Raw genomic sequence first — 104,502 nt, forward strand, 5'->3', positions numbered from 1 at the left:
TGAATCGAAGACCTTGTGGGTCGCTTGATCCGTTGAATAGAAATCGGTGCGCGCCGCCCGTCCCCCACGACGGCGGCTGGCGCGGGCGTTCCGGCGGCGCCGGACGCCGAGCGTTATTTAGGCCGGGTCCGGTATTGATGCACGGCCGCGGCAATCGCGGCGATCACGCCGGCGTCCATGCCCTTCCCGCCGGCCGGTGGCGCGTCCGGGAAATAGCGCTGCACCAGCGCCGACATCAGGTTGATGGCCAGCACCAGCATGGCCAGAAACAGGAAGACGAGGCCCATGCCGACCATCATTAGCTCTATCCCGCTTGTCATCAGTTCTGTCATGATCATTCTAAAATTTTTTAAACTCGGCATTGTATCATAGGCCTAAATCGGTACTAATCGAGTTTTGATCACTATGATAACGGCATGATAATGGCGAAAATCGAAATTATTGAGACTGATATCACAAAGCTGGCGGTCGATGCCATCGTCAATGCCGCCAATCGTTCGTTATTGGGCGGAGGCGGCGTCGACGGCGCGATCCATCGGGCGGCAGGCCCTGAACTGCTGGCCGAGTGCAAAACCCTGGGCGGCTGTGAGACGGGGCAGGCGAAAATAACCCGAGGCTATCGTCTGCAGGCGCGCTATGTGATTCATACGGTCGGGCCGGTCTGGTCCGGCGGCGAACAGGGCGAGCCGGCCTTGCTGGCTTCCTGTTATCGGGAATGCATGGCGCTGGCCAGGGCTCATGACATCAGGTCGATAGCTTTCCCGGCCATTTCCTGCGGCGTGTACCGCTTTCCGGTGTCGCTGGCGGCTGAAATTGCCATCAGGACCATCAGCGAGTGTTTAAAAGACGCTCATGATCCGCAAGAAGTCTATTTAGTCTGCTTTGGCGATGCGGTTTTGAAAGCGTACAATGAGCGGTTTTACCAATTGATGCATGACGGATAACATTATGAATGACGAACAATGGCGCGAAAAACTGACGCCCGAACAATTCAATATCTGCCGCCATAAAGCCACCGAAGCCCCTTTTACCGGAAAATATACCGACTGCAAGAAAGACGGCATTTATCATTGCGTGTGCTGCGGCAATCCCTTATTCGATTCCGAAACCAAATACAATTCAGGCTCGGGCTGGCCGAGTTTCTGGGATGTCATGTCCGAAGACAGCGTGGCCCGCCATACCGATCTCAGTCACGGCATGCGCCGCGTTGAAATAACCTGCAAAGCCTGCGGTGCGCATCTGGGCCATGTCTTCGAAGACGGCCCGCAGCCGACAGGCTTGCGTTACTGCATCAATTCCGCATCCTTAGACCTGAAAGAACGATCATGAGCGCGCAGGCACAGGTTCAGGACTTGCTGGCGTTTATCGATGCCAGTCCCAGCCCCTGGCAAGCCGTCAGCACTATGACGGTCAGGCTCGGGGCCGCAGGGTTTGCAAAACTCGATGAAACCGAAAAATGGATGCTGAAGCCCGGCGGGCGCTATTATGTCGTGCGCGGCGATTCCTCCATTATCGCGTTCGTGCACGGGCAAAAGCCGCTGGTCGAGACGGGCTTCAAAATCATCGGCGCCCACACCGACTCGCCAGGCCTGCGGATCAAGCCCAATGCCGCCGGTTGGGTCGACGGTCTGGTCAGGGTGGGCGTCGAAGTGTACGGCGGGCCGATACTGGCGACCTTTACCGACCGCGACCTGAGTCTGGCAGGGCGCCTGAGCTATAAGGATGAGCAGGGCCGGATCGCGAGCCGGCTGATCCGGTTCGAGCAGCCCCTGCTGCGTCTGCCCAACCTGGCGATCCACATGAACCGCGGCGTCAACGAGGACGGCCTGAAGCTGCACAAGCAGCTGGAGCTGCCGCTGATCCTGTCCGCGATTGCGCAAGAGCAGTTGCCGCAGCCGTATTTCCTGTCGTTGCTAGCGCAAGCGTCAGGCATCGAGGCCGAGCGTATCCTGTCCTGGGACCTGAATGTCTACGATACGCAGAAAGGCGTGATCTGGGGCGCGCAGCAGGAGTTTTATGCCGACAGCCAGCTCGACAATCTGGCTTCATGCCATGCCGGTTTATCGGCGCTGCTCGATGAAGCTGTGCTGCAGGCCGACAGCACCTTGGTCTGCGCCTTTTTCGATCACGAGGAAGTCGGCAGCGAAAGCCATAAAGGTGCGGACGGCAGCTTCCTGCCGGACGTGCTGCAGCGCATCGCATCAAACATTGACCGGGACGATTACCAGCGGGCCCTGGCGCGCAGCTTCATGATCAGCGCCGACATGGCGCACGCCTATCAGCCCAACTTCCCGAATGCTTATGACCCCGACCATAAAGTCATCGTCAACAAAGGGCCGGTGATCAAGGTTAACGCCAACCACCGCTACAGCACCGAGAGCGTTTCGGAGGCCATGTTCGCGGACTGGTGCGAACAGGTCGGCGTTGCGTACCAGAAATATTCGCACCGGACCGATCTGCCCTGCGGCAGCACGATAGGCCCGATGACCTCGGCGCGGCTGGGCATCCGTACGGTCGACGTCGGCAATCCGATGTGGGCCATGCACAGCATCCGGGAGAGCGCCGGCGTGTCCGACCATGACGCCATGATCCGCGTTATGCGGCGTTTTTTCCTCGATAATTGAAGATGGATGCCGGAGCCGATGCGTTGCACGATAATGTCGTTGGCTTCGGCGACAATCTGCTGCCGTTCGACGGCGGGCTGTACCTGATCCGCCAGTTCTATGCGCCGCCCGAGTCCGATCGGTTGTTCGCTGCGCTGATGACTGGGATGGCCTGGCAGGCGGAGGATATTTTCATCTTCGGCAGATGGGTCAAGGTGCCGCGTCTGATGTGCTGGTACGGCGATGCCGATGCGCATTACCGCTATTCGGGCGTCGACCATGCGCCGCTGCCCTGGACGGCCGAATTGCAGGCCATCAGAGAAAAGGTGGAGCGGCAGTGCCGGCAGCGCTTCAACAGCGTCCTGGCCAACCTGTACCGCGACGGGCGCGATTCGATGGGCTGTCATGCCGATAATGAAAAGGAACTGGGGCCCGATCCGGTCATTGCCTCGTTAAGCTTCGGCGATGAGCGCCTGTTCAGGCTGCATCATAAAAAACGCAAGAAGGTCTCGCTGGATATCATGCTGGGCCATGGCGATCTGCTGTTAATGGCCGGAGCTATGCAGCATCACTGGCTGCATGCGCTGCCGAAAACGAAGCAATTGAAAACGCCCCGGATTAACCTGACGTTTCGCAGAGTTGTTGCCTAACAATATGTGGGGGCGACTTTAGTCGCCCCCACAGGCTTATTACACAAGCTTTGTAGATACGCATCGCGTACCATTTTCAAGCCCAAAAGGTACGAGACTGTGAAAGTATTCAATTTAAAGGGTTTAACCACGAAGGACACGAAGAGCACGAAGTTTTAAGTATTTGATTAACTTAATTTTTTCTTCGTGTCCTTCGTGATCTTCGTGGTGAATAAGGCTTTTTATGACGTTTTTCACTAATTCTTTCACAGCCTCGTACGCAGTGCGTACCCTACTTCGAAATAACGCTACTTTATCGCCTTGAATCCGATATCGGTGCGGTAGTAGACATTGTCCCAATGAATAGCTCGCGTTAACTCATAGGCCTTGCTCTGCGCTTCCTGAATGTCGCGTCCCAAGGCGCAGGCGCATAATACGCGGCCGCCGGCCGTGACGATCTTGTCATCAAGCTGCTGCGTGCCGGCATGAAACACCTTGCGGTCCTCGCTTTCCTGCGCCGGCAAACCCGAGATCACGTCGCCTTTGCGGTAGGCGTCGGGGTAGCCGCCGGCCGCCAGCACGACGCCCAACGCCGCGCGCTCGTCCCAGTCCGTGTCGATCTTGTCCAGTTCGCCGGCCAGGGCCGCCTCGCACAACACCACCAGATCGCTTTTCAGACGCATCATGATCGGCTGCGTTTCAGGATCGCCGAAGCGGCAATTGTATTCCAGCACTTTGACGGAACCATCCGGAGCGATCATGAGGCCGGCGTACAGGAAACCGGTATAGGCATGTCCGTCGGCGGCCATGCCTCTCAAGGTCGGCTCGATGACTTCGCGCATGACGCGCGCATGAATTTCGGGCGTCACGACCGGAGCCGGCGAGTAAGCGCCCATGCCGCCGGTATTGGGGCCATTGTCGCCGTTGTCGCGGGCCTTGTGGTCCTGGGAAGTCGCCATCGGCAGTGCGTGCTTGCCGTCGGCGATGACGATGAAGCTGGCTTCCTCGCCGGCCAGAAATTCTTCGATGACCACGCGGTGGCCGGCCTCGCCGAAGACATTGCCGGACAGCATATCTTCAACGGCCGCGTTCGCTTCCTCCACGGTCTGAGCGACGATGACGCCCTTGCCGGCGGCCAGGCCGTCAGCCTTGACCACGATGGGCGCATCTTTTTGCTGAATATAGGCCAGCGCCTGTGCTTTGTCGGTAAAGGTCTGGTATTCGGCCGTCGGGATGCGATGACGGGCCATGAAATCCTTGCAGAAGGATTTGGAGCCTTCCAGTTGCGCGGCTCTGGCGGTAGGGCCGAAGCATTTCAGGCCGGCGGCTTGGAAACGGTCGACGATGCCGGCCACGAGCGGCACTTCCGGACCGATGATAGTCAGCCCGACCGCTTCTTTTTGGGCGAAAGCAAGCAGGGCGACGATATCGTCGACGGCAATCGCCACGTTCTCGATGCCCGGTTCCAGTGCCGTGCCGGCATTGCCCGGCGCGACAAAAACTTGCTCGACTTTGCTCGACTGCTTGGCTTTCCAGGCCAGCGCGTGTTCTCGGCCGCCACTGCCGACGATCAGTATCTTCATGGTGATTCTCGTATGTTTTGTGGGGGCGACTTCAGTCGCCAGTGTTTTAAAGGGCGGCTGAAGCCGCCCCCACAGTCTGTTTCTTAATTAATGCCTGAAATGGCGCATGCCGGTAAAGACCATGGCGATGTCGTGTTCATCGGCCGCCTCGATGACTTCCCCGTCGCGCATTGAGCCGCCGGGATGGATGATGGCGGTGATGCCGGCTTCGGCGGCCGCATCGACAGTGTCGCGGAACGGGAAGAAGGCATCGGACGCCATGACCGAGCCGGACACGACCAGTCCTTCATCGGCGGCCTTGATGCCGGCGATTCGGGCCGAATAAACGCGGCTCATTTGCCCTGCGCCGACGCCGATGGTGCGGCCGTTCTTGCAGTAGACGATGGCGTTGGATTTGACGAATTTGGCGACTTTCCAGGCGAACAGCAGGTCAGCCAGTTCCTGTTCCGTCGGCGCGCGTTTGCTGACGACTTTCAGGTCGGCGGCAGCGATTTTGCCGAGATCCTTGTCCTGGACCAGGAGACCGCCGGCCACGCGTTTGAAATCCAGCACGGTTTCGTCCGTGCCGGCCCAGTTGCCGCATTCCAGGGCGCGCACGTTTGCTTTTGCGGAAATTACGGCCTGGGCATCGGCGCTGATGGACGGCGCGATGATGACTTCGACGAACTGGCGTTTGATGATTTCGGCCGCGGTTTCTTTATCAAGGTCGCGGTTGAACGCGATAATGCCGCCAAAGGCCGAGGTCGGGTCGGTGGCGTGGGCCAGATCGTAGGCGGCCAGCAGCGTGTCGGCTTCGGCAACGCCGCAGGGGTTGGCGTGCTTGACGATCACGCAGGCCGGCTTGTCGGTGAAGGACTTGACGCATTCCAGCGCCGCGTCGGTATCGGCAATGTTGTTGTAGGACAGTTCCTTGCCCTGCAGCTGTTTCGCAGCGGAGATCGTGCCCGAAGCCGGCGCTTTTTCGCGATAGAAAGCGGCCTGCTGATGCGGATTTTCGCCGTAACGCATGGCCTGGCTTTTGTAAAACTGCAGGTTCAGTGTTTCCGGAAAACGCTCGCCGGTCAGATTGCCCAGATAGGTCGAAATGGCTGTATCGTAGCGGGCCGTATGTTCGAAGCTTTTCAGGGCCAGGCTGAAGCGGGTCTTGGCGGACAGGCTGCTGTCGGTGTTTTTCAGTTCGGCTATGATGCCGGCATAATCGGCCGGATTGACGACGACGGCAACGTCGGCATGATTCTTGGCGGCCGCGCGGATCATAGTCGGGCCGCCGATATCGATGTTTTCGATCGCGGTGTCAAAATTGCAGTCCGGCCGGGCGATGGTCTGCTCGAACGGATACAGGTTGACGACCACCATGTCGATCGGCTTGATGCCGTTCTCGGCCATGACCGCATCGTCCACGCCGCGACGGCCCAGAATGCCGCCATGCACTTTCGGGTGCAGGGTTTTGACGCGGCCGTCCATCATTTCCGGAAAGCCCGTGTAGTCGGAGACTTCCGTGGCGGGAATCCGGTTATCGGCCAGGGTTTTGGCCGTGCCGCCGGTGGACAGGATTTCTACGCCCAACTGGCTCAGTTCCCGGCAGAAATCGACAATACCGGATTTATCCGAGACACTGATTAAGGCGCGGGTGATTTTTTTGTTCATGCGGACCTCTGATGCAAGGTAAGTTAGATAAATTTAAAATGGCTGGGCAGCGAGGCTCAGGATAGTCCGTATTGGTCCAGTTTTTTACGTAGGGTACTGCGGCTTAGGCCTAACGCTTTGGCGGTTTTGGTCTGATTATGGCCTGAATGCTCCAGAGCCGCTTCCAGCAGGGGTCTTTCGACTTCGCTGATGACCATGGCGTGCAGGCCGACCGCGTCATGACCGTTCAATTGCGATAAATAGATCTCTACTGCTTTCTTGACATAAGCGGACAGAGGGATAGAGGCATTTTTTGTGCTATCTAAATCAATGATTTCAGCGCTTTTTTGAGATGCTTTCATATTATGCAGCATGATCGATTGTTAAAAGATTAAAAGCCGAATTAATCAGCGCTAGTTGTTGCGACGGTACTTGAGCCCGGTTGATCTTGTCTTGTAGGGACGGGGGCATCGTTCCGAGCTGCTTGAAGTACCAGCCGATGTGTTTCCGCGCTATTCTAACACCGCTTACATTGCCATAGAAACCGTATAGCTGTTCCAAATGCGCCAGCAGTGTTTCGTGTACGTCGGCAAGCGACGGTCTTTCAAGGAATTTTCCGTTTTTTAGAAAACAATCGATCTGATTGAACAGCCACGGGTTGCCTTGAGCGGCCCGGCCGATCATCAGGGCATCGGCGCCGGTCGAGCGCAGAACCGATGCGGCTTTTTCAGGGCTGTCGATATCGCCGTTGGCGATCACCGGGATGCCGATCGATTGCTTAACTTTTTTGACGGTTTCATGTTCGGCCTGACCGTTGAATTTACAGGCCCGGGTCCGTCCGTGCACGGTCAGGGCTGAGATACCGGCGTTTTCCGCTATTTTTGCGATTTCGACCGCATTGCGGCTGTATAAATCCCAACCGGTGCGGATTTTCAGCGTCACCGGCACATCGACCGCGCCGACGACCGCATCAAGAATTTTTCCGACTAGGGCTTCATCGCGCAGCAATGCCGAGCCCGCCGCCACCGAGCAGACTTTTTTAGCCGGGCAGCCCATGTTGATGTCGATGATCTGGGCGCCGCGCGCCACGTTTATTTTCGCGGCCTCGGCCATTTGTCGGGGATCGGTGCCGAGTATCTGCACCGCACGGATGCCCGTATCGCCGCTGTGGTCGGTTTTCAGCAAGGTCCGTTTATGCTGGCTCAGCGCCGGATTGGAAGCGACCATCTCCGATACGGTCAGCGCGGCGCCGTGCCGGCGGCACAGTTCCCTGAACGGGCGGTCGCTGATGCCGGCCATGGGCGCGAGTATCAGTTTATTGGCAAGTTGATAGGGACCGATTTGCATGAGCTGCCACGTGTACAAAAAAGGGCGCCTATCATAACCTAAAAACCGCCCGGAGGGGCATGGCAATGAGTTTTTTTAATGAAAATTCAGCGACGGGACGCGGCGCCATGGGAAGAGCACGAAGAAAAATCCAGGCTTCGTGCTCCTGGGGCAAAAATTACTTAATACTGGAACTGGCCGCGAGCGTGTTATCGAGGTTTCCTTCCGATTGGGACTGGTCGTCGACAGGCAAGTCGCTGGCATCATTCCAGATCGGGTTGTCGCGGTCTTCCTTGTCCAGTTTGCTGAGATCTTCCGGGTATAAATGCCAGAATGATTTATCGATCATGGCATTTTTATAGCTTTCTTTTTTCTCGTGCGTGAACGGACACCACCAGTTCTCGACGATCTTGACCATATAGGCATGCCATTCGAACAGTGCCACGCTATAAGGACAATACCAGGTGCAGTTCAAGATCCAGAACAGCTTGGATTGCGCCATGCTGGCCTTGAAAGTGGGCTTCATCGTGATCTGGCTTTTCAGGTCATAACGGTGGCTGGCGCGGTCGGGAATGAAATCGGAATAGGTTTTGATGTTTTTGCCGCCGACCATGCGCAAATGATAGTAAGTCAGATAGGCGCTGATGAAGACGAATGGAAAAGTCAGGATAGGCAGATAGATTAAAATCATGCCGATGCCGCGCTGCAGAACAGGGATTTTTCGGTGGTTTTTGGCGATTTCAACGCGGCTGGCGCAGGATTCACAGGCTTTCATTTTTTTGTGTCCTCTTTATTATTAAGCTGAGTGGTGGAGGTTGTTGTTGTCAGTTTTTCTTTATTGACGAGCTGATAAATACTCAGGCAGCCCGTGCAGCAAAAGTGCAGTCTAGCCGTTGGCGTATTCAGGACATAGTCCTGAATTTCCACCGGTTGACCGCAAAGGGGGCAATATTCTTTAGTTTCTGGCCGGGTCATACAAAAAACCTCAATACTACAGGCTTGAGGATACCGAACAAAAGAATGTTTTTAAATACTCTGTTTCAGGCGCGGCCGGATCGATTGGATGATCAGGTCCCTGGCCGCCGCCGGCGATAAAGACCAGGTGGCGGTCGATGTGGCGGCCCGATGAGCGCAGAATTTCCTGCAGATTGTCGCGGCTCAGGTGATGCGAGCAGGAGGCCGAGACCAGGATGCCGTTCTTGCTCAAGACCTGCAGGGCCAGGTGATTCAGGCGCCGGTAGGCTTCGTAGCCTTGCTTGAAGTCCTTTTTGCGCTTGATCAGGGCCGGCGGGTCCAGCACGACGATGTCGTAAAGCTGGTTGTCCTGGCGGGCCTGCTTCAGGAATTCAAACACATCGCTGCGGATAAAGTGCATGCGCTCTTCGACCCGGTTGAGCCCGGCGTTTTCCCGAGCCAGCGCCAGCGCGCCCTCCGAGGCGTCAACGCAGGTGACTTCGCCGGCGCCGGCCATGGCGGCCGGAACGCCCCAGGCGCCGGTATAGGAAAACAGATCCAGTACGCGCCGGTTTTTCGCCATGCCGGCCAGCAGGGCGCGGCTGCAGCGATGATCGTAAAACCAGCCGGTCTTCTGGCCGTCCAGAATGTCGACTTTGAACTGGGCGCCGTTTTCCTCGATGATCAGGCGTTCAGGCAGCTTGCCGTAGGCGATTTCCGATTCCAGGCTCAGGCCTTCCAGTTGCCGCTGGCTGTTGTCGTTCTTCAGAACAATCGCTTCAGGATTCAGCAGTTCAATCAGCGCCGAAAATAAAAATTCCTTGCGCCGGTCGATGCCGGCCGTGGTGATCTGCACCGACAGGACGGGTCCGAAACGGTCGATCACCAAGCCCGGCAGGCCGTCGCTTTCGCCGAAGACCAGCCGGTAGTAGGGCCGGTCGAAAAGTTTTTCCCGCAGGGCCAACGCGGTAGTCAAGCGTTCCTTGAAGAAATTGGCGCCGCATTTGACGGACTTTCTCGACAGCAGGCGCGCGCAGATCAGCGCCCTCGGATTGATGTAAGCCGTGCCCAGCGCCTTGCCGTCGTCGTTTGTGACCTGGACCAGATCGCCCGGCGCGAACTGCTCGAGCGGCGTGCGCCGGATGTCGATTTCATTGCTGAAAACCCACAAATGCCCTTTGCGCAGGCGTTTGTCTTCGTTTTTCTTTAAATAAATTTCCGGATGGGACATAGCTTATATGAGTTTAAACGTATAACCGCCAATTTTGCTGGCGGGGCGCGCGATAGTCAGGCGTATTTCCGTTACGGCGTCAGGCGCCATGGCGGTTACGCCGGCGGCTTCAGGCAAATAATCCTGTGGTTTAAATACCCTTTGCGCGAAAGGTTTTTCATTATAATCCAATAACGTCAATTTAATAGTCGGATAGGCCTGGGAAAAACTGGCCTGGTTGACGATGATGGCCCGGAAGGCGTAATTGTGATCCGGCTGTAAGGTAAACGAGCCTTCCAATACGCTGAACTCGTCGAGGTTTTTATAGACGGGCAGCCGGCAGTTCAGGTAACGGCAGAATTTTTCCAGACCGGGCCGGACGTCCGGATTCTGGCTGAAGGCATAGCCTTCAAAATAGACGATCTGCGCGGTCAGCAGCAGCAGGCCGATGATCAGGCCGACATGCCAGTAGGCGCGGCCCGTTTTCTTTTCCGGCTCCCAGGGCAGACGCTCGGGGGGGGCTTTCTGCTCCGCCTGCTTGCCGGTAACGGCCGGCTTCGACTCGCTGATAAACTCCAGCACATCAAACAAGGACGAGCAATGAGTGCAACGCATCATGCCCCGGTCGGAGCGCAATTGCGCCAGCGTCAGCTTGTGAACGGTCTGGCAATCGGGGCAGAGGGTGTACATGGCTTTCAATGCTTGATGCCTTGCAGCCGGATCCAGTCCTCCTGTTGTGTGGGAGGATCGAAGTCGATATAGGGCTGGTAGGCCTGCATGACCGACTCGGCCTGTTCCTGAAGGATGCCCGACAGGATCAGCTGGCCGCCCGGCTTGACCAGAGCGGCTATCTGTCCGGCCATGTCGATGAGCGGCTTGGCCAGGATATTCGCCAGCACGATGTCGGCCTGAAAGGGCGCGAACTGTTCGGGGAGATAGCTGTGGATTTTGTGCTGGACCTTGTTTTTCAGGGCATTGTCCTGGGTGGCGGTGATCGCCTGCGGATCGATGTCGACGGCATGCGCTTCACTAGCGCCCAGCAGGATCGCGGCAACGGCCAGGATGCCCGAGCCGCAGCCGTAATCGATGATGGTTTTGCCGGTCAGATCATGGCTGGCCAGCCATTCCAGGCACAGTGCCGTGGTCGGATGCGTGCCGGTGCCGAAGGCCAGGCCCGGGTCCAGCGTCAGGCAGACCGTGCCGGGCTCGTGCTGTTCCTGACCGGTCGGGCAGACCCAGAGCCTGTCGGCGAACTTCATCGGATGATAATAGTCCATCCAGGCGCGCTCCCACGGCTGGTCGGCAATTTCCTCGGCATGCCAGCTGTGCAGTTGTTCGGGCGGAAACTGCTTGTAGACCTGGTCTTTGACCAACTCCGGGTCCGCGTCGAGCTCATAGAGCGCAATGACCTGAGTGTTGCTCCATATTTTCGTTTCGCCGATCGCGGGTTCGTAAACCGGCTCGTCTTCGGCATCCATGTAAGTGACGGAAACCGCGCCGAGATCGCTGAACAAATCGGCAAGTTCGGGGGCGGTGTTTTCGTTGGTGATGACGGAGATTTGATGCCAGGCCATAAAAAAATCGGACTTGTGTAACGAGAAAAAACACAGGGCGGCTTGGCCGCCCTGTCATTCAGCCGGGCTTAATAAATACCCAGTTTCTTTTCCAGATAATGGATGTTCTGGCCGCCGGCCGCGAAAGCGCTGTCAGTCATGATATCGTGCTGCAGCGGGATGTTGGTCTTGATGCCTTCAATGATGATCTCGCTTAACGCGGTGTTCATGCGCGCGATGGCGCTTTTGCGGTCTTCGCCGTGCGCGATCAGCTTGCCGATCATGGAGTCATAATACGGCGGCACCTTGTAACCGTTGTAAATATGCGTTTCGCAGCGGATGCCGGGACCGCCCGGCATGTGGAACTGCTCGATCGTGCCGGGGCTGGGCATGAAGGTTTTCGGATCTTCCGCATTCAAGCGGCACTCGATGGCATGGCCCTGGATTTTGACCTGGTCCTGCGTGATCGACAGCGGCTCGCCGGCGGCGATGCGCAGTTGTTCCTTGACGATATCGAAGCCCGTGACCATTTCCGTGACCGGATGCTCGACCTGTACGCGGGTGTTCATTTCGATGAAGTAAAACTCGCCTTTCTCATACAGGAACTCGAAGGTGCCGGCGCCCAGATAGCCGATATCGACGCAGGCTTTGGCGCAGCGCTCGCCGATGAACCGGCGCTGTTCCTCGGTGATGCCGGGGGCCGGCGCTTCCTCGACGACTTTCTGGTGGCGGCGCTGCATGGAGCAGTCGCGCTCGCCCAGATGGATGGCGTTGCCGTGCGCGTCGGCCATGACCTGGAACTCGATGTGGCGCGGGTCCTCGAGGAATTTCTCCATGTACACGGTCGCATTGCCGAAGGCGGTGCTGGCCTCGGCCTTGGTCATGGCGATCGCGTTCAGCAGGGCCGCTTCGGTATGTACCGTGCGCATGCCGCGGCCGCCACCGCCGCCGGCGGCCTTGATGATGACCGGATAGCCGATTTCCTGAGCCAGTTTCAGGTTCTTTTTGGCATCATCGGTCAGCGGCTCGCCATTGCCGGGCACGCAGGGAATGCCGGCTTTCAGCATGGCATTTTTGGCGGAAATTTTGTCGCCCATCAGGCGGATGGTATCGGCGTTGGGGCCGATGAACACGAAGCCGCTTTGCTTTACTTTTTCCGAAAAATCGGCGTTTTCGGCGAGAAAACCGTAGCCCGGATGAATGGCTTCGGCATCGGTCACTTCGGCGGCGCTGATGATGGCCGGAATGTTCAGGTAGCTGTCCACGGAAGCGGCCGGGCCAATGCAGACGGATTCATCGGCCAAGCGCACGTGTTTCAAATTGCGGTCCGCCTCGGAATGGACGGCCACCACCTTAACGCCTAATTCTCTGCATGCGCGCAGAATGCGCAGTGCGATTTCGCCGCGATTGGCGATCACTATTTTATCGAACATGAGTTTCCCGCTTTTTTGTATTATTCAATGATGAATAAGGGTTGACCGTATTCGACAGGTTGGGCGTTTTCAACCAGTATTTTAGTGATGACGCCACTTTTATCGGCTTCAATCTGATTCAGGATTTTCATTGCCTCGATGATGCACAGCGTGTCGCCGACTTGCACGGATTGGCCGACATCGGTAAAGGCTTTCGAGCCGGGCGAGGCCGAACGATAAAACGTGCCGACCATGGGCGATTTAACGACGTGGCCGGTAATTTTTTCTTCCGCGGGTGCCGCTGCCGATACAGCGGCCGGCGCCGGAGTCGGTGCCGCGGGGGCGGGGGCATACGCTACCTGCGCGGGCGGCGCGGAATAACGGCTGATGCGGATGCATTCTTCCCCTTCCTTGATTTCCAGTTCGGCAATTTCGGATTCTTCAATGATCTCGATGAGTTTTTTTATTTTTCTAATATCCATTACTTTATAGTCTCTCGTCTAGTATTTGATGTGCGGCCGTTAAGGCCAATTCATACCCTGTTGCTCCCAATCCGCAGATAACGCCCTTGGCAATGTCCGAGAAATAGGAATGTTTTCTAAAAGACTCCCGTGCGTGCACATTGGATAAATGTACTTCTATAAACGGGATTCTGGTCGCCAGCAAGGCATCGCGAATGGCGACGCTGGTATGCGTGAAGGCTGCTGGATTAATAATGATGAAATCGACGTGGTCGGCATAGGCTTGATGAATCAATTCCACGATTTCGTGTTCGGCATTGTTTTGATGAAAATCCAGCTGATGGCCCAGGTCGGCCGCAGTCTTTTCAAGCGAATTCTGTATGTCGGCGAGTGTCTTGTTTCCGTAATGGCCGGGTTCTCGGATGCCCAACAAGTTTAAATTGGGTCCATTTAATACGGTAATATTGGCCATTAAAGTATTTTTTTCAGTCGGGTTAAAAGGGCTTAATGAACCCCTAATTTTGCCTAATTTGTATGGGTTTGTCTAGGTATTCCGTTTTTCGGTACAGTTAGCGACAAAAAACGCGGATTTTGCCGTTATTACTTTCATTATCGGTCATTTTCCTGGCGAAAGCAGGCTCCGGAAACAGGCTGCGGTTGTCAGGTTTAATCTAGCAGCGGTGTAATTATTTCCAGTATCCGGTCCCTGGAAAATTCCCCGGGCTGGCGATGAATAATCCGGCCTTCACGATCGACGACGACCGTAAACGGAACGGCATTGATGACATTGCCCATTTGCTGGGACAGGGCGATGGCGTCATCGCCGCCAATCAATATTGGATAATTGATCGCAATCGATTGGAGATACTCGTCGACCGGTTCGCGCTCCTCGATGGCAATACCAACAAATTGTAGACCTTTATCGCCATATTGCTTCTGCAGCGTGATAAATTCAGGGATTTCCTCGCGGCAGGGCGGACACCAGGTGGCCCAGAAATTAAGGACCAGGATCTTGCCCCGCCACTCGCCGCCACGGCGCACCTTTCCTGAAGCATCGGGAAAGCTGAAATCAGGCAAAGGCGCGGATGCGGACGGGCTGTCTTGCGCGGCGGGCGAAGATAGGAAATGCCGGACGGCAATGCCGCCGCCCAGCGCCAAAACGGCGGCGATGATAATGATAAAGGCAGGTCTCATGATTGAATCCGGGTCAATGTCTTAAGGAACGTATCGGCATCCTGATAGCCGATGACGCGCAAGGCGGCCTGTTCCTGGCCGTCCGTGTCGAAGAACAGCACGCCGGGCGGCCCGATCAGGTTGAATCTCGCCAGCAGCGCCTTGTCGTCATTGGAGTTTTGGGTGACGTCGGCCTGCAGCACGACAAAATTGGCTAGCACCTGTTTGACTCTGGAATCGGTAAAGGTATAGGCCTCCATTTCCTTGCACGAGGTACACCAGTCGGCGTAAAAATCCAGCATGACCGGTTGATTGTTGGCCTGGGCCTGGCGGATTCTGGCGTCCAGTTCCGTCACCGAAGCCACACGCTCAAAGGCAATGCCCTGCGTCGTCGCGGCTTGCAGGGAGCCCATGCCCAGGCCGTTCAGCGGTTTTAACGGATTGGTATTACCGATGCTGAAGCCGATCAGTACCAGCACGCCATAAGAGAGCATGATCAGACCCACGCCTTTCCAGAGCTTGCGCCAGCCGGTCGCGTGTTCGGGCAACGGGTCGATCGCGCTCAGATAAATGGCCGGGATAATCAGCAGCATGGCCCAGAGCAGCATGGTGACCGGCGCCGGTAAAATGCGGTCCAGCATCCAGACCGCGACGGCCAGCATGATGACGCCGAATACGGCTTTCGTGGAATTCAGCCAGCCGCCGGCTTTCGGCAGCAGCTTGCCGGCCGAGGCGCCCAGCAGCAACAGCGGCACGCCCATGCCCAGGCCCATGGTGAACAAGGCGCTGCCGCCCAGCACGGCGTCGCCGGTCTGGCCGATATAGATCAACGCGCCGGCCAGCGGCGCGGCCACGCACGGGCCTACGATCAGCGATGACAGCGAGCCCATGATGGCCGCCCCCCATAATGAGCCGTCGCGATGTTTTTCGCTGGAGTTGTGCAGTTTGGCCTGCAGCGACTTCGGCATTTCCAGATGGTAAAAATCGAACATCGACAGTGACAGCAGTACGAATACGGCACTGAACAAAGCGATGATCCAGGGTTGCTGGAAGGTGGTTTGCAGATTGCTGCCGAACAGGGCCGCCAGGATGCCGAAGACCGTATAGGTCACGGCCGAGGCGACGACATAACTGAGCGACAGCAGGAAGGCCCGGGCGGTCGTGATGCGGTTGCCGTGACCCACGATGATGCCCGACAGGATCGGAATCATCGGGAACACGCAGGGCGTGAACGACAGCAGCAGGCCGAAGCCGAAAAAGCTCAGCAGTGTCATCCACAGGGTATCCTGCTGTAGCGATTGCACGATACGGTCCTGTTCGGACAGCTCAGGAGACGCTGCGGCGTTACCGGCCGACGGGATGCTTTTGACGAGCGCGGCATCTTGCGGCGATGCCGGCAGGTCAAGGCTGATTTCCTGGGTCATGGGCGGATAGCACACGCCGCGGTCCGCGCAGCCCTGGTATTTGGCCCGCAGGGTAATGGTTTGCGCTGCCGGGTTTGAGCGAAGCAGGGGCAGGTCAAAGCCCAGTTCGTTATGGAACGTTTCCACCTGGCCGAAGGCTTCGTCATATTTGGGCATGCCTCTGGGTATGTCGTAAGCGCCAAGCTGGGCGCCGGCCGCGTCGATCAGTTCAAGCTGGATTTTTTCCCGGTAAAGATAATAGCCGTCCGCGATCCGCCAATCGGCCCGCAGCGTCCGGGCGTCTTTTACCGACGCCAGAAACTGGAACGCCTGATCCGGCGGCAATAAGTCGTCTTCGGATAGATTCAAGGTGATGCCGCGATTGCTCTTGACCAGTTGCTGTATCGGGTTGGCTTGAACGGCCGGCGCTGCCGCGGGCAGCGTGATGTCCAGCACGGTTGTTTGCGGCGGATAGCAAATGCCTTGATCGGCGCAGCCTTGATACCGCACCCGCAGTTGAAGGGATGAGGCGCCGTCGCCGACCGTCAAAGGTACCGGGATGGTCAAGGCGTGCCGGTAAATGACCATTTCGCCGAAGAATTCGTCATGCTTGATTTCGCCGTCCGGTAAAGCGGGCGGCGCCGTCCGGATGGCCTCGGTCCTGGACTCGAAACGCATCTTGTCGCGATACAGGTAATAGCCTTCGGCGATATCCCATGAAACTTCAAGCCGGTCGGCGGCAGTGGCCCGGCCGGAAATCCTGAAGGCTTGCTCGGGCGGTAAAAGTTCGTCATTGCCCAGCGCAAAAACGGGCAGATGAGCCAGTGATAAAAAGCAGAAAAAAATTATTTTGAAGATAGGCATGAGTCAATCCAATGCAGGTATTCAGGTAAGCCGGCTTCAACAGGGACGGCTATGATTTCAGGAACGTCGTAGGGATGGTTGTCGCGTATTGCGGCTTCAAGCGCCTGATAGCGATCTTTACTCGATTTGATCAGCAGCAGATGCTCCTGCGCTGACTCAACTTGCCCCTGCCAGGTATAGACAGACAGGATGCCGGGCAAAATGTTCACACAAGCGGCTAATTGACCGGTCACCAGCAGGCGGGCGATTTTGTCGGCCGTGTCTCTGTCAGGGCACGTGCACAGGATTAGTTGATGATGAGTCGGCATGTTGGCGAATTGCTCCACTGAATCCAATTAATATCTAAAAATTAAAGCGTGTTCGTATTGTATACGATCGACCCTTCCTAAACCTATTCCGAACATTTTGTTGCCGCGCCGTCATAATTTTAAAACGTTTATCCCTGCTTTCAACGCTGTGAATGAGTTTGTTCAGGCCAGCCGAAAAGCGCTAACAAGCGGGCATATACCCCGAACTTCCGCGGCAAATAACACAGTTTTTTAATAGGTTTTTGGAAAAACATAAAAATTACTTGTTTGTTTTCAATGCCTAGCGTTCATGGTATGGCGATTGCTACCGTTCTGAAAACAATGTGCCTGAACACGGGCAGCCTGTGGGTCAAGTACTAATTTAAAGGTGTCGAGGCGGTTGGCGAGTCAATTGCCGGGCTTTGTGCGCCTGGATGCGATGGCGGCCTATAAATGGGCGCTAGGGGAATCTCGCGTTACGGCCCAGGTCAATATCCGCAATCTTCTGGACAAGCAATATTATGAATCCACCGATCCCGATGCCAATGTCTCGCCGCGCGTCGGTGTCTATCCGGGCGCGCCGCTGATGGCGTTCGGCTCGGTGCGTGTGGAATATTAGACACATCTTTTTTGGAGAGAACACATGAACAGATTGATCGCCAAGAAAGCCGCGGCAGTGTTGCTGCTGTTCCGGCTGGTTTTTCCATCGGCAATGGCGGCGGAGCTTTCCGTGCGGGAGCTGTCGCTGCCTACGGTTGCGCTTAACCAGCAGCATCATCTGGCGCAAATGCAGGACGGCCGGCTGATCGTCAGCTGGGTGGAAACCTTCGGTCTCAGGAACGATATCCGCTTCGCGACTTATGCCCATGGCCGCTGGTCGCCGGCGCAAACGGTCGTCAGCATTGACGACAAATTGGCCGCTGCGCCGGTTGTGCTGGGTTTGAGCGACGGCACGCTGGCTACGGCCTGGATGGCAGCCGTGCACGATAGCGAGAACCCTTTCGCCGCCGATATTTATCTGGCCAGATCCAGCGATGGCGGCCGGACCTGGAGCGCGCCACTCAAGCCGTACCTTGATCCGGCCCGCATCTATGATGCTCAGATGTCGCTGGCGCCCTTGCCTGACGCCGGCCTGGCGCTGGTGTGGACCGATGGCCGGCATGTCGGGCAGGCGCCCGAGAACCATTCGGACAGTCGCTTCCAGCTCATGGCCACCGTGCTCGACAAGCACTGGCGGCCAGGGCCTGAATTTCTGCTCGATAACGATGTCTGCTCCTGTTGCAGCAGTTACACCGATGCGCGCGGCAATGAACTGATCACCGTTTATCGCGATCACCTGGAGGGTGATGTCCGCGACATTGGCGCCGTGCGCTGGAACCGCGGCGGCAATTCGCGTTGGCAGCCCGTGCATGACGATCACTGGATCCTCAATGGCTGTCCCAGCAACGGCCCGGCCATCGATTTAGCGGACAAGGGTGGTGTGGCGGCCTGGTTTACGGCCGCCGATGGTAACGGCCGCGTGAAAGTGAGTTTTATGCAGGACCCGGCCGCCGGCTTTCAGGCGCCCATCGACATCGACGATCAGGCGATCGGTCATGCCAGTGTCCTGCTGCTCGACGACGGCTCGGCAATGATAAGCTGGCGGCACAATGCCGGTCCTGAGGAGGAGTTGTGGCTGGCACGCGTCATGCCTGACGGCCGGATAATGGACAGGACGCTGGTCTATCGGGGCGGTTTTCCCCGCTGGCCCAGCCGGCATGTGGATATGGCACGCATAGGCAATGACGTCTTCGTGGCTTGGATGGACCCCGTCCAGAAGAAAGTCCGGCTGGCGGCCGTGGCGCTGGAATAAGCCGGCGGAGCCAGTGCTTCCGCACCGCATTTTTCCAGGCTGTCAAACACGGCATTGCCGGATGGCGTGTCGAGATTATTCTAGAAATTAAGGATCATTGCCCTTATATTGTATGGTCAATGATTGTATTTCAAGAGTGTTTAGATGAAAGTATTCCGGATTTTATTGCTGTTTTTTCTGGTCGTGCCTTTTGTGGAAATTTATTTGCTGCTGCAGGTAGGCGGCATCATCGGCGCTGCCCCGACCATTTTTCTCGTGGTTCTGACGGCCGTAATAGGCGCCTGGTTATTGAGACAACAAGGTCTGGCCACGCTGCAGCGGTTTCAGGCCAGTCTGGCGCAAGGCGTGCTTCCGGCCTATGAAATGGTTGAAGGCCCGATACTGCTGGTCGGCGGCGCCTTGTTGCTGACCCCGGGCTTTGTTACCGACATCATGGGCTTCGCCTGCCTGATTCCGCAACTGCGCCGGAAAATCGCCCGATATGTGATTGAAAAACACCTGATCCAGACGGGCGGTCCTTTTCAGCCGGCCCAACCCGCTAATAAGGATGTGCTGGAGGGTGAATATCGTAAGGAGGATTAAGGAACGTGAATTTTATAACTCCCGCAACTGACTTGTCTTTCTGTCCCTCTTCGGCGTTGCGCAAACAGTTACATAGCTGGCTATGCGCCTGTTTGCGCGCCTCGGCAACTGCTCCATGCGTTGCTCTACCTCCTGCATCCATGCAGTCGTTGAACATGAACAGAAAGCCTGCCTCAATCGCGGGTCTTATTTCATTCCCGTTCCTAAGTGGTCGTGGTCTTGATCAATTTATGAATGCGCCGGATGCCTAACGCGACAGCGACCATGATGAACGGCAGGGACAGGCCGACAGCGAGTTCGGGATCGATCGGCCAGCCCGCGGCGTTAAGGGCTTTGGCGATAATGCCGACCAGGCCGGCACTGTAATAGGTAATGGCGACGACAGAAATGCCCTCGACCGTTTCCTGCATGCGTAATTGCATTTTTGCGCGCAAATCCATCGAAGTCAGTAATGCCTGATTCTGGCGCTCTATCATGATGTCCACGCGCGTGCGTAATAAATGACCGGCATTGCTGACCCGTTCCGATATCAGCGTAAAGCGGTGCGCGGTCGACTGGCAGGTTTTGATCGCCGGTTCCATGCGCCGCCTTATGAATTCGCCCAGGGTCTGTATGCCCTGAATCCTGACTTCGCGCAAGTCGTCGAGGCGCTGTTCCACGATTTGATAGTAGGCATTAGCCGCGTCGAACCGGAAATGACTGCTGGAAATGTGGTTTTCAATCTCGGCCGCCAAGCGCGTCAGCTCATCCAGTAGTTCCGCATCATTGCTGTCCGGTTGCGCCATGACGTTGGTGATCGTATACAGTTGCCGGTCGGCTTTCTTCAGGGCCGGCGTCAGCCTGCGCGCTATCGGAAACGCCAGCAAGGCCATCATGCGGTACACTTCGATTTCAAACAACCGCTGTAACAGGCGTCCGGCTTGTTCGGTTTTAAGATGGTTATCGATAATCAGGAAACGGCTGAAACCGTCCACATGAATACGAAAATCGGTGAACGCGAAAGCCGCGCCTCCCATGACTTCGGAGCCAATTATCGGGTTGCCGTCAAAGAACCCGGACAGCGCATGCAGGTCAGGATGCGGATCAGCCTTTTTGCCCTCTTGGTCCGGTTTGGCCATGATGGCCGCATGGGCCGCCACCATGACTTTTCCGGGCAGCATGGCCAGCCAGTCGACGGGCACTTTTTCCAATGCCGGTTGCGCGAACGGATCTTCGGAGTTGTCCTGAACATAGAACGTGTAGGTGCTGAATTCGCCGTGCTGTTCCCAGCGAATCTGGAACGGGTCAAACGCCGCGTTGAAATGGTCGACGTCCCGTTTCGGCGGCGTGATGCCGAAACGCTCGCACAGCGCCGCGAGGTGTTTGCGTTCCAGTATTTTCTCGTCAGCGGCTAACAGCAGGGCCAGATGGCTGGCTTTGACGGGCAAGTCCAGAATCAGCGAGGAACGGGCATGGACTTCGTTATGCAGTATGAAGCGTTGCGGATGGTTATCAGGAATGGGGAATAAAGTAGCCACGATTGATACTCTCCTGTCAAATGCCGGTCATACGATAACAACGCAGGGAGCGGGCATGGATTCTTTGATAATTTTTACAGGCATATTTGATCATCTGAGGGGCGAATACAGAATTACGGGTAAACCCTATGGACCGCGATGGATTTGGCGGTCATAATGGCGCCGGCTTTACGTTTGGTTTGAACTATGACTGATGACACATGATCGGGGCACCAGATTGGGAAACTACGTCCATGTAGTCAGACAGGATTGGCTCAGCTGGCTGTGGCGTCGCTGCCGGTATCGCGGGTGTTTTTGTTGAAGCTTGAATAGACAGGGCACCAGCCTATGTAGCCGGTGGCAATCAGAACCAGGCCCGCAAGCAATAAAATAATTTTGGCGGTGAAAATTGAAATTACGATCAGCACGGCGCCGCCTGCCATACGGTAATTTTTTTCCTTGTCGCCAATATTATATTCAAACTTAATTAAACGCTTATAGTCAAAACTCATCTTGAAAACCTTTTGTGTGTAGTCATTATTTTTAACAAGGCAATGATTTAGCCCGCCCGTACTAAATCCGAGACAATATACACAGCTCCAAAAAATGTGCAAGCGATAACACATGGATATTACTAAAATTATAGATCCTTTAAATGATGCCCAGCGCCAGGCGGTTTCGGCGCCATCCCGGTCCATGTTAGTGCTGGCTGGCGCCGGCAGTGGTAAAACCCGGGTTCTGGTGCATCGCATCGCCTGGCAGGTCCAGGTCGAGGGCTTGTCGCCGCATAGCGTTCTGGCCGTCACGTTCACTAATAAAGCCGCCCGGGAGATGCGCGGCCGCATCGAGGACTTGCTGAATATGTCCGCCCACAGCATGTGGATAGGAACTTTTCACGGTCTTGCGCACCGTCTGCTAAGACGGCACGCCCAGCAGGCCAAACTGCCGGAGACGTTTCAGGTCATGGATTCGGCCGATCAGTTAAGACTGATCAAGCGGCTGCTGGCGACGCTGAATCTCGACGAAAAGAAATGGCCTCCGAAGCAGATACAGTGGTATATCAATGCGCAGAAGGACGAAGGCATCAGGGCCCGACACATCCTCGAGACCGGCGATCTGTATCAGCGCCAGATGCTGATCATTTACCGCGCCTACGAAGAGCTCTGCGAGCGTTCCGGCCTTGTCGATTTCGCCGAGTTGCTATTGCGCGCGCATGAGTTGCTGCGCGACAACCAGGACGTGCTGGAGTTCTATCAGCAGCGTTTCAGGCAGGTGCATGTCGACGAATTTCAGGATACCAACACGATCCAGTATGCCTGGCTGCGGTTGCTGACGCAGGGCAAGGACAACCTGTTCGTGGTCGGCGACGACGATCAGTCCATTTACGGCTGGCGCGGCGCCAAAATCGAGAATATCTACAATTTCCAGAAACACCATCCGAATCACCAGGTCATCAAGCTGGAGCAGAATTACCGCTCGACCGGCCATATCCTGAAAGCGGCCAATCAGGTCATTGCCAACAATGACGGCCGCATGGGCAAGGAGTTGTGGACCGATACCGGCGACGGCGACCTGATTTCATTGTATGCGGCCTTCAATGAGCAGGACGAGGCTTATTTTGTCGTCGAGCGTATCAGGGCCTGGATCAATGAGGGCGGCGCGCGCAGCGATGTGGCCATTTTATACCGTTCTAACGCCCAATCCCGGCAGTTTGAAGAACGCCTGATGGCGACCGGCACGCCGTATCGTGTCTACGGCGGCTTGCGGTTTTTCGACCGGGCCGAAATCAAGAATGCGCTGGCTTATCTGCGCCTGACCTCGAATCGGCATGATGATGCGTCGTTCGAGCGTGTCATCAATACGCCGGCGCGCGGCATAGGGCCGAAAACCCTGAATGATCTGCGCATGATAGCGCGCAATCGGAGCATTTCCCTTTGGGCCGCGGCCGAGGAAGTGCTCGGGCAAGGGCGTTTGCCCACGCGCGCGGCGAATGCCTTATCCGGCTTCATGCAGTTGATCAGGCAGATGGCGGAGCAAGTCGAAGGCCTGGAGTTGTTCGAGAAAGTCAAACAGGTGGTCGAAAAAAGCGGCTTGATCGCGCTGTATCAAAACGAAAAAGCCGACAGAGGCGAAGAAAAGGTCGAAAACCTCGAGGAACTGGTCAATGCGGCGCGCCTGTTCGATTTCGATGCCGACAACGAGGAAAACCTGGGCGAACTGGATATGTTTCTGGCGCATGCGGCGCTGGAAGCCGGTGAACTGCAGGCCGACGATTTCGAGGACTGCGTGCAGCTGATGACCCTGCACTCGGCCAAGGGGCTGGAATTCAAGCTGGTGTTCCTGGTCGGCATGGAGGAGGGGTTGTTTCCGTCCCTGCAGTCGATTGAAGACGCCGGCCGTCTGGAAGAGGAGCGCCGGCTTTGCTACGTCGGCATGACGCGCGCCATGAAACAGCTATATCTGACTTATGCTGAATCGCGGCGTTTATACGGCCGCGACTCGTATCCGAGGCCGTCGCGCTTCCTGCGCGAGATTCCGCCTGAGTTCATTCAGGAAGTCAGAATGCGCGCTAATGTCAGCCGGCCCGTCACGGCCGTCAAGCCGAAAGCGCCTGGCGTAATGACGGAAGGACAATATAAACTGGGGCAGCGCGTCCGCCATGAAAAATTCGGAGAAGGCGTAGTGCTGCAAATGGAAGGCGAAGGCGCGCATGAACGCGTGCAGATTAATTTCAAAACGGCCGGCATGAAATGGCTGATGCTGGCTTATGCCAGGCTGGAAACGCTGTAGGCGGCCCGGCTTAAATGCGGATTGCTGCGGAAGAGCGCTTGCTCAGAGCGTTTTGATTAACCACAAAGGACACGGCAAGCAGGAAATCCTTGATCGAGAGTTCCAAGGTGTCCTTCGTGGTTATGCATGAAGCTGATGCAAAAGGTCAGCCGAAGTTTTAATTATTATAGAGAATCAACGGCGTTCAATTCCTTGAAAGCCTGTTCCAAACGCGCGACCATGCTGAGCTGAGCAGCCCGGATCCAGACCCGCGGATCGTAGTATTTCTTGTTCGGTTTGTCGTCGCCATCGGGATTGCCGATCTGGCCTTGCAGGTAACCCTCATTGCTCCGGTAGAATTCCCTGATACCGCTCCAGTAAGCCCATTGCGTGTCCGTGTCGATGTTCATCTTGATGACGCCGTAGCTGATCGATTCCTGGATTTCCGCCGCGGATGAGCCGGAGCCGCCGTGGAAAACGAAATTCAAGGTGTTGTGAGGCACACTGAATTTTTCCGATACATACTTTTGCGAGTTGGCCAGAATGGTCGGCGTCAATTTGACGTTGCCGGGCTTGTAAACGCCGTGCACGTTGCCGAACGAGGCCGCGATGGTGAAATTCGGGCTGATTTTGATCAGCTCTTCATAGGCATAGGCGACATCTTCGGGTTGTGTGTACAGCGCCGAATGATCCATATTCGTGTTGTCGACCCCGTCTTCCTCGCCGCCGGTGCAGCCCAGTTCGATTTCGAGGGTCATGCCCATCTTGGCCATGCGGGTCAGATAGCGCGCGCAGATTTCGATGTTTTCTTTTAGGGGTTCTTCGGACAGGTCCAGCATGTGGGAACTGAATAAAGGCCTGCCGGTTTCGGCGAATTGCTTTTCGCCGGCATCAAGCAAACCGTCGATCCAGGGCAGCAGTTTTTTCGCGGCATGGTCGGTGTGCAGAATCACCGGTACGCCGTAGTGCTCGGCAACCGTATGCACATGCCGGGCGCCGGAAATCGCCCCCAGAATATGGGATTGCTGGCCTTCCAGTTTAAGGCCCTTGCCGGCCACGAACTGGGCGCCGCCATTGGAAAACTGGATAATCACGGCTGACTTGGCCTTGGCTGCCGCTTCCAGTACCGCATTGATCGAGTCGGTGCTGATGACATTGACGGCAGGCAGTGCAAAGTTGTTTTCTTTGGCAATCGCGAAGATTTTCTGTACATCCGCGCCGGTTACCACGCCAGGTTTAACTACGTCTAAAATTTTCTGAGGCATATCTTGATCCTGTTTCGGTTTGATGTTTATTACCGCACTAGCGTGCGGCAATGATGGAGCAGTATTAGGTAAAGTTTAAACTCATTATTCCGAAGGAAAAGTATATAAACAAATTCTGGCTCGGCTTACAAATGATTCTGCGGATATTCGACGTGGGCTGTTTTTCCCCGATAAAAAATAAGGAAATTACGTCCATTGAAGGCTAAAGCTGGAGTATTATAATGAAAAGTTTAAGACTTCGGCTAAAAGCATAAGGATTAGGAGTAGCTTTGTGAATGTAACGCTTAGGCAACTGAAAGTGTTTGAAATGGTGGCGCGGCATTTGAGTTTTACGCGGGCCGCGGAAGAGCTTTTTCTGACTCAGCCGGCGGTATCGATGCAGATCAAACAGTTCGAGGATGCGGCAGGGCTGGCATTGTTTGAGCGATTGGGGCGCAAAATCTATTTGACCGAAGCCGGGGAGGAAATGTACCGGCTGAGCCGGGATATCATGTCGAAAATGTCCGAGGCCGATCTGATTCTGGATGAGATCAAAGGCTCGGAAGGCGGGCGTTTGTTGGTTTCTGTCGCCAGCACGGTACAGTATTTTGCCATCCGGTTGCTGGCCGGTTTCTGCAAGCAATATCCGAAGGTCAATGTTAATCTGAAAGTGACCAACCATAAGGGCCTGATTCAGCTGTTGGAAAATAATGAGACGGATATCGTGTTAATGGGGAAGCCCTCGGAAGGACTAGATCTGGTGTCTGAGCCTCTGCTGGAAAATCCGTTGGTTGTCATTGCGCCTCCCAATCACCATTTAAGGGATAAAAAAGGCATTTTGCTGAGCGAGCTAAAAAACGAGACTTTTTTGATGCGCGAGCAAGGCTCCGGGACACGGACCTCAACGGAGCGATTTTTCGCCGAGAACGGCATGAAAATTTCAGCCAATATGGAATTGAACAATAACGGCGCCATCAAGCTGGGGGTGGAGGAGGGCCTGGGTCTTGGGATCGTGTCTCAGCATACGATCGATAATGAAGTCAAGACGGGGCGGCTGGTTATTCTGGATGTGCAGTTTTTTCCGCTGGTCAGAACCTGGTATATGGTGCGCCGCGAAGGGAAACGGCTGCCCGCCGTCGGCATGGCATTTGAAAATTTTGTGCGTCAGGAAAAGCTCCGTTTTGTGCGCTTGCCATAGCCAGGCCGGCAGTCGACTCAGTGCCGGGCTTTAATCCCTGACGCTGAGTGTCAGGGCGTTAAACCTTGTCCAACCGTCACGACTTTCAAGGCATTGGTCCCGCCTTGCAGGCCGGTCAAGTCGCCTTTGGTGATGATGAATTTGTCGCCGTCCTTGACATGCAGGTATTTTCTTAACTGATCGATGATTTCGCGGTTTACTTCGGCATGGTCCTGCGCTTCATGCGTGAAAAAAACAGGAAAAACGCCACGGTATAGTGTTACCCGCCCCAGGGTTTTCTGGTGACTGCTGAAGGCGAAAATAGGAATGCCCGAGCTGATTCTGGACATCCACAAGGCCGTGGCGCCGGACTCCGTCAATGCGGCAATGCCGGTGATCTTGGTATGGTTGGCCATGTACATCGAGGACATGGCAATGGCTTCGTCGACACGCTCGAACTGGATGCTGACCCGATGGTCGGAGACACGGACGCTGGGCTGTTTCTCCGCTTCCAGGCAGATACGGTCCATCGCTTCGACAGCTTTGATCGGGTATTTTCCGGAGGCGGTTTCAGCCGACAGCATGATCGCGTCGGTGCCATCGTAAACAGCATTGGCCACATCGAAGACTTCCGCGCGCGTCGGAATCGGATTGTCTATCATCGACTCCATCATCTGCGTGGCTGTAATCGCGACGCGATTCAGTTCCCGTGTGCGTTTGATCATATGTTTTTGCACGGCGGGCAGATTGGCATCGCCTATTTCAACGCCAAGATCGCCCCGGGCCACCATGACCGCATCAGCGGCCAGAATAATCGCGTCTATAACCTCCAGGGCTTCGGCGCGTTCGACCTTGGCCACGATGCCGGCTTCACAACCGGCTTCGCGCAACAAGCGGCGGGCTTCGTACAAGTCATCAGCCGAGCGCGGAAACGAGATGGCGACATAGTCGGCGCCCATTTCGGCAATGGTTTTGATGTCTTCCTTGTCTTTGTCCGTCAGGGCTGCCGCGGAAAGTCCGCCGCCCAGCAGGTTGATGCCTTTATTGTTGGACAGCACGCCGCCTACGATCACGGTGCAATTAACGCGCATGTTTTCGACATTGATCACATCCAGCACAATGCGTCCGTCATCCAGCAGCAGACGGCTGCCGGGTTTGACTTCCAGGGCCAGCGGTTCGTAAGTAATGCCGACCTGCGAATGATCGCCCGCGTTCTCATCAAGATTGATGTCCAGCGCGAAATCCTGACCTTCGTTCAGGAATACGCTGCCGTTTTTAAAGCGGGCAATGCGAATCTTCGGCCCCTGAAGGTCCGCCAGAATGCCCACAAGTCTTCCTGTTTTCCGGCTCAGTTCCCGTACGGCATGGGCTCTGTCGATATGATCTTGAGCCGAGCCGTGCGAGAAATTCATGCGTACCACATCGACGCCTGCGTGAAACAGGCCTTCAAGTACGCCGGGCTTATCGGTCGCAGGTCCCAGTGTCGCCAGTATTTTGGTTCTTCTTAACATGTGGTTATTCGGCATTGATCAAGGCAATAGAAGTGTCCAGCATGCGGTTTGAGAAGCCCCATTCGTTGTCATACCAGGACAGGACTTTGACGAAATTACCGTTCATGACTTTAGTCGATGGCGCTTCATAAATCGAAGAGGCCGGATTGTGGTTGAAATCGATCGAGACCAGTGGTTTCGTGTTGATTTCCAGAATGCCTTTCAAGGGACCGTCCGCGGCGGTTTTCAGGATATCGTCGATTTCTTCCTTGCTGGTGTTTTTGGAGGCCTGGAAGGTTAAATCAACCACGGACACGTTAATGGTCGGCACACGCATGGCGAAACCGTCCAGTCTGCCGGCCAGTTCAGGCAGAACCAGTCCTACAGCCGCGGCAGCGCCGGTTTTGGTGGGAATCATCGATTGCGTGGCCGAGCGGGCGCGGCGCAGGTCGCTGTGATAAACGTCGGTCAGAACCTGGTCATTGGTATAGGAGTGGATCGTGGTCATCAAGCCGCTGACAATGCCCAGGGCATCATTGAGCGGCTTGACCAATGGCGCCAGGCAGTTGGTTGTGCATGAGGCATTGGAAATAACCGTGTCCGATGCTTTCAACACGTTATGGTTAACGCCATACACGATGGTGGCATCCACGTCATTGCCGCCCGGTGCTGAAATAATCACTTTTTTGGCGCCGGCATTAATATGGGCCGATGCTTTTGCCTTGCTGGTGAACAAGCCGGTGCATTCGTGTACGACATCAATGTCCAGGTCCGCCCATGGCAATTTGGAGGGGTCTCTTTCCGAGAAAACTTTGATTTTGTCGCCGTTGATAATCATGTCGTCGCCATCGACGCTGACTTCAAAGGGAAATTTTCCATGCACGGAGTCGTATTGAGTCAGATGGGCATTGGTTTCACTGCTACCCAAATCATTGATTGCAACAATTTGAAATTCATCGTTACGGCCTGATTCGTATAAGGCGCGCACAATATTGCGGCCAATACGGCCATAACCATTAATTGCAATTTTAATTGGCATAGAATTTCTCCAGATAGTTTGAAAGGCTCAATTGAAACGGATACACCGAATCTCCGTGGTTTTTTACGACTATACCAAAAGCCAGGGCGATTAGTCTATTCTATGAAAATTCGGTCATGGCAAAGTGGCGCGGGCATTTAATTTGGCCTCTATGCTTTGTTTGTAATTCAGGTAATGGATGGTTTGCAACTGATCCGGACTGACGAGATGAAATGCGGAAAGCGGCAGGTCTATATCGGTAATATAAACCGGATAATCCAGCTGGTCGCGCCGGAACTGCAGGATATGCTCATGGACGGCCTGAAAAAGCTGGTTGCCGTATGTTCGTGATGAGAATGCCTGTTTGTTGCAATAAATCGTGTAAGCCAAACCATTATCGGCAATTTCGCCGCTGATGCGCACGGTCAGCTGCTTGCCGGCCGAGGGCGCTTTCAGCTGCAATGGACTGCATGACAAAACCCCGGCGGAATTTTTCTGGATTTCGTAATACTCAATGGATAGCAGGGGCTTTAACGCATTGTGATTAAGCACCGCTTCCAGAAAAGCGGCATATTGATTCAACAATTGATTGGGGTCTGAGCGGTTGTGCGTTTGCCTGTACAAGGCCCCTTTTTCATCGACGATATAAACCATGATCTGCGTCAGGCTGTGTGCATAAAATAGTTGAATGGTCTGCGCCTTATTTAACGTATAGATCAGCGGAATGGGCGTGTCTTCAAGGATGCCCTGATCAAAAACGAGATGGCCGAATTGCGCCTGAGGGCGAGCCAGCTCTTTAAGAAGCAGGTCCTTTGTAGCCAAACTTCGATAACCTAAAAAATTATTGCTGCATTGGAAGACATAAAATGTCGCGCCGCCGGACAATAGGTAGCGTGTCGAATTGTCTTGTCCGGGAAACAGCGTTATCAACATATTGAAAACGCTCTTAATGCGCTGCATGATGCTGTGGGCGCGAATCGGCGTATGGCAGATCAGCGTTAAATCATCCGGCGACAAGGGTTTTCTGTGTTTGTTGATAATCCGCGTCAGACAATCAAGCAGGCCTTCCATGCCTTCATACCGGCAGGTCGTGATTTCATTCCAGTTCGAGATTGAGACACTGTCCAGCGTTTGCACGAAACATTGTCGGTCATGGCCGTAACTTAAAGGGTCGGAGCGATCGCTCATCAGATGCAGGCCTGCTTCCCGGCTGTCGGGCATTGACAGGCCCAAATTCAGAACAATCAGCGAGTTAAGCAGGGTTTTTAAATGCCGGTAGGTATCCAGCGAGTTCTCGCGGTTAAAGTGGGGTGTTAAAAATTGGTCCAAATGGCTCAGGATGGCATGCAATTCGCCTCGTGGGAACTGCAGCGATGTCGAGCTGAAATGGAGCTGTAGCTGTTTATGGTAAAGTCGATTGACGACCAGCCAGCAGCAGACTTCAAGCAAGCTGCGACAGGAGATCAGCGGATCAAAATCCGCTGCCTCGCTTATCTGAACTTTTTTCAGAAACAAAGACCATCCGAAACCTGGCGTTTCGACAATGGATAATTCCTGTTCCTTGGCATGAATGGCGGTGCGGGTTGTGATAATTTCAATCTTGCCGGTCTTTTTTCTGAGAAATGAGTAAAGCTTTCTGCCGATCAGCTTCAGATCATTACCGACCTCATAGTTTTGCTTAACATGCTCTCTGGCAAAACCCATGATCATGCGGAAACAATGGGTCAATTGCCGGAGAATAATGGCATGTTCCTGCGTCGCTTTCCGGATATCCCAGTATTTCTGCTGTTTAAGATCGGCGATCGTCGAAGTTGGCCAGTGCCAGGCAATGGCAATATCCTGTATATAGTGTTCCTTGAAAGCCCGGCTTTGAGCATCCAGGGTATTATCGGACAAGCCCATGATTTTCAGGTAAAAGCATTGACGCGCCAGAGCTAACCGGCCGGTGCTGCCGGCCTGTTGCAGATAAGCTTCAACCTTGCGGTAGATGAGCAAATAGGGGTCCAGGTCGGCGGTGACAAAATTTCCTTGATAGATGATTTTTTTTATCGTCTGGCAAAGCCACTCCGGCTGGGGATATTCGCTGGCATAGCACTCCATTAATAACAGCTTCAGCAGCGATTTGTGCGGGGCATGAATGGACTTGTAGATGTGCCAGAGGGTTGCGCTGATGAACTCTTCGGCGGGCACGGCTTCCAGGCCTCCCAAATCAATAAAGTCATGGTCATAAATGAAGCGGCCCTCTTTCAGGTGCTTGACATATTGGGTGTAATTGTTCTCTTCATGGGGCGGGACCAGCCACCAGGCCAGGCTTTTGCCGGCAATATAAATAGCGGTTCGATAAAACTCTTCCAGCAGCAGGTAATGCTGGGTTTTGCCGCTGCTTTCCGTGGACAGCGGCGTGTCATGGCCAAGCCGGAACTGTTGGCTGTCGATCAGGAAGAAATGTACTTCCAGCCCTAATGATGCCGCCCATGTTTCCACGGCGGCGGCCTTTTTTTGCAGTTCATCAAGTTCATAAGCCAATAACCCGGCCTGATGGCAAAGCCAGATATCCATGTCGCTGGTTTTGGAAAAGGCTATGCTGCCGGCGCTGCCCATTAGAAACAAGCCTTCGATAGGATAGCTGTGGAGCATGCGGCGCATGCTTTTGAAATTTTTTGAGAACTGCTTGGCCGCTTTTATGGTCTGGCTGGAAGGGCTGTAGTCAGGTATGCCGGCTGGCGTTTCCGAGGAAATAAACCCCGGCAGCAACGGGTAGTTATGATGAAAAATCAGCGGTAACAGATCCAAAAACAGGCGTTGCCGGGGCTGCAGAAAATTCTGGACGCACTGTCTCCGATACTGGTGCAGTTTTTTAAAGCGCTGTTTGATCGCCTGAAGATCCCTGACCGAAATGTCTTCGCCGGGCGAGCCCAGGCGGATAGGCGGCAATTGATAGTGTTCTGTCACAGTGATGATATTCAGTATTGATACCCGTCAAGTATAGAACAAAGCGTGAATGAACACTGATTATCAGTCCGGTATTAACACCGGTGAGTCAAGGCGCAAAGCGCGAGCGGGCCTTGCACCTTGAAACTGGGCGCTATCAGGCGGCCGAGATGCTTTGGCGCGCGGCCTGGATGGCCTGCCTTACGGTTTCAGGCGCCGTGCCGCCGATATGTTTGCGGGCCGCGACCGAGCCTTCCAGCGTCAACACCTCGAATACATCGGCCGTGATCATGGCTGAAAACTGCTGCAACTCCGCCAGCGAGAGCTCCGATAGATCACGGTTGCTGTCAAGGCCCAGGCGCACGGCCTGTCCTACCACTTCATGCGCATCGCGGAAAGCCATGCCCTTGCGCACCAGATAATCGGCCAGGTCGGTGGCCGTGGCGAAGCCGCGCTTGGCTGAATTGTACATATTCTGCCTTTTGGCAACGAGATGCGGCACCATGTCGGCAAAAGCGCGCAGGCAGTTGATCAGGGTGTCGGCCGTGTCGAACAGCGGTTCCTTGTCTTCCTGGTTATCCTTGTTGTAGGCCAGCGGCTGGCTTTTCATCAGCATCAGCAGCGACACCAAATGGCCGGCGACGCGCCCGGATTTGCCGCGCACCAGTTCGGGCACGTCGGGGTTTTTCTTCTGCGGCATAATCGACGAGCCGGTGCAGAAGGCATCGGGAATGTCGATGAAGTCGAATTGGGCGCTGGACCATAGGACCAATTCCTCGGAAAAACGCGACAGATGCATCATGATCAGGCTGCCGGCCGCGGTGAATTCGATCGCGAAATCGCGGTCGCTGACCGAATCGAGCGAATTGGCCGACGGGCGGTTGAAGCCGAGCAGGTCGGACGTCATCTGACGATCGATCGGGTAACTGGTGCCGGCCAGCGCCGCGGCGCCCAGGGGCATGATGTTGAGACGCTTGCCGCAGTCCCGCAGTCTTTCATGGTCGCGGCTGAGCATTTCGAACCAGGCCATCAGGTGGTGGCCGAAAGTGACCGGCTGGGCGACCTGCAGATGCGTGAAGCCGGGCATGATGGTATCGGCTTCTTGTTCGGCCAGATCGAGAATGGCGGTTTGCAGGCGCGTAAGCTGGACGCTGATGTTGCTGATCTCACTGCGCAGGTAAAGGCGGATATCGGTCGCAACCTGGTCGTTGCGGGAGCGGCCCGTATGCAATTTCTTGCCGGCGATGCCGATCAGGTCGGTCAGCCTCGCCTCGATGTTCATGTGCACGTCTTCCTGCTTGATCGACCAGGCAAACTTGCCCTCCCTGATTTCCTGCCCGATCCGGGTCAGGCCGCCGATGATGTCGTCGCGTTCCTGCTCGGTCAGAATGCCGATCTTGCAGAGCATGGTGGCGTGCGCGATGGAGCCTTGTATATCCTGCTCCGCCATGCGCCGGTCAAAGTCCACCGAAGCGGTAAACACCTCAACAAAGGCATCGGTCGCTTCGGCGAAACGAGCACTGGAAAGTTTGTCGGAATTAACTGTAGTCATGGCGTTTTTTTAATGCGGTTAACTGAAAATGCCAGATTATACAACTAAACTGTTGTTGATGAATTTAAAAGCAGAGATGAATTTTTTACCGGATTTTTGCTCGGTCAGGATGCTGTTGGTCGTATTCTTTCTGGCCGAATTGCTGGCGTTTTTACTGACGCTGGCGGCAGATACCTCGGCGTTGGGTTTTTTGTCCGAATTCGGGATCAGGTCTTTGCTCGCGCTGTGGATCGCCCTGATGAGCGCGGCCGCCTTGTGCTGGCTGGGGAAAAGACTGGCGCGCGGCAGCGACTTTTTTGCCGGGCTGGCGGCGTTTAGCATCATCCAATTGATCAGCGCTCTGGTTTGTTGGCTGGTGGTTGATGCGCTGCCGAAGGCGAATCTTTTATTGCCATTGGTAAGTCCGGCGCACAAAACCGAATTTTACTGGCGTACGGTAGGTATCAGCAGCCTGGTCTCATTGGCTGTGTTGCGCTATCTGTTCGTTCTGCATCAATGGCAACGTCAGGTTGAAGCGCAGGCCGCCGCCAGCCTGGATGCGCTGCAGGCAAGGATGAGGCCGCATTTTCTGTTTAACAGTTTAAATACCATTGCCAGTTTGACCCGGATTCAGCCCGGATTGGCGGAAGAGTTGATAGAAGACCTGGCGGAACTGATCCGTGCCAGCATGCGGGTCGATCAGGCCCGCTTGATCAGGGTGGACGAGGAAATCAAGCTGGTGAACCTGTATCTGGCGATCGAGTTTCATCGCCTGGATGAACGTTTAAAAGTCAGCTGGGATATTGACGACCTGCCTCGGGATGCGCTGCTGCCGCCGCTGAGCTTACAGCCGGTGGTTGAAAATGCGGTCTATCACGGTGTGGAACCCGATCCGAAGGGTGGCGAAATTGTCATCAGGGGCGCATGGGGCCTCGGCGGGATTGTGCTGTCGGTGAGAAATACGCTGCCGCCTGACGGCGCTTACCGGCAGCGTAAGGGCAATCAGGTGGCAATGGATAACCTGGCGGCCAGAATAGCGGGGTGTTTTGCGGGCAACGGCCATGTCAAACGCTATAGGAAAGAAGGAAGCTATTACGTGGATATAATGATTCCTTATCAAATCAAATCATGAAAATTTTAATCGCCGATGATGAGAAGCTGGCCAGGCTGCGTTTGAAAAGCCTGATCAACGAAATAACTACTGAGGATGTCCAGATCGTTGCGGAGGCTGAAAACGGTCGCGTGGCATTACAGAAATGGCAGGAGACCGGGGCCGATATTCTGCTGCTGGATGTCAGAATGCCGGATATGGACGGATTGAGCGTCGCGCGGGAGGTGGCGAAAATAAAATCTCCGCCGGCCATTATTTTTACCACCGCCTATGATGAACATGCGCTGCAGGCTTTTGACGCGAATGCGATCGACTATTTATTAAAACCGATTCGCAAGGAGCGCCTGCTTAACGCCCTGCAGAAAGCGCAGGTGTTCAATCGTGCAAAATGGGACGATCTAAAGCAATGGCTGCCCGAGAACTCGGCGCGTTCTCATCTTTGCGTACAGGTGCAGGCGGGCTTGCATCTGGTTCCGATTAAAGATGTTGTGTTTTTTCAGGCCGACCAAAAATATGTCATCGTCAAAACGCCTGAAAAAGCCTATTTGCTGGATGAGTCGTTAAAAGCGCTGGAAGACGAATTCACTGGGCTATTTATCCGGATACATCGCAATGCGCTGGTTTCCCTGCGCCATATTGAGGTCCTGCAGAGACAATTGGATGGGCGGTTGTCGATCCAATGCCTGGGCATTGAGGAGAAACTGATAGTCAGCCGCCGGTTGGCCGCGAAAGTGCGCAGTTGTTTTAAAGAATTTAAGGCCAATAAGACGCCATTGCGTTAATGGGAGTACAATGTGCAATTTATATTCAAAATGAAGGGTTTATTTTGGCTGAAAAAATTATTCGTATAGCCACGCGCAAGAGTCCTTTGGCGGTGTGGCAGGCAGAACATGTTGCAAAACGTTTGGAGCAGGCTTTTCCTGGCCTGAAAACCGAACTGGTAAAACTGACCACGCGCGGTGATAAATTCCTGGATGCGCCTCTGGCCAAAGTCGGCGGCAAGGGTTTGTTCGTCAAGGAACTGGAGCAGGGCATGCTGGAGGGAACAGCCGATATTGCCGTGCATTCGATGAAGGATGTGCCGGTAGAGTTTCCGGAAGGGTTGCATCTGGCGGCTATTTTAACGCGGGAAGACCCGACCGATGCCTTCGTGTCGAACCGCTATGCGTCATTGCTGGATTTGCCGGCTAATGCCAGAATCGGCACGTCCAGCCTGCGCAGGCAATGTCAGGTAAAAGAGCGCTACCCCGAGGCGGAAATAATATCGCTGAGAGGCAATGTCAATACTCGGCTGGCGAAACTCGATGCCGGTGAATTTGATGCCATTATCCTGGCATCGGCGGGGCTGAAACGGCTGGGCATGGCTGACCGTATCGCGGAATGCCTCGACCCCGACATCAGTCTGCCGGCCATAGGGCAAGGCGCTATCGGTATAGAATGCCGCGCCGATGATAGCGAAGTCAACGCGATGTTGAGAGCCCTGCATGATCACGATACCGAAATTTGCGTCAGTGCCGAAAGAGCGATGAATGCGCGTTTGAATGGCGGCTGCCAGGTACCGATCGCCGGTTTTGCGCAGTTGCAAGGCAATCTGCTGGTCATGCGCGGATTGGTCGGCAGCCCCGACGGCACGGTGATTTACCGCACCGCGCAATCAGGTACTCCGGATCAGGCCGAAGTTATCGGATGCTCGATCGCGGAAGATTTATTGGCCTGTGGCGCGGATAAAATTTTGCAAGAGTTGTTCCATTGATCAAGCAATTAAACGGTGCGCGGATTTTAGTCACGCGGCCGGCCCATCAGGCAGAAAATTTAAGCCGTTTAATTCAAGAGCATGGCGGCGAGGCCATTCGTTTTCCGGTGCTCGATATTGTCGCGCGCGACAATATCGGCGAAGTCAGGAATACGTTAAAAAACCTCGAAAAATTCCAGTGGGTTGTTTTTATTAGCGCAAATGCAGTAAATTTTGCACTGAAAGCGAATGATGGCAAAATAGATCGATTAAAGACCGTGCGTTTTGCCGTTGTGGGGCAGGCAACCGCCCGGGCATTGGAAACAGCCGGAATGGCTGTCGATGTGGTGCCTGAACAAGGCTATACCAGTGAAGCATTGTTGGCCATGCCGCAAATGCAACAGGTCAAGGGACAGGCCTGTTTGATCGTGCGGGGAGAAGGCGGGCGGGAGGAACTGGCCAATATCCTGCGTGGCAGAGGGGCAGAGGTTCAGTATCTGGAAGTTTACAAAAGAACGATTCCCAGTATTGATAAGTCACAGGTAGTCCAATTACTTGTCCAGCGCCGTCTGGATGTTATCACCGTCACCAGCGGTGAAGCATTGCGGAATTTATTAATCATGCTGGGCGAAGAAAATCATCAGCTGTTATTGCCGATCCCCTTGGTAGTGGTGAGCGATAGAATCAGGCAATTGGCTGCGGAGATGGGGTTTAAACGGATTACTGTGACGGAAAATCCTGCTGACACAGAAATTCTAGAGACAGTAACAATAGTATGTAATGGGGAATAGTGTGGCCGAATTGAGTAAAAAACAGGAACAGAACGTGAGCGAGAATACTAAAGTTCACCGGTCTCGTAGCGGATTCTGGTTTGGTATCATTATTTTGCTCATCATTTTCGGGGTGGCTGGCGCCGGATTCATCCTATTTACGCAATTGCGTGAGGAACAGACCAGTTTAGGCGGGGAAGTAAACAAGGGCGATATGCATCTGATTGAACTGTCGAAACAGATCAGCGGATATCAGTCGCAATTATCCGCAGTGCAGTCGCAACTGGCAACCCTGGAAGCCAGTATTGCCGGCAAGGATGCGCATTATACCAAAACGCTAGAGGATTTTTCCCGTCTGCATAACGAAAAACTCGACAGTACCCGCAAAGAGCTCAATAGTGCCATTCAGCAGGTGCAGCGGCAACTCGGCAAGACGCGCGGCGACTGGTTGATTGCCGACGCCGAATATTTACTGAGCACGGCCAGCGAGCGTTTGCATTTGGTGGGAGATGTAAATACCACGCGCGCGGCCCTGGAAGCAGCCGACCAGCGCTTGCGGGAAAGCGGTGATGCGGCGGTGTTCAAGGTACGTGAGCAGATCGCCAGGGATCTTGCAGCACTTAATAGAATCGAGGTTCCCGATATTGTTGGCATTTACTCATCAATTCAGTCACAGATTGACCAGATAGACAAGTTGACCTTGTATTTGCCGCATGCCGGCAAAACGCCGACACCTCCCCAAAAGCCCGAAAAACCGGCTGAAGAAAGCCTGGAAGAAAAAGATTTGCTCGATTCCGCGCTGAGCGAATTGGAAGAGATTGTCACGATCCGGCATACCGAACAGCCGATCAAAGCGATATTGACCCAGGAAGAAGCTCAGTTCATCAAAGAGCAGTTAAAGCTAAAGCTGGAAACGGTCAAGGTTGCGCTGGTTCAGCACAATGAACCGCTTTATCAGGCCAGTCTGGCGGATACAAAAAAATGGACGGAGCAACATTTTATGCAGAATCCGGAAGCAAAAAGTTTTATTGCCGAACTGGACAGACTGAAGGGAATTCAGATCCAAAGCCAATTTCCAGATATCAGTCAATCACTGAAAATGCTCAGGGATATTGTCAAACTCAGGCTGGAAACCGACAAGGCGATGCCGCCTTCTGAAGCAGTACCGCAGCCGGCTCCCGCGCGCGGACCTGAGCCGGCAGTAGCGCCAGCGCCATCGGCCCAGAAACCGGCAGCCACACCAGAACCCGTTCCCCCGCAGGAGCCAGAACCGGCAGTAGCGCCGGCTCCCGCACCTGCCGCGCAATGATAGAGAGTCTGTAATGAAGAAAAATATACTTTTCTTTTTGGGGGCTCTGTTAATTACGATTGCCGCCGCTTTATTGGTCAATCAATGGCTGGGGGGCTTTGAAAATCCCGGTTATGTGCTGATCGGCATTGGTCAGTGGTCCATGGAGACCACCTTGGTTGTTTTTTTAGTCAGCCTGATCGTTGGCTTTTTCATACTCTATTTGGTCTTTAGGTTTCTGGGCTGGCTGCTCAGACTGCCGGGGCAAGTCAAAGCGCGTACAAAAAACATTAAATTCAACCGTTCCCAAGAAGCCTTGATTGCAGGCCTGGTAGATTCGGCCGAAGGTAATTGGGAAAAGGCCGAAAAAGTATTAATCAAACATGCCTCGAATAGCGGTGCGCCGTTGCTGCATTACTTGACCGCGGCAAAAGCCGCGCAATCGCGTGGCGCCTATGATAAAAGAGACGAATATTTAAGAAAGGCCGCGGATCAGGCCCCCGGTTCCGATGTCGCGATCGGCTTGACCCAGGCGGAACTGCACTTGTCGGGGAATCAGTTTGAACAAGCACTGGAAACCCTGACCCGCCTACATTCTATAGATCCGACGCATGCCAGTGTGCTGAAATTATTGCATCAGACTTATCAGCACATAGGTGATTGGGAAGGTATTCGAAAACTGATTCCGTCGTTGAATAATAATAAAGTGCTGATGGAGGCCGAGATAAAATTGCTCGAGACCGAGGCTTACAGTGAATTATTAAAGCAGGTGGCCGAAACTGGCGATATCAAGGAAATTGAGTCGCTTTGGTCGGAAATTCCCGATCATATCAAAAGCATGCACGGCATACCGGCGATCTATTTTGCCGCCATGATTGAAGCCGGCGCCGGTGCTCAGGTTGAGGATGAACTGGTTAAAATCCTGTCGACAAGCTGGGATCAAACTCTGCTGGTCTTGTTTGGCGACATACAGTCTTCTGATGCATTCAAACAGCTTGAAACGGCGGAGCAATGGCTCACGACGCATGCGGGTGACGCGATTTTACAATTGACTCTAGGTAAATTGAGTCTCAGATGTGACGATACCGAAAAAGCCGAGAAGTATCTCAGTTACAGTATTACCATCGAACCGACTGTCCGGGCTTACCAACTGCTGGGCGATTTGCTGTTTGCCCGCGGGGAGACAGATAAAGCCAGCGAATGTTACAAATTCGGCCTGGAACTGGCTTCCAGCGAAATCGTCAGTCGGATTGACACTGTCTCCTAAATAAAAAGGATTGCAACCTGGTCAACTTGGGGTTTGCCCATTCACCTCGGAGTAGAAGAACAGTCCGCGGCTATCCGCCGATAGCTGCGATAAAGCCGAAGTCCATGATCAACAAGACTTTCAGGCGTCAAATGCGTGAAATCGGCTTTTTTCAGGCCTTGCATGGAAGATCGAATGACGCATGGTTCGGCCTTGGCCATGGCTTCTTGGGCGGCTTTCACTTGCGGCCGCAGTGCCATATGCGGATGCATCTCGTCAGCGCCTAGAATGACAGGCGTTCGGTTCGTCAATATTTCCTGACGCAAATCGCGGATAATGGATTGTAGCCGGTTGAAGTACCGATCAGCCGCTTCTTCCGTTAAGGCATCATTTTCCCCTTGAATCCAAACCAGACCTCGAATCTTGACCGAGTAGCCGGCGTGATTCAGGTCGCTTATTGCTTTACGCAGGGTTTTCAGGAAATCATCGTACAACCCTCCTTCTCCCGGTCCTTTCCAATCGTCGGCCAGGCTGGTCGATTCTTTGGAATATTTGAATATGGCGGGATGAAGTCCATCCTGCAAAAGTTTTCTGGCAAAACTGACTTCCGGTCCGAAATGGCCGCCGGGGAATCGACCCCACTGCGGCCCGAGATAAGTCCATTGCAGCCGCGGCACTGGTGCGGGCGGCCACTCTAACAATCGAGCCGAGCCGCGTCGAAAATCGCTCCATAGTTGTTTGGCTTTTGCAATTGATTTAGCTGCTGCGGATATGGGCCGGGTTTCGGAAACTGCGCTCGGTTTTGGCGCCAGATCATGCCCGTCCATGGCCGGTTCGACATAATAAAACGGGATGGAAAGATCGGTGATCGATGAACCCGGTGGAAACTTCGAGGCATCGCCCATGTAACCCTGCATGTTGCTTTGACCGGCAAGAATGAAAAGATCGACGACATCAGCGCCTTGCACATAAAACGGCCAGCAGGCGAGGACGGCGATCATTAACCACGTTCTAAGAATAGGAGCGGCACAGATACGGAATGTTTTCATCGTTCGGCCGCTCCGGAAACGACGGCATCCACCTCATCGTCCGGTATGGCTTTATAAGGCTCCGATATTGGAACGGCCGGCGAGCGAGCTCTTAATCGGGCACGAATGAATTTTTGCGACGGACGTTCAAAATAGGTAAATACCAGATGCGATACAGCCAGTAGCAGCAACACATAGGCCAGTATAGCTTCCCCTGAATTGAGGGGAACCGGCAGCGATTTGCGAAATCCGAAGATCAGTATCTGAATCGGAAAATGCAATAAGTAGACGGCGTAGGAAATATCGCCCAGCCAGGTCAGAGGCCTCGTTGAAAGCACTGTCGAGAAAAGCCGCCCTTTGGAACATGCGATAACAAGCAAAGGCATCAGCACACCGACCACAGGAATTTGCGCGTATAGGTTGTGGTTGATCTCGACTGATCCGAGAAACCCTATGAAAACGGTGAGGCAAATCAAGGTAATGCCGTCCCAGCTTAAACTCATTCGTCCGGGTGTACAGAACCGGGTAACGAGCTTCGCGGCGAGTACTCCGACAAAAAAGCCGAAGCCGACACGCAGCAATCCTGTATCCAGGAATCCGAACAAGATCGTCAGCCGAGCGATGTCGCCCGCGCCAGCCGATAACAGTATGACGCTGAGAAGGGCTAATACAATGGAAGCTGGCACGAGCAGCCTGGGCCGCAGCAGCAGGGCAAAGAAGACCAGATTAATCGCCCATTCCGCGGAAATGGACCATGAAGGGCCGTTGAACGAAAAGCCCTCTTGCAGGCCTACCTGCTGCAGGAGCAGAAGATTAAGCACGAAGTGGTAGCTGTCGTTGATCTCATAAATAAACGGCTTGCCATGGACCTGGGCATAGCAGTACTGCCCGATCATTACGAGCAGTAGGCTCAACCACTGCAAGGGAAATAATCTGGCAATGCGGCGTACCGCCAGTTCCCGGTAACTGCGAATATGCGCATAAACCTGAACCAGCAGGAATCCCGATAACACAAAAAACAGCTCGACAAAAAAATGAGCGCCATTATAAATGGGCTGGAGTATCAGGAAGTTGGGGCCGGCATCGAAGAAATAATGGAAGTGGAAGATTGCCACACCTACCGCGGCCATGCCTCGCAAGGCATCCAGACCAGGTATACGGGCTTCGCTGGCGTTTTTGTCTTTCACTCCACGAACGGGAGACTTCTCATTCATGTCGTTCTCCACAAATTATTCAGTTTTTCCTTCCCAAGCTCTACCCACAGAGCTGTCCATTTAAACTTTAAAAATGGTACGAATAAAAAACAGGGCTAGACTTGATGCAGTCCTTGAACTCAGGACTATTGGCTAAACGATAGCAGAGACAAACTCTCACAGAGACGCTATCTTATTATCATAAAATGCGCTGCCTGACAATTTTGTGAGTGTTTAAAAAGATTGGCCGGAGTCTGCACCGCTGCGGCAGCGGTGCAGATGAAAAATAAAAACCGGTTGAACCCGATGTTCAGTAATGGTTAGGCTATTTAAAATAGAGAGTCCCAGATCTCGTCCACTTTTTTAATGACATTCCGGGACATAGCAATGGGACGCCCCCATTCCCTAGTGGTTTCCCCCGGCCATTTATTGGTCGCGTCAAAACCGACTTTGGAACCCAGCCCGGATACCGGCGAGGCGAAGTCAAGATAATCGATAGGCGTATTTTCCAGTATCGTCAGGTCGCGCGCCGGATCCATGCGCGTGGTTATGGCCCAGATCACATCCTGCCAGTTGCGCACGTCGACATCGTCGTCGACGACGATGACGAATTTGGTGTACATGAACTGGCGCAGGAACGACCAGGTGCCGAGCATGACGCGCTTGGCGTGGCCGGCATATTGTTTTTTCATGCTGATGACGGCCATGCGGTACGAACAACCTTCCGGCGGCAGGTAAAAGTCAACAATTTCCGGGAACTGTTTTTGCAATATCGGCACGAAGACTTCATTCAGCGCCACGCCCAGGATGGCGGGTTCATCAGGCGGCCGGCCCGTATAGGTGCTGTGATAGATAGGCGCCTGACGCTGGGTGATGCGTTCAATCGTGAAGACTGGAAACTCATCGACCTCGTTGTAATAGCCGGTGTGATCGCCGAACGGACCTTCAGGCGCCGTCTCTCCGGGATAGATAAAGCCCTCCAGAACGATCTCGGCGCTGGCCGGAACTTGCAAGTCACTGGTTAGGCACTTGGCCACTTCCGTCTTGCTGCCCCGCAACAGGCCCGCGAATGCGTATTCGGACAGGGTGTCGGGAATCGGCGTGACGGCGGCCAGTATCGTAGCCGGGTCCGCGCCCAGGGCCACGGCAACCGGGAAAGGCTGGCCGGGATGGGCCTGTTGCCACTCCCTGAAATCCAGGGCGCCGCCGCGATGCGCCAGCCAGCGCATGATGACCTTGTTTTTGCCGATGACCTGCTGGCGGTAAATGCCCAGGTTCTGCCGGTCTTTATTCGGACCTTTGGTGATGACCAGCGGCCAGGTGATCAAGGGGCCGGCATCATCAGGCCAGCAGGTCTGAATCGGATAGTCGCCCAGATCGATTGCGTCGCCTTCGCGCACCAGTTCCTGGCAGGGCGGCTCCTTGATCAGCTTGGGCGCCATATTCAGCACCTGCTTGAAAACCGGAATCTTTTCCATGGCGTCTTTCATGCCCTTAGGCGGCTCCGGCTCCTTTAAATAAGCCAGCAGTTCGCCGATGCCGCGCAGTTCCGCGACCGATTCGGCCCCCATGCCCATGGCGACGCGGCGCGGCGTGCCGAACAGGTTGGCCAGAACCGGAATATTGGAGCCTGTCGGGTATTCGAACAACAGCGCCGGACCGCCCTGCTTCAGGGTGCGATCGCAGATCTCGGTCATTTCCAGATAGGGATCGACAGGCATCGTGATTCGCTTCAGCTCACCCTGTTTTTCCAGTTGCCTGATAAAGTCGCGCAGGTCTCTGTACTTCATGCCGCTATGCCGTTGTGCCGCAGTAACGCATCGATGGCCGGTTTGCGGCCGCGGAAGCGCACGAACAGGTCCATGGCATTTTCACTACCGCCTTTTTCCAGAACATTCGTCAGGAACGAGTGGCCGGTTTCCTGATCAAAAATGCCTTTTTCCTCGAATAGGGAGAAAGCGTCGCTGGACAGCACTTCCGCCCATTTATAGCTGTAGTAACCGGCTGCATAACCGCCGGCGAAAATATGCGAGAAGCTGTGCGCAAAACGGTTGAATCTGGGTGGCTTGATAACGGCGACCATATCTCTGACCTGTTCCAGTGTCTGGTAAATGCGGCCGCCTTTTTTAGGGTCGTAATCCCGGTGGATTCTGAAATCGAACAGGCTGAATTCGAGCTGTCTGACCATCATCATGCCGGACTGGAAGTTTCTGGCGGCCAGCATTTTATTGAACAGTTCTTCAGGCAGCGGCTCGCCGGTCTGATAATGGCCAGAAATCAGGTCCAGGGCTTCTTTTTCCCAGCACCAGTTTTCCATGAACTGGCTGGGCAGTTCGACCGCGTCCCATTCGACGCCGTTGATGCCCGATACGCCTAAATGATCGATCTGCGTGAGCATGTGGTGCAGGCCATGGCCGAATTCATGGAACAGGGTCGTGACTTCGTCGTGCGTCAATAACGCAGGATCATTGCCGGCGGGCGGGGTGAAGTTGCAGGTCAAATAGGCGACCGGCGTCTGAATGCGATCGCCGGTTTTCTTGCGGCTCACGCAGTCATCCATCCAGGCGCCGCCACGTTTTTTCGGACGCGCATAAAGATCGGTATAAAACTGGCCGCGCAATTGGCCGTGCTGGTCGTGGATCTCGAAGAAACGGACATCGGGATGCCAGCTGTCAAAGCCGGTAATTTCGCTGATACTCAGGCCGAACAGCTTTTCAACGACGGCAAACAGACCGGGCAAAACGCGAGTGATGGGGAAGTAGGCCTTCACTTCTTCCTGGGACAGCTGGTAATAATGCTGGCGCATTTTTTCCGAGTAATAGCTGATATCCCAGGGTTGCAGGTCGCCGATGCCGTAGTGTTGCCTGGCAAACTGGCGCAATTCCACTAAATCCTTGCGCGCCTGGCGCCAGGACCGGTCGGCCAGGTCTTCCAGGAAGCCGACCACGTCTTCGGATTTTTCGGCCATTTTCTTGGCCAAAGACAGTTCGGCATAATTGTTAAAACCCAGCAACAGGGCTTTTTCATGACGCAAGGCCAGCGTTTTTTCCATGATTTCGCTGTTGTCATAAAGACCGGCATGCGGGCCCTGGTCTGATGCGCGCGTGGCAAAAGCCTCATAATGTTCACGGCGCAATTCCCGGTTGTCGGCATAAGTCATGACTGCGATATAGGAAGGAAACTGCAGCGTGATCATCCAGCCTTCTTCATTATGGCTTTCAGCGGTTTGCCGGGCTCCCGCCAGCGCGGATTCGGGCAGACCGGCCAGGTCATCTTCGTCTCTGATCAGCTTGGTCCAGGCATTGGTCGCATCCATCAGGTTTTCTTCGTACTTGCTGGCAAGCTGTGACAGTTCCTGGCTGATTTCTTTATAGCGTTGCTTCTTTCCGGCATCGAGATCAATCCCGGATAATCTGAAATCCCTTAGCGCGTTCTGGATGATTTTTTGTTGTGCGCTATCCAGCGCAGTATACGCTTCGCTGTCGGCAATGGCCTGATAGGCGTTAAACAGTTTTTCGTTTTGGCCCATTTCAGTCGAATATTCGCTGAGTTTGGGCAGGCAGGCGTTATACGCTTCGCGCAGGGCATCGCTGTTGACGACCGAATTCATATGGCTGACCGGAGACCAGGCCTTGCTCAGGCGATCTTCAGCGTCTTCAATCGGTTCAACCAGGTTTTCCCAGGTGTACTCGGTGGCCGCCTGAAGGTGTTGCTCGACAATGGTGCGGGCGTCGGCCAGCAGCTGATCGATGGCCGGTTCCACATGTTCAGGTTTGATTTGTGAAAACAACGGTAATGCTGAGTTCTGCAGTAATGGATTGTTCATAATTTTAAGAAAGTGGGCTCATGGCTGCATTGATTACGCTTTATGCGGCGCATTCAAGGAAAAGTCAGGGTTAGTCCGCCATATCCCAAGCCGGCATAAACGGGCATGGCATTCGGATAGGTTAAAGCTTTTTTGTTTTCTGAATCAAGGTTGCTGACAAGATTGGCAGATGGCGGGAAAGTTGGGTTCCGGATTTTGATGAAAACTGATGCCGGACATGGGAACGGCTTGCCCGGGACGGCAGATGGATTATTTGATTTTTTTGTTGGGCAGGTGCTTTCTGGCTTGTAATAAAGGTATCGAATAGAACAATACATTGCCATCATGTCCGTTCTTGAGCGGTATTGGCCTTATTAACGCCGTGTCTCTTGCGAATCGAAAAACAAGGCGGTCTTCGATAAATAGTCGTGCCAGCCCCGGCTGTTTTTATCGATAAGAATCCACAAAAATCCCAGACCCAAAAAAGCCCAGGAAATTATGGCGCCTAAAAAACGCAATAATGCCTGTTTCCAACTGATGGGTTCGCCGTTGAAGGTCAGTACTTTTAACTTCCATGATCGTAGGCCCAGGGTTTGTCCGCCGTGAGTCCAGAACCAGCCATAAAAAAGAAAGCTGATAACGAGCAGATAAACAGGGTAAAAGAATTGACGGGAGGTGAATGCTTCTCCGGCATTCAACGGAAGAAGCAGTGCTGTCGCGAAAAACAAAAGTGCGAGAAGCAGAAAGAGATCGTAGATAATAACCGCCAAACGGCGCGAAAAACCAGGTACTGGCGATGAGCCATTATCTGGTTTTAGCTGTTTCTTCTGAGGCGAACGAGACAATTAATCTTTGAACAAGGCCAATTTTTGACCAAAATACATGCACATGGCAATTAACGCTCCCAGCATCGCCAACGAGAACAGAAAAGGCGGTTTATGGAACAGAAGAATTAAGAAATCTGTTACAAAAAGGCTGGTTAGCAAAGGTTGGTCAATGAAGCCATTTATAATCTTTTTGAACATAACAATTCCGTCAAGCACGTTAAGGGTTTGTGCACGTAGTTAAAAAAAGGGTTGTCTGATCTTTATAAACCGTCAAAAACAGTATATTGAGCCGATTGGGATTGCTATTAAAAAATCAGAGACGTGATTTTACTATAATAAAAAGGGGAATGTAAAAGAAAAGAAAGTTGTCAATTGGGATAGAATCATATGAAATGATATGATATTACAATTAAAAAACAGACAAGGTATAAAGACCATTTTAAACTTCTTTAAAAAAATTATTAATCCAGCCAGCAATGAAGCTGAACCTGACGCTACGCCAGCCGTGAAAATATATGCGCGTTCCGAGCACAGTATTTCGCGCTCCCAGATCAGCGAAAATGCATTGAAGGTTTTGTATCGATTACAAAAGTCTGGGTTCCAGGCGTATCTTGTCGGCGGCTGCGTGCGGGATTTATTGCTGGGCCGGGAGCCCAAGGATTTTGACGTGGTCACGGATGCTGATCCTGAACAGATCAGAAAGGTTTTTCGTAACTGCCGTGTCATCGGTCGCCGGTTTCGCCTTGCGCATGTGCATTTCGGACGTGAAATTATCGAAGTGGCGACTTTTCGAGGTGCAGGAGAGGCGCAGAGCGATAAGCAGGTACTCAACAAGGAAGGGCGTTTGTTGCGGGACAATGTTTACGGTACGATTGAAGAAGATGTCTGGCGGCGGGATTTTACAGTTAATGCGCTTTACTACAACATCAAGGATTTTTCGGTAGTTGATTATACCGGAGGCATGGACGATCATAAGACCGGAACTCTCAGGCTGATCGGTGACCCTGAAACGCGTTTCCGTGAAGACCCCGTGCGTATGCTGAGGGCGGTGCGCTTTGCCGTCAAGCTCGGTTTTAATCTGGATCCCGACTGTGAGAAAGCCATTCATGATCTGGCCGAATTGTTGTACGGCATACCGGCTGCCCGGCTTTATGATGAAGCCTTGAAACTGTTTCTATCGGGATACGCCTTGCAGACTTTTGAAATGCTCCGGCATTATGGGTTATTTCAGATATTGTTTCCTGACACCGAGAGCAGCCTGTCGGTTGAGGAAGATGGTTTTCCTAAGTTGTTCCTGATCAAAGCGCTGGAAAATTCCGATAACAGAATAGCCGAAGGCAAAACCGTTACGGCTTATTTCCTGTTGGCCGCATTTTTATGGGAGCCGGTGGCAATACGAGCCAAGGAAAAAGTAGCGAAAGGCATGGCTGAATCAATGGCCTATCAGGAAGCGGCCACCGAAGTGATTTCCAGGCAGAGCAGTAGCACTTCTTTGCCTCGTCATATTACTATGTCGATGCGGGAAGTCTGGACGCTACAGCCCAAATTCAATATGCGTGTCGGTTCCAGGCCCAACCGCTTGTTGGCGCATCCCCGTTTTAGAGCCGCCTATGATTTTCTGTTGTTGCGCGCGGAAACGGGCGGTGCCGATCCTGAGCTGGCGGCATGGTGGGGGCGCTACCAGGAGGCGGATGAAACCGAGCAAAGGAAAATGACCCGGCCTCCGCGCGGTGCTCAAAACGGCAGAGTAAGGCGGAAAAGGACTTATCGAAAAAAAGCCGCCACTCAGGATAAAGGTATTTGAACCGTTTACCTTGAAATGAGTTCAGCTATGAAAAACTCAGACAAAGATCAGGTTGTCGCTTACATAGGTTTAGGCAGCAACCTTGAAAACCCGGCCGAACAGATTAACTCGGCGCATGCGGCAATCGCCGGATTGAATGATGTGGAAGAGCTTGCCTTTTCGAGCTTGTACCATAGTCCGCCGATGGGGCCGCAGGATCAGCCGGATTACATTAATGCAGTTATGGCGATTGCTACAAACCTGCCGGCCATGGATTTACTGAGAAGTCTGCAGCACATTGAACATGAGCACGGCCGTGTGCGCAAAGGCGAACGCTGGGGTGCCAGAACGCTGGATCTGGACCTGTTGATCTATGGTGGGCAACAAATTGACCTGCCTGAGTTGACGGTGCCGCATGTCGGGGTTGCCGAAAGGGCTTTCGTGCTGTATCCCTTGTATGAAATTGCGCCGGAATTGTTGGTGCCGGGCAAGGGTCACATAGCGGATTTGATTAGAAGTTGCCCCTTGAACGGTCTGGAACGGTTGGCCTGAAGTGACTCAGTATCCTTCGCTATCTACGGTAAAACCGTTATCAATTAATGACTTGTCGGCGATGAAACGGCGCGGCGAGAAGATTAGTTGCCTGACCGCTTACGATGCCAGTTTCAGCTTGCTGATCGACAGTGCCGGCATCGATGTGATGCTTGTGGGTGATTCCCTGGGGATGGTGATTCAGGGACATGATACAACGCTGCCGGTTAAGATGGACGACATGGTTTATCACACCCGCTGCGTCAGCAATGCCAGGCGCCGGGCATTTGTTATTGCCGACCTGCCTTTCATGAGCTATGCCACGCCGCTTATGGCGGCCGAAAATGCCGCCCGTTTGATGCAGGCCGGAGGTGCGCAAATGGTCAAACTCGAAGGGGCGCGGACCGAATGCGTCGCTTTTCTGGTCGATCAGGGCATTCCGGTTTGTGGACATTTAGGACTGCTGCCGCAATCCATCAATCAATTGGGCAGTTATAAGGTACAAGGCAAGGAGCGCGTTGAAGCGGAAAAAATTCTTGCCGATGCGCATAATCTGGAGCAGGCGGGGGCGGGGTTGCTGGTTCTGGAGTGTGTGCCTGCGAAGCTTGCCGGCGACATCAGTGCCCAGCTCTCTATTCCTGTCATAGGCATCGGAGCCGGCATCGATTGCGACGGGCAGGTGCTGGTGCTTTATGACATGCTCAACATCGGCGTCGGCAAGCGGCCCCGGTTTTCAAGGGATTTCATGCAAGGCGCCGCCGGTATCGGGCAGGCTATTGCTGCTTATCATGAGGCCGTCAAGCAGTTACAGTTTCCAACACCTGAACACAGCTTTTAAATTATGCGGAAAGTTACTTCAGTATCTGAGCTGCGCGATACCATGGCGAAGTGGCGATTGGCCGGCAAGCGCATTGCATTCGTGCCGACCATGGGCAACCTGCATGCGGGCCATCTGCAATTGGTCGGCGAGGCCGGAAAAAAAGCCGATCGCGTGGTAGTCAGTATTTTCGTCAATCCTACCCAATTCGGAGTCGGGGAAGATTTCGAGACGTACCCTCGCACCGAACGCGAAGATCAGGAAAAACTTGCAACTGCCGGCGCGGATCTGTTGTTTCTGCCCCCTGTCTCGGAAATGTATGTGCCTGATGCCAAAACGGTCGTATCGGTAGTCGGGCTGTCCGAGTTGTATTGTGGGGCGTCCAGGCCGGGACATTTTAATGGTGTGGCGACGGTCGTCTGTAAACTATTCAACATGGTGCAGCCGGATATTGCCTTGTTTGGCCTAAAGGATTTTCAACAGTTGGTCGTGATACGGACCATGGTCAGGGATCTTGATTTTCCGGTGGAAATCGTCGGTGTGGATACGGTCAGGGAGGCCAGCGGTTTGGCGATGAGTTCCAGAAATGGTTATTTGTCCGTGGAAGAAATTAAGGTGGCTCCCAAATTGTATGAATCCTTATGCATGGCGCGCGATGCCATTCTGACTGGAGATCGGCCTTACGCGGACATCGAGAATCGGGCGCTGCTGTTTTTGCGGGAAGCCGGTTTTCAGCCGGATTATTTTGCCGTATGCCGCAGCACAGATCTGAGCAAAGCGCAAATAGAGGACAGGGATTTGGTTATATTGGCGGCGGCAAAGCTGGGCAGGACTCGATTGATCGATAATGTCTATTTTTCCAGGTAAGGACAAAGTCGTCGACGATTTATTAGGTTTGAAAAAGCCATAAATTCTGCTTGAATGGCTAAGGGTGCTGGGCTGAGTGCACCGGTTCAGGCGTAACTCGGCATGCCTGTTGGTGATGATGGATAGAGCTGAACGTTGCCAGTTTCATGATATCTAAAAAGTTGATGCGCTTATGTAATTAATGCATAATGCGCGGTTCTTAAAAGTATTTATATTGTTTTAATATGCAAATTACGATGCTTAAAGCGAAATTACACAGAGCGACGGTAACCCACTCGGAGTTGAGTTATGAAGGTTCCTGTGCAATCGATGGCAGTATTCTGGATCTTTCAGGCATTCGAGAATATGAGCAGATACAAATTTATAATATTAATAACGGCGCGCGCTTTACAACCTATGCTATTCGTGCGGAAGAGGGTTCCGGGTTGTTTTCCGTTAATGGAGCCGCGGCTCGAATGGCCTGTCCCGGCGATTTGATCATTGTTTGCGCCTATGCGATTCTGGATCAAAAAGAGCTGACAAATTATAAGCCTACATTGGTTTATTTCAATGAAAAGAACGAAGTTATACGTTCTTCTCATACCATTCCTGTTCAGGCTGCCTAAGTTGCCTGGCTTGACCGTTTACCGTTAAGCCTTGGTTCTTTTTTTCGGTACAGAATCCCGGTGCTGTTTATCCGAACCTGCCTGTCTTCGAACTTGAGGAAAGTTGCGGTCCTTCTTAAACCCGTCTAAATTGTTGCCCGACAGTTTTACAGAAAGCATTTGCAGTCTCTCCGCTATTTTTGATAATCGTCATAATAGTCTTTTTCAACATCGTAAATAAAACGGTCGACACCATCCCGTACGCCATATAAAAAGCCACAAATGGCTCTTTCCGTGTCTCGGGTCCCTCTATGGATACGGCTGAAGAAACTGACAGTCCTGTTCCTGCTTGGCATTATCGAGGCATTCTGTTCTTGCGAAGTAGTGTGCGCGTTGTTCCAGGCGCAGGACTCGAGACTGGATAGCAGTAAAAGCAAAGACAGAATGTTGAATCGCATGGTAGAGCTCTTGGCAATTGGTTAAAAAACTAATGACGCCGCGGTTAGTATGGGCGGTAGTGTAGTCACACGTCTCTGGTAACGCGGTCATTGGGAGCGGGTAGCGCTTCGTTGAATATCCATGGGCATCCAAGAGTTGCAGTGCTCGAAAAACCGATAGGAAGCTGTCTATGTGTCACACCGGTTAAAAAATTAAGCAAAAACGGAGCCAGAAAGACTAAACTATGCATTTGTGCCAAACAATTAAACTGATGGAATGAAGCTACCGGACGCGTCATTTTTTCCGCGCAATAGGTGCCTGGTATTCAGTCAGTGGCATTATTTACTTAATGGCGGGTTTTGTCTATGAGACTGAATTGCATCAAAATCGTGATCTCTGTATTCTGCAGCGCATGCAAATAAATCTGATTTCAGTAGGAAACCGTATGCCCGACTGGGTGCGGCAGGGTTACGACGAATATGCCAAGCGCTTGCCGCGTGAGTGCGAACTGGTGCTTAAAGAAATTGCGCCGGGCAAGCGGGGTAAAAATAGCGATGTTGCCAGAATCGTTAAAGAAGAAGGCGAGCGTATGCTGGCCGCTATCCCTCAGGGAGTGCATGTCGTGACCCTGGATATTCCCGGAAAGCCCTGGACCACTCCCGATCTGGCGCAGGCCATGAAGCGCTGGCTGGAAAGCGGGCAGAACATCGCCTTGCTGGTCGGCGGACCGGAAGGGTTGTCAGATGCAGCCAAGCAAATAGCCAGGGAATCCTGGAGTTTGTCAACGCTGACGTTTCCGCATCCTTTAGTAAGGATTATCGTGGCCGAACAGATTTATCGCGCCTGGAGTATTCTTCACAATCACCCCTATCATCGATAATGACGGTACAGCTTATTCTCGCTTCAGCCTCGCCCCGCAGAAAGGAACTGCTGGATCAGATCCAGGTCAATTATTTGATTCGTCCGGTTGAGCTTGATGAAACACCTCGTCTCAATGAGGCTCCTCTGGCTTATGTCAAACGCGTGGCAGCGGAGAAGTCGGCTGCCTGTATCGCGAAATTCGGCAGCCAAGTGCCGGTCCTTGCGGCCGATACGGCTGTGGTGCTGGATGACAGGATTATGGGAAAGCCGCGGGATCAGCAGGATGCGATCGCCATGTTGATGCGGTTGTCGGGAAGAACACATCAGGTTTATAGTGCGATTTCGCTCAGAGGGCGCGAGCACTGGCAGGCAGTCAGCGTTACCGATGTCACTTTCAGGACGTTGACGGAGCGGGAAATGCTGGCTTATTGGCACAGCGGTGAACCGGTCGATAAAGCCGGAAGCTATGCCATTCAGGGGATGGGCGGGATATTTGTATCGTCTATAAGCGGCAGCTTTTCCGGCGTGGTCGGCTTGCCTTTGTTTGAAACCGCCGAACTATTGGCTAAACAGGGAATAGAGCTGTTCAAATGAGCGAAGAAATTTTAATTAATGTTACCCCGCCCGAGACTCGTGTTGCCGTTATTGAAAATGGCGTTCTGCAGGAGCTGATCATTGAAAGAAGCCGACAAATAGGTCTGGTCGGCAATATTTATAAAGGTGAGGTGTGCCGGGTACTGCCGGGTATGCAGGCGGCATTTGTCGATATCGGACTGTCCCGGGCCGCATTTCTGCATATTTCCGATTTATGCAGCAGGGAACTGGAAAAAAAGCGCTCGGAGAATATCGAACACTATCTGCACGAGGGTCAGCACATCGTCGTGCAAGTCGTCAAAGATCCCATTGGTACAAAAGGCGCGCGCTTGACCACGGAGATATCAATTCCATCGCGGTATCAGGTATATATGCCTTATGCCAACAACTCAGGCGTATCTCAGCGCATTGAGTGCGAAACCGAGCGAGCCCGGCTGCGCGCATGCATTGATTCCTTCCGGCAGCAGCATGGCTGTGGCGGTTTTATCGCCAGAACAGCGGCGGAGTGCGTGGAAGAGGCGATATTGTTTTCGGACATGACGTTTTTGCTGAAGCTGTGGGAATCGATTCTGGCCAAAATCGCCACAGCCAAGCCCAAGCAGTTCATTCATAAGGATTTGCCGCTCAGCGTCAGGACTTTAAGGGATTTATATAAGGAATGCATTGAACGGATTCGCGTGGACTCCAAGGAAACCTATCATCGTCTGATCGAGTTCGCTGAAGTGTTTGTGCCGGAAATGGTGCCGATCATCGAGCACTACACCGGTGAATGCCCGGTCTTTGATATATACAGTGTCGAAGATGAAATTCAAAAGGCGCTGGAACGCAAAGTCAAATTGAAATCAGGCGGACATCTGGTGTTCGACCAGACTGAAGCGATGACGACGGTCGATGTCAATACCGGCGGTTATGTCGGCGGACGAAATCTGGAAGAAACGATTTTTAAGACCAATCTAGAGGCGGCGCAGACAATTTCTCGTCAGCTCAGACTGAGGAATCTGGGCGGGATCATCATTATCGATTTTATCGATATGCAAAGCGAGGAGCATAAGAGACAGGTCTTGCAGGCGCTGGAGCGCAATCTGGAAAAAGACCATGCCAAGACTAAGATTACCGAAGTATCGGTGCTGGGCTTGGTGGAAATGACGCGTAAAAGAACCCGCGAAAGTCTCGAGCATGTACTCTGCGAGCCTTGCAAGGCCTGCGGCGGACGCGGCGTGCTGAAAACCGCCGAATCCATGTGCCTGGAAATATTCCGGGAAATTATCCGCGAAGTCAGGCAATACAATGTTCAGCAGTTGCTGGTGCTGGCTTCCAATGAAGTCGTGGAAATGTTGCTGGATGAAGAAGCCGATATGCTGGCCGAATTGGAGGCCTTCCTGGGCGTCCAGATCAAATTCAGGGCGGAAGCGGAATATAATCAGGAACAGTACGATGTCGTGCTGCTTTAATTTAATGCAGTGCTGTAAGGGCGAATTCATTCGCCAAAGACGATCAAAGCCGCTTTCATAAAGCGCGAATTCAGTAGCGGGATTTTTTAATATGGGCCTTTAAATCTGTGCCTGTTTTTGTAATCTACCATCTTACGCGAGCAACGCGACATTTTGTCTTTTGGTCCTTGATCGCCATAGCCGTCGGCCTAAGCGGAGTGCGTTTACTATTATCCGGAATCGAAAGTTACAAAGCCGATCTGGCAAGCACTATCGAAGAGCTCGTCGGCGCGCCGGTGGAGATTGGCCGGTTACGCGCCAGGATGCGCGGGTTTAGCCCTGAATTGGTGCTTGAAGACATTGATATCTTATCGCGGGACACCAGTAATAAGCCTCCCATTCAGTTCAACGAAATACGCCTGGGCATCAATTTGCTCGATATGCTGGTCAACAGGCAGCTTTTGTCTTCTTCATGGGTCTCGCTGGTCGGCGCCAAACTGACCGTTAAACGCCAGCGCGACGGAAGCCTCGCCATAGTCGGCCTGAAAGCCAGCGAGGGGCAGCCGCTGTGGTTAATGCAGGGCGGCAAATATGAGATTTTGCACAGTGAAATCAGCTGGCAGGATGAACAAAGCGATAGCCCGCCTTTGACATCCAGTAACGTGGATCTGGCGATCATTAATACTGACGATGCCGGACACCATCGCATTAATATGCTCATGAAGCTGCCGCAACAGGTCGGTGACACGCTCAAGGTGTCCATGGATTTCAGCGGCAATGTTTTTGAAGCGGCGAGCATTCATGGCACGGCTTATATTGAAGCAGGCCATATAAGGCTGGCTGAGTGGGAGCAATTCGGCCTGCCGCTGGACTTGCGGATCGGTTCCGGCACCGGCGATTTTAAAGCCTGGATCGACTGGCAAAACTCGCAACTTGCCTCGGTTACCGGTGAAGCGCAAATTCAACAAGTGAAGCTGGCTCGCAAAGACAAGGGAATGTTTCCTGTCGAGCGGTTAAAAACCCGGTTTCAATGGCAGGCCAAAGACCTTCGGTGGCGGCTTGACGTCAGGGACTTTGAGCTGGAAACAGCCGATGCGGCTAAAAAAACAATTAAGCAATGGCCGGCAGCCGATTTCAGCGTATCCGGTGATTTTACTGAAGACCGCTGGCCTCGAAAAATGGCGGTATTCGTCAGGCAGCTGGATTTAGAGGAAGCCGCCGGCCTTGCCCGTTTTTGGGCGCCTTTGTCGGATCGGCAGTCAAAGATGCTGGCGCAAGCCCGGCTAAAAGGCTTGATTGAGAATGTTTCCGTGTTTGCCGATTGGGAAGATGAGCGCTTTGCCGTCAACGGCCGCTTTACCGGCATCGGCATGGCGGCGCTGCCATCGATTCCCGGTATAGAGAATTTAACCGGCCACCTGAAAGGCAACGACCAATACGGTACTGTGCGGCTGGCGACTGAACAGGCCCGATTAACGTCGCCAGGATTGTTTCGTAACGCGCTATCGATCGACAAACTTGACGGCGCTGTCAATTGGCGGCAAACAGCATCAGGCTGGACTTTGTTCAGTTCGATGATCAGTCTCGATAATGCCGATTTTCAGAGCCGGAGCCGATGGCGTATGGAGATACCTAAATCCGACGCATCGGTTTTCATGGATCTGCAAAGCGAATTTACCGGCCATGATGCCGGTAAAGCCAAAAATTATCTGCCGACGGGTATTATGGGCAAGCCGACTGTTGATTGGCTGGATCATGCGTTCATCGGTGGCCGTATCAAAAATGGCGGTTTGCTGATCCATGGCAATCTCGAAGATTTCCCGTTCAAAAATGGTAACGGAGTTTTTGAAACCCTGTTTGAAGTTGAACAGCTAAAGCTGGCCTATCATCCGCAATGGCCGCCCATCACCGACATGGCTGTGAAAGTGCTGTTTCTAAATGAGGGCTTAGTTGTTGACGTAAAGCAAGGTCGAACCGATAAAACCGCGATTAAACAGGCGGAAGTGACGATTCCATCGCTGGACGACAGCGATTATGTACAGATCAGGGGGCAATTAGCTGGCGAGATTGGCCGGGTTCTGGAGTTTTTACAACATACGCCATTGAATTCGCCGGTCAATGCCGTGCTCAACACGATTACGCCAGCTGGAAATACCGAGGTCGCGCTGGACTTGAAAATTCCTTTGGTTGACACGGTAGATGCCAAAGTCGATGGCTCGGCGCGGTTGAATAATGCCAAGTTGACCGTTAACTCGCTGGATCTGCCGGTAAAAGGCATTTCCGGTATCCTGCAATTCGATGAGCGGGGGGTGTACAGCGACACAATTCATGCAATGGCTTTAGGCCACGCCATAAAAATCAATATGAATAGCGATGAGCTGCGGACGACGGTCAATGTCTCCGGCCGTGCCGGCGTGGATGATCTACAAGCGCAATTCAAAATGCCCTGGTGGCGCATTGCCGAAGGTGAGACGGCATATCAGTTACAGTTGCGGTTACCTTATGACGATAAGGAGCCGGAACTTATGGTTCAGTCCACGCTGGCCGGTATGGCACTGGACTTACCCGGCGTTCTGGCCAAAAGCGCGATACAGCAAAGATCACTGGCGCTGAAATTTGGCCTGAAGGACGAAGCGTTATTGCCTATAACATTAAATTACGACAATAAACTGAAAGCAGCCATTAATTTGAACGCCAGGCAGCAACTTATTTATTCGGGCCATGTTCTGGTCGGGGCCGGGGAAGCGATCCTGCCGCAGGAAGCAGGAATCAAACTGGAAATCAATCGCAATCGGCTGGATTTGCCTGACTGGTTGAGCCTGTCGACGGCAGTCGCTCGGGATCAGGAGGGTAGCGGTGCTATGGCGGACAACATCAAGGAAATCAGAATTCATAGCGGCGAAGGCATGTGGAAGAAAACCGCGCTGGGGGTTTTTGACCTGACGCTCAAGCGGGATGACGGCTATTGGTCCGGCGATATCAGCAGTTCGTTCGCACGGGGGAAACTTCAATTACCTACAGACTTTAACGGTGCTGGCGGCATAAAACTGGATATGGATTTGCTGGATATTTCGGCTTTAAAGCAATTCAAGTTTGAAGGGGCTGTAGCAAATCCGGAACACATGCCTTTATTGAATATTACCAGTCGTGAAACACTATGGCAGTCGGTCAATCTTGGCCAGTTGCTATTGGAAACAGAGCGCATACCGGAAGGTATCCGTTTCAAGCGCGTGGAACTGCTTGAAGAAAAAGAAAAACTGATACTGTCGGGCACTTGGAAACGATATGAATCACAGATAAAAGGACAGCTGAAAACCCCGCGCTGGGGCCGGCTGCTCGCCCGTCTCGGGATTACGAAAGATATGACTGAAACTAAGGGCACGATGGGGTTTGACCTGCGCTGGCCGGGAGCGCCGCATCAATTCTCGCTACAGGATCTGAATGGACAGGTCGATGTCAATTTAAAAAACGGACGCATCCTCAGCATAGAGCCGGGATTCGGCCGGGTACTGGGTATGTTGGCGGTAGCTCAATGGATTAAACGTTTGCAACTGGATTTTAGTGATGTGTATGAGGAAGGTTTAACGTTTAACACCATCAAAGGACAGTTTAATTTATTAAACGGCATAGCAACGACGCATAATCTCGATGTCGATGCCGTGCCTGCAAAGATTACCATTGTAGGAGATACGGATCTGGTTAACGGCACCATTGATCACAATGTGCGTGTTGTGCCTAAAAGTTCTGAAGCAGTGCCTATTGCTGGTACAATTATGGGGAAAATAGCCGGCTTGGTCGCGCGCTCGCTGACCGGCGAAGACAAAGAAGGGTTGTTCTTTGGTTCGCAGTACCAGGTGAAAGGCGAGTGGGGGAATGCGGAAATTATTCCGTTGCATGAAAACGATGGTTTGTTGCAGAAAACCTGGAATGGTATTACAGAATTTCCCTGGTTGCAGCAACATAAGAATAATAAAGAGAGAGAAAATGAATAAATGTGCGGCGATACAAATGGCATCGAGTCCTAATATCAGCTCTAATCTGCTGGAAGCTGACAAGTTGATTGGTGAAGCGGCAAAAGCCGGCGCCAAGCTGGTGGCCCTGCCGGAAAATTTTGCCCTGATGGGAGAGCATGAATTGGATAAAGTTCGTGCGAAAGAGGTTGACGGCTCGGGTCCTATTCAGAATTTTTTATCCTCGGTCGCCAAAAAATACGGGGTTTGGGTTGTTGGCGGCACGATTCCATTGGCGGCCGATGACAGCAATAAAACGCGAGCGGCTTGCCTTGTTTATAACGATCAGGGCGAACGGGTGGCACGATACGATAAAGTGCATCTGTTTGATGTCAATGTGCCAGGTACGAATGAAGTCTACCGCGAGTCGGATTCCATTGAATGCGGTACGGAGCCTTTGGTTATTGACACGCCTTTCGGCAAGCTCGGTATAGCCGTCTGTTATGACCTGCGGTTTCCGGAGTTTTTCCGTAAAATGGTCCAGCAAGGCATGGAAATACTGGTGATTCCTTCCGCGTTTACCGCCGAAACAGGGGCGGCGCATTGGGAAATATTGCTGCGCGCACGCGCGGTAGAAAACCTGTGCTATGTAATCGCGCCAAATCAGGGCGGCTTTCATGTGAATGGCCGAAAAACCTTCGGACACAGTATGATTATTGACCCGTGGGGAGTCGTGCTGGACTGCTATAAAACCGGCGGCGGCTTCGTTTGCGCGGACATTGATCTGGAACGCCTGGAAAGAGTGCGCGCCGCATTTCCGGCATTAAGTCATCGTCGTTTCTTTTAAATAATCAATGATGTGGAAAAACATTAAAAATCAGCCTCATATTGTATTGTTGACTGCCACCTTGGTTTCCTGCGGGACGACTGAAGAGGTTCGTTACCGTGACACGGCAATGCTCGAGAGACCGCCGATACTGGTGACCTATAGTGCGGTCGAGAAAGAAAACAAAATAGCCGATAGCGATGAGCCGGAGGCGGAAGCCAAAACCGGTCTGGGAACTAATGTCTACATGTCCAGTTCAAATTCGTCATTGCTGATTATCAAGCAGTCTTTCGATGAAGCGTGGAATACGTTTGCGCAGGCGTTGAAGCAACAGGAGCTGGAAATAACGGACCGTAATCGGGAGGAAGGGGCTTATTATGTCACCTATGATCCTGACAGTTACCAAACCGGCGGCATTTTCTCCTTTTTCAATGATGAATATATTGAAGAAGGCTATTTGCTGAAATTGACACCTAACGGCGCTGAAACGGAAATAACCGCCGAAGTCGTTAATCAACCCGGTCCGGACAGTTTGGAAGACAATGAGCGCCCGGTGGATGGCGCAGAAAAGCTATTGATATCATTGTACAAAACCCTGCACGACGATCTGAAAAAAAAATAGAGTATTTATCCTGCCCGGAACTATCTGTTGGGCGAATAACCTAATTTAAATTTTGTATGGAATTATTAAACCTAGCAAGACAGTCCATTTTGGCGCCGGCCGGCATACAGGATGGCGATATTGAGAGAATCATTAACCAGCTGCTCAGCGCGCCGGTTGATGCGGCCGATATTTACTTTCAGTCCAGCCATTTCGAGTCCTGGGTCATGGAGGGCGGTATTATTAAGGAAGGCAGCCATAATATCGCCCAGGGCGCCGGCGTGCGCGCCGTATCGGGCGAGAAAACCGGCTTCGCCTATAGCGACCGGATTGAGCTGCCGGTATTGCTGGAGGCCGCCAATAATGTCAAAGCTATCGTTCGGCAAGGGCAGGAGGCTCAGGTCGGCATCGTAAAAGCGGCTAGTTGGCCGCTTTATTATGCGCCGCTGAACCCGCTGAAATCCTTGGCCGACCAGCAGAAAATCGATTTATTGTGCCGGGTCGACAGCGAAACGCGTAAGCTGGACAGCCGAATCGAAGAGGTTATCGTTAGTTTGGTCGGTGTTTACGACAGCATTCTGGTGGCCAATCAGGACGGTTCGCTGGCGGCCGATGTTCGACCATTGGTGCGCATGAATGTGTCGGTGATCGTGCAGGAAAACGGCCGCCGCGAACAGGGCAGCATGGGGGGCGGCGCGCGTAGCGATTACAGCGGGTTTATCGATAAGGACAAAGCGCTCGAGTACGGCAGGGAAGCGGTCAGGCAGGCGCTGGTCAACCTGGAAGCCACCGAGGCGCCGGCCGGCAATATGACTGTCGTGCTGGGTCCAGGCTGGCCGGGTATTTTGCTGCATGAAGCGATAGGGCACGGTCTGGAAGGTGATTTTAATCGCAAAGGCACGTCCGCCTTCAGCGGCCGGGTCGGCGAACGGGTTGCCTCTGATTTGTGCACTGTCGTTGATGACGGCACATTGCAGGGCCGGCGTGGTTCGTTAAGCATCGACGACGAGGGTACGCCGACCGAGAAAACCGTATTGATTGAAAATGGTATCCTGAAAGGCTATATGCAGGACAAACTCAATGCCCGCCTGATGGGCGTTAAACCGACCGGCAACGGCCGGCGCGAATCCTATGCGCATCTGCCGATGCCGCGTATGACCAATACCTATATGCTGCCCGGGCCGCATAATCCAGAAGAAATCATAAGATCGGTAAAAAAAGGCCTTTATGCGAAGAACTTCGGCGGTGGCCAAGTCGACATCACTTCCGGCAAATTCGTATTTTCCGCCAGCGAAGCTTATCTGATCGAAGATGGCAAAATTACTCGTGCCGTTAAAGGCGCGACCCTGATTGGCAACGGCCCCGATGTCTTGACCAAGGTATCCATGGTCGGCTCAGACCTGGAGCTGGACAGTGGCGTCGGCACCTGCGGCAAGGACGGACAGAGCGTGCCGGTCGGCGTCGGCCAGCCGACGTTGAAAATCGATGGCTTGACTGTCGGCGGAACCAGCGTTTAGATGAAGATGAACTATCAGAAGTTATAGTCGCCGCGAAGATTGCGAGGATAAGCATCTCGTGTTCTTCGTGGCGGAAACCGAAGACACTTTTAGGCGTTTAAGCTTAAATAACAATAGCTCAAGAGAATATGTTGCAGACTCAGGAAGAAATCAGCCGATTAAAAACGATTGTTCAGTCCATACTGGATGAGGCTAAAAATCAAGGCGCCAGCGCTGCCGATGCCGGGTTGAGCCAGGAAAGCGGTTTATCCGTAACGGCCCGTCTCGGTGATGTCGAAACGATAGAACACCATCACGATCAGGGGCTTGGTGTGACAGTTTATTTCGGCCAGCGTAAAGGTTCTGCCAGTTCGACGGATCTGTCGCCGGAGTCGATTAGGGAAACCGTCAGTGCGGCTTGCAGTATTGCCCGTTATACCAGTGAAGACGAGTATGCCGGCTTGCCTGAGAAAGAGCTGCTGGCGACTGAGTTTCCGGATCTGGATCTGAACCACCCATGGGATCTGCGCGCCGATGAGGCTATTGCTCTGGCGATCGAGTGCGAAAATGCCGCGCGCGGTTATCATGCGGAAATCAGCAATTCCGAAGGTGCATCGGTCAATACCCATCAAGGCATCCGGGTCATGGGCAATACGCTGGGCTTTCTGCAAGGCTATGCATCGACCCGCCATTCCTTGAGTTGCTCAGTACTGGCGCAGCGCGGCGACAGTATGCAGCGCGATTACTGGTATACGGTGGCCAGGGATGCCAACAATCTGGAATCGGCCGCCGATGTCGGCAGAAAAGCCGCCGAGCGGACCTTGCGGCGTTTGCAGGCGCGTAGTTTAAGTACGCGGCAATGCCCTGTCATGTATGCGGCCGAGGTGGCCTCGGGACTTTTGGGATCATTTATCGCTGCGATCAGCGGCGGCAATTTGTACCGTAAATCATCGTTTTTGCTCGATGCGCTCGATAAGCAGGTTTTTCCGGAATTTGTCCGTATTCACGAGCAGCCGTATTTAAAAGGCGCCTTGGGAAGTGCCAATTACGACGGCGAAGGTGTGGCGACACAAACGCGCGATATTGTCAGCGGCGGCATTTTACGCGGTTACGTACTCAGTAGCTATTCGGCCCGTAAGCTTGGCATGCGCAGTACCGGCAATGCCGGCGGCGTGCATAATTTAACGATAGATCCCGGCGCATACGATTACCAGGGCATGCTGAGGCAATTGCATACCGGTTTGCTGGTGACCGAGTTGATGGGGCAGGGTGTTAATATGGTGACCGGTGACTATTCGCGCGGCGCGGCCGGATTCTGGGTGGAAAACGGCGAAATACAATATCCGGTCGAGGAAATCACGATCGCCGGCAATTTGAAAGACATGTTCAGGAACATAGTGGCTGTCGGCAATGATGTCGATTATCGCGGCAATATCCGTACCGGCTCGATACTGGTCGAACGCCTGTCTATTGCCGGAGAGTAAGGGCGACCGGTCGGTCGGCCGCCTTTATTGATTATAAGTGTTTGACAATATCTTCTATTAACTGCGGCCCTCTATAAATAAGGCCGCTGTATATCTGCACCAGACTCGCGCCTGCGGTCAGTTTTTCACGGGCGTCGGCCGCACTCAAGATGCCGCCGGCCGCGATAATCGGGCAACGTCCGTTCAATTCACTGGCCAAGCCGCGCACAACCGCCGTGGATTTGGCTTTTACCGGAGCGCCGCTTAAACCGCCCGTTTCATGCGCCAGCGGATGGTCTGCAATCATGTCGCGCGCAATTGTGGTATTGGTAGCGATAACGCCGTCGATTTCAAATTCCAGCAACAGCCGGGCAATATGGTTGATTTCATCAATCGTCAGGTCCGGTGCGATTTTCAGCACTAAAGGCGTATATTTTCCACATCCTTGCTGTAGCTTGAGTTGTTCCTCTTTTAACGCGGAAATAAGGCGCTTGATTTCATCGCCTTGCTGTAGTTGGCGCAGATTCTTCGTATTCGGAGACGAAATATTAATGGTGATATAACTGGCAGCGGCATAGACTTTGCGCAAGCCGATCAGATAATCATCGACGGCGCTTTCGATCGGCGTATCGAAATTCTTGCCGATATTAATGCCCAGGATGCCGTTGTAACGACTTTGTTTTACCTGGGCCAGCAAATGATCCAAACCTTGATTATTAAAGCCCATGCGGTTGATGATGGCCTGATATTCGGGCAGCCTGAACAGCCGCGGCTTCGGGTTGCCGGGCTGCGGTCTCGGCGTTACCGTGCCTATTTCCACAAAGCCGAAGCCCAGGGCAGCCAAGCTGTCCAGGTAATCGCCGTTCTTATCCAGCCCTGCCGCAAGGCCGACAGGGTTCTTGAATTCCAGCCCCATGACAGTCGTAGGCTTGTTTTCGATGGCAGGGTAGATCAGTTTTGATAAACCGGAGGCATGTGCCATATTCAATAGTTTCAGCGTGACTTCGTGAGCGGTTTCGGGGTCAAGCGAGAATAGCAGCGGGCGGAGCAAGGGATAAAGATTCATGGCGGCGAGTGTTCTGGGTAAAAAATTGAAGATCAAGAAATCCGTATATACGATTTGCAGGTGCTCGGGTACTAATGCCGGCTCGATAGTTTGTAAGGTTCCGGCGCCACAGCTTCAGGGCGGCCCAGGATAAGATCGACCATCAGTTGCGCGGATGCCGGTCCCATTGCCAAGCCGTTTCTGAAATGGCCCGCATTGATACTTAAATTGCTGATTTCTGAATGTTTGTCGATATATGGCACGCCTTGTTCAGTGCCTGGTCTTAATCCCGCCCAATGATGTGTCAGCGGATAATGGTTAAGCGCAGGCAGTAGTTTTAATGCGAAACTTTCCAGTCTGTTTCTTGCTTCTTTCGATGTGATTTTGTTGAAATCATCCTGTTCCACGGTGCTGCCCGCCAGAATTTTTCCATCCAGGCGAGGGATCAGATATTGGTCTTCATCCAGTACCATATAAGGCAATGTATCCCGTTCGGCTTCAAACAGCAGCATTTGGCCTTTAACGGGCACGACTTTCGGCGCATTGCCAATGGTCGGAAAAAGTTCTTGAAACAATTGGCCGGTCCAGGCGCCAGCGCAAATTATCAGTTGATTGACGGAGAACCGACCGGAGCTGGTGGTGACGGCGGTGATGCGGTCTCCTTCCAGCGTAATGCCTTTTGGCACGCACTGTTCAACCAAGTTGGCGCTTTTATTGATCAAATCCTGTTTTAATGATTTGACTAAGCGAGGGTTACGGGCCTGAGCGATGTCGGGTAACCAGAGCGGGTTGTCGGGTTCTGCGTTGATACGACTGAAAAACTCGGCACCAGCCGGTTCAAAGCGGACATTGTTACTGTTGCACCAGTCGATGGCGGCGGCCAAGTCAGGGTTCTTCGCTATCAGTAGTCCGCAGGGATTCCATTCCGGATCTATTCCGGTTTCGGCTTTTAGTTGCGCGGCTAGCAGCGGATATAATGTCAAACTGTGAATGACCAGGCGCGTAATCGCATCCGGTTGACGCCAGGGGTAAAGCGGCAGCAAAATACCACCCCCTGCCCAGGATGATTCCTGGCCAATCTGGTTTTTTTCGATAACCGTCACCGTGGCGCCGGCCTGTAAAAACTCGCGGGCAGTCAAGAGGCCGATAATGCCGCCGCCAATGATAGTGATATCCGGAATTTTGCTCATAAATGTTTAAAGAAGCGAATAGCCGTTAGTGGAAAATATTGGCATTATAACTCACTCAAAAGGTTGCGCGGCACGACCGGAGATTTATTTGGTCGCATGATGATAAATTGCGACAAAGTTGTTGTTTTTTTTATACAAAAGTATAATTAAAACGAAACTTTTTTCATTACTCATTGATAATTAAAAGTTTTTAATTTTTTTAAAAATAGGGTTAAAACTTGTAGGGAATCAGTTTTACTGCTATATTTAGGCCGTGAAAAAAGCTTTGTTGTAATAAGGCAAATTTTATAAAAAATAACAACCTCATGAGGGGGAAGCAATGACATTTACAAAAACTAAATTAGCGCTGGGTATCGCCTCAGCAACTTTAACGATGGCGGGTGCCTTGATTTCTCCACAAGCAGCCGCTCATTCCAAGGCAGAGCGTGTTGCCGAGGCTGCCAACAGCAGAGCTGAAGCCCTGGAAGCTCAAATGCAGCAAATGTCGCAAATGATGCAGTCCATGCAGGCTGAACTGAATCGCGTCAAAGCCGAAGCCGCTCGTCCTGCCGCAGACTCCGAAAAAGTTCAGGAACTGGATCAATGGATGAATTCTGTTAAATCCGAACCGGTTAAAGCTGAAGCTAAAGACCATACTTTCTCGGTTCGTGGCGGCTGGATGCATTTTAACGATAACCGTGGCTCGACAACTGATGCTTTTGGTGCGGGCACAGGTGTAGGGACAGACATATTGACCAGTTCAGTCGATAAAGATGCCTTCTATTATGGTGGTGCGATCGATTTCAACATGAACAACGATCTGTTCGGATTGATGGATCATACTTCATTCGGTATTGAATTGGGAATCGAATATGCTGAAGTGGGCGATAGAAAAGAGAGCGGGTTAACTAGAGCTATTACTACATTAGATGCAGTTAATGGCAGTCCAGTACCTGCCGGAAACTTGCAACAAAGCGTAACCGTTAACATGTTAAGAATCAGCGCTTCGCCAAAAGTCAAATTCATGCATGGCAGCAAATTCAGACCGTGGCTGATTCCAGTCGGCTTGGACATGAACATCATCAGCCCGCCATCCGATGCGGTTACCGTACTGAACACTGGTATGCAGTTCGGCGCCGGTGCTGAATACGAACTGCTGAAAGGTATCGTTATCGGCGCGGATGGCCGTTATCATCATACTTTTGACGATGTTGACGGCGTCGATACCGACGGCTTCACGCTGGGCGGTTCTGTCGGTTTCAGATTCTAAGTTCAATACTCAGAAAAAAATCCGACCAAATACCCAAAAAGGGTATAAAGGGAAGGGGATTAGCTCCTTCCCTTTTTTTATGCGCGAAGAAAAAATAACCGCAAGGTAAAAGGCTCAAGGTAAAATAGCATTTTTTCCGGTTTCTGCGCTCGCCTATGAAGCCAATCAAATTTAATGCTATCAGTCATGAAAACCCTTTATCCTGAAATTCTGCCTTATCAAACCTTTTTCCTGGAAACCAGCAGCCAGCATGCCGTGTATGTGGAGCAATCCGGCAATCCGGACGGCATACCGGTGATTTTTCTGCATGGCGGACCGTGCTCCGGCACCAAGCCGGGCCATCGGCGCTTTTTCAATCCTGAAAAATACCGCATTATCCTGTTTGATCAACGCGGCTGCGGTCAGTCTTTACCCTTTGGGGAGTTGGAAAACAATACCACGCAGGACTTGATCGATGACATGGAGCGCATTCGAAAGCTGCTCAACATCGATCGATGGTTGCTGTTTGGCGGTTCATGGGGCGGTGCGCTGGCATTATTATATGCCCAGCAGCATGGTGATAAAGTGATAGGCATGATAATCCGTGGCGTGTTTTTGGCAAGGCAACAGGATCTGGACTGGTTTGCCAAGTCAGGCGCGGGGCTGATTTATCCGGAACAATGGCAGCGATTGCTGGAAAGTATTCCCGAATCAGGGCGTGCAAATCCGGTGCAAGGCATATGCGATGCGTTATGGGATGATGATGAGGTGGCGAAACGCCGTGTTGCCAGGGAATGGATGGCCTGGGGTGGGCAAGTGGCATTGGGTGGCGATTATCAACCCGGTCCGGAAGCCGGTCATGTCACGGAAAAAATAGTCAAACAGGTGGCCATGGAGATGCATTACGCCCACAATCATTATTTTATCCGGGAGAACCAGATTCTGGAAAACTGTGACAGGCTGCGCGCGATTCCGACTGCCATCATTCACGGCCGCAATGATCTAGTCTGTCCCATGGAGGCCGCCATGAAGCTGCACCAGGCGCTGCCCGGGGCTGAATATATCATTTTGCCCAATGCCGGACACGTCGCCCAGGGCGAAGAAATGATTGATGCGCTGGTTTCGGCGACCGATAAATTTGCTGAGAAGCGGATTTTTAACGCGTAGATTCGCTTTTACTCACTCTGGTATAAACATGAATAAAAAACGTTTGATCATCGCCATGACCGGCGCTACCGGTGCGATCTATGGGGTAAGAATGTTGCAGGTGTTACAACTGCAGGACGATTGGGAAACGCATCTGGTGATTTCATCGGCCGGTCTTGTGAATCTGAAACATGAGCTGGATATGGGGCGCTCGGAACTGTATGAGCTAGCCGATGTGACACATGGCATCGATGATATTGCCGCCAGTATTGCCAGCGGTGGCTTCAAAACGGAAGGCATGATTATCGCGCCCTGCTCGATGAAAACACTGGCTGCGGTTGCGCATGGTTTTGGCGATAATCTGATCTCACGTGGCGCCGACGTCGTTTTAAAGGAGCGGCGCCGCCTTATAGTGATGCCCAGGGAAACGCCGCTGAATCTGGTCCATATCCGCAATATGGCCATTGTGACCGAAATGGGCGGTATTATCTTTCCGCCGATGCCGGCTTTTTACAGTAAAACGGATTCGATGGCGGCAATGGTTGATGAGGCCGTAGGAAGGGTCCTGGATATGTTCGGTGTCAATGTGGAGGGGTTGTATGAACCCTGGCAGGGGCTGTAGGTTTAATGCAGGCCGGTAGGCTTGGTTTGGGCCGAATGCCGACAGTAGGCGCTCTAGGCGAATTCGGCCCTACAACATGTAGTTTTTTAAGACAGCGTGCGCGAGTTTTTGCTGTTGCGGAAAATCAGCGGTTTTTCATCAGCGGATAAAGTGCTGGCTCTGGCTGAATCTATCGCCTGTTGAATGGTGGCATGATCCGGCGATTTGCTGCAGACCGGATCGGCATTATACATGTCGCCGGTTAACAGATAGGCTTGGCAGCGGCAGCCGCCGAAGTCTTTTTCTTTCTCATCGCAACTGCGGCAGGGTTCTTTCATCCATTCAAAGCCGCGGAAAAAATTGAACGCTTTCGACTCGTTCCAGATCTGTTCGATGCTGTAGTCCTTGACGTTGGGACAGTCGAGACCAGGCAATTCGCGCGCGGAATGGCAAGGCAACGCGACACCGTCCGGGGCGATAGTCAGGAATGTCGTGCCCCAGCCGTTCATGCAGGCTTTGGGCCGGTCTTCATAGAAATCCGGCACCACATAATAAATTTTCATCCGTCCGGCGACTTTTTCTTTAAAAGCCTGGGCGATTTCTTCTGCCTGTTCGAACTGTTCTTTAGTGGGCAACAATAGGTCACGGTTGACATGCGCCCAGCCGTAATATTGCGTATTGGCCAGTTCCAGGTAATCGGCACCGAGTTCTTCGGCCATCTCCAGTATTTGCGGCATCTGGTGGATGTTTTCGCGGTGTATGACTACGCACAACACCATCGGGTAGCCGTGTTTCTTGACCAGGTGCGCGACTTCTTTCTTATGCTGGTAGGATTCCGTACCGGCCAGATGATCGCTCAATTCCTGCGTGCTGGCCTGGATGCTGACCTGAATATGATCGAGTCCCGCCTCCTTAAGCTGGATGATTTTATCTTCGGTCAATCCGTAACCCGAGGTAATCAGGTTGGAATAATAGCCCAGGCCTCGTGCATGTTTAACCAGTTCGGACAGGTCTTTGCGCGTTAACGGTTCACCGCCGGAAAAACCGAGTTGTACCGCTCCCATTTTGCGGGCCTGTGTCAGCACGCGTTTCCAGTCTTCCGTCGTTAATTCGGATTGGTGTTGCGCATAATCGATCGGGTTAGAGCAGTAGGGGCATTGCAGTGGGCAGGCATAACTGAGTTCCGCCAGCAACCAACGGGGCGGTGTGGGTTTAGTTTTGTTGAATCCAGCCATTTTTTAAAGCGACTTCGAGAAAAGAGGTAATATCATTTTTAAGACCCGTAGTGGCGAATTTATGTTCCAGGTCATTGACGATTTGGGCAATATTGCGCGTGCCGTCGCACAATTTCAGGATTTCCGCGGAACTTTGGTTGAGCTCCACCATGCCTTCCGGATAGAGAATAACGTCTTTCTGCTGAGCCTCTTCCCACTGCAGTCGGTGCATCGGTGAGAACTTGAAGGGTAGATCAGGATTGATAGCCATTTTGCTTGTTCGGTAGTGGCTGATAACGGGAAAAAAAGGGTATCAGCCTGAAAATGAAAATCACGGAGAGAACTGCATTCTCAATATTGAATACAGTTCTGTGTGAAATCCGTGGTGAAATAACCGTGACCGTTCCTTCTTATTTAATATTGAAGTACGGTGGCATATTATGAATATAAGCCATATACATTGCATCGGCCATGGTCCAGAGCACATCCAGTTTAAATTTCAGGATTTGAATCATGCGCTCTTGTTGTTCGCGGGTTTTATACCAGTCCAGCGTAATCGACAAACCGTGCTCGACATCACGCCGCGCTTCCGTCAGGCGTTTGCGGAAATAGATATAGCCTTCCTGGTCTACCCATGGGTAATGCTCGGGCCAGTTATCGAGGCGTTGCTGATGAATTTTCGGTGCGAACAGTTCGGTCAATGATGAACTGGCCGCTTCATGCCATTCGGTCCGGCGCGCGAAGTTCACATAAGCGTCAACGGCAAATCGAACACCCGGCAAGACGTATTTTTGCGAAGTGATTTCTTCGCGCGTCAAGCCAACCGCCATGCCCAGTTGTATCCATGCCTCAATACCGCCGGGATCGCCGGGGTGGCCGTCATGGTCCAGGATGCGCTGGACCCAGAGCGCGCGCGTTTCGCGGTCCGGACAGTTGGCTAAAATATTGGCATCTTTAATGGGGATGCTGACCTGATAGTAAAAACGGTTGGCGACCCAGCCCTGCAATTGTTCTTTGGTGAGTTTGCCCTCATTCATCAGCGTATGGTAAGGGTGATGAATATGGTAATACTTTTCCATGCCCCGCAGTTGGGCTTCAAACTCTTCTCTAGTCCACGCTTGGTTGTCAGAGCAACTCATAATGCACCTTCTATAAATCAATTTCCAATCCGTCGTAAGAGACTTCAATGCCGGCCGCATCGAGTATCTTGCGTTGCTCGGAATCTTCGTCCAGTATCGGATTGGTGTTGTTGATGTGGATCAATATTTTGCGTGCTTTTTCGACGCCGTTTAATACTTCTATCATACCGCCTGGGCCGGATTGCGGTAAGTGGCCGATTTCGCGGGCTTTTTTAGGGCTGATGTGTTGCGTGCACATTTCGTCATCGGTCCAGAAGGTGCCGTCGACCATCAAACAGTCCACAGCCTGCATGGCCGTCATGACATGCGGTTCAATCTCGCCTAAACCCGGGGAATAGAATACTTTCTTGCCGGTGGAAATCTGCTCGATAATGACGCCGATATTGTCGCCCTCGTGTGGATCATGCCGATGCGGCGAATACGGTGGCGCCTTGCTTTTTAAGGCTTGGCTATAAAAGCGCAAATCATCAATGCCAGGTATGGTAAAACTGCTGCCATCAACGGGGATCGGATGATGGTTGACGGTGCAATAGTCTTCAAGCATGTTGAACAAAGGAAAGCCAGTCGTCAGGTCTTGTTTGACCATATCGGTGCAATAGACCTCTAGCGGCTTGCCTTCTCTGAGCATGAGCAGGCCGGTGGTATGATCGATCTGGCTGTCGATCAGCACAATGGCTTTAATGCCGCTGTCTCGAATACCTTCCTTGGGCTGGATAGCCGGGAAGGCTTCCAGTTGCGCGCGAATATCGGGCGACGTATTGAAAAGCAGCCAGTTTCTGTTATCGGTACTGACGGCAATGGATGACTGGGTACGGGCTTTGCCGTTCATTTCATTGTGACGTAGGCGATGGCAATTATGGCAATTGCAATTCCATTGAGGAAAACCGCCACCAGCACCTGAACCTAGAACTCGGATTTTCATAATTTGGAAGGTTTTTTTGAGATTTAAATACTGGAATGATACGGGAATAAAAGCAAGCAGGCAAAAAAAGGGGCCCATTCGGAGCCCCTTTTTTAATCTGAACCGAATGGATTAACGGTTATAGATATACATTGTTACTTCGAAACCGAAACGCAGGTCTGTGTAACTTGGTGTTTCCCATTTCATCGTAATAACCTCCAGAAGTTTTTATGTTATAGGCTAGCTTGATCAAGTAAGCTGCTCTGAAGTATACGATGAACAGTTTTTTTACGCAACTTTTGGCGGGCAGCCTTCGTCCATATATAGAATTAGGGCGTCATTCGGTGGCTGGGCCGTGCATTTCCTTTTATTTTCTATCAATAATTTGTTCCGGATGTTTTTTTTCTATATAAAGAGTATTATCCAATTTCACCTAAAAATAATAATAGATATTGATAAAATCATGAGGAGGTGTTATGAGCGGAGTTATTGTGCTTTTTTTGGGCATGGTTGTTCTTGCGGCGTTTTCGTTTGCGCCATTGGGTTATTTTATTTATAAGTTCTCGCAGAAAAATGCCAAACCTTTTGGCGAAATTGAACCGCATGGCGACAGTCCGTCTTTAGTAAATGATTTTGCGGAAAAAGCCATCAGTTTATTCAAAGGCTTGGTCGGCAAAAAGTAAAACATTATCGAACTTTCCAGGTGACTCGATTCATCTGGAAAGTTCGTCTTGTCCGGCAATAATTTCAGCAGTTGCCGCAGGTCGGGCAGTTAGGGTTTTTTCGCAGTTTCATGGTATTGCATTCCATCGTGTAGCCATCGAGCAACAGTAACCGGCCGGTCAGGGTTTCCCCGATATTCATAATCAGTTTCATGGCCTCCAGCGCCTGAATGCTGCCGATAATGCCTGTAATAGGCGCTATTACGCCATTGGTTGCGCAGTTTTGTTGCTCCTCGCCATCGTTGTTATATAAACAGTTGTAGCAAGGGCTGTTGGCCTTGCCCGGCGTAAAGACGGATACCTGGCCTTCAAAGCGTATGGCCGCGCCTGAAACCAGTGGTGTTCGATGCTTGACACAGGCGCTGTTAATAGCAAAACGTGTCGGGAAATTATCACAGCAATCCAGCACCACGTCGGCCGAAGCCACGGCTGTTTCAAGCTGTTCCCCCGCCAAACGCTGTTTAACCGGCTGTACGTTTACTTCCGGATTGAGATTTTTAAGTGTATGTCGGGTTGAAATTACTTTGTCTATCCCTATATCGTTGGTGTGATGAGCAATCTGTCTTTGTAAATTGGATAAGTCCACTTCATCATCATCATAAATCGTAATGCTACCGACACCGGCAGCGGCTAGATAGATTGACGCGGGAGATCCAAGTCCTCCGGCGCCGACTATCAGTATCCTGGCGGCCAGGAGCTTTTGCTGACCTTCAATATCAACCTGAGGCAGCATGATTTGGCGGCTATAGCGTAGTAATTGGTTGTCATTCATCAGTCATGTAGTTTCCATATGAGGATAGGAGATGATGCCAAAGAACTTGACAGACTGCAAAAGCTGATTATTATTAGCACTCATTGCCAGAGAGTGCTAACAACTGGATTAACCTTTAAAATTAACTGTTAGGAGATATTGATGAAAATACGTCCGTTACACGATAGAGTGATTGTTAAACGTGTGGAAGAAGAAACGACAACAGCTGGCGGTATCGTTCTGCCGGGTTCCGCGGCGGAAAAACCCAGTCAAGGTGTGGTTTTGGCTGTAGGTAACGGTAAGGTGCTGGATAACGGCGATGTTCGCGCATTGGATGTTAAGGTCGGCGATAAAGTACTGTTTGGCAAATATGCCGGCAACGAAGTTAAAGTTGACGGTGAAGAGCTTATCGTTATGCGCGAAGAAGACATCATGGGCGTTTTGAGTTAAGACCGGTTCTTAACTTAATCACAATCAATTTAACACTAAATAAGGAACAAAAATGGCAGCAAAAGACGTATTATTTGGCGATGACGCACGTAGCCGCATGGTAAAAGGCGTTAACATTTTAGCGAATGCAGTAAAAGTAACATTAGGTCCTAAGGGACGTAATGCGGTACTGGACAAAAGCTTTGGTGCGCCGACTATTACCAAAGACGGCGTATCTGTTGCGAAAGAAATCGAGTTAAAAGACAAATTCGAAAACATGGGCGCGCAAATGGTTAAGGAAGTCGCTTCAAAGACTTCCGATGTAGCCGGTGACGGCACCACCACTGCGACAGTATTGGCGCAAGCTATCGTTAATGAAGGTTTAAAAGCCGTTGCCGCCGGCATGAATCCGATGGATTTGAAACGCGGTATTGATTTGGCAGTGACTAAAGTCGTTGAATCTGTTGTAGCTTCAGCGGCACCTTGCAAAGATAACAAAGCGATTGCGCAAGTCGGCACTATCTCTGCAAACTCTGATGAGTCTGTCGGCCAGATCATTGCCGAAGCAATGGAAAAAGTCGGCAAGGAAGGCGTGATCACTGTTGAAGAAGGCTCAGGCCTGGACAACCAACTGGACGTCGTAGAAGGTATGCAATTCGACCGCGGCTATCTGTCTCCTTACTTCATCAACAACCAGGACAGCATGAGCGCTGAACTGGAAAATCCGTTCATCCTGCTGTACGACAAAAAAATCTCCAACATCCGCGACTTGCTACCGGTACTGGAAGGCGTTGCTAAATCCGGCCGTCCGTTATTGATCATCGCTGAAGATGTGGAAGGAGAAGCGTTGGCGACTCTGGTTGTTAATACCATCCGTGGTATCGTTAAAGTCGCGGCCGTTAAAGCACCTGGTTTTGGCGATCGTCGTAAAGCCATGCTGGAAGACATCGCTGTTTTGACCGGCGGTACTGTGATTTCTGAAGAAGTCGGCCTGTCGCTGGAAAAAGCGGAACTGGACTTGTTGGGTACTGCGAAAAAAGTACAAGTCGGCAAAGAAAACACTACGGTTATTGATGGCGCGGGTTCTGAAGAAAGCATCAAGGGCCGAATTGCGCAAATCCGCAAACAAGCTGAAGAAGCAACTTCGGATTACGACAAAGAAAAACTGCAAGAGCGTCTGGCTAAATTAGCCGGCGGTGTTGCTGTTATCAAAGTCGGCGCCGCAACTGAAGTGGAAATGAAAGAGAAAAAAGCACGCGTTGAAGACGCGCTGCATTCAACCCGTGCGGCGGTTGAAGAAGGCGTGGTTGCCGGCGGAGGTACCGCTCTGGTTCGGGCCCTGAAAGCGCTGGAAGGTCTGAAAGGCATCAATCACGACCAGGACGTCGGCATCAATATCTTGCGCCGCGCAATGGAAGAGCCATTACGTCAAATCGTTGCCAATGCCGGTGACGAATCGTCCGTGGTACTGAACGAAGTCGCTAGAGGTACAGGTAACTACGGTTACAACGCCGCGACTGGTCAGTACGGCGATATGATCGACATGGGTATTCTGGATCCTGCCAAAGTAACCCGTTTTGCATTGCAAAATGCGGCTTCTATTGCAAGTCTGATTATTACTACAGAAGTCATGGTTGCTGATGCGCCGATTGACGAAAAAGGCCATGGCATGCCGGATATGGGCGGCATGGGTGGTATGGGCGGTATGGGTGGTATGGGCGGCATGATGTAATCATGCGCTCTTAAAGCCTGTCGCTTTAAGCAGGCCCCGGTTGTTTTTTAACAGCCGGGGCTTTTTTATGGTCTACTGTTTTTGCCAGGGGCCGGCTTCTGGATTCACGACCGACTGGGGTTGTGCATGCTGAGTCAAACTATGTTGTCGTAAGAAATCCAACACATTCAAACGATTTTGTTGAAGACGAAAGGTTTCATTATGGCCTGTTTCCGACAAGACCATGAGCTTAGGCTGTTTTGCCGCTTGGTAAAGTTGTCTTCCGTGTGAAAAAGGCACGACCGGGTCCTTCAGTCCATGGCTCAGCAATAGTGGAACAGGCGCGATATCGGCAATGACGTCAACTGGATTGTAAGGATAATCCATCAACGCGGCTGCGGGATATTGAAAAGGCCAGGTGAGCCAGTTGGAAGCCGCCACATGGCGGACGATTTCAAAATAGCTGCTGAATGCCGAGTCGCTGACGACGCCGGCTAGATTCCGTCTGGCTTTAGGATTGGTCGCGGCAAAATAAATGCCTAAACTGGCTCCCATGCTTTGACCAACCAAGAAGACCGGTTTATTGTTGCCATGCTCAAGCAACCAGTCGAAACCCGCTTTAACATCCAGAAACACGTCTGGCAAACAGGGCGAGCCGTCGGATCGGCCAAATCCCCGATAGTCGATCAAAAAAACCTGATAACCATATTGCGGCAACCATGCGATATTTTGCACGTGAGTACTGATATTTTCGGCATTGCCGTGCAGAAAGTAGACGCTACCTTTTAAATCGCCTTGCGCGGGTAAAAACCAGCCATGTATTTTAAGGCCATCGGCGGCTTCCAGCACGATATCCTGATAGGCGAGCCCTAGCGTCTCAGGTGTTCTGACTAATGGTGTATCCGGGTAAAACATTAAGCCGGAACAAGCCGATAGCGCGCAGGAAAAAATAATGAGACTGATGATTCTGAATGATGTTTTGATAGTCATCAGAAGTAGTACCGATAGGATAATTGAGCTTGGTTGAAGTCTTCCCGCGTGTTCCAGTTTTGTTGCAGAGAAACTCTGACTGCCTGATTGGTATCGAGAGGAAAGTTGTGATCCAGGCTCAGTTGATAAATAAATGAGCCGCCTAGAAAATTCTTAGACTCAAAGGCAAGCCGGCTGGTACCCAAAGCAGAATAAAACAGCTGGCCGAGCACAACCCCAACGCCTGGTTCAATAATATCGCGAAAATTGTCGTTGTGTTCTAAATGGGCGTTGATAAAGCCATAGCTCAGGCTGTCGTTAAATAAGGCATAAGTTACGCCCGCTCCGGCATTGATATAGGCGGACAATTTATCGAACTCGTAATTTTGATATTTAACGCCGGTTGCCACGCGCCAGGAAACCGGCTTGAAAAAGCGATTGCGCGGGCTAAGCGATGTGATATTGAGCAATTCCAACTGCTGAAGTCTGAAGCGATTGTCTTCATAGATTCGAAAGTTCAGATTGAAAAAATTGATTTCAGCGCCGCTGAAATACCCGTCGGGTCTATCGAGCAGGTCGTGATAGTTTTGTCGATAAGTTAACTCGGTAAAAAATTTACTGTCGAAATAACCGGCGGATAATGCGGCTAACCGAGAGCGGTGGCCCTGATCGGGTGATGCGGGGGCGCTATATTTAAGAGGAGTTGCCTGTTTGTCGATGGGGTAGGTATTTAATAGATGTAATAATTTGAAACGTTGCTTGGCATTTTCTGCCGATCTTTCCTGATCTAGCGTTTTATAACGCACCAGTTGATAGGCAGCGGCTGTGATTTGCTTTTGTGCGGACGCATCGATTGCTTGAAACTCGGCCGATTTGGCCGTACTGATATCTTCGGCCAGTGATAAAATCAAAGGCTGATAGGGTTCAGGAATGCGCTCGATTTGTTGTTGCAGTTCAACAAATTGGGATGGACGATAATGCACGGAGGCGACAAAGCCCTGTTCTACTGCAGCCTGTACAATATCCGAAGGGATTGCTGTTAACGGAAATTTATCGGTTAATCGGCTGCCAGGACGGGCCACTTCCAGCAGTTCCAATAGGCGAAAAGAACAATTTTCGCCGATGTAATAATAATCAAAGTTAATATCCTGCAATTCCCATAAATGGCGCAGCAAGCGTTCGGTTTCTTCTGATGTAAGGCTGAGCTTGTATTCCCACAGATCGCGGTTTTCCATAAAGCTGTATTCCTGAATCTTTTTAAAGAACGGCATCAGTTGAAATAATCCGGAATAGCCGCCGGCCAAACCTTTAAATGCATAGAGCAGGGAATTGTCCTGTTCCTGTATCACCGCGCCGAAGTTCAGCGCATAGGATAACCAGTCGGATTTTGCAGTGTTTTCCTTGCGGTCCAGCCGCAACAAGGTATGACCGAACATTGAGGAGGGGCTGTTAAGATAAGCCGATGCGAAAATCAAGCTGACGCTGTGCGCATCGATTTCTTTAAGCCATTGTCGATACTTGATGCAAACTATGTGCGGGAACTCGCGTTCCGGCAGCCGCAGATTTTTTTTTAACCAATGAAAACGGGCGGGAAAGCGGCATAGAGCATGCCGGTCACTTTGAGGTGTCGTTTGATAAAAAGCCTGTAGGGTGGCTTTTAATTCAGCCAGCGGATCATGTTTGCCATTTTGCGCATAAAAAAAATCATGATCATCAACATAACTGATGTAGCGGTTTTTAAGAAAATTATCTTTCCGGTAATGTAATAAATTTAGCCATTCTTTATGAAATGCCAGCTTTCGCAGTTCAGTTTCATTAAGAAGTGCTTCGTAATGACCGAGGCCTTGTGCATTAACAGTTAAAGAATGAATCCATGCGATAAAGATCAGGAACGCTGTCGGCATAGAGCGCATGATTTTTTGTAACATCAATGTTGCCCCCCTTTCCCGGCGTAATGATGGAAAAGGGAGGCCATTGGCTAAACCACATATTTGACCAAACGCTTATCAGCTTTCATGATTTTTACAAGAGTTTGCATGACTTCTTCAGCCGTTACATTTTCAGACGGAAAAAGCGCGTTGAAATTGGCATGGGTTATTTCTGCGAAAGTGGCCTGGTCTTGTTCGTTTATACCGAACATGACAGCAACCGCATTTAATGCTTCGCCTTCGCCTTTGGCAACGTCTTCAGTAAATTCAGTCAGTAAGCCGGCAAAAGCAAGCCAATTTTCACCGCCGTATGTCAGCCTGCCGCTGGTATCGCAACCATTGGTGCCACTGGACATGCCAAAGGTGTTATTGCCGGTGGAGTTGTTAAAAAGCGTGCCGAGCAAGTGGTAGCCAGTCCCTGTTTTGCCCGCAAAAAGCATATTTCCCCAGCCGCAGTTAGGGCCACCCGGCGCTACCGCGAATGCAGATGATGAAGAGATTAATAACAACATGCCTAGAGCCAATTTTTTCATAAATTTCTCCTGCAACTATTGATTAATCGGGTTTTAAATTTCACGTCTTAGGATGAAATATATCGTGCCCTCTTCGTGCCTCTCTATTACGTTTTTGCCGGCTGGTTAATCAGGTGATCCGCTTATAATGGCTTTAGCCTGAGCATCGGCATGGTAAGAGGATCTGACCAACGGGGCGCTGGCAACTTGTTTAAACCCTAGCGTCCTTGCTATGACGCCATATTCTTCAAATTGTTCCGGAGTAATATAGCTTTTAACCGGTAAATGAGCTTTGCTGGGTTGCAGGTACTGGCCCAGCGTCAGCATGGAACAGCCGTGAGCCAGTAAGTCTTTCATGACCTGATGGACTTCGTGCGGTTCTTCTCCCAAGCCGAGCATCAGTCCTGATTTGATCGGCGTTTGGGGGCGGGCCTCACTGTATTTTTGCAGCAGTTGCAAGGAGCCGGAATAATCAGCGCCTGGACGTGCCTGTTGATATAATCTGGGAATTGTTTCCAGGTTATGGTTGAAGACATCGCAGGGGTGTTTTGCCAATATTTCAACGGCCTTGTCCATGCGTCCACGGAAGTCCGGTACCAGAACCTCAATCCTGGTATCGGGCATCAATTGCCGAATCGCTTCGATACAATCGGCAAAGTGTCCGGCTCCCCCGTCTTTTAAATCATCACGGTTGACCGAGGTGATGACAACGTATTTTAAAGCCAGCGACTGAATGGCTTGAGCCAGATGCTGGGGCTCGCCTTTGTCGAGCGCCAGGGGTTTGCCATGGGCGACATCGCAGAAAGGGCAGCGGCGCGTGCATAAATCACCCATGATCATGAAGGTTGCCGTACCGTGTTGAAAGCATTCGGCGAGATTAGGACAGGCGGCTTCTTCACAGACCGTATGCAACCGGTTTTGGCGCAATAATTGTTTTATTCGATTGACTTCCTCGCTGGCGGATATTTTTATGCGTATCCATTCGGGCTTGCGCAAAGTGTTCGGGGCAGGTTCGACTTTAATCGGAATTCTTGCCAGTTTTTCGGCATTGCGTTGATGCGATTCGGGCGTGGAACGGGAAGGCGCTTGATAAGTCATTTGTATATAGCCGTGGTTATAGCCTGAATAACAGGGATGGCGAGCTCGGAATTATTGACAGCAACACCCAGATCGTTCAATTGAGTCACTTCCAGTCCAGCATAGCCGCAAGTGTTGATAGAGTCAAAAGGACTCAGATCCATTTGATTGTTGAAGCTTAATCCATGGTAGCTGCAGTTCTTTTTTATCCGCATGCCGATGGAGCCGATTTTTTTGTCATTGACATATACGCCGGGCGCGTCAATCCGGGCGCGTGCGATAATGCCATAGCCGGCCAAAGTGCCGATCATGGATTGTTCCAGAATCGTTACCAGTTGCCTGACGCCTATTTTCAACCGTTTAAGATCCAATAAAGTATAAACGACCAGTTGTCCGGGGCCATGATAGGTGATCTGGCCGCCCCGGTCGGAATAAATGACCGGAATGTCGCCGGCATTGAGCAGGTGCTCGGGTTTGCCGTTTAAGCCCAATGTATAAACGGGAAAATGTTCCACGATCCATATTTCATCGGCAGTCTCTTCGGTACGATCCTGAGTGAATTGCTGCATGGCCTGCCAAGTCGTTTGGTAATGCTGCAAGCCCAGATTACGTATCGTTATTTGCATAAGATGAGTTTTTTAATGTCGCCCCGATACTTTCCGGCGGAAACATGTCAGTATCGGCATAAAGAGCGAGGGCAGGCGATGCAAGTTCCGGCATTTAAGGCATGGATTATAGCGCCATCAGAATATGCGGGCTGTCTGTCAAGTCCTGATAGATGGCATCCAGTTGCTGCCTGCTGGATGCATCTATGATCACAGTTATAGCCGTGTAATTGCCGCCCTTGCTGGGACGGGACGTTATGGCGCCTTCTTTGATATCGGGGCTGTGACGACGAACAATTTCCACAACCGATACATCAAGGTCCGGGCTGGTTCTGCCCATGACTTTAATAGGAAATTGACAGGGAAATTCTAAAAGTGATTGTTCTTCGCTCATGATTGGGACTGCTTGTAAGCTTGGAAAAGTCGGTTCATGTTCTGCCATACCGGGCCGGGTTTGCCGCCAGACACTTTTTGGTCGTCGAATTCCACAACCGGTATGATTTCACGTGTGGAGCTGGTTAACCAGATTTCGCTGGCTGTTTTTAAGGCCTCTAATGAAATAACCTCTTCACTGTAAGGGGTATGGTTTTCCTTGGCGATTTCCAGTATGACGTCACGGGTTATGCCCGGCAATATTTCACTGCTTTTAGGCGGAGTAATCAAGACGCCATCGATAACAGCGAAAATATTGCTTGCCGCGCCTTCGGTTACATAGCCCTCTTTAACTAAAACGGCTTCGGCACAGCCCTGTTCCACGGCCTGTTGACGAAGCAGAATGTTGGCCAGCAGTGTCGTTGCCTTGACATGGCACAACTCCCAGCGGCTGTCATCCAGGCTCATCGCCTTAACGCCGGAGTCCCGTCCTTCAAACGGCACAATGTTTGAACACATGGCAAAAACAGTGGGCTCGGTCTTTTCCGGAAACGCGTGGTCTCTTTTAGGTGCAACGCCACGCGTAACCTGCAGGTAAATATATTGATCCCTGCTTGAACTCAATAGCGCCGTCAGAATTTCCAGCCATTGTTCGCGGCTGTAGGGGTTGACCAGGCGAATATTGTTCAGGCTGTTTTCCAGTCGCTCCATGTGTTCCTGAAAACGGAATAACTTGCCGCGATACGCCGGAATGACTTCATAAATGCCGTCGCCGAACAAAAAGCCGCGATCCATGACCGATATTTTGGCTTCATTAAGAGGCAGGTATTGTCCGTTTAAATAAACTGTTTTGTTTTCCATTATTTTTCCATCAATAGCAGAGCTTGATCATAGAATCTTTGCAGAACGTTGCCTTTCTCCACGCTTTTAAGCGCTATCAGGTCTTTGGTAGCAATTAATTCATCTTTCAGCGTGACCGTCACGGTGCCGAGTTTTTGGCCTTCCTTGACAGGAGCGGTAATCTTTTTATCAACATTGATCACGGCTTTCAGATCTTGATACTGACGGCGTGGAATAGTGGCAAAAAGATCTTCTGCTAAGCCCAGTGGCAGCTCTTTGCTATCGCCCTTCCATATTCTTGCTTCAGTTAAAGGCGTTTGTCCCTGGTAGAGTCGGTGCGATTCGAAAAAACGGAATCCGTAATTAAGCAGATTTTGATTTTCATTGGCTCTAATCGTGGCGCTTTTTGTGCCCATGACAATAGAAATCAAACGCATATCATTTCTTAATGCGGACGCTGCAAGGCAATAGCCCGCGTCATCGGTAAAGCCGGTTTTAATACCGTCAACCGTTTCGTCTCGCCAAAGCAATTTATTACGATTTTGTTGTTTGATATTGTTATAAGTGAAGTCTTTTTGCGAGAACCAGCGGTAGTAATCAGGAAATTCCTTGATTAATGTTCGGGCCAGAATAGCCAGATCCCGTGCTGTCGTGTAATGATCAGGGCTGGGCAAGCCATCGCTGTTGGTAAAATGACTGTTGACCATGCCCAAGCGCGCCGCATGTTGATTCATCATGTCGGCGAATGTCGTTTCATTGCCGCCCACATGCTCGGCTAAAGCGACGCTGGCATCATTCCCTGATTGAATGATTACGCCATGTAGCAAGTCTTCGATTGAAACCTGTTTATTGACCTCGACAAACATGCGTGATCCCGGTGTTTGCCAGGCTTTTTGGCTAATGGTGACTTTATCGTCAAGATGCAAATGGCCACTGCCGAGTTCCCTGAAGACTACATAGACCGTCATGATTTTAGTGAGACTGGCCGGGGCAAGTTTGACATCGGCGTTATTTTCCGCCAATACCTTGCCGGTAGCAAAGTCTTCCAAAATATAAGCACCTGCATTAACGGTTGGCGCTATCGGGGTCAGAATCCCATCATCTGCTGATATTGCCTGGCAAGCGTTAAGAAGCAAGCCGAAAAAGATAAAAAAGTGGAAGCGGGTATAACTTTTTAGAAACATCATGGTTATTAGGGGTAGAGGGTGGCTCGATAAATCGTGCCTTATTGTACCATGCGAGTTTTTAATTTTGTCTGGTTTCTGTGACAAATTGAGTCTGTGTTATGCCTATTTCTGACAGTTGTTCATTCAGCTTATGGGCACTATCCACGGACTTTATTGGCCCCATTTGAACTTTATAAAGCGTGGAGTTTTTATAGGTCGAGGACAGAATTTCTGGTTGAGGCAGATGATGGGCGACGATTTTATTTTGCAACTTGACCGCTTTTTTTTGGTTGCCGAATGTGCCTAGTTGCAGATAGACCTGTTTTCTCTGTTTGGCCGCGGCTGCCTGTAGTTGGGGCAATGCTTGTTCCGGGGTTAACGCTTTGATTTCGACCATGCCCGTCCCTGTTTTATAAATCCCCAGTTTTTTTGCAGCGGTATAGGATAGGTCCAATACTCTGTTGCCATGATAGGGGCCTCTGTCATTGATGCGGACGATAACGCTGCGCTTGTTTTTCAGATTGGTAACACGGGCGTAGGATGAGATAGGCAACGTTTTGGATGCGGCGGTCATGGCATACATGTCAAAAATTTCACCGTTGGCGGTTTTTTTGCCATGAAACCTCGGTCCGTACCATGAAGCGATGCCGCGTTTCAAGTATTGGGCAATGCGGGGCAGCAGGCTTTCTTGCCGTGATGGCTCTTTATATGATGCTGCGGTATTTTGTTCGACTTCTGGCGGGGATTGATAAAGCCATGGGGTGCTGGTGCTTTCAGAATCCGGCGCCTGTTTAGTGGATTCTATAGTTTCTATCTGTTCCGTAGCGCAGCTGCTGAGAATAAAAAAGGATAGGGACACTATGATTTTATTCATGTATTGAGGCCTTCCTGTCTGAAATGGCTTGGCTTAACTGGTAAACGGCCATGGCGTATAAAGGGCTGTGATTGTAACGGGTGATCACATAAAAATTGTCTAACGCAACCCATAGTTCTTCGCCTTGTTCCTGTTCAAAGGCTAGAAGCTTTATTTTGCTGTCTAAAGGAGTAAGACCGGATGTGTCGATATTGAGATATTCTAGCTCTGCAATTGTTAAGTCTGGCTTAAGGTCGTTATTGAGTACGGTTTTATACTTTTCTCCTTCCGCTTTAACGGGAAAAGCGATAGCTTGCCCCGTTTGCCATTGATGCCGGGCAAAATAATTGGCAATGCTGGCGATGACATCTGCCTTGTTGTGCCAGATATCGCGGCGGTTATCGTTGTCGAAATCGATCGCATAGGTTCTGAAACTGCTAGGCATGAACTGCGGAATGCCCATTGCGCCAGCATAAGAACCGGTCGGATCGAGAGGATTTATATGTTCATCGCGACACAGCAATAAAAAGTTTTCCAGTTCGCCGAGAAAGAATTTGCTGCGAGGAGGATAGGCAAAGGCCAGCGTAGACAGTGCATCAATGACGCGATGATTGCCGGTATTCTGTCCATACAGCGTTTCGACACCTATGATGGCGACGATGATTTCCGCTGGAACGCCGTATTGCAGTTCGGCAGAGCGCAGGGCCCGCGCATTTTCCCGCCAGAACTCCACGCCGCCGTTAATGCGGGATTCGGTCAGGAAGATATTGCGGTATTTATACCAGGGCAATCCTTCAGCCGGCTTCGAGATGGTTTTCAGTATGTTTTCCTGTATCTCAACCGATTGAAATAACTCATTAAGTTCAGTTTTGTCGAAGTTATGTGTTTGAGTCATTTGCTTGATAAATGCATCCATGCCGTCTGTTTCGTGGATATTGGCTGTACAGGCCGTCGTGGTTAAACAGAGGCTGCTAAACAGGATGCGCGCTAAAGTGTTTTTCAGTTTCATTAGTTCGGCAAGAGCTTTCTATGAGTATGAATGGACATAAGGATACCGAATCCGGCCAGTAACGTCACTATTGATGTGCCTCCGTAACTGATTAATGGCAATGGGACACCTACGACAGGCAAAATCCCTATGACCATGCCGATGTTAACGAATACGTATACGAAAAAGGTAAAGGCCAAGCTGCCGGCTAATAACCGGCTATAGGTATCTTGGGCTTGGGAAGCTATATACAGGCAGCGGCCAATAATCAGCAGGTACAGGATCAGCAGTCCCAGGCAGCCGAAAAGTCCGAATTCCTCGGCAAAAACGGCGAAAATAAAATCAGTCGAGCTTTCCGGCAGGAAGTCCAGTTCCGACTGCGTGCTGCCCAGCCAACCTTTGCCGTAGATGCCGCCGGAACCAATGGCTATTTTGGATTGGATAATATGATAGCCTCTGCCCATCGGATCAGCTTCGGGATTTAAAAAGGTCAACACCCGGCCGCGCTGGTAATCATGCATCAAATGCCAAACGACAGGAGTCAATGCAGCCAGTGAAGCGATGATGGCCAAAATGAAGCGCCAGGAAAGGCCGGCAAAAAACAGCACACCAGCCCCGGAGCTGGCTACCAGTAAAGACGTACCCAGATCCGGCTGTTTGGCTATTAATAAGGTTGGGATAATAATCAGTACGCCGGCTATGCTAAGTTGTTTCCATTTCGGCGGTAGCGAATGCTCGGCCAGATACCAGGCAATCATCATGGGTGTGGTGATTTTGATCATTTCCGACGGCTGGAAACGAAAAAAACCCAGATCCAGCCATCGTTGCGCACCTTTACCTATCTGTCCCATGATCAGTACGGCAATGAGCAACATGATCCCCAGGCCAAACAGCAAGGCGGAATAGCGCTTAAATTGATAGGGATTGATATGGGCCAATACCGTCATCAATGCGAAAGCCAGTCCGATACGGGCCGCCTGGCGTATCAGTATGCCCGTATCCTGACTGCCGGCACTGTAAAGCACCACGAAGCTGACCATTGAAGCCAGGACCAGCGTGAGAAACAAAGGAATATCGATATGCAGTTTTCTGAGGATATTGCCTAAAGCTGAAGGGGGCTGGAATTGTTCTCTACGGGTTTCAGTTTTCATTCTCGCTCTCTAAAAATTGCTTAATGACTTTCCCGGCGATGGGCGCGGCGACTGAACTGCCATGGCTACCGTTTTCAGCGATGACGGCTACTGCAATTTTGGGATCGTCGGCTGGCGCGAAAGCGATAAACAAGGCATGATCGCGCAGTTTGAATTCAATTTCACTTTCGTTATATCTGGCGTCCTGCTTAATATTAAAAACCTGTGCGGTTCCCGTTTTGCCGCCGATTAGATAATTGATATCCTTGCCGATGCCTTTCGCTGTCCCGCGTTCGCCATGCACTACGCTGACCATGGCATTAATGATGTTATTGATATTGTTCGGTTTAAGCGGAATAGTGCCTTTATGAATTTCCGGGCCATGGGTTGTGGCATCGGAATCAACGATTTTGTCCACTAAAAACGGCGTGACAATCTGGCCTTTGTTAGCCAGGGTTGCGGTGGCTCTGGCGAGCTGCAACGGTGTCACTTGGGTAAACCCCTGACCGATGCCCGTAATCAGCGTTTCGCCAGGATACCAGGACTGTTTTCTATGATTACGCTTCCAGTCTCGGGAAGGCAGTAATCCCGCCTTTTCTCCGACCAGATCAATACCGGTTTTTTCGCCAAAACCAAATTGCTGTAAAAAATCATGCATATTATCTATGCCTAAAGAGGAGGCGAGACTATAAAAATAGACGTCACAGGATTGCATGATCGCGTCGTTCAAATTAACCGAGCCATGGCCCCATTTTTTCCAGTCCCGATAACGATGCTTGACGCCAGGTAGCTGATAAAATCCTGGACAGAAAATTCTGTGTTGGCTGCTTATGGCGTTATATTCAAGTCCTGCCAGGCCTATAAATGGCTTAAGCGTCGAGCCTGGCGGATACAGGCCGCGCAATGCCCGATTGTAAAGCGGTTGCTTATCGGATGATTGCAGTGCCTGATAGGCATCATTACTGATGCCGACAACGAACGGGTTGGGATCGAACCCGGGGCGGCTGACGAATACCAGCACGCCGCCTGTTTTGATCTCAATCGCAACGACGGCACCATTATAGATATCCAGTGCGTCATAGGCGGTTTTTTGCAGATCAATATCCAACGTCAGATAGAGGTTGGCGCCGGATGTCGGCTCCACTGAGTTTACCGTACGGATAGCCCGTGCCTGGGCATTGGTTTCGATTTCCGCATAGCCTGTTTTGCCATGCAATTGTGCTTCATAGCTGTTTTCTATGCCTATCTTGCCAACATGACTTGAGCCTCGGTATTCGGCTACAGGCAGCGACTTGAGCTCGGCTTCGTTGATCCGGCCCATATAGCCGACGACATGAGATGTCAGTTCGGCGTAGGGATAATGCCGAACCAGGTGCACTTGAATATCGACGCCCGGGAAAAAAGGCCGGGCAACGGCAAACTTCGCGAGTTCCTCTTCTGTCATGTTCATTAACAGAGGCGTACTCGTGAAGCGTTTTTCCCGTTTACGCTGTTTTTGATATTGCTGGATTTTCTCATCGGAGATATTGAGCAGCTTTTGCAGACGAAGCAACGTGTCATCCAGGTCGTTGATCTGCTCAGGGATTAGCTCAAGGCTATAAGAAGGCATGTTTTCCGCCAGAATCTTTCCGTTACGGTCATAAATCATGCCTCGGGTTGGTGGTAATGGTTTGATTTTGATGCTGTTATCTTTTGCCATGCTTGAGTAGTGTTCATGGCCGACTATTTGTAAATAGACCAGGCGAACAATCAGGGCAGACGTTAGCAGCAGTATAATAATGAACGCGACAAGAATGCGGCTGAAAAACAGGCGGTTTTCTACTAGGTTATTTTTAATCGTATATGTACGAGACATAACAGCAGTGAGTATCTTATTTAGGCCGCCGTGCAAGGCGAACAAAACGTAATGTCGTATAAACCAATGGCCAGCATAGTGTTCCTGTAATTACAGGAAGCCAGAAAGATGGGTGAAGTTGAGAAGGATGCTGAAGATTTTTTATCCAGAACAGTAGCAGTTGGGACAAAAGCAGACAGAAAAAAATAAACAGCCCTTGTTGAATCAAGGGAAATTGGCGTAGCCGTTTATGAAGTTTAAGACATAGATAAATGACCAATGAATAAGCTAATGCATATTGGCCGAATAACTTGCCCATTAGGACATCAGTAAGCAGGCCGAAGGCCCAAGCATGAAATATACCGACCCGTTCCGGTACGGCCAGTGACCAATAAATCAGAGACAGAAGCACCCAGTCGGGGTTGATCATAGCCATGATGCCCGGCATGGGCGCAATTCTTAAGCTCATCGCTAATACTATGGTCAAAATAATTCGGCCAAAGCCATAGTAGTTATTCATGGGTAGGTGTCTCGGTCTTTTTGTCGTTCGCTGTTGCTTCTGAGGTGAGAGGAATAGGGTTTGTATTGCTCCAGACGATCAATAACTCTCTGTTCCGGTCCAGCATGGCTTTAGGGGTTGCGGTAATGCTGGCAAAAGGTTTGCTGGGTTCTGGGGTGAATTGATCCACAACGGCAACAGGATAGCCTTGTGGAAAAGTGCCTCCTAAACCCGAAGTAATCAGTAAATCGCCAGTCCGGATATCAGCGTTGTTCGGTAAAAAAGGCAGGTTAAGTCGGTTCATTTGCCCGCTGCCTACCGCAATGGTCAGCAGGCCGTTTCGATTAACCTGTACTGGAATGGCATGATTAGGATCGGTGATTAACATAATTTCAGAGCTGAAAGGCAAGCTCCGAATCACTTGTCCAACCACACCGTTGGCATCAAGTACGGGCTGCTGGGGATGTACGCCAAAACGTGTGCCTTTATTGACCTGTACTATGTGTTCATAAGGGCCCGTATTGATCGACAGCAATTCCGCGATCAACACCTGTTCGCCGAGTTTAAATGAATTTTCCAGTAACGCGCGCAGACGGATATTTTCTTTTTCGAGTGCGGCCAGCTTAAGCAGTCGGGTTTGATGGACGAGTTGCTGCTCACGCAATCGCTCATTTTCTTTTTTCAGGGTCGAGTATGAACTAATGGAATTGGAAGCCTGTTCGACCAGAACAGTAGGTAAATCGACCAAGTATTTTATAGGGTCGATTAAAAGAGATAACGTAGCGCGAAGCGGGGCCAGCCGGAGAGTGGTCTGTTCCGTCGCCAGTAAGGCGATGGAGGCAATTACTGCCACTAGCAGGCGGGTATTGATCGATGGACCGGTGGCAAATAAAAGTTTGATGGCGGGTTTCCTCGGCAATTGCTCCTTGCGTTGCTCTATCTCCTGCATCCATGCAGTCATCTTATTAGTTAAAATGAAGCAACCGGGTTTTGGCCGGCCCGGTTTCTGCCAGAATAAACAGTTTAAAGGCTGTGCGTCATTACTCTAATGAAAAGGTTGAGACTCCTTTTTTATCCAGCATTTCCAGAACCATGCCGCCGCCTCTGGCAACACAGGTTAACGGGTCATCGGCAATAAACACCGGCAAGCCAGTTTCTTCCGCGATCAAGCGATCAATGTCTTTCAATAAGGCGCCGCCGCCAGTTAAATAAATGCCGCGGTTGGCAACATCGGCTCCCAGTTCAGGCGGTGTTTGTTCCAATGCCACTTTGACCGCGCCGACAATGCCTGATAGCGGCTCCTGTAACGCTTCCAGGATTTCATTGCTGTTTAAGGCAAAACTGCGCGGGACGCCTTCCGCCAGGTTGCGGCCTTTCACCTCTATTTCCCTGACTTCGCTGCCGGGATAAGCCGTGCCGATTTCAAATTTTATTCTTTCGGCTGTGGATTCACCGATTAGCGTACCGTAATTTCTGCGGACATAGTTGATAATGGCATCGTCAAAACGATCGCCGCCAATGCGGACGGAGTTGGAGTATACGATACCGTTTATGGATATGACCGCTACTTCGGAGGTGCCGCCACCGATATCCAGGACCATCGAGCCCGACGCTTCATCAACGGGCAGGCCTGCGCCGATAGCGGCAGACATGGGTTCTTCTATCAGATAAACCTCGCGTGCACCCGCCATGGCGGCAGACTCGCGGATGGCACGACGTTCAACCTGGGTTGACCCGCAAGGCACACAGATTAAAATGCGCGGGCTAGGTCGCAGCAGTTTGCTTTGATGGACTTTTTCAATGAAAAATCTAAGCATTCTTTCCGTGACGGCAAAGTCGGCGATTACCCCATCTTTTAAAGGACGGATGGCCGTGATATTGCCCGGCGTTCGGCCTAGCATGCGTTTTGCATCTACACCGACCGCTGCGATGGTTTTAGAGCCGCGAATTTTATCTTCTTTGATGGCAACAACGGATGGCTCATTAAGCACGATGCCCTGGCCGGGAATATATATCAGTGTATTAGCGGTTCCTAAATCAATCGAGAGATCATTCGAAAAAAGGCCGCGAATTCTTTTGAAGAACATTTTTTACCTGTGTCCTTTATGGGGAATAAAATTGTATTACTTTATCAATCAAGCGGGTATTTGAGCAAGATATAAAGTATCATATTTATAATAATATAGAATCTCTGAAATTTTGAGGAGTTGATAGTGTCTTTAACGACCGACGATGTGAAAAAAATTGCGCATTTAGCGCGCTTGGGAATTGATGAGTCAGACATTGAGTCCTATGCTCGGGATTTGTCCGGCATGCTGGATTTAATGGCACAGATGAGTGAGTTAAATACCGACAACGTCATACCGATGGCTCATCCGATGGATCAGGTGCAAAGATTAAGGCCCGATATTGTTACGGAACAGGATAACCGCGAGCAGTTCCAGTCTATTGCGCCACAAGTCGAAGCGGGACTTTATCTAGTGCCGAAAGTCATTGAGTAAGGGAATATGCCATGATGAACAATAAGTCAATTGCGGATTTAGCCAAGGGCCTGCGGTCAGGCGAATTTTCAAGCCTGGAACTGACTCAGATGTTTTTGGACAGGATCAAGCGACACGGCTCGCTTAATTGTTATATCACGGTCACCGAAGAGCTGGCTTTACAGGAAGCCAAGGCAGCCGACGCCAGGATCGCCAAGGGCGATGCGATGCTGCTGACCGGCATACCGATCGCACAAAAAGACATTTTTTGCACGCAAGGCGTGAAAACCACCTGCGGTTCTAAAATGCTCGATAACTTCATCGCGCCTTATAATGCCACCGTCATAGAAAAACTCAATCAGGCTGGGGCGGTCATGCTGGGCAAACTCAATATGGATGAATTCGCCATGGGTTCCTCCAATGAGACCAGCTATTACGGTGCAGTTAGAAATCCTTGGGATCGCAATGCCATACCGGGCGGCTCGTCAGGCGGTTCGGCCGCGGCCGTGGCTGCTGGACTGGCTGCCTGCGCGACCGGCACGGATACCGGCGGTTCAATTCGTCAGCCTGCCGCCCACTGCGGCATTACCGGTTTGAAACCGACTTACGGGCGCGTATCGCGCTATGGCATGATCGCTTATGCCTCCAGCCTGGATCAGGGCGGGCCTATGGCGCGTAGCGCCGAGGATGCCGCCATCTTGCTGCAGACGATGGCAGGATTCGATGAGAAAGATTCGACCAGCGTGGATTTACCGGTGCCTGATTATCGGGCTGGGCTGAATAATCCTATTGAAGGTCTCAAAATCGGGTTGCCTAAAGAGTTTTTCGGTGATGGGTTGAGCGGCGATGTGGCCGCCGTTATTGATGCGGCCGTCAATGAGTATCGGAAATTAGGTGCGCAAATCAAGGAAATCTCAATGCCTAATCTGAAACTGGCTATACCGGCTTATTACGTCATCGCTCCTGCCGAATGTTCAGCAAACCTGTCACGCTTCGATGGTGTGCGTTTTGGTTACCGTTGCTCACATCCGACGGATCTTGCTGATTTATATACGCGCTCACGCGGTGAAGGGTTCGGCAAGGAAGTCAAGCGCCGGATTCTGATGGGAACTTATGCCTTGTCGGCCGGTTATTATGATGCCTACTATATTAAAGCGCAAAAAGTTCGACGTTTGATCAGTGAGGAATTTAAAAATGCCTTATCGGAAGTCGATGTGATCATGGGACCGGTAACGCCATCAACTGCATTCGGCATAGGCGAGAAAATAGGCAATCCTATCGAAATGTACTTATCCGATATTTATACCATTGCCATTAATCTCGCAGGCGTGCCGGCCATGTCCGTGCCGGCCGGCATTGTCGACGGTAAGCCGGTAGGCCTGCAGATTATTGGTAATTATTTTGCCGAAGACCGGTTGCTGAATATTGCCCATCAATATCAGCAGGTTACCGACTGGCATCAACAACGTCCCAAAGGTTTTGAGTAAAGGAGCAAATAATGGAATGGGAAGCAGTGATCGGGTTGGAAATTCACACACAACTCGCCACAAAATCAAAAATTTTTTCCGGTGCTTCGACCGCTTATGGGGCGGAACCGAATACACAGGCTTGTGCGGTTGACTTGGGATTGCCGGGTGTTCTGCCGGTCCTTAATCAGGAGGCTGTGCGTATGGCTGTGCTGTTCGGATTGGCTATTGAAGCGGAAATTGCGCCGTATTCTGTTTTTGCCAGAAAAAACTATTTTTATCCTGACTTGCCCAAAGGCTATCAAATCAGTCAGTTTGAATTGCCTATTGTGGGACTTGGACATCTGGATATTGATGCGGACGGCGTCAAAAAACGCATCGGCATAACGCGTGCGCATCTTGAAGAAGATGCCGGCAAATCATTACATGAGGATTTTCATGGCTTGACCGGCATCGATTTAAACCGTGCCGGCACGCCGCTGCTGGAAATCGTGTCCGAACCGGATATGCGTTCGGCGAAGGAAGCGGTCGCATATATGAGAAAGTTGCACGAACTGGTGCGCTACCTGGGGATTTGCGATGGCAATATGCAGGAAGGCTCGTTTCGCTGTGATGCCAATGTGTCGGTTCGGCCAAAAGGCCAGCAGGCTTTTGGTACACGTGCCGAAATAAAAAATATCAATTCGTTCAAATTCGTTGAGAAGGCCATCAATTATGAAATTGAGCGCCAGATAGACCTGATCGAGAGCGGTGGTGCCGTGATTCAGGAAACTCGGCTTTATGATTCAGTCAAGGATCAAACCCGTTCCATGCGCAGCAAGGAAGAGGCTAATGATTACCGGTATTTTCCCGATCCCGATCTGTTGCCCGTGGTTGTCGATGAGGCATTTAAGGCGCAGGTAAAAACCACCATGCCCGAGTTGCCAGATGCGAAAAAACAGCGCTTCAAGGACCAATACGGGTTGGATGAGGAAAGTACCACGATCCTGACTTCTTCGCGTCAGTTGGCTGATTATTTCGAGATTGTTGTGAAAGAATCGGCTTGCGAAGCAAAAATTTGCGCCAACTGGGTAACGGGCGATCTCTTGGCAGCACTCAATCGGGCTGGATTAGAAATTAGCGACTCTCCCGTCAGCCACGAACGACTGGCCGGATTGTTGGCGCGCATCAGCGATAACACGATTTCCGGAAAAATCGCCAAGCAGGTGTTTGAGGAAATGTGGCGGGGCACGGCTTCGGCCGATGAGATTATCGAGGCCAAAGGTTTAAAACAGATTACCGATACCGGTGCAATAGAAGCCATAATCGATAAAATCATTGCCGATAATCCGGGGCAGGTTGAGCAATACCGTAGCGGCAAAGACAAAGTGTTCGGCTTTTTTGTCGGGCAGGTAATGAAAGCGATGCAGGGCAAGGCCAATCCTGGCGAGGTGAATAAAATGCTTAAGGACAAGCTGAAATAAGCGTTGCAGGATGCGATGTGGCAATATTTCGGCAGCAAGATATTAAATCGGTAATAGCCGGGTTATGATCGCTTGTTAGCTAGTGGCTCAATTGGTCGGAAGCCAGTTAATTTCCCCGCGCTGTTTGTTCGCCTATGATGCATTGATCTAGGCTGTCGGCCATCTGTGATGTGGTGGCCGACAGCGGAATGCGGGCAGCCATAATTTCAGCCTTTCTCCGCGAATATAAAGGTGACTGCGTCGGGTCGGGCAGCCGATCGGAAAAACTGGTTGATCGAGGCGCGAAAGCATGCTCGATAGACAGAAGGTCTTTATCCAATCCCAGGAGGTGTTGTAAATGCCCGCCTTCGGTGTAGTTTCATGGTAATGAATAAAGACCCGGATACGGTGCAGATTGGATTCCGAATCCAGCATGTTTTTGTAAACCCAATAGCGAAATTTAAGTTCCCACCAGATGGTCGCTGCATAGTTTGGGGCGGGCGAGGGCGATTCAGGCGACTGACCGAAATCACCGGCCGAGGTATGGTTGTGTCGGATGGCTGTAATCAGGTTGCATTTTTGACTTTGTTTCTCAATAAACTGATCTATCGGCGCAAATGCGCTGTCCAACGCGCGGATCAAAATCTGGATTTCAGCTTTTTAGTTTTGGCATAAAAAGCTAATGTCGCCAATAGCAGCAGTAAAATCAGAATGCGCACGGGCGTTGAGCAAATTTTAGTCTTCGCTCAATGCCATCGCAACTTCCCGCGCGATTTTATGTTCTATCCTAAAGCCGCGCAGTTCTAAAATACCTTTTGTGTTCAATGAAATGATCAAATACACCGCATCTGGATAAGCGGCTAGTTCCAGGTCGGCGGAAGAAGGCTGAGCCGGTGCGGTCGGGTGCGAATGATAAATGGCGAAAAGCTCTTCGCCCTGATTGCGCATGCTGGCCATGGCGGCAATTTGCTGCGATGCATCGAGTTGAAAGCGCTGCCCAGGCTGTTCTGCGACATTGTTTATTGGATAGCAACGAGCTGGCAGGCCATTTTTACTGCTGATAAGCCCGCAGACTTCCTGATCGGGAGATTGTTGTGCAAGATGCAATAATTGATTGGTAATTTTGCGCGGGATGTGGATTTCTTCTTGAAGCATAATTGATGGTCATAAGGTAAAAGTTAAAGTCGGCTGAATCCTACGAATTCCATTGACCGTATGTCACACGCGGCTGTCCGGATAAGTCCTGATAGGTGTGTACCTTATCATAATGCAGGTCTTGAAAAATAGTTTGCACTAGCCGTTGCTGATTATAGCCGTGCTCTATGAGTAGATGCCCGTGTGTTTTCAAACGGCTGCAAGCGCTGTTGACTATGGTCTGGATGGCTTGAAGGCCATGCTGGGCGGCGATCAGGGCTGTTTGTGGTTCAAATCGGACATCGCCTTCCTGCAGATGGCTGTCATCTTCAGCAATATAGGGCGGATTACTGACTATCAGGTCGAACTGTGCATCGGGCACATTGTCAAGCCAGTCGCTCTGCTGAAATCGGATGTTGGTGATGTGATGGAGTTTGGCATTACGCTTCGCTATTTCCAGTGCGGCCGGACTGAAGTCGGTCGCTATGACCTGAGCATGAGGGCGTTCGGCGGCCAGTGTGATAGCGATAATGCCGGAGCCGGTGCCCAGGTCCATGAGTTTGGCGGGTTGGTTGGGTGGTATCAGTTGCAGGCTGAGTTCAATTAGCAATTCGGTATCCGGACGCGGAATCAGGACATCAGGCGTGACCTGAAAGTCGCGTGACCAGAACTCCCGGTGACCAGTGAGGTAAGCAACAGGCATGCCCTTTCGTCGCTCTTCAATCAGTGCCTTAAACTGTTTCAGTTGTGTCGCTTCCAATTGTTTGTCGGGCCAGGCGCGCAGATGGGAGCGGTCTTTTTGAAGCACTTGGCATAGTAATATTTCGGCATCCAGTAAAGCGGATTCGGAGATGGAGGCTAATGTACTGGCGGATTCTGCCAGCGCGGATTTAATGCTGTGCATTCAGTTTAGAGAGTGTGAAAATATTTAATTTATAAGGATTTAATCAAGAAGAGCACGAAGTCTTACGGTATTGATTAATTTAATTTTCTTCTTAGTGCTCTTCGTGATCTTAGTGGTGAATGAGGCTTTTTATGACGTTTTCACTCATTCTTCCACAGTCTCTTTAGTCTTCGCCCAGTTGAGTCAACAGTTCGGACTGGTGCTCGCTGATCAGTGGCTGAATGACCTGTTCCAGGCCACCCTGCATAATGTCGTCAAGTTTATAAAGAGTCAAATTGATTCTGTGATCGGTTATCCTGCCTTGCGGATAGTTATAAGTGCGAATACGCTCGGAGCGATCGCCGCTGCCGACTTGCAGTTTTCGCGTCGCTGCCTGTTCGGCATGGTGTTTTTCCTGTTCGGCGGACAATAGACGTGATTGCAGCAAGGACATCGCTCTGGCGCGGTTTTTGTGTTGAGAGCGTTCGTCCTGGCATTCGACCACGACCCCGGACGGAATATGTGTAATGCGTATAGCTGATTCGGTCTTATTAATGTGCTGTCCGCCAGCGCCGGAGGAGCGGAAGGTGTCGATGCGCAGGTCGGCCGGGTTGATATCGATGGCATCGATTTCCTCGGCTTCGGGCATGACGGCAATCGTGCAGGCGGAGGTGTGGATTCTCCCTTGCGATTCGGTTTCAGGCACGCGTTGCACGCGGTGCGCTCCGGATTCGAATTTTAGCTGAGAGTACACGTCCTGTCCGGAAACACGGAGGATGATTTCTTTGTAGCCACCGTGATCGCCGGGGCTTTCGCTGATAATTTCGGTTTTCCAGCCTTGTCTTTCGGCGTAACGTTGATACATGCGAGCCAAGTCGCCTGAGAATATGGCAGCTTCATCGCCGCCGGTTCCCGCTCGGATTTCCAGGAAAATATTGCGGTTATCGTTGGGATCTTTGGGCAGCAATAGAATTTGCAGTTCATGTTCCAGAGTTTCTATCAGGTTTTCAGCGTCGATAACTTCTTCCTTGGCCATTTCTCGGAGTTCCGGATCGCTATCATTGGCCATTTCTTTGGCGGATGCTCGCATTTCCTGCGCATTCTGATAACGTTTGTAACAATCCACGAGCGGGTTGATCTGGGCGTACTCCTGGCTTAGCGAGCGAAATTTATTTTGATTGTTTTGAACTTCAGGTTCGGAAAGCAATGCTGCAATCTCGTCGTAGCGTTCGCACAAGTTTTCGAGTTTATGTTGTATGGATGATTTCATTGAGTTTTTTTCAATTTAAAAATTTCACGCGCTGCGGCAACCAAGTCGTGTCTTTCGTTCTCGCCGGCTTCTCTGATTTGTATGCTGGGTGTGTGAATCAGCTTATTGGTCAAGCTGTGAGCAAGCCGATTCAGTACTTCTTCGGGTGGAATGCCATTTTTCAGTAGCGCTAACGCTTTTTGCAGGGCTTCATCACGTGTTCGTTCCGCTTGGCTGCGATAGTCTCGGATTGTCGACTGAGCGCCTTGTGACCGTAACCAGGCTAAAAAGTAGCCAACCTGCGTGTCGATGATTTCTTCTGCCTGTTCGGCCGCCTGGCGGCGCGAGTTCATGTTCTGGTCGATGGTATTTTGCAGGTCGTCAATCGTGTAAAGATACACATCACTGAGTTGTTCGACTTCAGCTTCAATGTCGCGCGGAACAGCCAGATCCACCATGAATATAGGCTTGTGCTTGCGTTTTTTAATCGCGCTTTCAACGCGACCCTTGCCAAGAATGGGCAATTGACTGGCTGTCGATGAGATAACAATGTCCGCTTCGGCCAAGTGTGTGGGCAATTCGGATAAGGCAATGGCATAACCGTTAAACTGCGAAGCTAAGGTGTGAGCTTTATCATATGTGCGATTGGCAACAATAATGCGGCCTATGCCCTGTTGTGACAGGTGGCGAGCCGCCAATTCGATGGTTTCTCCAGCTCCGATCAGCAAGGCGGTCTGCTCGCTGAGCTTGTCAAAAATTTGCTGTGCCAATTGGACTGCTGCAAAAGCGACCGAGACCGGGCTGGAACCGATGGCGGTATCGGTGCGGACTTTTTTGGCGGCTGAAAACGTGTGCTGAAATAATTTGCCTAACTGTTTACCTAAAGTTCCAGCTTCATAAGCGGTCTGGTAGGCCGTTTTCATTTGACCGAGAATTTGTGGTTCGCCTAGTATCATTGAATCCAGGCCGCATGCTACCCGAAACATGTGTCGAATTAACTGACTATCAGTATGGCAGTAAAGGTAGGGTGTAAATTCAGCAGGATTAATGTTTCTGCTTTTGGCAACCCAATCAATCAGGGTCTGTTTGTTTGCCGTGGTTGATTTGCAGTAAAACTCGGTTCGGTTACAGGTTGAAAGAATCGCGGCTTCACTGATGTCTTTCAGCTTCCATAGCTCCAATAGTGATGATCCCAGGATTTCGGCAGGGAATGCCAGGCGCTCCCGGATGGAAACCGGCGCGGTATTGTAATTAATCCCTACTGCAAGAAGTGTCATGGTGTTGATGGTTAAGAGTTAGTATATTTTATAACATTATAATAATATTTTTATACAGTGATCTTTTTATCCTGACGCTGACTTGGGCGGACAGGAACTTTGCTTTAGCCAGCGCGTCCACAGCTTTACAAGTTTACTGAGAGCCGATGGCGTTTAGGAAAATTCAAAGTATATTATGTGGATGTATTCTAAGAAATATAATAGCTTTATCCAAATGGAATAAATCAGCTGTCCGAATCAACTGGTTTTTCTGATAATCTATAGCTTATATGTATTGAGTGATAAATAGGACGATTGCGTGGTAATTTTTAGATTGTTTTCAGTGCTAACTCTGGTCTTGCTTAATGGTTGCGCCGCACCCGCTAAACAAAATGCGCAGGAAGAATTCGTTAAGCCGGTCAGAATATCCCAGGTAAAGGGAGAGGGTCAGTCTAGCGATACAAAAACGGATATCGATCCTGACGTGCTGTATATGTTGTTGACGGCAGAGCTTGCGGGGCAAAGAGGGCAGTACGAGATTGCGCTGGAAGGCTATATGGAGGCCGCCAAGCGGGTCCAGGATCCGCGGTTTGCTGAAAGAGCTGCAAAGATTGCTATGTACATGAAAGATAGTGATAAAACGAAGGAGGCCATTTCCTTATGGCTGGCTCAGGATCCTGACAATATGACTGCCAGAAAAATTGCTGCATTATCAGCTTTAAGGTCAGGTGATAAACAAGCTGCTATTGAGCATTTGGATAAATTGCTGATTATTGACCCTGCCGGTTTTGAGAGTTCCATGCTGGAATTGGGGTCTGTGCTGGAAAAAGAGAATAAGGTTGCCTTTCAGTACGATGTGTTGGATTCATTGGTTTTGCGGCATCAGGACCAAGCTGTAATTTATTTTGTACAATCATTATTAGCTATGCAAATGAAAAATAGTGATCTGGCTGAAATGAAGATACAGCAGGCCTTAGATGTACAGCCAGACTGGGATAAGGCACAGATATTTCAGGCCCAGATAGCCGTGTTTTCAGGTGAATTAAATAAAGCGGTTGCGCTTTTGGAGAAGGCTTCCGCTAAATATCCGGAAAACAACAAAATTAAAAAGCTGTTGGCTCAGGTTCTGATTAAAGAGGCAAAATACGAAGAGGCGGGAGATGTTTATCAAGCTGTGATCGCGGCAAATCCAAAAGATGCTGAAAGCCAGTTTGCCTTGGCATTGATAAATTTGCAATTGGACAGAGAGAGTAAGGCTGAGGAGATTTTCAAAAAACTAGTGGACCAGCCTGAGTGGCACTCTCAAGCTAGTTTCTATTTGGGAAAAATGGAAGAAAAGCGCGGGAATACCGAAAAGGCGCTGGCTTGGTTTGATAAAGTAAAGGATGGGCCGTTTGTCTTTGAGGCGGCAATTTCTGCAATTTCATTGCTAGCAAAAGATAATCAATTTGATGAAGCGAGCTCTCGATTAGATGTGTTGCAGAGTCAATTTCCAAAGCAAAAGCTACGCCTCATTCTTATACAGGCAGAGCTGTACAGTCAGCAAAAGCGTTATGAGCAAGCATTTGATTTGTTAACTGATGCGTTGGCGATTATGCCTGATCAGAAAGAATTGTTATATAGCCGGGCATTGATGGCTGAGCGGCTCAATCAATTAGAAATATTAGAGGCCGATCTAAAGAAAATATTAAGCGAAGATCCTGATAATGCAGAAGCGCTAAATGCTTTGGGATATACCCTGGTGGAGAAAACTGATCGTTATGCAGAAGCGGAGAAATATCTGGAGCAAGCGCTCAGGCTGAAGCCTGATGAAGCAGTGATCATGGATAGCTATGGGTGGTTGAAGTTCAAGCAGGGAGATGTCAAGCAAGCTTTGCTTTATCTTCAGCAGGCATACGACAAGCAGCAGGAGGGCGAGATAGCTGCGCATCTTGCTGAAGTTTTATGGTTTATGAATAGAAAGGTTGAGGCCAGGAAAATATTTACTAAAGCAATTAAAGATGCACCCAAAGATGAAAGTCTATTGGATTTTCAAAAAAGAATATTAAATGCTGCGGAATAATCGTGTCATATTTTAAGGGAAAACTGCTTGTTTTCAGTTGCCTGGTTTTGCTGATGCCGTCCTGTACGGTTGTGCCTGTCGAGCCTGGTGCATATTATTCAAGAGCTGCAAAAGCACATCTTTATGAGCTAAAGCAATGGGCATTTGATGGGCGGTTGGCGGTATCCGGGGTGAATGATTCTTGGTCGGCAAATATAAGTTGGGTGCACGCTCCGGGCGAGGATAAGATAAGGTTATCTGGGCCTTTAGGGCAGGGCGCCATGTATATTCGGTTACTAGATGACTTCGTTATTTTAGATCGTGGTGATGGTAAGGTGGAATCTTCGGCGCATTCGGAAGAGTTTATTAATCAACAGTTGGGCATGTTTGTGCCTGTGCATTCATTGCGTTATTGGGTGGTTGGTTTGCCCGAGCCTTCCAGAAAATTTGAGGAGACCGGTAATGGTTTTAAGCAGGCAGGTTGGCAAAGTGAATATAAAGAAATGCAGCGTGCCAGCGATGAAATTATGCCGCGCAAAATTACAATAACGAATAATCAGGTCAAGTTAAAGTTAATCGTAGATCAATGGAATTTAAATGACGCAAAAGCAAAGTAGTCAGTCCGCATGGGCGGAGAGATGGCCTGCGCCGGCAAAAATCAATTTAATGTTGAGAATTATTGGTCAAAGAGATGATGGATATCATTTATTGCAGACCGTGTTTCAGTTTGTGGATTTATGCGATTGGATAACATTTCATTCAGTTGATAACGAACGAGTGAGTTTGTATAAAGCGATCCCCGGTGTTCCAGAAGAAGATGATTTAACGATTAGAGCGGCCAATCTGCTAAAAGCAGAAACCGGGTATGCTCGTGGAGTATGCATTCAAGTAGAAAAAAATTTGCCTATGGGGGGTGGCCTGGGTGGTGGCAGTTCTGATGCGGCTACTACTTTAATTGTACTGAATGAGTTGTGGGGACTAAGGTTACCGGCTGACAAATTAATGAAATTAGGGTTGTCCTTGGGTGCGGACGTGCCAGCGTTTTTGTATGGATATTCTTCATGGGCGGAAGGGGTTGGTGAAAGGCTTGAAAAAATAAATATCCCAGAACAATGGGTTGTTATTATTAAACCTGATTGTCATGTGAATACAAAAGAAATATTTTTGGCAAAAGATTTGACACGGAATAGCAAATCGATCACAATAAACGACTTTATAGCAGGTCAGCACCAAAATGATTGTCTTGATGCTGTCCGTAAGCGTTACCAGTCTGTTAAAGATGCTTTGGTTGGTTTGTCTAGATATTCTGAGGCAAGGCTAACCGGGACGGGGGCTTGTGTTTTTGCACTGTTTGATTCGGAAATTGCTGCGATCAGTGCCTGTGATTCTCTTCGAGATAAGTGGCAGGTCTATCTGGCTAAAGGGGTCAATGAGTCGCCTTTGTTTTCAAAGCTGAAGTTTGGTAAGTATATATCTTGATTATTGGGCCGTCGCCAAGCGGTAAGGCACGGGGTTTTGATCTCCGCATACCAAGGTTCGAATCCTTGCGGCCCAGCCATTTACCTCCGCTAAGTTAAATTTCAGTTTGGGAGTGCTTGAATGAGTGACACCTCTATGATGGTGTTTTCTGGAAATGCTAACCTGGCTTTGTCTGAAGGGATAGTTAGAAAGCTCAATATGCGCCTCGGCATGGCTACCGTCGGTAGATTTAGCGACGGTGAGGTTGCGGTAGAGATAGAGGAAAATGTCCGTGGTAAAGATGTTTTCGTCATTCAGCCCACCTGTTCTCCTACCAATGAAAACTTAATGGAATTGCTAGTGATGATTGATGCGCTCAAGAGAGCGTCCGCATCACGGATTACCGCTGTCATGCCTTATTATGGCTATGCACGGCAGGATAGGAGGTCTCGGTCAGCGCGAGTGCCTATTAGTGCTAAGCTGGTTGCTAAAATGATTGAGCAGGCGGGTGCAAGTAGGGTATTGACTGTTGATTTGCACGCTGACCAGATTCAGGGTTTTTTTGATATACCAGTTGATAACGTATATTCATCGCCTATTCTCCTTGGTGATGTTTGGCGGCAGAAGTATAAGGACTTGATTGTGGTCTCGCCGGATGTGGGTGGCGTGGTTAGGGCGCGTGCGCTGGCTAAGCGACTGGATGATGCGGATTTAGCAATTATTGATAAACGCAGACCAAAAGCTAATGTTGCGGAGGTTATGCATATTATCGGTGATGTTAATGGGCGCACTTGTGTCTTGATTGATGATTTGGTTGATACTGCAGGGACTCTGTGTCATGCGGCGGATGCACTGAAAAAGCATGGGGCAATAAAAGTGGTTGCTTACTGTACGCATGCGGTTCTTTCTGGGAAGGCTATGAAAAATCTCTATGGTTCAGAGCTTGATGAGTTGGTGGTTACTGATACTATACCATTGAGTGAAGAGGCTATTAGCCTGGGAAAGATAAGGCAGTTGAGTGTTGCTGAGATGTTGGCTGAAACTATTAGGCGCATAGCGGTGGGTGAGTCAGTCAGTTCGCTTTATGTAGATTGATATAATTTTTTTGTGCTTGAGAAGGCGCGGAGTTGAGAGGAAAAATGTCTAACGTATTTGAGTTTGTTGCCGAAAGTCGTAAGCAGTCAGGTAAAAACGCAGCTAGAAGCGTGCGTCGTCAAGGTAATGTGCCTGCGGTAATATACGGTGGGCATGGTGAGCCTCAAATGTTGGTGTTGAGTCATAATGAGGTTGTCAAGCATCTTGCTCATGAGGCGGTTTATTCACATGTTCTTGATGTTACAATCGATGGAAAGAAAGAGAAGGCTATTTTAAAAGGTGTTCAGCGTCATCCTGCTAAAGTTCAGGTTTTGCACTTGGATTTTATGCGTGTCAGCATGTCGGAATCTCTAAAGGTGCATGTTCCTTTGCATTTTATCAACGAAGATACTTCCGTTGGTGGAAAGAAGGGCGGGGTTGCTACTCATTCAATGGTTGACGTGGAAGTGTCATGCTTACCTGCGGCTCTGCCAGAGTATATTGAGGTGAATCTGGCAAATTTAGATATTGGCGAGTCGGTTCATCTTTCTGATCTGGTTTTGCCGGCAGGTGTGGAAATTATTGCGTTGGCGCAAGGTCCGGAGCACGATCTTCCTGTTGTATCGATGATGGCTTCAAAAACCAGTAAGGAAGAAGAAGTTTCTGAAGAGGCTTCAGAATAAGAAAGTGATTAAGCTTATAGTTGGCCTGGGAAATCCGGGGCGGCAATACGAAAAAACCCGGCATAATGCTGGGTTTTTGTTTTTAGATGTTCTGGCTTCTGAGTTGGGGTGTGTTTGGTTAAATGAACCTAGGTTTCAGGGGATGTTTTCAGAGGCTCTTATTGCTGCTGAAAAGGTAATGCTTTTAAAGCCGGGTGTCTTTATGAATCTTAGCGGACAATCTGTAGGTAAGGTTGCGCGGTATTATAAGTTGGCTGCAGAAGAGATTCTGGTTGTTCATGATGAGTTAGACTTGAACGCTGGTATTGTAAGGCTTAAGGCTGGTGGTGGTCATGGTGGTCATAATGGGTTAAAAGATATTATGGCTCATCTGGGCTCGAAAGATTTTTATCGATTGAGAATAGGCATTGGTCGTCCTGTAGTTGGATGCGCTGTTGTTGACTATGTGTTGTCAGTCCCCTCAAAAAATGAATGGGGATTAATTAAATCTGCAATTGATTTAAGCATTAATTATGTAGATAAACTGGTCGTTGGTGATATGGCGACAGTAATGAATGGTTTGCATTCATAAGTAATAAACTTAAATAAATAGTTGACAGATTATCTTTCTTGCAAGATAATAGTCAGCTTATCCGATATCGGAGGGGTTCCCGAGCGGCCAAAGGGATCAGACTGTAAATCTGCCGGTTCTACCTTCGGAGGTTCGAATCCTCCCCCCTCCACCATCTATTTATAAGAAATCTGCGGGTGTAGTTCAATGGTAGAACTCCAGCCTTCCAAGCTGATCACGTGGGTTCGATTCCCATCACCCGCTCCAAATTTTCTGTGACAGGCCCATATAGCTCAGTAGGTAGAGCACTTCCTTGGTAAGGAAGAGGTCACCGGTTCAAATCCGGTTATGGGCTCCAGTTGTAGTGTTGATTGTTAAAGGTGTATTTAATGGCTAAAGAAAAATTTTCACGTAGCAAGCCACATGTAAACGTAGGCACCATCGGTCACGTTGATCATGGCAAAACCACACTGACAGCAGCCTTGACTAAAGTAATGGCTGAATTGCAAGGTGGAGAAGTCAAAGCCTTTGATCAGATTGATAATGCACCTGAAGAAAGAGCGCGTGGTATTACTATTGCCACTTCGCACGTAGAATATGAATCAGCTACGCGACACTATGCGCATGTGGATTGTCCGGGCCATGCTGACTATGTGAAGAATATGATTACCGGTGCAGCGCAAATGGATGGCGCTATTCTGGTTTGTTCGGCTGCAGACGGTCCCATGCCGCAAACCAGAGAGCACATTCTGTTGTCCAGACAGGTTGGCGTGCCTTACATCGTGGTCTTCCTGAACAAGGCGGACATGGTTGATGATGCGGAGTTGATTGAACTGGTTGAAATGGAAATCAGGGAATTGCTGGATATGTATGAGTTCCCTGGCGATGATACACCGATTATCGTAGGTTCTGCATTAAAAGCCTTGGAAGGTGATGCCAGTGAAATTGGTGTGCCCTCGGTTATTAAATTGGTGGAAGCGCTGGATAGCTATATTCCTGAGCCGGAAAGAGCGGTAGATGGTGCGTTTCTGATGCCGATCGAAGATGTATTCTCAATTTCAGGTCGGGGTACGGTAGTAACCGGTCGTGTTGAGCGTGGCATTATCAAAGTAGGGCAGGAAGTTGAAATTGTCGGTATCAGACCGACCGTTACCACGACCTGTACCGGTGTTGAGATGTTCCGTAAATTGCTGGATCAAGGGCAGGCGGGTGATAACGTCGGTGTGTTGTTAAGAGGCACAAAAAGAGATGAAGTGGAGCGGGGGCAGGTGTTGGCGCATAAAGGCACCATCAAGCCACATTCACACTTCAATGCAGAAATTTACGTTCTGTCCAAAGATGAGGGCGGTCGCCATACGCCATTTTTTAATGGATACCGTCCACAGTTCTATTTCAGAACCACGGATGTGACTGGGGCGGTTACGTTGCCAGAAGGTGTGGAAATGGTCATGCCTGGCGATAACATCGCTGTTGAAGTGAAACTGATTTCACCAATTGCGATGGAGGAAGGTTTGCGTTTCG

General features: G+C 51.2%; 101 protein-coding genes, 4 tRNA genes and 1 pseudogene. 49 read left to right on the forward strand and 57 right to left on the reverse strand.

From position 1 onward, the window contains the following. Positions 1-113: 113 nt before the first annotated feature. Complete coding sequence (locus EK22_RS14545; RefSeq protein WP_027147222.1) at positions 114-332, reverse strand: OadG family protein; 219 nt, start codon at positions 330-332, stop codon at positions 114-116. A 90-nt stretch (positions 333-422) separates the two neighbouring features. Between EK22_RS14545 and EK22_RS14550 the strand changes: the two genes are divergently transcribed. The 4 genes from EK22_RS14550 to EK22_RS14565 are packed head-to-tail and all read left to right on the forward strand — an operon-like array spanning position 423 to position 3,253. Next, positions 423-944, forward strand: a complete 522-nt coding sequence (locus EK22_RS14550; protein WP_020159094.1) for an O-acetyl-ADP-ribose deacetylase — start codon at positions 423-425, stop codon at positions 942-944. Next, positions 934-1,329 carry a peptide-methionine (R)-S-oxide reductase MsrB gene (gene msrB / locus EK22_RS14555; protein ID WP_020159095.1) on the forward strand — a complete coding sequence of 132 codons (396 nt, stop codon included), beginning with the start codon at positions 934-936 and terminating at the stop codon, positions 1,327-1,329. The genes EK22_RS14550 and msrB overlap by 11 nt, the downstream gene beginning before the upstream one ends. Further along, positions 1,326-2,624, forward strand: coding sequence for a M18 family aminopeptidase (locus EK22_RS14560; RefSeq protein ID WP_020159096.1), 1,299 nt, complete (start codon positions 1,326-1,328; stop codon positions 2,622-2,624). Before msrB ends, EK22_RS14560 begins: the two co-directional genes overlap by 4 nt. Positions 2,625-2,626: 2 nt before the next feature. Beyond that, positions 2,627-3,253, forward strand: a complete 627-nt coding sequence (locus tag EK22_RS14565) for an alpha-ketoglutarate-dependent dioxygenase AlkB family protein (protein WP_020159097.1) — start codon at positions 2,627-2,629, stop codon at positions 3,251-3,253. Between the two features lie 287 nt (positions 3,254-3,540). Here EK22_RS14565 and purD read toward each other — a convergent pair whose 3' ends face one another. From purD to cutA, 14 genes are all read right to left on the reverse strand, one after another. Then, entirely contained in the window at positions 3,541-4,815 is a 1,275-nt protein-coding gene (purD, locus tag EK22_RS14570) for a phosphoribosylamine--glycine ligase (RefSeq protein ID WP_020159098.1), read from the reverse strand. A gap of 87 nt (positions 4,816-4,902) precedes the next feature. After that, positions 4,903-6,462 (reverse strand): bifunctional phosphoribosylaminoimidazolecarboxamide formyltransferase/IMP cyclohydrolase, encoded by a 1,560-nt coding sequence (purH, locus tag EK22_RS14575; RefSeq protein ID WP_020159099.1) that lies wholly within the window; start codon positions 6,460-6,462, stop codon positions 4,903-4,905. 56 nt (positions 6,463-6,518) lie between these two features. Then, positions 6,519-6,803, reverse strand: a complete 285-nt coding sequence (locus EK22_RS14580) for a helix-turn-helix domain-containing protein (protein ID WP_027147224.1) — start codon at positions 6,801-6,803, stop codon at positions 6,519-6,521. Between the two features lies 1 nt (position 6,804). Next, positions 6,805-7,788, reverse strand: coding sequence for a tRNA dihydrouridine synthase DusB (gene dusB / locus EK22_RS14585; RefSeq protein ID WP_036252181.1), 984 nt, complete (start codon positions 7,786-7,788; stop codon positions 6,805-6,807). Positions 7,789-7,945: 157 nt separating this feature from the next. Then, positions 7,946-8,542, reverse strand: a complete 597-nt coding sequence (locus EK22_RS14590) for a hypothetical protein (protein WP_020159102.1) — start codon at positions 8,540-8,542, stop codon at positions 7,946-7,948. A 216-nt stretch (positions 8,543-8,758) separates the two neighbouring features. After that, positions 8,759-9,952, reverse strand: coding sequence for a class I SAM-dependent rRNA methyltransferase (locus tag EK22_RS14595; RefSeq protein ID WP_036252183.1), 1,194 nt, complete (start codon positions 9,950-9,952; stop codon positions 8,759-8,761). A 3-nt stretch (positions 9,953-9,955) separates the two neighbouring features. Beyond that, entirely contained in the window at positions 9,956-10,621 is a 666-nt protein-coding gene (locus EK22_RS14600) for a zinc-ribbon and DUF3426 domain-containing protein (RefSeq protein WP_156965594.1), read from the reverse strand. A 5-nt stretch (positions 10,622-10,626) separates the two neighbouring features. Beyond that, positions 10,627-11,505, reverse strand: a complete 879-nt coding sequence (gene prmA, locus EK22_RS14605) for a 50S ribosomal protein L11 methyltransferase (RefSeq protein ID WP_036252185.1) — start codon at positions 11,503-11,505, stop codon at positions 10,627-10,629. 68 nt (positions 11,506-11,573) lie between these two features. Then, on the reverse strand, positions 11,574-12,917 hold the full coding sequence (gene accC, locus EK22_RS14610; protein ID WP_020159106.1) for an acetyl-CoA carboxylase biotin carboxylase subunit: 1,344 nt from the start codon (positions 12,915-12,917) through the stop codon (positions 11,574-11,576). A 20-nt stretch (positions 12,918-12,937) separates the two neighbouring features. Further along, entirely contained in the window at positions 12,938-13,378 is a 441-nt protein-coding gene (gene accB / locus EK22_RS14615) for an acetyl-CoA carboxylase biotin carboxyl carrier protein (RefSeq protein WP_036252187.1), read from the reverse strand. A gap of 4 nt (positions 13,379-13,382) precedes the next feature. Further along, the gene (gene aroQ / locus EK22_RS14620) at positions 13,383-13,829 is read right to left on the reverse strand and encodes a type II 3-dehydroquinate dehydratase (RefSeq protein WP_036252190.1); all 447 of its coding nucleotides are present in this window, start codon (positions 13,827-13,829) and stop codon (positions 13,383-13,385) included. Between the two features lie 194 nt (positions 13,830-14,023). Beyond that, positions 14,024-14,551: a TlpA family protein disulfide reductase gene (locus EK22_RS14625; RefSeq protein WP_020159109.1), complete on the reverse strand. Its 528-nt coding sequence runs from the start codon at positions 14,549-14,551 to the stop codon at positions 14,024-14,026. Beyond that, positions 14,548-16,797 (reverse strand): protein-disulfide reductase DsbD, encoded by a 2,250-nt coding sequence (locus EK22_RS14630; protein ID WP_036252192.1) that lies wholly within the window; start codon positions 16,795-16,797, stop codon positions 14,548-14,550. The genes EK22_RS14625 and EK22_RS14630 overlap by 4 nt, the downstream gene beginning before the upstream one ends. Then, positions 16,779-17,105, reverse strand: a complete 327-nt coding sequence (cutA, locus tag EK22_RS14635; RefSeq protein WP_036252310.1) for a divalent-cation tolerance protein CutA — start codon at positions 17,103-17,105, stop codon at positions 16,779-16,781. Before cutA ends, EK22_RS14630 begins: the two co-directional genes overlap by 19 nt. 388 nt (positions 17,106-17,493) lie before the next feature. Between cutA and EK22_RS14640 the strand changes: the two are divergent. The 3 genes and pseudogenes from EK22_RS14640 to EK22_RS14650 all read left to right on the forward strand — a co-directional run. Then, positions 17,494-17,703: pseudogene (locus EK22_RS14640) on the forward strand (hypothetical protein); the annotation flags it as partial. 24 nt (positions 17,704-17,727) lie between these two features. After that, positions 17,728-18,936, forward strand: a complete 1,209-nt coding sequence (locus EK22_RS14645; RefSeq protein WP_036252196.1) for a sialidase family protein — start codon at positions 17,728-17,730, stop codon at positions 18,934-18,936. A gap of 144 nt (positions 18,937-19,080) precedes the next feature. Further along, a complete protein-coding gene (locus EK22_RS14650; protein WP_020159114.1) occupies positions 19,081-19,518 on the forward strand; it encodes an FxsA family protein in 438 nt (145 codons plus the stop codon). A 203-nt stretch (positions 19,519-19,721) separates the two neighbouring features. Here EK22_RS14650 and EK22_RS14655 read toward each other — a convergent pair whose 3' ends face one another. Both EK22_RS14655 and EK22_RS14660 read right to left on the reverse strand, forming a co-directional pair. Then, complete coding sequence (locus tag EK22_RS14655; RefSeq protein WP_020159115.1) at positions 19,722-21,035, reverse strand: DUF3422 family protein; 1,314 nt, start codon at positions 21,033-21,035, stop codon at positions 19,722-19,724. A gap of 254 nt (positions 21,036-21,289) precedes the next feature. Next, the gene (locus EK22_RS14660) at positions 21,290-21,526 is read right to left on the reverse strand and encodes a YgaP family membrane protein (protein ID WP_020159116.1); all 237 of its coding nucleotides are present in this window, start codon (positions 21,524-21,526) and stop codon (positions 21,290-21,292) included. A 112-nt stretch (positions 21,527-21,638) separates the two neighbouring features. Here EK22_RS14660 and uvrD point away from each other — a divergent pair, with 112 nt between their 5' ends. Beyond that, the gene (gene uvrD, locus EK22_RS14665; protein WP_036252199.1) at positions 21,639-23,804 is read left to right on the forward strand and encodes a DNA helicase II; all 2,166 of its coding nucleotides are present in this window, start codon (positions 21,639-21,641) and stop codon (positions 23,802-23,804) included. A 164-nt stretch (positions 23,805-23,968) separates the two neighbouring features. Here the strand turns inward: uvrD and fbaA are convergent, their stop codons facing one another. Then, complete coding sequence (fbaA, locus tag EK22_RS14670) at positions 23,969-25,048, reverse strand: class II fructose-bisphosphate aldolase (RefSeq protein WP_036252201.1); 1,080 nt, start codon at positions 25,046-25,048, stop codon at positions 23,969-23,971. Between the two features lie 271 nt (positions 25,049-25,319). Here fbaA and EK22_RS14675 point away from each other — a divergent pair, with 271 nt between their 5' ends. Next, positions 25,320-26,225, forward strand: coding sequence for a LysR family transcriptional regulator (locus EK22_RS14675; protein ID WP_020159119.1), 906 nt, complete (start codon positions 25,320-25,322; stop codon positions 26,223-26,225). Positions 26,226-26,275: 50 nt separating this feature from the next. Here EK22_RS14675 and pyk read toward each other — a convergent pair whose 3' ends face one another. The 4 genes from pyk to argH all read right to left on the reverse strand — a co-directional run bounded on the left by pyk (position 26,276) and on the right by argH (position 33,195). Further along, entirely contained in the window at positions 26,276-27,715 is a 1,440-nt protein-coding gene (pyk, locus tag EK22_RS14680; protein WP_027147227.1) for a pyruvate kinase, read from the reverse strand. A gap of 4 nt (positions 27,716-27,719) precedes the next feature. Then, entirely contained in the window at positions 27,720-28,733 is a 1,014-nt protein-coding gene (gene gap, locus EK22_RS14685) for a type I glyceraldehyde-3-phosphate dehydrogenase (RefSeq protein WP_036252204.1), read from the reverse strand. 114 nt (positions 28,734-28,847) lie between these two features. Continuing rightward, on the reverse strand, positions 28,848-31,664 hold the full coding sequence (locus EK22_RS14690) for a class I adenylate cyclase (RefSeq protein WP_036252206.1): 2,817 nt from the start codon (positions 31,662-31,664) through the stop codon (positions 28,848-28,850). Between the two features lie 136 nt (positions 31,665-31,800). Next, positions 31,801-33,195 carry an argininosuccinate lyase gene (gene argH / locus EK22_RS14695; protein WP_036252209.1) on the reverse strand — a complete coding sequence of 465 codons (1,395 nt, stop codon included), beginning with the start codon at positions 33,193-33,195 and terminating at the stop codon, positions 31,801-31,803. Between the two features lie 76 nt (positions 33,196-33,271). On the opposite strand from argH, the gene EK22_RS14700 reads away from it, so the two are divergent. Genes EK22_RS14700 through EK22_RS14725 form a run of 6 tightly spaced genes read left to right on the forward strand, consistent with a single transcriptional unit; the run spans position 33,272 to position 39,342 of the window. Next, positions 33,272-34,306 (forward strand): sensor histidine kinase, encoded by a 1,035-nt coding sequence (locus EK22_RS14700; RefSeq protein ID WP_161786444.1) that lies wholly within the window; start codon positions 33,272-33,274, stop codon positions 34,304-34,306. Beyond that, positions 34,303-35,067: a LytR/AlgR family response regulator transcription factor gene (locus EK22_RS14705; protein ID WP_036252212.1), complete on the forward strand. Its 765-nt coding sequence runs from the start codon at positions 34,303-34,305 to the stop codon at positions 35,065-35,067. The genes EK22_RS14700 and EK22_RS14705 overlap by 4 nt, the downstream gene beginning before the upstream one ends. Next, positions 35,067-36,038, forward strand: a complete 972-nt coding sequence (gene hemC / locus EK22_RS14710) for a hydroxymethylbilane synthase (protein WP_020159126.1) — start codon at positions 35,067-35,069, stop codon at positions 36,036-36,038. Before EK22_RS14705 ends, hemC begins: the two co-directional genes overlap by 1 nt. Then, positions 36,035-36,808 carry a uroporphyrinogen-III synthase gene (locus EK22_RS14715; protein ID WP_036252214.1) on the forward strand — a complete coding sequence of 258 codons (774 nt, stop codon included), beginning with the start codon at positions 36,035-36,037 and terminating at the stop codon, positions 36,806-36,808. The genes hemC and EK22_RS14715 overlap by 4 nt, the downstream gene beginning before the upstream one ends. After that, entirely contained in the window at positions 36,798-38,096 is a 1,299-nt protein-coding gene (locus tag EK22_RS14720) for a uroporphyrinogen-III C-methyltransferase (protein ID WP_036252216.1), read from the forward strand. Before EK22_RS14715 ends, EK22_RS14720 begins: the two co-directional genes overlap by 11 nt. A 13-nt stretch (positions 38,097-38,109) precedes the next feature. Continuing rightward, positions 38,110-39,342 (forward strand): heme biosynthesis HemY N-terminal domain-containing protein, encoded by a 1,233-nt coding sequence (locus tag EK22_RS14725; protein WP_020159129.1) that lies wholly within the window; start codon positions 38,110-38,112, stop codon positions 39,340-39,342. Positions 39,343-39,383: 41 nt separating this feature from the next. Here EK22_RS14725 and EK22_RS14730 read toward each other — a convergent pair whose 3' ends face one another. The 7 genes from EK22_RS14730 to EK22_RS25295 form a co-directional block, all read right to left on the reverse strand. After that, on the reverse strand, positions 39,384-40,370 hold the full coding sequence (locus EK22_RS14730; RefSeq protein ID WP_081917912.1) for a sialate O-acetylesterase: 987 nt from the start codon (positions 40,368-40,370) through the stop codon (positions 39,384-39,386). Then, positions 40,367-41,563, reverse strand: coding sequence for an acyltransferase family protein (locus tag EK22_RS14735; protein ID WP_081917913.1), 1,197 nt, complete (start codon positions 41,561-41,563; stop codon positions 40,367-40,369). The genes EK22_RS14730 and EK22_RS14735 overlap by 4 nt, the downstream gene beginning before the upstream one ends. 308 nt (positions 41,564-41,871) lie before the next feature. Continuing rightward, the gene (gene ubiD / locus EK22_RS14740; RefSeq protein WP_036252225.1) at positions 41,872-43,332 is read right to left on the reverse strand and encodes a 4-hydroxy-3-polyprenylbenzoate decarboxylase; all 1,461 of its coding nucleotides are present in this window, start codon (positions 43,330-43,332) and stop codon (positions 41,872-41,874) included. Beyond that, positions 43,329-45,368, reverse strand: a complete 2,040-nt coding sequence (prlC, locus tag EK22_RS14745) for an oligopeptidase A (protein WP_036252227.1) — start codon at positions 45,366-45,368, stop codon at positions 43,329-43,331. Before prlC ends, ubiD begins: the two co-directional genes overlap by 4 nt. A 53-nt stretch (positions 45,369-45,421) precedes the next feature. Continuing rightward, a complete protein-coding gene (locus EK22_RS24320; RefSeq protein WP_152565117.1) occupies positions 45,422-45,694 on the reverse strand; it encodes a hypothetical protein in 273 nt (90 codons plus the stop codon). Positions 45,695-45,721: 27 nt separating this feature from the next. Next, positions 45,722-46,192 (reverse strand): RDD family protein, encoded by a 471-nt coding sequence (locus tag EK22_RS14750; protein ID WP_051961918.1) that lies wholly within the window; start codon positions 46,190-46,192, stop codon positions 45,722-45,724. Continuing rightward, a complete protein-coding gene (locus tag EK22_RS25295; protein WP_020159135.1) occupies positions 46,193-46,372 on the reverse strand; it encodes a hypothetical protein in 180 nt (59 codons plus the stop codon). A gap of 199 nt (positions 46,373-46,571) precedes the next feature. Between EK22_RS25295 and pcnB the strand changes: the two genes are divergently transcribed. The 5 genes from pcnB (at position 46,572) to panD (ending at position 50,777) form a co-directional block, all read left to right on the forward strand. Further along, positions 46,572-47,978, forward strand: a complete 1,407-nt coding sequence (gene pcnB / locus EK22_RS14760) for a polynucleotide adenylyltransferase PcnB (protein ID WP_036252233.1) — start codon at positions 46,572-46,574, stop codon at positions 47,976-47,978. Between the two features lie 27 nt (positions 47,979-48,005). Continuing rightward, positions 48,006-48,509 (forward strand): 2-amino-4-hydroxy-6-hydroxymethyldihydropteridine diphosphokinase, encoded by a 504-nt coding sequence (gene folK, locus EK22_RS14765; RefSeq protein ID WP_036252235.1) that lies wholly within the window; start codon positions 48,006-48,008, stop codon positions 48,507-48,509. A gap of 1 nt (position 48,510) precedes the next feature. Further along, positions 48,511-49,326 (forward strand): 3-methyl-2-oxobutanoate hydroxymethyltransferase, encoded by an 816-nt coding sequence (gene panB / locus EK22_RS14770; RefSeq protein ID WP_027147229.1) that lies wholly within the window; start codon positions 48,511-48,513, stop codon positions 49,324-49,326. A gap of 3 nt (positions 49,327-49,329) precedes the next feature. Beyond that, positions 49,330-50,172, forward strand: a complete 843-nt coding sequence (panC, locus tag EK22_RS14775; RefSeq protein ID WP_036252238.1) for a pantoate--beta-alanine ligase — start codon at positions 49,330-49,332, stop codon at positions 50,170-50,172. A gap of 224 nt (positions 50,173-50,396) precedes the next feature. After that, entirely contained in the window at positions 50,397-50,777 is a 381-nt protein-coding gene (gene panD, locus EK22_RS14780) for an aspartate 1-decarboxylase (RefSeq protein ID WP_036252240.1), read from the forward strand. A 173-nt stretch (positions 50,778-50,950) separates the two neighbouring features. Here panD and EK22_RS24325 read toward each other — a convergent pair whose 3' ends face one another. Next, entirely contained in the window at positions 50,951-51,214 is a 264-nt protein-coding gene (locus tag EK22_RS24325) for a hypothetical protein (protein WP_152565118.1), read from the reverse strand. A gap of 392 nt (positions 51,215-51,606) precedes the next feature. On the opposite strand from EK22_RS24325, the gene rlmH reads away from it, so the two are divergent. The 8 genes from rlmH (at position 51,607) to pmbA (ending at position 62,436) form a co-directional block, all read left to right on the forward strand. Further along, entirely contained in the window at positions 51,607-52,074 is a 468-nt protein-coding gene (gene rlmH / locus EK22_RS14790) for a 23S rRNA (pseudouridine(1915)-N(3))-methyltransferase RlmH (protein WP_036252314.1), read from the forward strand. Next, positions 52,074-52,649 (forward strand): Maf family protein, encoded by a 576-nt coding sequence (locus EK22_RS14795; RefSeq protein WP_036252245.1) that lies wholly within the window; start codon positions 52,074-52,076, stop codon positions 52,647-52,649. Before rlmH ends, EK22_RS14795 begins: the two co-directional genes overlap by 1 nt. After that, positions 52,646-54,100: a ribonuclease G gene (gene rng / locus EK22_RS14800; protein ID WP_020159143.1), complete on the forward strand. Its 1,455-nt coding sequence runs from the start codon at positions 52,646-52,648 to the stop codon at positions 54,098-54,100. Before EK22_RS14795 ends, rng begins: the two co-directional genes overlap by 4 nt. Positions 54,101-54,207: 107 nt before the next feature. Continuing rightward, positions 54,208-58,071, forward strand: a complete 3,864-nt coding sequence (locus EK22_RS14805; protein ID WP_255360592.1) for a YhdP family protein — start codon at positions 54,208-54,210, stop codon at positions 58,069-58,071. Next, complete coding sequence (locus tag EK22_RS14810) at positions 58,064-58,876, forward strand: carbon-nitrogen hydrolase family protein (RefSeq protein WP_036252249.1); 813 nt, start codon at positions 58,064-58,066, stop codon at positions 58,874-58,876. The genes EK22_RS14805 and EK22_RS14810 overlap by 8 nt, the downstream gene beginning before the upstream one ends. 109 nt (positions 58,877-58,985) lie before the next feature. Next, a complete protein-coding gene (gene bamC / locus EK22_RS14815; protein WP_161786446.1) occupies positions 58,986-59,477 on the forward strand; it encodes an outer membrane protein assembly factor BamC in 492 nt (163 codons plus the stop codon). A gap of 56 nt (positions 59,478-59,533) precedes the next feature. Next, entirely contained in the window at positions 59,534-60,973 is a 1,440-nt protein-coding gene (gene tldD / locus EK22_RS14820; protein WP_036252252.1) for a metalloprotease TldD, read from the forward strand. A gap of 128 nt (positions 60,974-61,101) precedes the next feature. Then, complete coding sequence (gene pmbA, locus EK22_RS14825) at positions 61,102-62,436, forward strand: metalloprotease PmbA (protein WP_036252254.1); 1,335 nt, start codon at positions 61,102-61,104, stop codon at positions 62,434-62,436. Positions 62,437-62,467: 31 nt separating this feature from the next. On the opposite strand, the gene EK22_RS14830 is transcribed toward pmbA, so the two are convergent. Beyond that, positions 62,468-63,481 (reverse strand): quinone-dependent dihydroorotate dehydrogenase, encoded by a 1,014-nt coding sequence (locus EK22_RS14830; RefSeq protein ID WP_036252316.1) that lies wholly within the window; start codon positions 63,479-63,481, stop codon positions 62,468-62,470. A 71-nt stretch (positions 63,482-63,552) separates the two neighbouring features. Then, positions 63,553-64,650 (reverse strand): glycine oxidase ThiO, encoded by a 1,098-nt coding sequence (gene thiO / locus EK22_RS14835; protein ID WP_036252257.1) that lies wholly within the window; start codon positions 64,648-64,650, stop codon positions 63,553-63,555. A 319-nt stretch (positions 64,651-64,969) separates the two neighbouring features. Here thiO and EK22_RS14840 point away from each other — a divergent pair, with 319 nt between their 5' ends. The 3 genes from EK22_RS14840 to EK22_RS14850 all read left to right on the forward strand — a co-directional run bounded on the left by EK22_RS14840 (position 64,970) and on the right by EK22_RS14850 (position 67,646). After that, entirely contained in the window at positions 64,970-65,899 is a 930-nt protein-coding gene (locus EK22_RS14840) for a hypothetical protein (protein ID WP_036252260.1), read from the forward strand. A 186-nt stretch (positions 65,900-66,085) separates the two neighbouring features. Next, positions 66,086-67,045: a prolyl aminopeptidase gene (pip, locus tag EK22_RS14845; RefSeq protein WP_036252262.1), complete on the forward strand. Its 960-nt coding sequence runs from the start codon at positions 66,086-66,088 to the stop codon at positions 67,043-67,045. Positions 67,046-67,073: 28 nt separating this feature from the next. After that, positions 67,074-67,646, forward strand: coding sequence for a UbiX family flavin prenyltransferase (locus tag EK22_RS14850; RefSeq protein ID WP_036252264.1), 573 nt, complete (start codon positions 67,074-67,076; stop codon positions 67,644-67,646). 86 nt (positions 67,647-67,732) lie between these two features. Here the strand turns inward: EK22_RS14850 and pqqE are convergent, their stop codons facing one another. The 5 genes from pqqE to pqqA all read right to left on the reverse strand — a co-directional run bounded on the left by pqqE (position 67,733) and on the right by pqqA (position 71,086). After that, complete coding sequence (pqqE, locus tag EK22_RS14855; RefSeq protein ID WP_036252267.1) at positions 67,733-68,860, reverse strand: pyrroloquinoline quinone biosynthesis protein PqqE; 1,128 nt, start codon at positions 68,858-68,860, stop codon at positions 67,733-67,735. After that, positions 68,838-69,110 carry a pyrroloquinoline quinone biosynthesis peptide chaperone PqqD gene (gene pqqD / locus EK22_RS14860; protein WP_036252269.1) on the reverse strand — a complete coding sequence of 91 codons (273 nt, stop codon included), beginning with the start codon at positions 69,108-69,110 and terminating at the stop codon, positions 68,838-68,840. Before pqqD ends, pqqE begins: the two co-directional genes overlap by 23 nt. Before the next feature lie 139 nt (positions 69,111-69,249). Beyond that, complete coding sequence (gene pqqC / locus EK22_RS14865) at positions 69,250-69,978, reverse strand: pyrroloquinoline-quinone synthase PqqC (RefSeq protein ID WP_036252271.1); 729 nt, start codon at positions 69,976-69,978, stop codon at positions 69,250-69,252. A gap of 10 nt (positions 69,979-69,988) precedes the next feature. Further along, positions 69,989-70,900 carry a pyrroloquinoline quinone biosynthesis protein PqqB gene (pqqB, locus tag EK22_RS14870; protein WP_036252319.1) on the reverse strand — a complete coding sequence of 304 codons (912 nt, stop codon included), beginning with the start codon at positions 70,898-70,900 and terminating at the stop codon, positions 69,989-69,991. A 111-nt stretch (positions 70,901-71,011) separates the two neighbouring features. Further along, the gene (gene pqqA, locus EK22_RS23735; RefSeq protein WP_006892363.1) at positions 71,012-71,086 is read right to left on the reverse strand and encodes a pyrroloquinoline quinone precursor peptide PqqA; all 75 of its coding nucleotides are present in this window, start codon (positions 71,084-71,086) and stop codon (positions 71,012-71,014) included. Between the two features lie 269 nt (positions 71,087-71,355). Here pqqA and EK22_RS14875 point away from each other — a divergent pair, with 269 nt between their 5' ends. Beyond that, the gene (locus tag EK22_RS14875) at positions 71,356-71,562 is read left to right on the forward strand and encodes a hypothetical protein (protein ID WP_036252274.1); all 207 of its coding nucleotides are present in this window, start codon (positions 71,356-71,358) and stop codon (positions 71,560-71,562) included. Between the two features lie 64 nt (positions 71,563-71,626). On the opposite strand, the gene EK22_RS14880 is transcribed toward EK22_RS14875, so the two are convergent. Further along, positions 71,627-72,373: a HesA/MoeB/ThiF family protein gene (locus tag EK22_RS14880; protein WP_020159159.1), complete on the reverse strand. Its 747-nt coding sequence runs from the start codon at positions 72,371-72,373 to the stop codon at positions 71,627-71,629. Between the two features lie 141 nt (positions 72,374-72,514). Between EK22_RS14880 and groES the strand changes: the two genes are divergently transcribed. Both groES and groL read left to right on the forward strand, forming a co-directional pair. Further along, on the forward strand, positions 72,515-72,802 hold the full coding sequence (gene groES, locus EK22_RS14885) for a co-chaperone GroES (protein WP_020159160.1): 288 nt from the start codon (positions 72,515-72,517) through the stop codon (positions 72,800-72,802). 52 nt (positions 72,803-72,854) lie between these two features. Continuing rightward, positions 72,855-74,513 carry a chaperonin GroEL gene (gene groL, locus EK22_RS14890; RefSeq protein WP_036252278.1) on the forward strand — a complete coding sequence of 553 codons (1,659 nt, stop codon included), beginning with the start codon at positions 72,855-72,857 and terminating at the stop codon, positions 74,511-74,513. Between the two features lie 72 nt (positions 74,514-74,585). On the opposite strand, the gene EK22_RS14895 is transcribed toward groL, so the two are convergent. The 15 genes from EK22_RS14895 to EK22_RS14965 form a co-directional block, all read right to left on the reverse strand. Then, complete coding sequence (locus tag EK22_RS14895) at positions 74,586-75,482, reverse strand: alpha/beta hydrolase (RefSeq protein ID WP_051961919.1); 897 nt, start codon at positions 75,480-75,482, stop codon at positions 74,586-74,588. Next, positions 75,482-77,389: an Lnb N-terminal periplasmic domain-containing protein gene (locus tag EK22_RS14900; protein WP_051961920.1), complete on the reverse strand. Its 1,908-nt coding sequence runs from the start codon at positions 77,387-77,389 to the stop codon at positions 75,482-75,484. Before EK22_RS14900 ends, EK22_RS14895 begins: the two co-directional genes overlap by 1 nt. Positions 77,390-77,439: 50 nt before the next feature. Continuing rightward, a complete protein-coding gene (locus tag EK22_RS14905) occupies positions 77,440-77,922 on the reverse strand; it encodes a DUF3015 domain-containing protein (RefSeq protein WP_027147240.1) in 483 nt (160 codons plus the stop codon). A gap of 105 nt (positions 77,923-78,027) precedes the next feature. Further along, positions 78,028-78,999, reverse strand: coding sequence for a lipoyl synthase (gene lipA, locus EK22_RS14910; RefSeq protein WP_020159165.1), 972 nt, complete (start codon positions 78,997-78,999; stop codon positions 78,028-78,030). Next, positions 78,996-79,604 (reverse strand): lipoyl(octanoyl) transferase LipB, encoded by a 609-nt coding sequence (gene lipB / locus EK22_RS14915; RefSeq protein ID WP_036252281.1) that lies wholly within the window; start codon positions 79,602-79,604, stop codon positions 78,996-78,998. The genes lipA and lipB overlap by 4 nt, the downstream gene beginning before the upstream one ends. A 106-nt stretch (positions 79,605-79,710) precedes the next feature. Continuing rightward, on the reverse strand, positions 79,711-79,977 hold the full coding sequence (locus tag EK22_RS14920; protein WP_020159167.1) for a YbeD family protein: 267 nt from the start codon (positions 79,975-79,977) through the stop codon (positions 79,711-79,713). Beyond that, positions 79,974-80,816: a D-amino acid aminotransferase gene (locus EK22_RS14925; protein WP_036252284.1), complete on the reverse strand. Its 843-nt coding sequence runs from the start codon at positions 80,814-80,816 to the stop codon at positions 79,974-79,976. Before EK22_RS14925 ends, EK22_RS14920 begins: the two co-directional genes overlap by 4 nt. Next, positions 80,816-81,982, reverse strand: a complete 1,167-nt coding sequence (locus tag EK22_RS14930) for a D-alanyl-D-alanine carboxypeptidase family protein (RefSeq protein WP_051961921.1) — start codon at positions 81,980-81,982, stop codon at positions 80,816-80,818. The genes EK22_RS14925 and EK22_RS14930 overlap by 1 nt, the downstream gene beginning before the upstream one ends. Positions 81,983-82,040: 58 nt before the next feature. Then, on the reverse strand, positions 82,041-82,835 hold the full coding sequence (locus EK22_RS14935; RefSeq protein ID WP_020159170.1) for a septal ring lytic transglycosylase RlpA family protein: 795 nt from the start codon (positions 82,833-82,835) through the stop codon (positions 82,041-82,043). Next, entirely contained in the window at positions 82,828-83,823 is a 996-nt protein-coding gene (gene mltB, locus EK22_RS14940; RefSeq protein ID WP_020159171.1) for a lytic murein transglycosylase B, read from the reverse strand. Before mltB ends, EK22_RS14935 begins: the two co-directional genes overlap by 8 nt. Further along, the gene (rodA, locus tag EK22_RS14945; protein ID WP_036252286.1) at positions 83,823-84,953 is read right to left on the reverse strand and encodes a rod shape-determining protein RodA; all 1,131 of its coding nucleotides are present in this window, start codon (positions 84,951-84,953) and stop codon (positions 83,823-83,825) included. Before rodA ends, mltB begins: the two co-directional genes overlap by 1 nt. Next, on the reverse strand, positions 84,943-86,787 hold the full coding sequence (mrdA, locus tag EK22_RS14950; protein WP_027147242.1) for a penicillin-binding protein 2: 1,845 nt from the start codon (positions 86,785-86,787) through the stop codon (positions 84,943-84,945). Before mrdA ends, rodA begins: the two co-directional genes overlap by 11 nt. Positions 86,788-86,803: 16 nt before the next feature. Continuing rightward, positions 86,804-87,286 (reverse strand): rod shape-determining protein MreD, encoded by a 483-nt coding sequence (mreD, locus tag EK22_RS14955; RefSeq protein WP_020159174.1) that lies wholly within the window; start codon positions 87,284-87,286, stop codon positions 86,804-86,806. After that, complete coding sequence (gene mreC, locus EK22_RS14960) at positions 87,279-88,214, reverse strand: rod shape-determining protein MreC (protein ID WP_020159175.1); 936 nt, start codon at positions 88,212-88,214, stop codon at positions 87,279-87,281. The genes mreD and mreC overlap by 8 nt, the downstream gene beginning before the upstream one ends. A 91-nt stretch (positions 88,215-88,305) precedes the next feature. Continuing rightward, complete coding sequence (locus EK22_RS14965; RefSeq protein WP_020159176.1) at positions 88,306-89,352, reverse strand: rod shape-determining protein; 1,047 nt, start codon at positions 89,350-89,352, stop codon at positions 88,306-88,308. Between the two features lie 126 nt (positions 89,353-89,478). Between EK22_RS14965 and gatC the strand changes: the two genes are divergently transcribed. From gatC to EK22_RS24725, 4 genes are all read left to right on the forward strand, one after another. Next, a complete protein-coding gene (gatC, locus tag EK22_RS14970) occupies positions 89,479-89,766 on the forward strand; it encodes an Asp-tRNA(Asn)/Glu-tRNA(Gln) amidotransferase subunit GatC (RefSeq protein WP_020159177.1) in 288 nt (95 codons plus the stop codon). Positions 89,767-89,780: 14 nt separating this feature from the next. Continuing rightward, complete coding sequence (gatA, locus tag EK22_RS14975; RefSeq protein WP_027147244.1) at positions 89,781-91,232, forward strand: Asp-tRNA(Asn)/Glu-tRNA(Gln) amidotransferase subunit GatA; 1,452 nt, start codon at positions 89,781-89,783, stop codon at positions 91,230-91,232. 11 nt (positions 91,233-91,243) lie between these two features. Then, complete coding sequence (gene gatB, locus EK22_RS14980) at positions 91,244-92,674, forward strand: Asp-tRNA(Asn)/Glu-tRNA(Gln) amidotransferase subunit GatB (protein WP_020159179.1); 1,431 nt, start codon at positions 91,244-91,246, stop codon at positions 92,672-92,674. A 360-nt stretch (positions 92,675-93,034) separates the two neighbouring features. Beyond that, positions 93,035-93,328, forward strand: coding sequence for a hypothetical protein (locus EK22_RS24725; protein ID WP_156830487.1), 294 nt, complete (start codon positions 93,035-93,037; stop codon positions 93,326-93,328). A 60-nt stretch (positions 93,329-93,388) separates the two neighbouring features. Here the strand turns inward: EK22_RS24725 and EK22_RS14990 are convergent, their stop codons facing one another. The 4 genes from EK22_RS14990 to hemA form a co-directional block, all read right to left on the reverse strand. Beyond that, on the reverse strand, positions 93,389-93,808 hold the full coding sequence (locus tag EK22_RS14990; protein ID WP_020159182.1) for a M67 family metallopeptidase: 420 nt from the start codon (positions 93,806-93,808) through the stop codon (positions 93,389-93,391). A 40-nt stretch (positions 93,809-93,848) separates the two neighbouring features. Then, entirely contained in the window at positions 93,849-94,691 is an 843-nt protein-coding gene (gene prmC, locus EK22_RS14995; protein WP_020159183.1) for a peptide chain release factor N(5)-glutamine methyltransferase, read from the reverse strand. Between the two features lie 163 nt (positions 94,692-94,854). After that, the gene (gene prfA, locus EK22_RS15000; protein ID WP_020159184.1) at positions 94,855-95,940 is read right to left on the reverse strand and encodes a peptide chain release factor 1; all 1,086 of its coding nucleotides are present in this window, start codon (positions 95,938-95,940) and stop codon (positions 94,855-94,857) included. Further along, on the reverse strand, positions 95,937-97,196 hold the full coding sequence (gene hemA, locus EK22_RS15005; RefSeq protein ID WP_027147245.1) for a glutamyl-tRNA reductase: 1,260 nt from the start codon (positions 97,194-97,196) through the stop codon (positions 95,937-95,939). The genes prfA and hemA overlap by 4 nt, the downstream gene beginning before the upstream one ends. Positions 97,197-97,494: 298 nt before the next feature. Here hemA and EK22_RS15010 point away from each other — a divergent pair, with 298 nt between their 5' ends. The 11 genes from EK22_RS15010 to tuf form a co-directional block, all read left to right on the forward strand. Further along, positions 97,495-99,237: a tetratricopeptide repeat protein gene (locus EK22_RS15010; protein ID WP_036252292.1), complete on the forward strand. Its 1,743-nt coding sequence runs from the start codon at positions 97,495-97,497 to the stop codon at positions 99,235-99,237. A gap of 2 nt (positions 99,238-99,239) precedes the next feature. Continuing rightward, positions 99,240-99,833, forward strand: coding sequence for a lipoprotein insertase outer membrane protein LolB (gene lolB, locus EK22_RS15015; RefSeq protein ID WP_036252294.1), 594 nt, complete (start codon positions 99,240-99,242; stop codon positions 99,831-99,833). After that, entirely contained in the window at positions 99,814-100,695 is an 882-nt protein-coding gene (gene ispE, locus EK22_RS15020) for a 4-(cytidine 5'-diphospho)-2-C-methyl-D-erythritol kinase (protein ID WP_036252297.1), read from the forward strand. The genes lolB and ispE overlap by 20 nt, the downstream gene beginning before the upstream one ends. 4 nt (positions 100,696-100,699) lie before the next feature. Continuing rightward, positions 100,700-100,774: transfer RNA gene (locus tag EK22_RS15025), tRNA-Gln, on the forward strand. Positions 100,775-100,830: 56 nt separating this feature from the next. After that, positions 100,831-101,769, forward strand: a complete 939-nt coding sequence (locus tag EK22_RS15030; protein WP_288053997.1) for a ribose-phosphate diphosphokinase — start codon at positions 100,831-100,833, stop codon at positions 101,767-101,769. 44 nt (positions 101,770-101,813) lie between these two features. Further along, entirely contained in the window at positions 101,814-102,431 is a 618-nt protein-coding gene (locus tag EK22_RS15035) for a 50S ribosomal protein L25/general stress protein Ctc (RefSeq protein WP_020159190.1), read from the forward strand. Between the two features lie 4 nt (positions 102,432-102,435). Beyond that, positions 102,436-103,002: an aminoacyl-tRNA hydrolase gene (gene pth, locus EK22_RS15040; RefSeq protein ID WP_020159191.1), complete on the forward strand. Its 567-nt coding sequence runs from the start codon at positions 102,436-102,438 to the stop codon at positions 103,000-103,002. A 69-nt stretch (positions 103,003-103,071) separates the two neighbouring features. Then, positions 103,072-103,156, forward strand: a tRNA-Tyr gene (locus EK22_RS15045). Between the two features lie 18 nt (positions 103,157-103,174). Further along, a tRNA-Gly gene (locus tag EK22_RS15050) sits at positions 103,175-103,248 on the forward strand. A 15-nt stretch (positions 103,249-103,263) separates the two neighbouring features. Beyond that, positions 103,264-103,339: transfer RNA gene (locus EK22_RS15055), tRNA-Thr, on the forward strand. 31 nt (positions 103,340-103,370) lie between these two features. After that, a partial coding sequence (gene tuf / locus EK22_RS15060; protein WP_036252299.1) for an elongation factor Tu occupies positions 103,371-104,502 on the forward strand: 1,132 nt, incomplete at its 3' end.

It is taken from the genome of Methylobacter sp. BBA5.1 (assembly GCF_000746145.1).
Classification (GTDB): Bacteria; Pseudomonadota; Gammaproteobacteria; order Methylococcales; family Methylomonadaceae; genus Methylobacter; species Methylobacter marinus.

Coding starts and splice junctions, on each gene's coding strand:
- cutA (WP_036252310.1), bottom strand. CDS start 17,105: ATGCCGACTCATCATCAACTAATCCTGTGCACGTGCCCTGACAGAGAC.
- EK22_RS14565 (WP_020159097.1), top strand. CDS start 2,627: ATGGATGCCGGAGCCGATGCGTTGCACGATAATGTCGTTGGCTTCGGC.
- EK22_RS14990 (WP_020159182.1), bottom strand. CDS start 93,808: ATGCTTCAAGAAGAAATCCACATCCCGCGCAAAATTACCAATCAATTA.
- EK22_RS14660 (WP_020159116.1), bottom strand. CDS start 21,526: ATGAGTTTTGACTATAAGCGTTTAATTAAGTTTGAATATAATATTGGC.
- EK22_RS24320 (WP_152565117.1), bottom strand. CDS start 45,694: ATGATGGCAATGTATTGTTCTATTCGATACCTTTATTACAAGCCAGAA.
- EK22_RS14795 (WP_036252245.1), top strand. CDS start 52,074: ATGACGGTACAGCTTATTCTCGCTTCAGCCTCGCCCCGCAGAAAGGAA.
- EK22_RS14965 (WP_020159176.1), bottom strand. CDS start 89,352: ATGTTCTTCAAAAGAATTCGCGGCCTTTTTTCGAATGATCTCTCGATT.
- EK22_RS14880 (WP_020159159.1), bottom strand. CDS start 72,373: ATGAATGACAACCAATTACTACGCTATAGCCGCCAAATCATGCTGCCT.
- thiO (WP_036252257.1), bottom strand. CDS start 64,650: ATGAGCAAAATTCCGGATATCACTATCATTGGCGGCGGCATTATCGGC.
- EK22_RS14905 (WP_027147240.1), bottom strand. CDS start 77,922: ATGAAAAAATTGGCTCTAGGCATGTTGTTATTAATCTCTTCATCATCT.
- EK22_RS14925 (WP_036252284.1), bottom strand. CDS start 80,816: ATGGAAAACAAAACAGTTTATTTAAACGGACAATACCTGCCTCTTAAT.
- EK22_RS14560 (WP_020159096.1), top strand. CDS start 1,326: ATGAGCGCGCAGGCACAGGTTCAGGACTTGCTGGCGTTTATCGATGCC.
- gatA (WP_027147244.1), top strand. CDS start 89,781: ATGAACAATAAGTCAATTGCGGATTTAGCCAAGGGCCTGCGGTCAGGC.
- pqqB (WP_036252319.1), bottom strand. CDS start 70,900: ATGAAAATCCGAGTTCTAGGTTCAGGTGCTGGTGGCGGTTTTCCTCAA.
- aroQ (WP_036252190.1), bottom strand. CDS start 13,829: ATGGCCAATATTACCGTATTAAATGGACCCAATTTAAACTTGTTGGGC.
- EK22_RS14810 (WP_036252249.1), top strand. CDS start 58,064: ATGAATAAATGTGCGGCGATACAAATGGCATCGAGTCCTAATATCAGC.
- groES (WP_020159160.1), top strand. CDS start 72,515: ATGAAAATACGTCCGTTACACGATAGAGTGATTGTTAAACGTGTGGAA.
- EK22_RS14705 (WP_036252212.1), top strand. CDS start 34,303: ATGAAAATTTTAATCGCCGATGATGAGAAGCTGGCCAGGCTGCGTTTG.
- groL (WP_036252278.1), top strand. CDS start 72,855: ATGGCAGCAAAAGACGTATTATTTGGCGATGACGCACGTAGCCGCATG.
- EK22_RS14650 (WP_020159114.1), top strand. CDS start 19,081: ATGAAAGTATTCCGGATTTTATTGCTGTTTTTTCTGGTCGTGCCTTTT.
- EK22_RS14700 (WP_161786444.1), top strand. CDS start 33,272: ATGAATTTTTTACCGGATTTTTGCTCGGTCAGGATGCTGTTGGTCGTA.
- msrB (WP_020159095.1), top strand. CDS start 934: ATGACGGATAACATTATGAATGACGAACAATGGCGCGAAAAACTGACG.
- hemA (WP_027147245.1), bottom strand. CDS start 97,196: ATGACACTTCTTGCAGTAGGGATTAATTACAATACCGCGCCGGTTTCC.
- ubiD (WP_036252225.1), bottom strand. CDS start 43,332: ATGAAGTACAGAGACCTGCGCGACTTTATCAGGCAACTGGAAAAACAG.
- prlC (WP_036252227.1), bottom strand. CDS start 45,368: ATGAACAATCCATTACTGCAGAACTCAGCATTACCGTTGTTTTCACAA.
- prfA (WP_020159184.1), bottom strand. CDS start 95,940: ATGAAATCATCCATACAACATAAACTCGAAAACTTGTGCGAACGCTAC.
- lipB (WP_036252281.1), bottom strand. CDS start 79,604: ATGCAAATAACGATACGTAATCTGGGCTTGCAGCATTACCAAACGACT.
- EK22_RS14875 (WP_036252274.1), top strand. CDS start 71,356: ATGAGCGGAGTTATTGTGCTTTTTTTGGGCATGGTTGTTCTTGCGGCG.
- pcnB (WP_036252233.1), top strand. CDS start 46,572: ATGATATTACAATTAAAAAACAGACAAGGTATAAAGACCATTTTAAAC.
- panC (WP_036252238.1), top strand. CDS start 49,330: ATGCGGAAAGTTACTTCAGTATCTGAGCTGCGCGATACCATGGCGAAG.
- EK22_RS14730 (WP_081917912.1), bottom strand. CDS start 40,370: ATGAAAACATTCCGTATCTGTGCCGCTCCTATTCTTAGAACGTGGTTA.
- prmA (WP_036252185.1), bottom strand. CDS start 11,505: ATGGCCTGGCATCAAATCTCCGTCATCACCAACGAAAACACCGCCCCC.
- EK22_RS14900 (WP_051961920.1), bottom strand. CDS start 77,389: ATGTTACAAAAAATCATGCGCTCTATGCCGACAGCGTTCCTGATCTTT.
- EK22_RS14935 (WP_020159170.1), bottom strand. CDS start 82,835: ATGAATAAAATCATAGTGTCCCTATCCTTTTTTATTCTCAGCAGCTGC.
- folK (WP_036252235.1), top strand. CDS start 48,006: ATGAAAAACTCAGACAAAGATCAGGTTGTCGCTTACATAGGTTTAGGC.
- EK22_RS14590 (WP_020159102.1), bottom strand. CDS start 8,542: ATGAAAGCCTGTGAATCCTGCGCCAGCCGCGTTGAAATCGCCAAAAAC.
- accC (WP_020159106.1), bottom strand. CDS start 12,917: ATGTTCGATAAAATAGTGATCGCCAATCGCGGCGAAATCGCACTGCGC.
- EK22_RS14850 (WP_036252264.1), top strand. CDS start 67,074: ATGAATAAAAAACGTTTGATCATCGCCATGACCGGCGCTACCGGTGCG.
- bamC (WP_161786446.1), top strand. CDS start 58,986: ATGCTCGAGAGACCGCCGATACTGGTGACCTATAGTGCGGTCGAGAAA.
- EK22_RS15030 (WP_288053997.1), top strand. CDS start 100,831: ATGATGGTGTTTTCTGGAAATGCTAACCTGGCTTTGTCTGAAGGGATA.
- dusB (WP_036252181.1), bottom strand. CDS start 7,788: ATGCAAATCGGTCCCTATCAACTTGCCAATAAACTGATACTCGCGCCC.
- pqqC (WP_036252271.1), bottom strand. CDS start 69,978: ATGAGTTGCTCTGACAACCAAGCGTGGACTAGAGAAGAGTTTGAAGCC.
- EK22_RS14645 (WP_036252196.1), top strand. CDS start 17,728: ATGAACAGATTGATCGCCAAGAAAGCCGCGGCAGTGTTGCTGCTGTTC.
- mltB (WP_020159171.1), bottom strand. CDS start 83,823: ATGAAACTGAAAAACACTTTAGCGCGCATCCTGTTTAGCAGCCTCTGT.
- uvrD (WP_036252199.1), top strand. CDS start 21,639: ATGGATATTACTAAAATTATAGATCCTTTAAATGATGCCCAGCGCCAG.
- purH (WP_020159099.1), bottom strand. CDS start 6,462: ATGAACAAAAAAATCACCCGCGCCTTAATCAGTGTCTCGGATAAATCC.
- prmC (WP_020159183.1), bottom strand. CDS start 94,691: ATGCACAGCATTAAATCCGCGCTGGCAGAATCCGCCAGTACATTAGCC.
- pyk (WP_027147227.1), bottom strand. CDS start 27,715: ATGTTAAGAAGAACCAAAATACTGGCGACACTGGGACCTGCGACCGAT.
- EK22_RS14720 (WP_036252216.1), top strand. CDS start 36,798: ATGGGGAATAGTGTGGCCGAATTGAGTAAAAAACAGGAACAGAACGTG.
- EK22_RS24325 (WP_152565118.1), bottom strand. CDS start 51,214: ATGCGATTCAACATTCTGTCTTTGCTTTTACTGCTATCCAGTCTCGAG.
- pqqE (WP_036252267.1), bottom strand. CDS start 68,860: ATGGCTGGATTCAACAAAACTAAACCCACACCGCCCCGTTGGTTGCTG.
- EK22_RS14580 (WP_027147224.1), bottom strand. CDS start 6,803: ATGAAAGCATCTCAAAAAAGCGCTGAAATCATTGATTTAGATAGCACA.
- panD (WP_036252240.1), top strand. CDS start 50,397: ATGCAAATTACGATGCTTAAAGCGAAATTACACAGAGCGACGGTAACC.
- pqqD (WP_036252269.1), bottom strand. CDS start 69,110: ATGGCTATCAATCCTGATCTACCCTTCAAGTTCTCACCGATGCACCGA.
- EK22_RS14550 (WP_020159094.1), top strand. CDS start 423: ATGGCGAAAATCGAAATTATTGAGACTGATATCACAAAGCTGGCGGTC.
- purD (WP_020159098.1), bottom strand. CDS start 4,815: ATGAAGATACTGATCGTCGGCAGTGGCGGCCGAGAACACGCGCTGGCC.
- EK22_RS14930 (WP_051961921.1), bottom strand. CDS start 81,982: ATGATGTTTCTAAAAAGTTATACCCGCTTCCACTTTTTTATCTTTTTC.
- EK22_RS14735 (WP_081917913.1), bottom strand. CDS start 41,563: ATGAATGAGAAGTCTCCCGTTCGTGGAGTGAAAGACAAAAACGCCAGC.
- EK22_RS14625 (WP_020159109.1), bottom strand. CDS start 14,551: ATGAGACCTGCCTTTATCATTATCATCGCCGCCGTTTTGGCGCTGGGC.
- gatB (WP_020159179.1), top strand. CDS start 91,244: ATGGAATGGGAAGCAGTGATCGGGTTGGAAATTCACACACAACTCGCC.
- EK22_RS15035 (WP_020159190.1), top strand. CDS start 101,814: ATGTCTAACGTATTTGAGTTTGTTGCCGAAAGTCGTAAGCAGTCAGGT.
- hemC (WP_020159126.1), top strand. CDS start 35,067: ATGGGAGTACAATGTGCAATTTATATTCAAAATGAAGGGTTTATTTTG.
- EK22_RS14545 (WP_027147222.1), bottom strand. CDS start 332: ATGACAGAACTGATGACAAGCGGGATAGAGCTAATGATGGTCGGCATG.
- EK22_RS14895 (WP_051961919.1), bottom strand. CDS start 75,482: ATGACTATCAAAACATCATTCAGAATCATCAGTCTCATTATTTTTTCC.
- EK22_RS14840 (WP_036252260.1), top strand. CDS start 64,970: ATGACATTTACAAAAACTAAATTAGCGCTGGGTATCGCCTCAGCAACT.
- EK22_RS24725 (WP_156830487.1), top strand. CDS start 93,035: ATGGTAATGAATAAAGACCCGGATACGGTGCAGATTGGATTCCGAATC.
- EK22_RS14600 (WP_156965594.1), bottom strand. CDS start 10,621: ATGTACACCCTCTGCCCCGATTGCCAGACCGTTCACAAGCTGACGCTG.
- tldD (WP_036252252.1), top strand. CDS start 59,534: ATGGAATTATTAAACCTAGCAAGACAGTCCATTTTGGCGCCGGCCGGC.
- accB (WP_036252187.1), bottom strand. CDS start 13,378: ATGGATATTAGAAAAATAAAAAAACTCATCGAGATCATTGAAGAATCC.
- rlmH (WP_036252314.1), top strand. CDS start 51,607: ATGCAAATAAATCTGATTTCAGTAGGAAACCGTATGCCCGACTGGGTG.
- rng (WP_020159143.1), top strand. CDS start 52,646: ATGAGCGAAGAAATTTTAATTAATGTTACCCCGCCCGAGACTCGTGTT.
- EK22_RS14830 (WP_036252316.1), bottom strand. CDS start 63,481: ATGAATCTTTATCCCTTGCTCCGCCCGCTGCTATTCTCGCTTGACCCC.
- EK22_RS14630 (WP_036252192.1), bottom strand. CDS start 16,797: ATGCCTATCTTCAAAATAATTTTTTTCTGCTTTTTATCACTGGCTCAT.
- mreD (WP_020159174.1), bottom strand. CDS start 87,286: ATGAATAACTACTATGGCTTTGGCCGAATTATTTTGACCATAGTATTA.
- EK22_RS14920 (WP_020159167.1), bottom strand. CDS start 79,977: ATGAGCGAAGAACAATCACTTTTAGAATTTCCCTGTCAATTTCCTATT.
- rodA (WP_036252286.1), bottom strand. CDS start 84,953: ATGAAAACTGAAACCCGTAGAGAACAATTCCAGCCCCCTTCAGCTTTA.
- mreC (WP_020159175.1), bottom strand. CDS start 88,214: ATGCAGGAGATAGAGCAACGCAAGGAGCAATTGCCGAGGAAACCCGCC.
- pip (WP_036252262.1), top strand. CDS start 66,086: ATGAAAACCCTTTATCCTGAAATTCTGCCTTATCAAACCTTTTTCCTG.
- fbaA (WP_036252201.1), bottom strand. CDS start 25,048: ATGCCTCAGAAAATTTTAGACGTAGTTAAACCTGGCGTGGTAACCGGC.
- ispE (WP_036252297.1), top strand. CDS start 99,814: ATGACGCAAAAGCAAAGTAGTCAGTCCGCATGGGCGGAGAGATGGCCT.
- argH (WP_036252209.1), bottom strand. CDS start 33,195: ATGACTACAGTTAATTCCGACAAACTTTCCAGTGCTCGTTTCGCCGAA.
- EK22_RS25295 (WP_020159135.1), bottom strand. CDS start 46,372: ATGTTCAAAAAGATTATAAATGGCTTCATTGACCAACCTTTGCTAACC.
- gap (WP_036252204.1), bottom strand. CDS start 28,733: ATGCCAATTAAAATTGCAATTAATGGTTATGGCCGTATTGGCCGCAAT.
- EK22_RS14595 (WP_036252183.1), bottom strand. CDS start 9,952: ATGTCCCATCCGGAAATTTATTTAAAGAAAAACGAAGACAAACGCCTG.
- lipA (WP_020159165.1), bottom strand. CDS start 78,999: ATGACTTATCAAGCGCCTTCCCGTTCCACGCCCGAATCGCATCAACGC.
- pmbA (WP_036252254.1), top strand. CDS start 61,102: ATGTTGCAGACTCAGGAAGAAATCAGCCGATTAAAAACGATTGTTCAG.
- mrdA (WP_027147242.1), bottom strand. CDS start 86,787: ATGTCTCGTACATATACGATTAAAAATAACCTAGTAGAAAACCGCCTG.
- EK22_RS14725 (WP_020159129.1), top strand. CDS start 38,110: ATGAAGAAAAATATACTTTTCTTTTTGGGGGCTCTGTTAATTACGATT.